The sequence below is a fragment of the Klebsiella sp. 141198 genome (assembly GCF_050600785.1).
GTDB lineage: Bacteria > Pseudomonadota > Gammaproteobacteria > Enterobacterales > Enterobacteriaceae > Klebsiella > Klebsiella aerogenes.
This window is the reverse complement of sequence record NZ_JAQIRM010000002.1, coordinates 576,716-692,058: the sequence shown is the minus strand read 5'-3', so window position 1 is coordinate 692,058 and position 115,343 is coordinate 576,716. Positions and strand designations below refer to the sequence as shown.

The window sequence follows — 115,343 nt, the reverse complement described above, 5'->3', positions numbered from 1 at the left end:
ATGGTGAGCAGCAGCGGCAGTAAAATATTCTGCAGCGATTCCATCAGCAAAGTGCTGAACGGCACGACCCACACCAGCCGCATGCCGGTGGTATTTATGGCGGTGGTTATCTCAATTCGTAGGCCATTGAAGCTGACGCTAACGTTATCAACGGCTTCTTTATCAGGGCTGTTGGCGGCATTCTGCGCCGGATCTGCCTCCAGACGGAAGCTGTCCAGCGACATGCTCGGCGGGATGAGGTCGTTAATCGGTAAATCGAAAGCCACCACCGTTGCCAGGTGCCCCGGTTGGTTAAAGGTGGTACGCAGAGTGAAGTAGTGGCCATTTTGCCAGGTCAAATGGCGCAGCGAAGAAAAGGTTTCACGCTCATCCAGCGTATTTGCCTGCAGCAGCATTTCGGCGCGGCGGGATTCCACGACGCTGCTTATCGTCGATTCTTTAAAACTCGAAGACAGATCTTTCAGCGGCAGGGTAGAGACCAGAATCAGGCTGTTATCCAGCCCGTTGAGGTAGTACATCGACCAGGGGATGGTTTCTGCGCCCCATAGAATATCGAGATAGTTAGAAATCTTCTGCGTCATCTCAAGCGTCGAACTGTCATGAGATCCGAATATCAGCGCTTCGGTTTTGCGTCGAGGCTTTTCCAGATAGTAGACGTCCTGCTTCAGTCGGGTTTCCTGTAGCCCATCGCTTGAGGTACTGGAGCTGGTGGCGGCGATATTGTCGTAAATCTGCCAGGTGGCGTAACGCCAGGTATCGATGCGTTTATGCAATGCGTGGCTGATATCAACCACCTGGTAACTTCTGTCTTTTAGCCACGTATTGACCGAGCTTTGGATCATCACGCCCATCGTCGCGAGCAAGACGATAACCATCAAAATGAAGAACCGGGTGATGTTGCCTGGGATCAGGGAGAATTTTTTTTGGGTCATCGCGTAGCAGAGCTGCTCAGTAGTGTTTGTAAACAAGATGTTGCGCCATAGTGACGGGCAGCACAACGAATACTGGCTGGAAGTATAAAGGCTAAAACGGGAAATCCATACAACAGATTGACGCTGAGGGATCTTTTAATGCTGAGATTTGTCTCAAAACCATAGCAACGATGAATATGTACAGTGGAATTGATCTTGTACAATTAACCGGCATTTGTTGCAGATAAATAGCACGAAAAAACAAGAAATTGGCGAAATAGGCTGACTTTCATTCGGAATTGATTGATTAATAGTCGTTATTTTTTTCTGCGTTAGCACAGCCTAATTAAAGATACGTAAAGAAGGGTAAAAAAAACCGGATGCGAGGCATCCGGTTGAAATAGGGGTAAACAGACATTCAGAACTGAATGACGGTAATAAATAAAGTTAATGATGATAGCGAGGATTATTTTAGTCCTCGGAGAAGATTTTGTTTTACCATTCAGTGCTATACATTTACCAGCTTTCAATGATTTGATTTTAAAGGTAAATATTATTTTTTTGATTTTTGATGCTTATTTTGACGACCATTATCGTGCCTGAAAAGTTCCTTTGAATTTACAAATTGAAACATCTTGTGCGCATTTTGAAACACCTTAGAAGTTTTCGTATCATATTCTTGTTGGATTATTCTGCATTTTGCAGCACAATGAATACAGCCGACTGATTAGAAGGGTAATCAGTAAGCAGTGGCAATAATAAAAGGCATATAACAAACAGAGGGTTAATAACATGAAAGTTAAAGTACTGTCCCTCCTGGTACCAGCACTGCTGGTAGCGGGCGCAGCAAATGCGGCTGAAATTTATAACAAAGACGGCAACAAATTAGACCTGTATGGTAAAATTGATGGTCTGCACTACTTCTCTGACGACAAGAGCGTAGACGGCGACCAGACCTACATGCGTATCGGCGTGAAAGGCGAAACCCAGATCAACGACCAGCTGACCGGTTACGGCCAGTGGGAATACAACGTTCAGGCGAACAACACCGAAGGTTCTGACAAGCAGTCCTGGACTCGTCTGGCATTCGCTGGTCTGAAATTCGGCGACGCGGGTTCTTTCGACTACGGTCGTAACTACGGCGTTGTTTACGACGTAACTTCCTGGACTGACGTTCTGCCGGAATTCGGCGGCGACACCTACGGTTCCGACAACTTCCTGCAGTCCCGTGCTAACGGCGTTGCTACCTACCGTAACTCTGACTTCTTCGGTCTGGTTGACGGCCTGAACTTTGCTCTGCAGTACCAGGGTAAAAACGGCAGCGTGAGCGGCGAAGACATGACCAACAACGGTCGTGGCGCTCAGAAACAGAACGGCGATGGCTTCGGCACCTCCGTGACTTATGATATCTGGGACGGCATCAGCGCTGGTTTCGCGTACTCCCACTCTAAACGTACTGATGATCAGAACACTCTGGCACTGGGTCGCGGCGACAACGCTGAAACCTACACCGGTGGTCTGAAATACGACGCTAACAACATCTACCTGGCGACTCAGTACACCCAGACCTACAACGCAACTCGCACTGGCGACATCGGTTTTGCTAACAAAGCGCAGAACTTCGAAGTGGTTGCTCAGTACCAGTTTGATTTCGGCCTGCGTCCGTCCGTGGCTTACCTGCAGTCTAAAGGTAAAGACATGGGCCGTTACGGCGACCAGGACATCCTGAAATATGTTGACCTGGGTGCGACCTACTACTTCAACAAAAACATGTCCACCTACGTTGATTACAAAATCAACCTGCTGGACGACAACCAGTTCACTAAAGATGCAAGCATCTCTACTGACAACGTTGTGGCTCTGGGCCTGGTTTACCAGTTCTAAGCAAGCTGAAGTGTTGAAAAAGGCGCCTGCGGGCGCCTTTTTTTATGCCCGGTTTAACCTCGCTGGTATACTCTGGCTGCCTTTGTAACAGGAGCCCGTTTTCATGGATACCACCTTTTTCCGCGCCGCCTTTTTCGGCCTTTGCGTTCTGCTTACCGGCTGTGATTCCGCGACATCCCCGGCCACGCCAAAATCCGCCGCCACCGTGCTCGATGGCAAAACGATGGGGACCTATTGGCGCGTTAGCGTCGTTGGGCTGGATCCGGCGAAAGCCGAAGATTTACGCCATAAAGTTCAGACGCAGCTCGATGGCGACGATCTGCTGCTTTCGACCTGGAAAAAAGACTCCGCGCTGATGCGCTTCAATCATGCCGCCACGACCGAACCGTGGCCGGTGAACGAAGCGATGGCGGATATCGTCACTCTGTCGCTGCGTATTGGCGCAAAAACCGCCGGAGCGATGGATGTTACCGTCGGGCCGCTGGTCAATCTATGGGGATTTGGCCCGGATAAGCAGCCGGTAAAAACGCCGACGGAGCAGCAAATCGCGGCGGCAAAAGCGCGTACCGGGCTGCAGCATCTGACGGTGATTAACCGCGCCGACCAACAGTATCTGCAAAAAGATATTGCGGATTTATTTGTCGATCTTTCCACCGTCGGCGAGGGCTACGCGGCCGATCATCTGGCGCGGCTGATGGAGCAGGAAGGAATTGCCCGTTATCTGGTGTCGGTTGGCGGCGCATTGGTCAGCCGTGGGATGAACGGCGACGATAAACCCTGGCGAGTGGCGATTCAAAAACCGACCGACCGTGAAAACGCCGTCCAGGCGATAGTCGATATCAACGGCCACGGCATCAGCACCTCCGGCAGCTATCGCAACTACTACGAGCTGGACGGCAAACGTATTTCTCACGTTATCGATCCGCAAACCGGGCACCCCATCAACCATAAGCTGGTTTCGGTGACGGTGATTGCGCCGACCGCGCTGGAAGCCGACGGCTGGGATACCGGGCTGATGGTATTAGGGCCGGAAAAAGCGCAACAGGTGGCACACGAGCAGGGGCTGGCGGTCTATATGATTGTGAAAGAGGGCGACGGCTTTAAGACCTGGATGTCGCCGCAGTTCCGCACCTTCCTGGTCGGCGAGCAGAATTAAAAAGCAAGAAGCGCAGTTTTTTAGAGCGGAGCAAGGCGCAAAGTAGGGATACACTTACAGCAGGAGCCCGCTATGAAACCGATGATTGCCGATATGACTAACGATGACCGCCGCTGGCAGGCGGTCTGCGAACGTGACGCCAGCGCCGACGGGCAGTTTGTCTTCGCCGTGTTGACCACCGGCGTCTGCTGCCGTCCCTCGTGCCGTTCACGGCGCGCGCTACGGGAGAATGTCCGCTTTTATGCTGATGTCGAAGCCGCAAAGGCCGCCGGATATCGCCCCTGTAAACGGTGTCGGCCGGATAATCTCGACCCCGACCAACAGCGGGTCGAGAAGGTGGCCGCCGCCTGTCGTCTGCTGGAACAAGAGGCGCCAATCACCCTTGAGGCGCTGGCGCAGCAGCTGGCGGTCAGCCCGTTTCACTTCCATCGTATTTTTAAATCCGTCACCGGGCTCACGCCCAAGGCCTGGCAGCAGGCCTGGCGCGCGCGGCGCCTACGCGAAGCATTAAGCCACGGCGAGAATGTCACCAGCGCGGCATTAGCCGCCGGCTTCCCTGATTCCGCCAGCTATTATCGCCAGGCAAACGAGACGCTGGGCATGACCGCCCGCCAGTTTAAACGCGGCGGCGAAGATGTGGCGATTAGCTGGGTTTGCAGCGATAGCGCCTCTGGCCGGTGCCTGGTGGCGTTCAGCGAACGTGGAGTATGCGCCGTGTTGCTGGGCGATGACGATAAGGCGTTATATGCGCAGCTGGCGAGCTTGTTTCCCGGCGCCCAATTACAGGTGGGTGATGATACGTTTACCGAACGCGTGGCGCAGGTGGTTGCCCATCTGGATAATCCGCAGCAGGCGGTGAATTTGCCGCTGGATATTCGCGGTACCGCTTTCCAGCATCGGGTGTGGCAAGCCTTGCGCCAGATCCCGGCAGGCGAAACCCGCAGCTACCGCGAGGTGGCTCACAGCATTGGTCAACCGCGCGCGGTCAGAGCGGTTGCCGGGGCCTGCGCTGCCAATAAGCTGGCGATAGTTATTCCTTGCCATCGGGTGGTGCGTGAGGGCGGGGCGCTTTCCGGCTATCGTTGGGGAAGCGAACGCAAAGCGCTGCTGCTGGCGCGCGAAGCAAAAATACGGGAGAAATAATGCTCGATCTGTTTGCCGATACGCCGCCCTGGCAGGAGCCGCTGGCCCCCGGGGCGATGATATTACGCCGTTTCGCCGTGCAGCGCGCGCCGGCGCTGCTGCAGGCCATCGCCGGAGTGGCCAGCGCTTCTCCGTTCCGCCAGATGGTGACCCCCGGTGGTTATACCATGTCGGTGGCTATGACCAACTGTGGCCAACTCGGCTGGACGACCGATATGCACGGCTATCTCTATGCGCCGGGCGATCCGTTGACCGGCGAGCATTGGCCGCCGATGCCAGTGGTTTTTCAGCAACTGGCGGCGGAGGCGGCGCAGGAGGCGGGTTATGCGCATTTTTCCCCGGATGCCTGTCTGATTAACCGCTACCAACCGGGCGCGAAGCTGTCGCTGCATCAGGATAAAGATGAGCATGATTTGCGCGCGCCTATCGTTTCAGTGTCGCTGGGTCTGCCGGCGGTGTTTCAATTTGGCGGGCTTAAACGTAACGATCCGCTGCGCCGGCTGCTGCTGGAGCATGGCGATGTGGTGGTGTGGGGCGGCGAATCACGGCTCTTCTATCACGGCATCCAGCCGCTTAAACCGGGGGAGCATCCGCTGACCGGCGCCTGTCGTTACAACCTCACGTTTCGTCTCGCGGGTCACCGGCAAAAACAAAAATAAGAATTATTCTTGCTGTCGTCGGTAAGCCGTTTAAACTGCTGGCTGTTTGCTTGTCCGGATCGTAGCTTATGGAATTACTTGTTCTTGTTTGGCGCCAGTACCGCTGGCCGTTCATTGCCGTCATGGCGCTGAGTTTGCTCAGCGCGGCGCTGGGTATTGGGCTTATCGCCTTTATTAACCTACGTCTGATTTCCCTTGTTGATACCTCGCTCACCGTGCTGCCGGAGTTTCTCGGCCTGCTGCTGCTGTTGATGGCGGTCACGCTCGGCTCGCAGCTGGCGTTAACCACGCTTGGCCACCACTTCGTCTATCGCATGCGCGGCGAATTTATTAAACGCATTCTCGACACCCAAATCGAAAAGATCGAAAAAATCGGCAGCGCTTCTCTGCTGGCGGGCTTAACCAGTGACGTGCGTAACATCACCATCGCCTTTGTGCGCCTGCCTGAGCTGGTGCAGGGGATTATCCTGACCTTCGGGTCCGCCGCCTACCTGGCATTTCTGTCAGGAAAAATGATGCTGGTGACCGCGGTCTGGATGGCGGTCACTATCTGGGGCGGTTTTGTGCTGGTGGCGCGCGTCTATAAGCATATGGCGACCCTGCGCGAGACCGAAGATAAGCTGTATCATGATTACCAGACGGTGCTGGAAGGGCGCAAAGAGCTGACGCTGAACCGCGAACGCGCCGAATATGTTTTTAATCAGCTGTATCTGCCGGATGCCCGCGACTATCGCCACCACATCATTCGCGCCGATACCTTCCACCTGAGCGCGGTGAACTGGTCGAATATCATGATGCTTGGCGCCATCGGTCTGGTGTTCTGGATGGCTAATGGCCTCGGGTGGGCCAATACCGCGGTGGCGGCGACCTATTCTCTGACGCTGCTATTTCTGCGTACGCCGCTGCTGTCGGCGGTGGGGGCGCTGCCGACCTTGCTCAGCGCCCAGGTGGCATTCAATAAACTGCATCAGTTCGCGCTGGCGCCTTATCGCGCCGGTTTCCCCGAGCCGCAGGCGCATCCGCACTGGCAGACCCTGGAGCTGCGCGATGTGTCGTTCCATTATCCTGATAACAGTTTTGCCGTCGGGCCGATTAATCTGACTCTCAAACGCGGCGAACTGGTGTTTCTGATTGGCGGCAATGGCAGCGGCAAGTCGACACTGGCGATGTTGCTGACCGGGCTGTATCAACCGTTCTCCGGGCAGATCCTGCTCGATGGTCAACCGCTGGCGGCGGAAAAACCAGAAGATTACCGCAAGCTATTCTCGGCGGTATTTACCGATGTCTGGCTATTTGATCGTCTTTTGGGGCCAAAAGGCGAACGCGCCGATCCGGCGCTGGTCGCGAAGTGGCTGGCGTATCTGAAGATGGACCACAAGCTGCAGCTGGAAGAGGGGAAAATCCTCGATCTGAAGCTGTCTAAAGGGCAGAAAAAGCGCGTGGCGCTGCTGCTGGCGCTGGCCGAAGAGCGCGATATCATTTTGCTCGATGAATGGGCAGCGGATCAGGATCCGCATTTCCGCCGCGAGTTTTATCAGGTGTTACTGCCGCTGATGCAGCAAATGGGAAAAACCGTGTTTGCCATCAGCCACGATGACCACTATTTCCAGCATGCCGATCGCCTGCTGGAGATGCGCAGCGGCAAGCTTAGCGAGCTCACCGGCGTTGAGCGCGAACTGGCGACCCGCGACGCGGTCGCGCGTACCGCCTAACGCTTTTGCTGATTACCCGATCCGGGCTTTCTCGCCCGATCGGGCCATATTGCTGGTTTTTGCGGCAGATAAATTGCTGGCGGTTATTATTTCTCCCTCCTCGCGCTATGCTTATGGCTGCGGCCATGCAGGTCGACTTCTATTCTCACAAGGATTGCCTGAGCGATGTCCGTTTTGCATAAAAAAAGCGCCCGATTACGCGATGAAGAACGCGCCCGCCTGATTTGGCTATTAAGTACTGATAAAGCCGTCACCTCCGCGCTGTTGGGGAAACTCACCCTCGCGGAGCGCTATGATGAAGGGACGCTGGCCGATGACCTGGCGGAAGTGGAAGTACTGGTGTCGCATCTGCCGCCGCCGGATCTCGCCGATGCCCTGGAAGCGCTGCCTTATGACGCGCGTACCGCGCTGTGGGGGTTGGTTGCCGATGACAAGCGCGGCGAAGTGCTGCTGGAGGCGTCAGAGAGCGTATGGGGCGATCTCATCGATAAGATGAGCGACCACGACCTGATATTTGCCCTGCAATCGCTGGATATTGATGAACAGGTTTACCTGTTGCAGCACCTGCCGCGCGACTTAACCGGCCGCCTGCTGGCGACGCTGCCGCCGGATAAACGCGCGCGCATTCGTCAGATGATGCGCTACGCGGATAACACCGTCGGCGCGATCATGGAGTTTGAGGTGATTACCGTTCGCCCGGAAGCCACTCTGGCGGCGGTACAGCGCTATCTGCGCCGTCTGGGCAAAATGCCGGAAAACACCGACAAACTGTTCGTCACCACGCGCAATAAACTGCTGCTCGGCGAGCTGGAGCTGCAGACTATTCTGCTCAATGATGCGCAAAAGCGCGTTGGCGAAGTGATGGAAGGCGATCCGGTGACTTTCCAGCCGCAGGAAGAGGCGGAAAAAGTGGCGCGTACCTTCGAACGTGATGACTTACTGAGTGCTGCGGTGATTGATGCCGACGGCAAGCTGATGGGGCGTTTGACCATCGATGAAATCGTCGATGTGGTGTACGAAGAGACCGATAATGACCTGCGCCGGATGGGCGGTCTGAGCGAAGATGATGATGTTTTTGCGCCGGTGAGCAAAGCGGTGAAAACCCGCTGGGCGTGGCTGGCGGTGAACCTCTGTACGGCGTTTATCGCTTCCCGGGTGATCGATGGCTTTGAACATACGATTTCGCAGCTGGTGGCTCTGGCCTCGCTGATGCCGATCGTCGCCGGGATAGGCGGGAATACCGGCAATCAGACGATCACCATGATCGTCCGCGCGATGGCGCTGCAGCAGATCCAGCCGGGAAGTTTTACCTTCCTCATCCTGCGCGAGATGGGCGTCGCGCTGATTAATGGCCTGGTATGGGGCGGGATAATGGGCGCTATCACCTGGTGGCTGTATGATGACCCGCAGCTTGGCGGGGTGATGACGTTGGCGATGATGCTCAACCTGCTGATGGCGGCGATGATGGGGGTTATCATCCCGATGGTGATGGTCAAGCTGGGGCGCGATCCGGCGGTCGGCTCCAGCGTGATGATCACCGCGATTACCGATACCGGCGGCTTCTTTATTTTCCTTGGTCTGGCGACGCTGTTTCTGATGTAAGCTGCGCTTTTACGCGCAGGCGGCGAGGGATGAGCGCCATCGCGATAAGTCCTGCCAGTACGCCGATCGCCAGATTACCGGTGGCGACCGTCACGATGACGGTTACCGCCATGACCACCGTTTCCGGCCACGGATTGCCCGCCAGCGCGGTTGGGCGAATGCTCTGCCAGCTGAAGGTTTTCACCGCCACGATCACCATGACCCCGGCCAGCACCGCCATTGGAATTTTGGCCATCACCTGGCTTAGCACCGTCACCAGAAGCAGCAGTACCAGACCGGCCACTATTGTCGATAGGCGGCTACGCGCCTTGCCCATTTCCACGTTAACGATAGTCTGGCCGATCATCGCGCACCCGGCGATGCCGCCATAGCAGCCCGCGAGGATATTGGCGATCCCCAGTCCTGCGCTCTCACGCGACTTATTTGACGGCGTATGGGTGAGATCGTCCACCAGCTTTGCCGTCAGCAGCGATTCCATCAGGCCGACAAAGGCGATACTCAGGGCGCAGGGCCAGATAATTTTCAAGGTGCTTAAATCCAGCGGCACCGCCAGCGCGTTGAAGCCCGGCAGACCGCCGCCCATAGCGCCTTCATCACCCACGGTTGGCAGGATCTGTCCGCTGGTGACGGTATAAGCAGTAAGGAGGACGATAGCGATAAGCGGCGCCGGCACGGCTTTGATAAAACGCGGCGCCCACAGCACGATGAGTAGCGTCAGAACGAACAGGCCGACGATGAGCGGCTGCCTGCTCCAGAAATGAGGTACCTGGGCGAAAAAAATAAGAATGCCGAGCGCATTAACAAAACCGGTCATCACCGCTGGCGGGATAAAGCGCATCAACCGCGCCATACCGCAGACCCCAAACAAAATTTGAATAATACCAGCCAGAATGACAGCAGGCAGAATATACCCTACGCCATGCTGATGTACCATCGGGCCAATCACCAGGGCGACAGAACCTGCCGCCGCCGTCACCATCGCGGGGCGCCCGCCAAGAACCGACATCGCCAGACAGAGCACCACCGAAGCAATCAGGCTGACCTGCGGGTCAACGCCGGCAATGACCGAAAATGAAATGACTTCAGGAATTAACGCCAGGGCAGTCAGCACGCCAGCAAGGGTCTCACGTGTTATCAACGCCGAAGAGAGTGTGCGGGAAGTTGAGGGCATAAAAGTTCGCGGATGATAAAAAATTTGAATTGAGACAAGCCGCAGTTGACGTGCGCTCCATCACAGAACGGGAGATGATAGCGCGGAAAGGGCCATCATACCAGTACAAAAAGTGATTTTGTGTACACATTTATTAAACATTTTTATAACAGATCTCAAAACTCAACTTAAAATTTAAACAATATTTAAATTTTTGAGTACAGGTGGTACCTTTGATCCCGAGAATCGTTTCACCTGCGCTAAATAAAAAAAGCGAGTAAAAGTAAGGCTCAAATCCGATGAAGAAAAAGATGGCCGTACCCAGCTCACAGGCGGTTGGTTCCAATACAAATCGGACCAACACCCGCCATGAGCAAGAGACGGATGTATTGTTGATTGGCGGCGGTATCATGAGCGCCACGTTGGGAACCTGGCTGCAGGAACTGGAGCCGGATTGGTCTATTACCATGGTCGAGCAGATGACCAGCGTTGCCGAGGAAAGCTCGAACGGCTGGAACAATGCGGGTACCGGCCATGCGGCGCTGATGGAGCTCAACTACACGCCGCAAACCGCCAATGGGATCAATATCGACAAAGCGGTCGATATCAATGAGTCCTTCCATATTTCTCGTCAGTTTTGGGCCCATCAGGTGACCCGCGGTATCCTGACTAAGCCGAAATCCTTTATTAACAGCGTGCCGCACATGAGCTTTGTGTGGGGTGAAGACAACGTTAACTTCCTGCGCGCGCGCTACGCGGCGCTGCAGCAGAGCGAGCTGTTCCGCGGTATTCGTTATTCTGAAGATCATCAGCAGATCAAGGAGTGGGCGCCGCTGGTGATGGAAGGTCGCGATCCGCAGCAAAAAGTGGCGGCAACGCGTACCGAAATGGGCACCGACGTTAACTACGGCGAGATCACTCGCCAGCTGATCGCCGGGCTACAGACGCATGATAACTTCTCTCTCCAGTTGGGCACCGTCGTTCGCCGCTTTAAGCGCAATGCGGACAACAGCTGGACGGTGACGCTGGCGGATGCCAACAATCGTCACCAGAAGCGGACGATCAAAACCAAATTCATCTTTATTGGCGCGGGCGGCGCTGCCCTGACGCTGCTGCAGGAAACCGGTATTCCGCAGGCGAAAGAGTACGCGGGCTTCCCGGTTGGCGGACAGTTCCTGGTATGTGAGAACCCGGAAGTGGTTAATCATCACCTGGCGAAAGTCTACGGCCAGGCGGAAGTTGGCGCGCCGCCGATGTCGGTGCCGCATATCGACACCCGTATTATCGACGGCAAACGCGTGGTGCTATTCGGGCCGTTCGCGACTTTCTCGACCCGCTTCCTGAAAAACGGTTCGCTTTGGGATCTGCTGGCCTCGACGAATACCTCGAATATTCTGCCAATGCTTAACGTCGGGATGGATAACTTCGACCTGGTGAAATATCTGATTAGCCAGGTATTGCAGAAAGATAAAGATCGTCATGCCGCGCTGTGCGAGTACTACCCGGAAGCGCGTAAAGAAGACTGGCGCCTGTGGCAGGCCGGACAGCGTGTACAGATTATCAAGCGTGATAAGAAAATGGGCGGCGTGTTGCGTCTTGGCACCGAAGTAGTGTGCGATGACGAAGGCACCGTAGCCGCGCTACTGGGCGCTTCTCCTGGCGCGTCGACGGCGGCGCCGATCATGGTGCAGCTGTTGGAGAAAGTCTTCAAAGACAAAGTACAGACGCCGGCCTGGCAGGCGAAGATGAAAGAGATCGTGCCGAGCTACGGCATGCGTCTGGATGGTAATCCGGCCGCTATTGAGCAGGCGCTGGCGTGGACCAGTGAAGTGCTGGGGCTACACTACGAGCCGATGACCGCGGCAGACGACGTGCCGCAGGCCGAACTCAAGCCGCTAACCGGCGGAAAACCGATGGCGGATATCGCGCTATAACAAAAACGGCAGCCCTCGGGCTGCCGTTTTGTATTACCGCTGGCGATTAACGCTCCACGGCATTACCGATAGTTTCTTCAGCTTTCCAGATGCGGTATTTCACTTCAACGTTGGCTGGAGTATAAACCACGATCGGCAGCTTGCTGTTGTAACGCAGCAGGCCTTCATCGCCGAGACCCGCGGTAATAAATTTCTTCTCTTTCTTACCGTCCGGGCAGGCCATCATGGTGGAAACCGGGGACGTCAGCTTATCAAAGACATAGTAGTCATAGCCCCAGCCTTCCAGCGTTTTACTTTCCAGTTGACCGCCCAAGCGATGATGGTTGCAGTCGACTTCCAGCGTCTGGCCAATCATCAGTTCAACTTTTAACGCGGATTCATCCTGCTGCTGCGGCAGCTGAATCACCTGACGCTTCATCCCTTTTTCCGCTTTCGGATAGGGGGCGATTTTCTCCAGCGGCTGTTCAGCGGCTAACGCGCTGGTGGAAACACAGGCAACGGCCAGCAGAGAAACAGCAAGCGTAGCGATTTTTTTCACGGTTGATCATCCTTTATTATCGTTACTAACCAATACAGACTAACATCATTACCCTGAATGGTAAGAGTTATTTACCATTATTTTCAATATGAATAGTGAAATGCACTAGTAAAGTGAAACGTGCGTCAGCTATTCATCGCGGCTGTTTTTGGCTTCTTCAATAAACTCTTCGTCCAGTAAGTCGGCGTTCCCGGCGTGTTCACGGCCCGATAACAGGTTCCAGCAGGCAATAAACAAGGCGGCAATCAGCGGGCCGATGACAAAGCCGTTGATGCCATAGATTTCCATGCCGCCAAGGGTGGCAATCAGGATCAGATAATCCGGCATTTTGGTATCTTTCCCCACCAGTAGCGGACGCAGAATGTTATCCACCAGGCCGATGACAATGACGAAGAAACCGACAATAAACGCCCCTTGCCACAATTGCCCGGTGGCGAACAGGTAAATCGCCGCCGGCACCCAGATAATGGCGGAGCCCACCGCCGGGATGAGTGACAGAAAGGCCATTAAAGCGCCCCACAGAATGCTGCCATCAAGACCGACGATCCAGAATGCAAAGCCGCCGAGAGCCCCCTGTGCCAGCGCGACGGCGACGGTACCTTTAACCGTCGCCCGCGCGACGGCGGCGAATTTGGCAAACAGGTGCTGTTTGACATAATTGGATAGCGGCAAAGATTCGAGGATTAACAGCACCAGATAAGGGCCATCTTTCAGCAAGAAGAACAGCAGATATAACATAATGCCGAAGCTGACGGTAAAGCCAAACGTCCCTTTACCGATCAGGAAGGCGCTACCGGCCAGATATTGTCCGCCTTTCAGGGCGGCATCGGATAGTTGCTGCTGAATTTGTTCCGCGCTATCGAGATTGTGCTCTGAGAGGAAACTTCTGGCCCAGCTCGGGAGATGGGCAAACAGGTTGGCGACCACCGTCGGAAACTGGGTGTCATTATGCTGTAGCTTGGTGTAGACCACGTTTAGCTCGAAGGCTAGCGACGAAATGATAATCGCCAACGGGGTGAAAACAATAAGACAGATAATGACGACGGTCAGTAGCGCCGCGATACCGTTGCGTTCACCGATGCGCGTACGGATGTTGTTTTTTATCGGATTAAATATCACCGCCAGGATAGCGGCCCACAGGATAGCGGAATAGTAAGGGGAGAGTACGTCAAAAAAGGCCAGGGTAACGATCAGTAAAATAAGGATAAAAAATCCTTTGGGAAGTCCTTTAACTCTCATTGGGTCCGCTCCAGATGATAACGAATACAGTCGAATAATAGATGGAATTTAACAATTTGCCATCAGGATAATCGCAGTCTTAGCGGGAAGGGAGTACAAGCATTAAAAAACCCGCGCTCTCAGAGAGAGTGCGGGTTCTAAAGGGGACCGATGGTTGTAGCAACCTATCGGTTAAATTTTTTGGTCGGCACGAGAGGATTTGAACCTCCGACCCCCGACACCCCATGACGGTGCGCTACCAGGCTGCGCTACGTGCCGACGCGTGGAAGATAATATTACCCGTTCCCCCATCGAATGCAAGCGACCGACAACTGATTGATTTAAAATTAATCAATCAGTTAGCGATAAAGCGTTTTTCATCCGTCAGCACCTGCAGCAGCAGGCTAAGCTGCGGTTTTTGGTCTTTCACCTTCTCGCCATCGCTGTTCCAGGTGTGATAGGTGCCGTTGTGGTCGAGCACTACGGTCATCGTTGGCGTGGTAATCGCCAGTGTATCGCTATTAGCGGCGGTGACCCAGCTGCGGCGGCGCGCCGGGCTAAACAGGTCTTCGCCCTGCGAATATTCATTCGCTGGCGTTGAGACGTGTAGCAGACGCTGCATCAGCGTCGTCATCACGTCTTTGTTGTCCGTGAGCGCTGAGATCTCCTGCGCTGGGGTTCCCGGCCAGTGGATAACCAGCGGTACCTGCAGATTGCCCCGTGACCAGTCGAATTTCCCCTGCTTGCTATCCAGCGGCATACCGTGCCCGGCGGTAACAATCACCACCGTATTATCCAGTTTGCCCGCTTTACGCAGCGCGTCGAGCACGCGGCCAATTTGCGTATCGACGTCGCCTGCGGCGCGGCCATAGGTGCGGGCAAAATTCTGCTGCTGGCTGTTATCAATATTAGTGCCGTTCAGCGACACCCACGAAAACCAGCGGTTCTCATCCTGGGCGTAGCGATCCAGCCAGCCGATCCATTGGTCTGCCGTTTGTTCATCGCTCTGCGTTTTGGCCGCCGGCAGCGAGAAGTCCGACAGCAGCGCCTGACGATAGAGCGGACTGCTGAAACCGTCTGATGAGAACAGGCCCAACTGGTAACCCTGTTGGTTGAGGGCGGTAATCAGCGCCGCCGGGATACGCGCCGAGAGCACGCCATCCATATAACCCGGCGATATGCCGTAGAACAGGCCGAACATTCCGCTATCGGTGCTATTACCGGAGCTCATATGCTGGCTAAAGTTGACGCTTTCTTTCGCAAAAGCAGCCAGCTGCGGCATGTTCTTTTCGAAGCGTGAATAGTTGAGGTTATCCACCGTAATGAGCAGCACGTTGTAGCCCGTGCCGAGGTCGCGATAGCGCAGATCGCTCAGCGGATACTGCACCGAAACCGCTTCCGGCGCGCCTTGCTCAACCAGACGGCGCTGATAGTCTTGCGCATCGAGCAGGCCGTGCTTCTCAAGGAAGCGGCGAGCGGTCATCGGATAAGAGAGCGGTAAGTTGGCCCGCTGCATGGTGATCGGGCGATAGAAATTGGCATCCGCCCAGATATAAATCAGATGGCTGCTGATAAACGAAATAAAGAAAAACCAGGCGACGGGGCGCGCGTAGTGGCGGCGGCGCGTCAGGCTGCGCAGCTTTTGCCAGCTCCAGGTGGCGAAGAGCATCTCAAGCAGGAAGATGATCGGTACGCTGATAAACATCAGCTGCCAGTCGCGAGCCATCTCGTTCTGGTCGGGGTTAATCACCAGTTCCCAGACGACAGGGTTTAAGTGCAGGTGGAAGCGAGTGAAGACTTCGCTATCGATCAGCAGCAGCGTCATCCCGGCGGTGGCGAAGATGACCGACAGGAAGCGCATAAGTCGCTGCGAGCCGACGATAAAGGTCAGCGGGAAGAGAATCAGTACATAGCTGGTGAAAACCAGAAAACTGAAATGACCAACGAGGCTGACATACGAGAATACCCGCCCGGCAAGCGTCGTTGGCCAGTCGGCGACAAAAAGATAGCGGCTGCCGAGCGCCATTGCCAACAACATGTTGAACAGGGCGAACCAGTGTCCCCAGCTGACCATCTGGGAGACTTTTTCTCGGTAGGGCTGACGAAGAGTCACCATATACTGTTGTTCGTTATCCTTAGTGCGCGGGATCGTCGTTAATGGACGATTGCAGCGCCTGGGCGAAAGAACGGGCGATTGCCTGACGCTGCGCCGGCGCGACGCTACTGTTGATCAGGTTGGTCACCATATTGCCCAGCACCATCAGTGACAGGTCAACCGGCGCTTTGTGTGTTTCCAGGACGTTCGTTAGCTCGCTGAGCAGCTGCTCGACCTGTTCATCGCTATAGCGGGATATTTGTGGCATAAACTCAAAATCTGTTTGTTCGTGAAAGGGCAACATATTACCGTAGCAGCAGCTTTTTTTCCGCATTTTTTCGCCACGGCGCAAAAGCGCCCAGCAACGCGAGACTCAAGCGTAAAAGAGGCATCTGCCGGTTGCGTCGTCGTCCCGGTGGTGGTTGAATACCGCCCGGTCTAAAAGGAGAGTTTAACATGAGTCTGGATATCGACCAGATTGCCCTGCATCAGTTGATCAAACGTGATGAACAGAATCTGGAACTGGTGCTGCGCGAGTCGCTGCTGGAACCAAATGCCACTGTCGTGGAAATGATGGCTGAACTGCATCGTGTCTACAGCGCAAAAAGCAAAGCCTACGGCCTCTTTAATGAAGAGAGCGAGCTGGCGCAAGCGTTGCGTTTACAGCGTCAGGGTGAAGAAGAGTTTCTTCCTTTCAGCCGTGCGGCAACCGGCCGCCTGCGCGATGAGCTGGCGAAGTATCCGTTTGCCGAAGGCGGCATCGTATTGTTCTGTCAGTATCGTTACCTGGCGGTCGAGTATCTGCTGGTGGCGGTGCTCAATAATCTGAGCAGCATGCGCGTCAACGAAGAGCTGGATATCAGTTCCACGCATTACCTGGATATCAACCATGCCGACATCGTGGCGCGTATCGATCTGACCGAGTGGGAAACTAATCCCGAATCGACCCGTTATCTGACTTTCCTGAAAGGGCGCGTGGGGCGTAAAGTCGCCGATTTTTTCATGGACTTCCTCGGCGCCAGCGAAGGGCTCAATGCCAAAGCGCAGAACCGCGGTCTGCTGCAGGCGGTGGATGATTTCGCCGCTGACGCGCAGCTGGATAAATCCGAGCGCCAGAACGTGCGCCAGCAGGTGTACGCCTACTGTAACGAACAGCTGCAGGCGGGCGAAGAGATCGAGCTGGAGTCGCTGTCTAAAGAGCTCTCCGGCGTCAGCGAAAAGAGTTTCCAGGAGTTTACCGCTGAGCAGGGCTATGAGCTGGAGGAGAGCTTCCCGGCGGACCGCAGTACGCTGCGCCAGCTGACCAAATTTGCCGGTAGCGGCGGCGGCTTGACCATCAATTTTGACGCGATGCTGTTAGGCGAGCGCGTATTCTGGGATCCGGCAACGGATACGTTGACCATTAAAGGCACGCCGCCGAATCTGCGCGATCAGCTGCAGCGCCGTACCTCAGGCGGTAATTAATCCCTGCTGATTATCCCGGCGGGACATGATGCCGCCGGGTTAACCTTCTACCTGAATAATCCTGACGCCGCTTTGCTTAAGCTTCTGACGTAACTTGTCATCCAGTACGCTGTCGATAACCACTGTGCTGGCAAGATTAAGCTCGCCGATGGCAAACGAGGAGGCGGAATTAATTTTTTCGGCAGAGGCCATCACCACGGTTTCTGCGGCTCTGGCCGCCAGCGCGCGCTTAATGCCCGCCTCTTCATAATCACCGGTGGTAAAGCCCGCATGCGGGTGCACGCCGGTCACCCCCATAAAGAACAGATCGGCATGAATCCGCGCCATCGCCGCTAGCGTCTCGGCGCCGACCGTGACTACCGAATGTTTAAACATTGTACCGCCGAGCAGGATCACCTCGATCCGCGGATGCTCGACCAGCGCCACGGCGATCCCTGGACTGTGCGTCACCACGGTACAAGCAAGGTCGGCGGGGAGCGCGGCGATCATCGCCGTGGTGGTGGTGCCGCCATCGACGATAACCACCTGTCCTGGCTGGATAAGCGCCGCCGCCCGGCGGGCTATCGCCTGTTTGGAAGCCATCTGCACGCTTTTTCTGCTTTCTATTGGCGCAATAGCGGCCGATACCGGCAGTGCGCCGCCGTGGACCCGTTGCAGCTTACCTTCCGCCGCCAGTTCGCGCAGATCGCGACGAATGGAGTCTTCTGAGACCTGAAAGCGCTGGCTTAACTCACCCGACATCACCTGCTTTTCTGCGGCAAGGATCTGCAGGATATGCTGTTTTCTCTGGCTGGCGAGCATGTTGTTCACTTCACGATTGATCTTGTTTGTGCACGATTATGCATGTTATGTTGCCTGCTGTCACCTTAGAAGGGGAAGAAACATGCACGCAGACGCACCGCGCGTTCGCCACGTTCGCGAAACGCTCTTGTCAGATAACTGGTACACGCTGAAAAAATATACCTTCGAGCTGTTGCGGCGGGACGGGCGCTGGCAGGAGCAGAGCCGGGAAGCCTACGACCGCGGCAACGGCGCGGTTATTCTGCTCTATAACCGCCATAAACAGAGCGTGGTGCTCATCCGCCAGTTTCGTTTTCCGGTGTGGATCAACGGTCACAACGGCTTTCTGATCGAAGCTGCCGCAGGATTACTGGATAACGCCTCGCCGGAAGAGCGCATTATCGCCGAAGCGGAAGAGGAGACCGGGTTTCGCGTCACCCGCATCGAGCCGGTATTCACCGCGTTTATGAGCCCGGGGTCGGTTACTGAGAAACTGTACTTCTTTATTGCCGAATACTCCGCGGACGATCGCCGTGGCGATGGCGGCGGGCTGGCGACGGAAGGAGAGGATATTGAAGTGCTGGAGTGGCCGCTGGCGCGGGCGTTACAGGCCATTCGCGATGGTGAAATCGTGGATGCGAAAACCATTATGCTGCTGCAGCATCTGGCGTTAAATGCCGATACGCTCCTTGCCGGTTAAGCGGCAAGGAGCCGGCAAGATTAGCGCAATTCGCGGGCAATGGCGCTGTACATCAGCGCCGCTTCCAGCGGCTGTGCGTTAAAGGACGGTTCCGCTTGTGGCCAGGTTGACCACTGCACGATCACCAGATGTTCCGCACGGTTGACCATAATCACCTGGCCGTAGATCCCCAACGCCCACAGCGAGCCTTTCAGCCCTTCCTGCGTCGTTGGCTGTACGTTTTGCGCATTGGCCGGAATAGCGTTATTCCACCATTGATAGCCGTAGATACCTTCCGGATGCGCTGCTGAAACCGAGTTCAGCGCTTTTGTCCAGCTTGCGGCTTGATCGAACCAGCCTGCGGGCACCAGCTGTTTACCGTTGCTCAGGCGGCCATCGCGGGCGACAAACTCGCCAAAGCGACCCCAGTTTTCGAGGGTGGCGTTAAAGCCGTGGGCGCCGACATCATGTTGACCTTTTTTGTAAGCATGCCATACGCCATCGTGGGCCATGCCCGCAGGCTGCCACAGTGATTGTTCAAGCCAGGCGGCCAGCGACATACCGGTCGCGCGCTCCAGCACATCGCCCAGCAGCCAGGCGCCGCCGGAAGAGTAGGACCACTGCTCGCCTGCCGGGTGTTTGCGCGATAGCGTCGACACAATTTTACGCACGCAATCATAGGCGCCGGGCTGCGCTTCACACTGGGTCAGGCGGGCGAAGTGCGACTGTGGATTGGTGTAATCTTCATTCCATTCCACGCCGCTGGTATGTTGAATGAGCTGCTTGAGCGTCACGCCGTCCCAGGCGGTGCCTTTCAGTTCGGGTTCATAAACGGTAATCAGGTCATCGAGGGAGTGGATTTTACCCTGTTGAATGGCGATACCGACCAGCGTCGAGACGACCGATTTGCCCACCGAGCGCGAGGTCCACAGCGTGGTGTCGGTATTACCTTCGGCGAGATATTTCCAGGCGACCTTACCATCTTTCAGCACCAGCATACCGCTGACGTTTTCGCGCTTCAGGTAATCCTGCAAATTCCAGGTGTGGCCGTTGAGCGTGTAGCGGGCATCGGTCAGCTGCTTTTTAGCGCGCTCCAGCGGGACCGAGTCGCCGTGACGGAAAACATCGCCAGCATAGTTGCGATAGTCATTACGAAAGCCAACGACGCGTGACGCCTGATCCCAGGTGAGCATGTCTTTGGCCGCGGGTAGCGTTTGATCGTAAGGCGTGGGGCAGACATCCAGCGTCAGGCCGCCGCAGTTTTGCGCCATTGCCGCCGCCGGCAGCGCCGCCAAAATTAACGCCAGGACCAGTGGTTTTCTTATCATTTTCATTTCCTCGTTTGCCATAGATTCGCATCGCAGTATATAAATCGGCGCGCGGTGGCTAAAATCACCATGTGGGGGATTTTCCCCCGAAAGGGAGAGAAGGATGAAAACCCTGCAGTATTCTTTTGCACAGATTGAAGCCTTCGCGACAATTGCTGAGACCGGCAGCCTGTCGCGGGCGGCGATCCGTTTAGGGAAAGACCGTACGACGCTTCGCGATCTGCTGGATTACCTGGAAGATGCCTTGGGCTACCGGCTATTCAGCCGTGAAGGGCGTAGCCTGACTTTAACCGCCGAGGGCGAGCAGCTTTTTCGCCAGGCGCATTTGTTGTTGCGTCAGGCGCAGGCTTTCGAGTCTTTTGCGCAAACGCTGCCGCAAACGGCCTGGCAGGAGTTACGCCTGGTGTACGATCCCTTCGTGCCGCGTGAATTCCTCCGTTTGCTGGCCGATACGCTTGCCCGGCGGCAGATCCGTTTAAGCTGCTGGAGCGCCTCGCGTCGCGAAGCCGAACAGGCGTTGGGCGATGGCGTCGCGGATATGGCCATTTGCCAGGCGAATAATCGTACGCTGGGTAGCGAAATGGAGTGGCGGGCGCTGGGTACCGTTGATTTACGCTTTTACGCCGCGCAGCGATTGTTCGCTGAGGCCGCAAGGCCGCTGACGTTGCTGAATTTATCGCTCACCCCGCAGTTAGTGATGCACCGGCGCAGCGACGATCAAATCGCCCGCCGGCTGCAGATATCCGGCCATACGCTGTATATGAATGAAATCACCATGTTGCGCCACGCAATGGAGCAGGGGCAGGGCTGGGGGTTTTTACCCGATCATTTACAGCCCGACGAGTGGCAGGGGGTTGCTGAAATTGCCACCGAGGTTGGTAATCAGGGGCTTAACGTTACCATGGTGATGCTGTGGTTGCCGGGAATGAATAAACACCGCGCGCTGGGAGAGATAGTTGATGACGCGCCAGGGCTATGGCGGCGCAGATAACAAAACGCCCCGGGTCAGAAGACACCAGGGCGTTTGCCATACAACTTGCTATCGGCGATTAAGCGCGAACGAAGTCGATGTGGGTCAGTTTCGGCTTGAACGCGTGACGCTGAACAGCCTGAACTTTAACTTTTTCTTCTTTGCCATCGACAACCAGGGTCAGAACTTCGCCGTAGAACTCAGCTTTGTCCTGCATGTTCCACAGTTTGTCGTGGTCCAGTTCGATAGCAACCGGAGCAGCTTCGCCACCGTAGATGATTGCCGGGAACTTGTTAGCTGCGCGCAGGCGGCGGCTCGCACCCTTACCCTGCTCTTTACGTACTTCTGCGTTGATAGTAAACATTGATGTCTCTCTATATATAAAGCCTGCAACAGGCGACCCAGCAGCAGGCAGATTATCTGCTTTGCGAATGCAAAAGCGGGCGGCATTATAGCCGCCTATCGGCACAGCGGCAATCAAAACCTCAGTTTTTGGCGGATTAACGTAGCTCATTGGCGCGACGGAAACGGCCCTGATAATCGAACACTTTTTCCCGCACCTGCCAGTATTGCCCCTTCATACGGGCGACGACAAAGTCTGGATTTCGTAGTAGCGCCTGCTGGGCAATGATATCCGCCGGGGTTATCCAGCGCAGCGGCACGCCCGGCGTACGGGTATGCGGGCGGATAAACAACTGCTCAAAAGCGGTACGCTGCGCGGGCGTTTGTAAACGGAAGCGCTCACTGACATCGGCGCCGTCCTCATCGTAATAGGTGATTTTTAGCCACGGGCCTTTTTCGTCGCTGCCATGTTGAAGCGCCATGCCGCTGCAGCGCAACACCAGCGCGTCTTTAAGCTTCAGCGCCGCCTTCAGCATGTCGTCCGGGTCGACCAGTACAGTATCGCACTCGCGACAGCGGCGGGCGGCAATGTCATTCTCGGCGTTGCACTGCGGGCAGTTTTTAAAACGAAAGCGGAAGTCGCACTGTTCGCGGTGGCCGTCATCGTCTTCGAACCAGCCCTGGCAGCGGCGGCCAAAATGCTCAATCAACGTGCCGTCGGCGGTGGTTTTCCCCCAAAAAGTATTGGCGAAACCGCAGGCCGGGCAGAAGACCTGCACCGGGACATTATCGCTTTTGCCTTTTGGCGTGCCGACTTCCGGCGCGTACAGGTCGTGAGGATTACCGGCATAGTCGAGGATCAGACAGTCGGTTTTGCCCGGCGCCAGACGCAGGCCGCGGCCAACAATTTGTTGGTAAAGGCTTACCGACTCGGTTGGCCGAAGAATCGCGATAAGATCGACGTGCGGCGCGTCAAAGCCGGTGGTCAGTACCGCGACATTCACCAGATAGCGATACTGCTGCGCTTTAAAAGCTTCGATGATGCGATCGCGCTCCGGCCCCGGCGTTTCGCCGGTAATCAGCGCCGCCTGCGTGGGCGGCAGCAGGCCGGTAATTTCCCGCGCATGCTCGACGGTCGCGGCGAAGATCATCACGCCTTTACGGCTTTCGGCAAACTCAACGATTTGGCTAACGATATGTGGCGTGATGCGCTGCTGTTTTTTCAGCTCGTGGTTAAGGTCGGCTTCGCTGAACAGGCCATTGCTCTGCGCCTGCAGGCGGCTGAAATCGTACTGGACCACCGGCATATCGAGGCGCTCAGGCGGCGTCAGGTAGCCGTGCTTAATCATATAACGCAGCGGCAGCTCGTAGATGCAATCGCGGAACAGCGCTTTCTCGTCGCCGCGTACCATACCGTGATAGTGGAACTGATAGATCCAACCCTTGCCCAGGCGAAAGGGGGTCGCGGTCAGGCCGAGCAGCCTGAGCTGTGGGTTCACCTGTCGTAGGTGGCTGATGATTTGCTGATACTGGCTGTCGTCATCGTCGCTGATACGGTGGCACTCATCGACGATCAGTAAGGAGAATTCGCTCTGAAACTGCTCAAGATTACGCGCCACCGACTGCACGCTGCCGAAGACCACCTTGCCCTGGCTCTCTTTACGCTGCAGACCGGCGGCGAAAATATCCGCTTCCAGCCCAAGCGCACAGTATTTACTGTGATTCTGCGCCACCAGTTCTTTAACATGGGCCAGAACCAATACGCGTCCGCGCGCCAGCCGCGCCAGTTCGGCGATCACCAGACTTTTACCGGCACCGGTCGGCAGCACGATGGCGGCAGGTTCGTGATGGCGGCGGAACCAGGCAAGCGTGGCATCGACCGCCTCTTTTTGATAGGGGCGTAGTGTAAAAGTCATCAATTCTCGGGGGTTAATTAACTCGCAAATAGTATGCCATGAATCTTTTCCCTTGAGTGGTGTTAAGAGCCCGTTATACTAACCAATGGAATTCTTCTTTTTCGGGCGAATTGCCCGCTCCAGCATTATTACAGGCTAAAAAAATCTCATGCGACTTGATAAGTTTATCGCTCAGCAGCTTGGCGTCAGCCGTGCTATTGCCGGGCGTGAAATCCGCGGTAGCCGCGTTACCGTGGACGGCGACATTGTGAAAGATGCCTCTTTTAAGCTCCAGCCGGAGCACGAGGTGGAATATGACGGCAATACGCTGACCCAGCAGCACGGCCCCCGTTACTTTATGCTCAACAAGCCGCAGGGTTATGTCTGTTCAACAGACGATCCCGATCATCCAACGGTCCTCTATTTCCTCGATGAGCCGGTTGCCCATAAGCTGCACGCCGCCGGGCGTCTGGATATCGACACCACCGGTCTGGTACTGATGACCGATGATGGGCAGTGGTCACATCGCATTACTTCGCCGCGCCATCACTGCGAAAAAACCTATCTGGTGGAGCTGGAAAACCCGCTTGAAGAGGGCGTCGCCGAGCAGTTTGCCAAAGGCGTGCAGCTGCATAATGAAAAAGATCTCACCAAACCTGCTGTCCTCGAAGTCATCACTCCGACAGAAGTGCGCCTGACCATCAGCGAAGGCCGCTACCACCAGGTAAAACGCATGTTCGCGGCGGTGGGTAACCACGTCGTGGGATTACATCGCGAGCGTATCGGCGACATTACCCTCGATGCGTCGCTGGAGCCCGGCGAATACCGTCCGCTGACGGTGGACGAAATCGCCAGCGTTGGCGCCCCACAAGCACGGAGTAAAACGTGACGACAAAGCAGAATTCTTCATTGGGGATTGTGTTTATTCTTGGTCTGTTGGCCATGTTAATGCCGCTGTCGATTGATATGTATCTGCCGGCGCTGCCGGTCATCTCGTCGCAGTTCAACGTGCCGGACGGCAGCGCGCAAATGACGCTCAGTACCTATATTCTGGGCTTTGCGCTGGGGCAGTTGCTATACGGGCCGATGGCCGACAGCGTTGGCCGTAAACCGGTGATCCTCGGCGGGACGCTGATATTCGCCGCGGCGGCGGTGGCCTGCGCGTTGTCGCAGACCATCGAGATGCTGATTACTATGCGTTTCTTCCACGGCCTGGCGGCCGCGGCGGCCAGCGTGGTGATCAACGCCCTGATGCGCGATATCTACCCGAAAGAAGAGTTCTCGCGCATGATGTCGTTTGTCATGCTGGTCACCACCATTGCGCCGCTGGTGGCGCCGATGGTCGGCGGCGCGGTACTGGTGTGGTTCAGCTGGCACGCGATTTTCTGGATCCTGGCGCTGGCTGCGCTGCTGGCATCGGCGATGATCGCTTTCTTTATTAGCGAGACGCTGCCGGTAGAAAGGCGGCAGAAATTTCATATTCGCACCACGCTTGGCAACTTCGCCACCTTGTTTCGCCACAAGCGGGTGCTCAGCTATATGCTGGCCAGCGGCTTTAGTTTCGCCGGCATGTTTTCATTCCTCAGCGCGGGTCCATTCGTCTACATCAACATTAATCACGTGTCGCCGCAGCACTTTGGCTACTATTTTGCGCTGAATATCGTGTTCCTGTTCATCATGACCATCATTAACAGCCGCTTTGTTCGCCGGGTCGGCGCATTGAACATGTTCCGCGCCGGGCTGTGGATCCAGCTGGCGATGGCGGTGTGGATGGTGGTGTGCGCGCTACTTGATGTTGGTTTCTGGTCGCTGGTGGTGGGCGTGGCGGCGTTCGTCGGCTGCGTATCAATGGTCTCCTCTAACGCCATGGCGGTGATCCTCGACGAGTTTCCGCATATGGCGGGAACCGCATCGTCGTTGGCCGGAACATTTCGTTTTGGGATTGGCGCGATTATCGGCGCGTTGCTGTCGATGGCCACCTTTACCACCGCCTGGCCGATGCTGATTTCTATCGCTTTTTGCGCCGCGAGCTCCATTCTCTTCTATCTGTACGCCAGCCGGCGACGAAAAGTCGCACATTAAGTCACATTTTCAGGGGCGATTTCCGCCCCTTTTTTGATACATATCAACCGAAATCGGCTTCCCTGTTTAGCTATTTGTTTCTTTTATGTAAAATCAATTAGTGTAAAAAGTCGCAATGTTGCGATAAAAAAGTTGTTTTGGATCACAGAAACGGGTACATATAGCCGCGAACTGTTTCCGCAAGGCAACTATAAAGTTCTGGATAATAAGCTGTTAGCCCTGGCCCGATGCGGGTGTAAGCGTTTTCTAAGCTGTTGCAGGACTATTTGTCAACAATGTGTTAATATTGATGTAAATTTATTGTGAAGCCTTTTGCTTCCGGGGAAACCAAGTGAATACACAGCAACTCTCTATCGTACACCGACTGCCGCAGAGCTATCGCTGGCTGGCCGGTTTTGCGGGTTCAAGAGTTGAACCGATTCCGCAAAACGGCGCTGAGGGCGAAAATAGCCTGGTGGCATTAAAATTGCTCAGCCCGGACGGCGAGAAAGCGTGGCCGGTGATGCGCACGCTGAGCCAGGCGCTGAGCGACATCGAAGTGGATTGTTCCATTCTCGAGTGTGAAGGCGAGCCGTGCCTGTTCGTTAATATGCAGGATGAGTTTGCCGCTACCTGTCGTCTGAAAAATTTCGGCGTGGCCATTGCCGAGCCTTTTTCTGGCAACAACCCCTTCTGACCGTCAGCTTAACGCCAGCAGCTGGCGGGTGTACTCCTGACGCGGTGCCGTAAATACGCGCTCGCATTCACCCTGCTCGACGACTTCTCCCTGCCGCAGCACTATCACCTGATGACAGAGCGTCCGCACAACACGTAAATCATGGCTGATAAACAGATAGGCCAGCTGATGCTTTTGTTGTAGCGTCTTCAGCAGCGCCAGGATCTGCGCCTGCACGGTTTTATCCAGCGATGAAGTTGGTTCATCTAACACAATCAGCTGCGGTTTGACGATCAGCGCCCGGGCAATGGCAATACGCTGGCGCTGGCCGCCAGAGAATTCCGCCGGATAGCGCTGTCGCGTCGCGGGGTCGAGTCCCACTTCTTGCATCACCTGAATTACCGCGTGTTCACGTTCCGCGGGCGTCAGCGTCGGCTGGTGAACGCGTAATCCTTCCTCGATAATCTGCAGGGCGCTCAGGCGCGGGTTGAGCGAGGAATTCGGATCCTGAAAGACGACCTGAATGCGTCGGCGCAGCGGCAGCATTTGGCGGCGATTTCGCCCCTGGATCGACTCGCCGGCAAACTGCATTTCTCCGCTGGAGTTAATCAGCCGCAGCAGCGCCAGGCCGGTGGTGCTTTTTCCGGAACCCGACTCTCCCACCAGCCCCAGCGTTTCTCCGGCCCGCAAGGTAAAAGTCAGATGGTTGACCACCCGATTGTGATCGACCACCCGGCGCAGGATCCCTTTGCGGATAGGGAAGGCGACATTGAGATCGCGGGCCTGTAGTAGGATGGGCGCGTCGGCGGGCAGCGGTACCGGTTTGCCGGTCGGTTCGCTATCCAGCAGGCGGCGGGTATACGGATGCGCGGGCGCCTGAAACAGCTCCCGGCAGCCGTTTTGTTCGACGCAGCGGCCGTTTTGCATCACCGCCACCCGGTCGGCAAGCTGGCGGACAATACTCAGATTGTGGGTGATGAACAACATCCCCATGTTGAGCTCATGCTTCAGTTCGCGCAGCAGTTGCAGAATCTGCGCCTGTACCGAGACGTCCAGCGCGGTGGTCGGTTCATCGGCAATGAGCAGCTCCGGGCGCGTCAGCAGCGCCATGGCGATCATTACCCGTTGGCGTTCGCCGCCGGAAAGCTGGTGCGGATAGTCGGCAAGCCGCCGTGAAGCATTACGGATCCCAACCCGGTCCAGACAGTCGAGGATTTCGCCGCGCGCCGCCTCTTTGCGCATGCCGCGGTGCAGCGAGAGCACCTCGTACAGCTGTTTCTCCAGATTATGCAGCGGATTGAGCGACACCATCGGCTCCTGGAAAATCATCGCGATGCGGTTGCCGCGGATCCCGCGCAGGGTTCGTTCATCGGCGTGCAGCAATGATTGACCGTGAAAGCGAATATCGCCGCTGGGATAGCTGACCGGCGGCGAGGGCAGGAGGCGCAGCACCGACAGCGCGGAGACGCTCTTGCCGGAGCCTGATTCGCCGACCAACGCCAGCGTTTCACCTGCGGCAATCCGCAGCGTCAGGTTGCTGACGACCGTCTGGCTTGCTCCCTGCTGGCGGAAGGCGATAGAGAGGTCGTCAATGTCTAATAACGGCTGGCTCATGTTATACCGCCTTACTCGGATCGAAGGCGTCGCGGACCGCTTCGCCGATAAAAATCAGCAACGTCAGCAGCACCGCCACCGACAAAAATGCCGCCATCCCCAGCCACGGCGCCTGCAGGTTATTTTTCCCCTGCAGTAGCAGTTCGCCCAGCGACGGCGAGCCTAGCGGCAGGCCAAAGCCGAGAAAATCGAGCGAGGTCAGGGTGGTTATCGAACTGCACAAAATAAACGGCAGGAAGGTGAGGGTGGCGACCATCGCATTCGGCAGCATATGGCGCAGGATAATATGGCGATCGCTGACCCCCAGCGCCTGTGCGGCGCGAATATAATCGTAGTTACGAGTGCGCAGGAATTCGGCGCGAACCACCCCGACCAGCGTCATCCAGCCAAATAAAACAGTGATCGCCAGCAGCCACCAGAAATCAGGTTGCACCACGCTTGAGAGCAGAATAATTAAAAATAGCGTCGGCATTCCGGACCATACTTCGATAAAACGCTGCCCCCACAGATCGAGCTTCCCGCCGTAATAGCCCTGTAGCGCCCCGGCAAGTACGCCAAGCACGCTGGAAAAGAGCGTCAGCAGCAGGCCGAATAATAATGAGATCCGCGCGCCATAGAGGATCCGCGCGAATACATCGCCGCCGTTAGCGTCGGTACCCAGCCAGTTGTGCCGGGACGGTGGCGAAGGGAAGGGGCTGTCGGTGGCGAAATTGATGCTGGTGGCGCCGAAACGCACCGGAGCCCACAGCACCCAGCCGTTTTCCGCCAGCCGTTTTTGCAGCCAGGGATCCTGATAGTCGGCGGCGGTGGCAAAATCACCGCCGAAGGTTGTTTCGCTATAGGTTTTCAGCGCCGGTACGTACAAACTGCCGCGATACTGCACCAGCAGTGGCTTATCGTTGGCGATAAGCTCGGCGCACAGGCTACAAATAAACAGCGCCAGGAAGATCCATAGCGACCAGTAGCCGCGGCGATTGTGGCGAAAACGCGCCCAGCGAGCCTGATTAACGGGGGAGAGAAATGACATTAGCGGCCCTCGAAATCGATACGCGGATCGACCAGCGTATAGCTGATGTCGCTGACAATGTTTAATAACAGGCCGATTAACGTGAAGATATACAGAGTGCCGAACATCACCGGGTAATCACGCGACACGGTGGCTTCGTAGCCGAGCAGCCCAAGACCATTGAGCGAGAACATCACCTCAATCAGCAGCGAACCGGTAAAGAACATGCTGATAAAAGTGGCGGGAAAACCGGCAATCACCAGCAGCATGGCGTTGCGGAAAACGTGTTTCCACAGGATCTGTTTTTCCCCGACGCCTTTAGCGCGGGCCGTCACCACATACTGCTTGCGGATCTCATCAAGGAAACTGTTTTTAGTCAGCATCGTCAGGGCGGCGAAACCGCCGATCACCGTCGCCAGCACCGGTAAGGTGATATGCCAGAGATAGTCTGCGATCTTCTGATACCACAGCAGGCTATCAAAATTAGCGGAGACCAGGCCGCGCAGCGGAAAAAGATCGAAATAGCTGCCGCCGGCGAAGATCACGATCAGTAATATCGCGAACAGAAATGCCGGGATGGCGTAACCGATGATGATAAATGTGCTGCTCCAGACGTCGAAATGGCTGCCGTTACTGACGGCTTTACGGATCCCCAGCGGTATCGACACCAGGTAGATAATCAGCGTGCTCCACAGGCCGAGGGTAATAGACACCGGCAGGCTGTCTTTAATTAACTGTAGCACCGAGGCGCTGCGAAACAGGCTATCGCCAAAATCAAAACGCAGATAGTCGCCGAGCATCTTAAAGTAGCGTTCGTGAATCGGTTTATCGAAGCCGTAGCGGTGGGTGATTTCGGCAATCACTTCCGGATCGAGCCCACGTCCGCCGCGATAATGGCCTTCACTGATATTGCCGACGCCGGTACGCGCATGGCTGGCGCCCATACCGCTATCTCCTGCGCCGGGCAACCCGCTGCGGTCGCCGAACTCCACGGCGGCGATCGCCTGATCGACCGGACCGCCTGGCGCAATCTGCACGATAAAAAAATTGATGGTGATGATGGCCCAGAGCGTCGGGATCACCAGTAATAGTCGGCGGAGCAGGTAGGCGCCCATCTTAAATCCTTAACGTCGGTCCGCGGGAAGCCTGGCGGCTTTGTTAACATCGTACCACCAGCCATCAAAACCGGAGGAGTAGGTTGGGCGAGTTTGCGGGAAGGAGAACTTATTCCAGTAGGCCGTCCTGTCCTGCGCCATATACCACATCGGCAGCATGTAATAGTTCCAGGTCAGCACCCGGTCGAGTGCGCGGCCCAGCGGCAGAAGCTTCTGTTTGTTGCCCTGCCAGCGCACGATCTGCGCAATCAACGCGTCGACCGCCGGGTTTTGCACTCCCGGCGCGTTATAGCTGGAGTTAATATAGTCCGAGGCCCACGAAACCTGTAAACCCGTATCTGGCCAGGCGGTGGCGCGCCACAGTGAGGGCATCATGTCGTAATCGCGGCTCCGCAGTCGGCTGTTGGCCTGGGAGTTATCCACCTGACGGATATCCATCGTCACGCCTAAACGCTGCAAATTATGCTGGAACGGTAATACCCAACTGACGTTGCCGCCGGAGGCGAGCAGCAGCTCAAAACGCAGCGGTTTGCCGGTTTTGGCATTAACGCGCTGACGATTTTTTAGCACCCATCCCGCCTGGTTCAACAGGGCATCTGCTTTAAGTAAATTGGCGCGATCGAAACCATCGCCGTTGGAAACGGGCGGCTGATAAATCCGGGTAAAGACCTCTGGCGGCAAATCTTTTTTCAACGGCGCCAGCAAAGTGAGTTCATCGGCCTTCGGGTAATCACGAGCGGCATATTCTGTATTCTGAAAGTAACTGTTTGGCCGACTGTAGGCGCCGTAAAACAGCGCCTTATTCATCCATTCGAAATCAAATGCAAGGGTGATGGCTTCACGCACCTGGCGGTCGGCAAAGACCGGGCGCTGAGTATTAAAAGCCAGCCAGCGGGTATCCTTTGCCGAGGTAGTCGTGCGATCGTCTTTCACTATATAACCGTTGCTAAAGTTGCGCCCGATATAGCGCGTCGCCCAGTTTTTTGTCGAACTCTCCTCGCGCATATCTACCGCTCCGGCTTTGAAGGCTTCGAAAGCGACGTTATCGTCGAGATAGTAGTCATAGCGAATCGTGTCGAAGTTCCAGCGTCCGCGGTTCACCGGCAGGTCGGCGGCCCAGTATTTCTCGACTCGCGAATAGACAATATATTGCCCCATCCGCCAACTGCTGATGCGATAGGGGCCACTGGCGAGCGGCGGTGTTGAAAGGGGATCGCTCAGTTTATGATGGCGCCAGAATGACGCGGGCATTACCGGCAGCGACAGCAGGCTGAGCATATTTTCTTTGCCCGGCTTGGCCAGTTCAATGCGCACCGTCAGCGGGGCGATGGCTTTGACGGTCGTTCCTTTATAGATAAGACGAAACTGCGGCACCCCTTCGGTCATAAATTTGTGGAAGGTGAAAGCAACGTCGCTGGCGGTAATCGGGCTACCGTCATGAAAGCGGGCTCGCGGGTTGAGGGTAATTTCCATCCACGAGAAATCATCAGTAAAGCGCGCGCGATCGGCAATCAGCGGGTAGTAGCTGCCCGGTTCATCGTCTGAGGTGGTAAACAGAGTGTCATACAGCGCATCGGTACGTACGCCGGGATTACCGCGCAGGGCGTAGCGGTTGAAATTGTCAAAGGTGCCAATGGCGGCAAGCGTAATACTGCCGCCTTTGGGCGCGTCCGGGTTGACGTAATCGAAGTGATGAAAGTCAACGGCATACTTTGGCTCGCCGATAATAGCGAACGCCTCGCTCTCTTTAATGGTTTGCGCCTGGCTACTAAGGCTAAATAAAGCCAGCAGCAGCAGGCCGATGCGCGCAAACATAGTTGGAATATCATCCTCTGACCATTAACCCCGGTAGTTTCGCATCATAAGCGACCCTCAGCGGCTTGTGAAATAATTTGCCGGCTCATCATGGGCGGCAACCAGTTTCTCCAGCGGCAGCGGGCGGCTGAAGCAGTAACCTTGTAGATATTTCACGCCGTGAGCGCGCAGCCATTCCGCCTGCTCCGGCGTTTCTACGCCTTCAGCCACGGTTTTCAGCTGCAGACGGCGGCTAAGCGTTAAGACCGCATCCAGGACGGGAGAGGTGACGGTTTCGGTACCGATCGCCTGTACAAAACCACGATCGATCTTCAGATAATCAAAGTTATAGCGCTCCAGATAAATCAGCGCGCTGTGGCCGGTACCAAAATCATCAATAGCAATTTCGAAGCCCTGCTGATGCAGCCACTCAAAAATGGCCATCGACTGGTTTTTATCGATCATCGAGCGTTCGGTTATTTCCAGCACGACGTCGAAGTAGTTTGCGGGTAACGCGGCGGCAAAACGTTGCATATCTTGCTGAAAATCGGCGGCATGCAGGTGGGTGGGCGAGATATTCAGGCCAAGCTTGGTACCGCGCGGCAAAATACGCTGCAGAGTCGGCGCGTCGCGGGCGATCAACATTAACAGGTGATGGGTAAGCGGCACGATCATTTGCTGCGTTTCCGCCAGATTAATAAAGACGTCTGGCGGGATCTCGCCAACCACCGGATGCCGCCAGCGCATCAGCACTTCAACGCCGCTAATCTGCAGGGTGTCGGCTCTTACCACCGGCTGGTAGACCACGTAGAACTGGTTGTTTTTGATCCCCAGCTGGATTGATTTCCGCGGATCGGATTTGATCGTCAAAATGTAGTAGCTGAGTAAGCCTGCGAGCATACCGCATACCACGCCAAGCAGCAGGGCGAACTGGGTATTCTCGCCAAGCCAGCTGTTGGAAAAGAGATACACTTTTAGCGGTAGCCCCGGAACCTGAATCTGGCGTATCGGCTCATTGGGCAATGATAGCGGGTCGATAATTTTGCTGCTGAAGGTAGAAATCGCAGTATGGCCGATGGCCAGCGCAATACCGTTGAAGTCATTCTGCCGTGCGGTATAGAGGATATAAGGCGTCAGGTTAGCATTGATGGATACAAAAATGCCGCTGTCTCGATCGCCGGGACGTTGCACCCACATTGCCAACGCGGCGGTGTCCGGCATCATCGGTGTGCCCTGGAGGATGGCCATATCCAGGGGTTTATTGATATCAAGCTGCGGTATCAATTGTTTAAACGGTGTGTTCATTGCGCCGGTGGCGGATGAACAGAACGCTTTACCGTTTTTCACCAGCAGGAAGGCGCGTACGTTCGGACTGAAGGCGGCGCTGGCAGCCAGGCCGGAGTCAATATGCTCACAGGGTTGATCGAGCAGAGGCTGCAGGCCCTCGATGGTTTCGCTTAAATCGGCGAAATAACTATTAAGGTAGTGACTGACGTTATTGATTATCTGATCGAAACGTTCAGAGCGGTTGTGGTAGATAACCATAAACTGGATGCTGCCGGCCAGTAGCGCGACGGCAACGCCAATGCAAATACTGGTAAGCCAGATTTTACGTCGGGGTGAAAAGTAGCGGGTTAGCATAGGCCAGAATCTGTCCGTATTATTGAATCATGCCAATGGGGTGCCAGAAGAGTATGGTTCCATTTCCTTTAAAAGGCATAGCTTGTAAAGACATAGCTTATTTTGCGGAGTTCATCGGCGGAAAAGCAAAAAAAACACTGCCGGGGCAGTGTTTTTTTCATTTCTTACCGTCAGCCAAGGGATAACCGACGGTAAGAAGAAGGATCAGGAACGACTCAGAACGCGACGCGCTTCGTTATAGCGCTTTTTCCAGTATGGCTCATCCAGGCTTGAGATGGTGACGCCGCTGCTGGTAGAGGCATGTACAAACTGGTTGTTGCCGATGTAGATACCAACATGACGGCCCGTAGAGCCAGCACGGAACAGCACTAAATCACCGGTACGCAGTTGAGTGCGCGAAATCGATTTGCCGGAATCCTGCTGCTCGGAAGTTGAGCGTGGCAGTTCCAGACCAAATTGTTCACGGAAAGTACGCTGCACGAACGCCGAGCAATCGATCCCTTTCCGGGTGCTGCCGCCAAGGCGGTAACGCACGCCTTTCCAGCTAGCATACTGGTCCATCAAGCGGGACTTCACGTCCAGGTTGCTGACCATTTTTTCAAATTCATCCTGAGAGGCTTGCAGTGATGATAAATCTCCACTACCCACAGCATGCGTCTCAGAATGCATATTCTTGGCGGTACTTGTTGAACTACACGCGGAAAGCAGAACCGCAACTGCAATCGCGGGGACGACCCGCAAGATATATCTCAAAATCGGCTGAGATTTGACCATTATGTTTATTTTCCCTTGTTGTCCTTAACGACAATGTCGTTATAAAAAATGCCAAACGTGGTAGAGCCTAGATTCCAGAAAGCAATGAGACAATTCCTTAAGCCTAAAAATGTGGAGTACCGCACATTTTTATTCAGATGATGAATTGTGTTGCTTGGGAAGGCAAAACGAGAAAGAGATTACCCTATCAAACGTGGGATGGCGAGCGGTTTTGCGCGATTTCTTATAAGTATTTTTGCGACAAAAAGTGAATCATCGGCAAAGGGGAAAATAGCGCCTTTTTTGGCTGAAAAATATGCAATATCTTCATTTCAATGATGATTAATGTGACAGGAAGATGATGTCGCGAATAAATCATCAGCAAATATAAAAAAAGGGGTCAGAACGACCCCTTATGGATAATATTAATAAAATGTAAAAATGATCTTATTTTTTTGCTATTCCACCCGGAAGCGAACGGTCAAACCAGGCGATCAACTTATCGGAAAGCGAGGTCATTAATACCCACGGCGCGCCTATCAGCACCGCGCTGAGCGAACCTACGGCAATATCGGTGAACCAATGGGCGCCGATCATCACTCGCGGGAAAGCAAAAACCACAAAAATAACCAGTGCAATGATAAATGCCCGGCGGCCGAAATATCGCCACATAAACGAGGCGAAAATGAGCAACATCATGCCGTGGTCGCCCGGAAAGCTATCTTTTGAAGCGTCTTTGGTTGGCAGTGAGACCATGTCGCTGACTTTCGTAATATCGGTAAAGAACAACGAAGGGCTGGCGCGCTGTACCGGCATCAAATGCTGGGCAAGTTGATTGATAATCACCGCCGCGAGCAACATCACCAGCCCCATAAGGATAATGCGGCGGCGTTCAGCGCTCTGCGCTTTGATCCAAAAATTGAGCATCAGACAGCCCATCGCCAGCAGCGAGCAGGCGTCGAAAGCGCGATTGTTGATGATGGCTAACAGCCAGGCATACGCGTGGTTGGTGCTCACGCCCTGGTTAAAGAAGTGAAAAATAGCCGAGTCAAGCGGGAACCAGAAACCGTGGTTTGCCGGTAGATACCAGGAACAAAATAAGGCCACGCCCGCGGCGTTCAGCAGCAAGATTAGGGGTATACGGTTTTTAGTCATAACGAATGCGATTTTTTTAAACAGCGGCCAAAAATAGCCGCATTAACTTAAACGAAGCTTCAACAGCGAGGACTGCAGGGTATTCCAGTCAACTTCTGACTCGGAAATCAGTTCGATGCGGCTATCCGGCGGCGGCGCGTTTTGGGTTTCGATGTGCAGATCGAGTCCCTGGCGGTTGATTCGCACCAATCCTTCAGCGATACGCATCACGCCTTTCACCCGGCCAACCGGCGCCAGGCGCGCCCATTCCAGCAACCCAACGGTGTCAAATTGGGTATCAGCATCAAAAATCCAGCCGCAGGCATGGTATCCCTGGCCGCTGTTAACACTGCGACGCCAGCGTTGATGCGCCGGTAGATTTAACGCCGCCAAACCCTGCTTTTGTCCGTGACTGTGCACGTGGTCCGGGCTTGCCGGCAGCGGCGCGGTGTTGCGGCGCGGCAGATCCAGCAGCGCGCGATCGATATTGCCTTGGGTGGCGGTCACCTGCAGGCGCTCGCCGGCGTACTGTTGCCACCAGTTGGCAAAAGCGGCATCGCTTTCCGGCGTCGCACGGTCGCTTTTATTAGCCACGATCACGTCGGCTGCGGCCAGTTGGTCGCGGAAATTTTCATTAGCGACGATCTTCTCTTCCAGCAGCTGGCGCGGATCCAGGATGCACAGCGTCGCGCGCAGATCGATCCAGGGGTCATAGACGGCAGCGGTGAGGATATCGAGAATTTGCTTCGGATGGCCCAGTCCGGTTGGCTCAATCAGCAGACGATCCGGCTTTCCCTGACGCAGCAGCGTATTGAGCCCAACCTGCATCGGCAGACCGTTGACACAGCACATGCAGCCGCCGGGGATCTCTTTTAGCAACGCGCCGCTTTCCGCCAGCAGGGCGCCGTCGATGCCGACTTCGCCGAACTCGTTGACCAGCACGGCCCATTTTTCATTTGCAGGCTTGTGGGCCAGTAAATGAAGAATCGAGGTCGTTTTGCCGCTGCCGAGAAAGCCCGTGATCAGGTTAGTTTTGGTCACAATTTCTCCAGCATAGAAATGTAATGTTGTAACAGTTGCGACTATCCTGACGAAAAAAAGGGGAAAAGAGAAGGGTTACTGCGGACAGAAAAGCATTCTGTCCGCTAAACAGCAGAAATTGTTAATTACGCAGCGCGGTAGCCACGGCTTCGCGGGCACCCGATTTAGCCAGTTGATGCCAGGCTGAAGTGATTTCCTCGACAAACAGTGGGTTGCCCGGCAGGTCCTGACCAAATATCTCCTGCAGGTTAAGCAGGGCGCTGACGCGCTCGTCCGGCTGGCTGGTAGCGACCAACTGTTTGATTTTGTCGACCAGCGGGTCGCGCACGTCAATGGCCTGCCCGGCGTCGTCGACGCCGCTTACATAACGCATCCAGCCAGCCACGCCCAGCGCCAGCAGCGGCCAGCGGCTGCCGTTTGCCAGATGAACGCGAATACTATCGAGCATCCTCTGCGGCAGCTTTTGGCTGCCGTCCATGGCGATTTGCCAGGTACGATGCTTTAACGCCGGATTGGCGAAGCGCGTTATCAGGCTGTCGGCATAGGCGACTAAATCCACGCCGGTAATCGATAGCGTTGGCGCTTGTTCATCCAGCATCAGGCGGCGGGCGGCATGGCGGAAAACATCATCCTGCATGCAGTCGCTAACGTGCGCGTGCCCCGCCAGGTAGCCCAGCCAGGCGAGGAAGGAGTGGCTACCGTTGAGCATCCGTAGTTTCATTTGTTCCCACGGCAGGACGTCGCGGGTCATCTGTACCCCCGCCGTTTCCCAGGCCGGGCGTCCAGCGACAAAATTGTCTTCCACAACCCATTGAATAAACGGTTCGCAGCTGATGGCGCAGGGATCTTCAACGCCCAGCACGGAGGCAATCTCCGCCAAAGATTCTTCGGTGGCGGCCGGGACGATGCGGTCAACCATGGTGCCGGGGAAGCTGACATGTTCAGCAATCCAGTTTGCCAACTCCTGGCTTCGTTTCTCCGCCATACCGAGGACGGCGTTTTTCACGACGTGACCATTGTCGGGAATATTGTCGCAGGACAGAACGGTAAAAGGGGCGAGTCCGCGTTCGCGGCGGCGATTGAGCGCTTCAACTAAAATACCGGGAGCCGACTGCGGCAGCGTCGGGTTTTCCAGATCGTTAACGATGCGCGGCTGGGTTGGATCCAGTTTACCGGTCGCCGGATCGATGCAATAACCTTTCTCGGTGATCGTCAGCGAAACGATAGCCACCTGCGGTTCGCAAAATTTTTCGATAATCGCTGCCAGAGAATCAAGTCTGGCATTCAGGCATTCATGTACTGCGCCAACCACGATCGGCTGGTTACCCTCAGCGCCTTTTTCCAGCACCGTAAACAGGTGGTCCTGCGCACGCAGTTGGCTCATCAGCTTATCGCCGCTGAACAGGCTGATTTCACAAATTCCCCAGTCGCCGCCGCTGGCGTTAAGTACCCGGTCGGTCAGCAGCGCCTGATGCGCGCGGTGAAACGCGCCAAAACCCAAATGTACGATACGCGAGCGCAATTGGCGGCGATCGTACTGCGGAAGTTGTACGCTTGCGGGTAGCGCGGCGGTAGCGATAGTTGTCATTTTTATACACCTGATTAACCAATGATTAACATGAGGTAGTGTAAAGTTATATGACAGCAATTTAAATTGGTAAGCCGAATTTATCCGCTTAGTGTGAGCTGGATCAATCAATGATACGGGCGAAATTGACCATTCAGCAGAAGCATGTATGGTAGTCGTCATAAGGTTTCACATTATTGGTATAACAACTTAAAGAGGGCATTGCGATGGAGCAAACCTGGCGTTGGTATGGACCGAACGATCCGGTATCGCTTGATGATGTGCGCCAGGCGGGCGCCACGGGCGTCGTGACCGCGTTGCATCACATTCCTAATGGTCAGGTCTGGCCGGTTGAAGAGATTCAGCAGCGTTTAGCGCTGCTGGCGGAAAAAGGCCTGAGCTGGTCGGTGGTTGAAAGTATCCCGGTTCATGAAGATATCAAAACCCACAGCGGGCAATATGAGACGTGGATTGCCAACTACCAGCAGAGCATCCGCAATCTGGCGGCCTGCGGTATTGATACCGTGTGCTATAACTTCATGCCGATTCTGGACTGGACGCGTACCGATCTGGAATATCAGCTGGCCGATGGCTCCAAAGCGCTGCGTTTTGACCAGATTGCTTTCGCCGCTTTTGAACTGCACATCCTTAAACGTCCGGGCGCCGAAGCTGACTACAGCGCTGAAGAACAGCAGCAGGCTGAAGTTTACTTTAAGGCGATGAGCGAGGCGGATATCGACAAGCTGACCCGCAATATCATCGCTGGCCTGCCGGGAGCGGAAGAGGGCTATACCCTCGATCAGTTCCGCGCTCGTCTGGCGGAGTATGACCACATCGATAAAGCGCAGCTGCGTGAGAACATGGCTTACTTCCTGCGGGCGATTGTGCCGGTGTGCGAAGAAGTCGGCGTGCGTCTGGCGGTTCACCCGGACGATCCGCCGCGTCCGATCCTCGGCCTGCCGCGTATCGTGTCGACGATCGACGATATGCAGTGGTTGAAAGAGACGGTAGACAGCATTTATAACGGCTTTACCATGTGTACCGGATCCTACGGCGTGCGCGCCGATAACGATCTGGTGAAGATGGTGGAAACCTTCGGCGATCGTATCCACTTTACCCATTTGCGTTCTACCTGCCGTGAAGAGAATCCTAAAACCTTCCACGAGGCGGCGCATCTGAATGGCGACGTCAATATGGTGGCGGTGGTCAATGCGATCCTCAGCGAAGAGCTGCGTCGTAAGAAAGCCGGCGATCTGCGCCCGATTCCGTTCCGTCCGGATCACGGCCATCAGATGCTTGACGATCTGCGTAAGAAAACTAATCCCGGTTATTCGGCGATTGGCCGCCTGAAAGGCATGGCGGAAGTGCGAGGCGTTGAGCTGGCGCTGAAGATGACCAAATACCCTGAGCTGCTGTAATCGGGGTGTGAGGGAAAGCAAAAGGACAGCCAACGGCTGTCCTTTTTTGTGCCTGATATCGGCAGCGAGTAGCCTGGATAAGGCGCGCAGCGCCGCCATCCGGGACATTCCCCGGCCTGCGCTACGCTGGGCCGGGCAACCGTCAGAGGAGGGTGGTTAGTCCGCGCGGCCCATATAGCGGCACTCTTCGATATGAATGCGGATTTTCTCACCGCTGGTCAGGTATTCCGGAACCTGAATGACCAGCCCGGTGCTCATAGTGGCCGGTTTGGTGCGCGAGCTGGCGGAAGCGCCTTTGATACCCGGTGCGGTTTCTACGATTTCCAGGTCAACGGTCTGCGGCAGCTCCAGCGCCAACAGCTGGCCATCCCAGGTCAGAACCTGCATATCCGGCATGCCGCCTTCCGGGATAAACTGCAGCTCTTCTTCGATCTGCTCTTTGGTGAAGGTATACGGGGTATAGTCTTCTTTATCCATGAATACATATTCGTTGCCATCGACGTAGGAGAAATCAACGAAACGACGGGTCAGGGTGACGGTATCAACAATATCGTCGCCCTTAAAACGCTCTTCTACTTTCAGGCCGGTACGCACGTCGGAAAAACGCATTTTATACAGCGTTGCTGCGCCACGGGCGCTTGGCGACTGAATATCAATATTTTTAACAATCAGCAGTTTGCCGTTGTAATTCAGCACCATACCTTTTTTAATTTCATTCGCTCTTGGCATTGCAGTAATCCTGTCACTTAAAGGGTCAAAAATATCGCGTAAAACTACTCGCGCCGGGCCTTTCAGGCAAGCGGAATTCGCGACTTTTGCTATCTCCTGGCAAATCTTCGATCGGCGCTGCTGAAAAAGCCGTTTCGCCAGCTTCAGCTTTCCTGATAGCCGATATTTTGCTACTGTCCGCCTCCCACTCATTAAGGAGTCAGGTATGGAATGTCGCCCGGACTGCGGAGCCTGTTGCACCGCGCCGTCCATCTCAAGCCCCATTCCCGGAATGCCTGACGGCAAGCCGGCAAATACACCGTGCGTGCAGCTGGATGAACATCTGCGTTGCAAGATTTTTGCCTCGCCGCTGCGCCCTAAAGTCTGCGCGGGTTTACAACCGACGGCGGAAATGTGCGGCAGCACGCGTCAGCAGGCGATGGCTTATCTCATTCATCTCGAAGCGCTGACCGCGCCCTAAACGTCTTTAATACGCCACAGGCAGACCTGGGCGATAATTCCCATCACTAGCGCAATCCAGAACACCGCGTGATAGCTCCAGATTTCCGCGACGACGCCCGCCAGCGAGCCGGCGATGATCCAGCCGACGCGCGTGGTATTGGTATACAGCGTGGTCGCCGCGCCCGCCTGACCCGGCATCAGATCCTGAAAATAGAGCATACCGATGCCGGCCAGGATCCCGATGTAAATCGCGTTCAGCGCCTGCATCCCCAGCAGCAGGACTGGAGTATGGACAGTCAGCATACCGACATAAAACAGCAGCCCGGCAAGCGCGGCAATGCGCATCAGCAAGCGCTTACCAAAGCGTTTCGCGTAATACCCGGCAATCAGCATGGTGGGGATTTCCAGCCCGGCGGCGGTCCCCATCATCAGCCCGGCCAGTTTCTCCGGCAGATGCAGTTCATTAATGATAAACAGCGGCATATTAATGATATAGAGGCTGTTGGTGCCCCACATTAACGTACAGATGCTGAACAGCAGCAGCGCATCGCGGCGGTTGGTGCGCGGCGCTTCAAGATGGCCACCGGCGGTTTTGCTCTCTTTACGCATGCTGGGCAGGAAGAACCAGACCATCAGCGCGCAGACGATAAACGCCACGGCGGCGCTGAGATACATCACGGTAAAACCAAAACCCATCGCCAGCGCGTAGGCCAGCGGTGGGCCGATCACCCACGCCAGCGAGACCTGCGCGCGCAGAATGGAACTGAACATCACCGCCTCGCGCCCGGTTTTGTCCGCGTGTTCGCGGGCGAGGGCGAACATTTGCGGGTTGGCGGTAGAGCCAAAGCTACTGAGAAAGACGCCGACGAACAGCAGAATAAAGTAGTTGCGGTTCCAGGCGAACAGCACGCAGGCAAGCACCCCCAGCAGGCAGCAGGCGACAATCAGCTGCTTGCGATCGCCTTTACGATCGGAACGCCCGGCAAGAAACTGACTTACCAGAATACCGATGACCGCGCTGCCGGTAAAAAAGAAGCCGACCATTGCCGGGCGCACGTGCACCTCATTGGTCAAAAACAGGCTCAGGGTCGGGGTTTGTAAGGCCCCGGCGATCCCCGTCAGAAAGGCGACGATAAGAAAAGCGGAGGAGGTTAAGTCGAACCCGCGGCGGGGAAGGGCGGCGCTACTGTTTTGCATGCTGGAATATCATTGGTTTCAGGAGAGGCGAAGTTTACGCCGACACCCATAAAATGAATAGTGGTATGGCACGAAAAATTAAAAAGGCGTTTCAAATTATGTCGTTCAGCAAAATGCTGAAGCCAATGGCGCATTTCACCATTAGCTTCAGCAAAAATGTGCGGTATCTCTAAATTCTGTTATCAGCCTTCGGAGTTTACTTGCGCAGTGCGCAAGAAAGGTACAGACTCATTGAAACGTTTCAGCGTCATCAGAGTATTATCCAGTCATCGGGTGGCGTATTTTTTCTCATGTTAGCTGAAACGATTCAATTCAGCGGAGAGGAGAACTATGTTCCAGTTATCTGTACAGGATATCCATCCCGGCCAGCAGGCCGCGAATAAAGAAGAGGCAATACGTCAGATTGCTGGCGCGCTGGTTAGCGCGGGTAATGTGGCTGACGGCTACGTTAACGGTATGCTTGCCCGCGAGCAGCAGACCTCCACTTTCCTCGGCAATGGCATCGCCATCCCGCACGGCACCACCGATACCCGCGACCAGGTTCTGAAAACCGGTGTCCAGGTGTATCAGTTCCCGCAGGGCGTGACCTGGGGAGAAGGGCAAACCGCTTATGTGGCGATCGGTATTGCCGCCAGCTCCGACGAGCATCTCGGTCTGCTGCGTCAGTTGACGCACGTCCTGAGCGACGACTCGGTGGCTGAACAGCTGAGAACCGTCACCACCGCAGAAGATCTGCGGGCTCTGCTGATGGGTGAAAAGCAAAGCGAAGCGCTGAAGCTCGACAACGAAACGTTGAGCCTGGACGTGGTCGCCAACGATCTGCTGACGCTGCAGGCGCTGAACGCCGCGCGGCTGAAAGAAGCGGGGGCGGTAAACGCCGACTTCGTCAGCCGTACCATTAACGATGCGCCGCTCAATCTGGGCCAGGGGATCTGGTTGAACGATTGTGCGCAAGGCAACCTGCGCAGCGCCGTTGCCGTGAGTCGCGCTGCCAATGCCTTTACCGCTGATGGGCAGCCGGTAGCGCTGCTGATCACCGTCGCGATGGCCGATGAGCAGCCGACCGCGGTGCTTAATCGCCTGAGCAATCTGCTCATTGATAAAAAAGCGGAGCATCTGCTGAAAGCCGACGCCGCCACGCTGCTGGCGCTGCTGACCAGCGACGACGCCATTGCTGAAGACGTGCTGAATGCTGAATTTGTAGTACGCAACGAGCACGGGCTGCACGCGCGTCCGGGCACGATGCTGGTTAATACGATTAAACAATTCTCCAGCGACATTACCGTCACCAACCTCGACGGTTCCGGCAAGCCGGCCAATGGCCGCAGCCTGATGAAGGTCGTGGCGCTGGGCGTGAAAAAAGGTCACCGTCTGCGTTTTACCGCGCAGGGTGAAGATGCGCAACAAGCGCTGGATGCGATTGGCGAAGCGATCGCCGCAGGCCTTGGGGAGGGCGCATAAATGAGCAGACGTGTAGCAACAATTACTTTAAATCCGGCGTACGACCTGGTGGGCTTCACCCCGGAAATCGAACGTGGCGAAGTGAACCTGGTACGTACCACCGGCCTGCATGCGGCAGGTAAAGGTATCAACGTGGCGAAGGTGCTGAAAGATCTCGGCATCGACGTCACCGTCGGCGGCTTCCTCGGTAAAGATAACCAGGATGGCTTCCAGCAGCTGTTCAGCGAGCTGGGCATCGCCAACCGCTTCCAGGTGGTGCAGGGGCGTACCCGTATCAACGTCAAGCTGACGGAAAAAGACGGCGAAGTGACCGATTTCAACTTCTCCGGTTTTGAAGTGACTCCGGCGGATTGGGAGCGTTTCGTTAATGATTCTCTGAGCTGGCTGGGGCAGTTCGATATGGTTTGCGTCAGCGGCAGCCTGCCGTCCGGCGTGAGTCCGGAAGCCTTTACCGATTGGATGACGCGCCTGCGCAGCCAGTGCCCGTGCATTATTTTCGATAGTAGCCGCGAAGCGCTGGTCGCCGGACTGAAAGCCGCGCCGTGGCTGGTAAAACCAAACCGCCGCGAGCTGGAAATCTGGGCTGGCCGCAAGCTGCCGGAGATGAAAGATGTCATCGACGCCGCCCATGCGCTGCGCGAGCAAGGTATTGCCCACGTGGTGATTTCGCTGGGCGAAGAGGGCGCGCTGTGGGTTAACGCCTCCGGCGAATGGATTGCCAAACCGCCTTCAGTCGAGGTTGTCAGCACCGTAGGCGCCGGTGATTCGATGGTCGGCGGCCTGATTTACGGCCTGCTGATGCGTGAATCCAGCGAGCATACCCTGCGCCTGGCTACCGCCGTCGCCGCCCTGGCCGTTAGCCAGAGCAACGTTGGCATTACCGATCGTACCCAGTTGGCCGCAATGATGGCGCGCGTCGACTTACAACCCTTTAATTGACAGCAGGAGAGGCATAATGAAAACGCTGCTGATTATTGATGCCGGGCTTGGACAGGCTCGCGCCTACATGGCGAAGACCCTGCTCAGCGCCGCGGCGCAGAAAGCGCACCTTGAGCTGATTGATAACCCGAACGATGCCGAACTGGCCATCGTGCTGGGGACCGCGCTGCCGGCAGATAGCGCGCTGAATGGTAAAAACGTCTTTCTGGGCGATATTAACCGTGCTGTCGCCCATCCGGAGCTGTTCCTGGGGGAAGCGAAAGATCACGCTAAGCCGTACGTTGCGCCAGCGGCGGTAGCCGTTCCGGCCGCGGCTCAGGGCCAGAAACGTATTGTCGCCGTCACCGCTTGTCCGACCGGCGTTGCCCATACCTTTATGGCGGCCGAAGCCATTGAAACCGAGGCCAAAAAACGCGGCTGGTGGGTGAAAGTGGAAACCCGTGGCTCAGTGGGGGCCGGTAATGCCATTACTCCGGAAGAGGTGGAGCAGGCGGATCTGGTGATCGTCGCCGCCGATATCGAAGTCGATCTGGCGAAGTTCGCTGGTAAACCGATGTATCGCACCACTACCGGACTGGCGCTGAAGAAAACCGCGCAGGAACTGGATAAAGCCGTTGCGGAAGCAAAACCGTACCAGCCATCCGGCAAACCGCAGGCGTCCGGTGAAGGTAAAAAAGAGTCGGCTGGCGCCTATCGTCACCTGCTGACCGGCGTCTCCTACATGCTGCCGATGGTGGTCGCGGGCGGCCTGTGTATCGCGCTGTCGTTCGCGTTCGGTATTAAAGCGTTTGAAGTGAAAGACACCATGGCGGCGGCGTTGATGCAAATCGGCGGCGGTTCAGCCTTTGCGCTGATGGTGCCGGTACTGGCGGGCTTTATCGCTTTCTCCATCGCTGACCGTCCGGGTCTGACGCCTGGTCTTATCGGCGGTATGCTGGCCGTCAGCGGCGGCTCCGGTTTTATCGGCGGTATCATCGCCGGTTTTCTTGCCGGTTACGTGGCGAAGTTAATCAGCACTAAGCTGAAACTGCCGCAGAGTATGGAAGCATTGAAGCCGATTCTGATCATTCCGTTGATTTCCAGCCTGATTGTTGGTCTGGCGATGATCTACCTGATCGGCAAACCGGTGGCGGGTATCCTGGCCGGGCTTACCCACTGGCTGCAAACTATGGGGACGGCGAACGCAGTACTGCTCGGCGCGATCCTCGGCGGCATGATGTGTACCGATATGGGCGGCCCGGTGAACAAAGCGGCTTATGCCTTCGGTGTGGGTCTGTTGAGTACTCAAACCTACGCGCCGATGGCGGCGATTATGGCGGCCGGTATGGTGCCACCGCTGGCGCTTGGCCTGGCGACGCTGATTGCCCGCAACAAGTTCGACAAATCACAGCGTGAAGGCGGTAAAGCGGCGTTGGTTCTGGGGCTGTGCTTCATTACCGAAGGGGCGATTCCATTCGCCGCTCGCGACCCGATGCGCGTACTGCCTTGCTGTATCGTAGGCGGCGCGGTGACCGGCGCTATCTCGATGGCGGTAGGCGCGAAACTGATGGCGCCGCACGGCGGTCTGTTCGTCCTGCTGATCCCAGGCGCCATCACTCCGGTGCTGGGTTATCTGCTGGCGATTATTGCCGGTACGCTGGTCGCGGGTCTCTCTTACGCGGTGCTGAAGCGTCCGGAAGCGCCTGCAGCGGAAGTTGAAAAAGCGGCATAATATAAGCGTAATAAAAAAGGGCCGATTCATCGGCCCTTTTTTTGTTCCTGAATTCAGGCCACTTCGGCGGTCTGCTGCGCCCGCAGCCAGGCAATTTCTTCCGCCCAGATATCCGGGTTAATGGTTTCCAGAATCAGCGGGATACCATCGAAACGGTTATCCTGCATGATCCAACGAAAAGCATCATGGCCGATATTGCCTTCACCCAGGCTATGGTGACGGTCGACGCGGCTGCCAAAAGCGCTTTTGGCATCATTCAGATGCATGCCGCGCAGATACTGGAAGCCGACGATTCGTTCGAATTCGGCAAAGGTCTTTTCACACTCCTCCGCGCTGCGTAGATCATAACCGGCGGCGAAAGCGTGGCAAGTATCAATGCAGACGCCAACGCGGGATTTGTCCTCAACGCCGTCAATGATGGCGGCCAGATGTTCAAATTTAAACCCGAGATTGCTGCCCTGGCCGGCGGTATTTTCGATAACCGCGGTCACGCCTTCGGTTTTCGCCAGCGCGATGTTGATGGATTCAGCGATACGCGCCAGGCATTCATCTTCCGGGATCTGCTGCAGGTGGCTGCCCGGATGGAAGTTGAGCAGCGTTAATCCCAACTGCTGGCAGCGGGTTAATTCATCGATAAACGCCTCGCGAGATTTCTCCAGCGCTTCTTCGACCGGATGACCGAGGTTAATGAGGTAGCTGTCGTGCGGCAGGATCTGCCCCGGGCCGAAGTGATATTTTTCGCAGGCGGCTTTGAATTCGGCAATCGCTTCGTCGGTGAGCGGCGCGGCGCGCCATTGACGCTGATTTTTGGTGAACAGGGCGAATGCGGTCGCTTCGATTTCGGCGGCGCGGATGGCGGCATTGGCCAACCCGCCGGAGGCGCTAACGTGCGCTCCAATGTATTTCATAAAAAACTCCAGTTAAGCCGCTGGGGGGAGGGTAATGATAGCGGCTTAACCGGAGAGTTACAGCAATGAATGAATATCGATGAGGAAACTTACTGTTTAACCAATCAGGTGGTGGATAGCGAAGTTAATCGCGGCTCCGCCAACAATTAGCCAGACGAACAGTACCAGCGCCATCAGCAGCGGCTTCGCACCGGCTTTTTTCAGCGCGCTGACGTGGGTGGTTAAGCCCAGCGCGGCCATTGCCATCGCCAGCAGTACGGTATCGAGGGTGACCAGCATATCGACTACGGCTTTTGGCAGCAGATGGAAGGAGTTAAACACCGCCACCAGAATAAACAGGATGGCAAACCACGGAATGGTGATTTTGCTCTTTTCGCCGTTACCGGCTGGCGCCAGCTGTTTTACACGAGCGGCGATGAACAGCAGGAACGGAGCCAGCATCATCACGCGCAGCATTTTGGCGATAACCGCGGCATTTTCGGCATCCGGGCTAACCGCATGACCGGCGGCAACGACCTGGGCGACTTCATGCATGGTGGAGCCCATATAGATGCCGTAAGTTTCCGGAGTGAACCAGTGCGCCAGCAGCGGATACATCGCCGGGTAGAGGAAGATGGCGATAGTACCGAAGATAACCACTGTCGCCACGGCGACCGTCACTTTACTGGCTTCGGCTTTGACGACCGGCTCGGTAGCCAGAACCGCCGCGGCGCCGCAGATGCTGCTACCGGCGCCGATAAGCCAGCTGGTGTGTTTATCGAGCCCGAAAACCTTCTGCCCGAGGAAACAGGCGATAAAGAAGGTGCTGGACAGCGTCAGCACGTCAATCAGGATCCCGCTGACGCCGACGTCAGCAATCTGGGCAAACGTCAGACGAAAACCATAAAGAATGATCCCCAGGCGCAGCAGATACTGCTTGGCGAAAATCACCCCGCCGTCGCAGGACTGCCAAATTTTGGGATAAACGGTGTTACCGACCACCATGCCGAACAAGATAGCCAGCGTTAGCGCGCTGAAGCCCGCGCCGGCGATTGCAGGGAAACTGCCTGCCCACAGGGCGGCGCCGGTCAACGCGGCGGTCAGCGCCAGGCCTGGGACGAAATGCCACAGGGTGCGATGTTTAGTGGGTAAAGTGAGTGCTGTCATAACCTTCTCCTTTGTCTGGGCAAAGAATACGACTGACTGGTTTAAAAATAAAATTGATTATATATTTATAATCTATCGGAATAAGTGATAAACCCTTCATCCTTCGCGCTGCAGGTGTGTTGGCTACGTTTACTCACCCCAGTCACTTACTGATGTAAGCTCCTGGGGACTAATGAGGGACATCCTTGTCCCTCACCGGAGGTCAGCCTTTGGCTGGTCAAATTCGTTCCTGACGAATTTGTCGCTCACTTGCCGCCTTCCTGCAGCACGAATGATTTTGGGTTAAACCCTTCATCCTTCAGGCCACAGCCCTGATGATTTATGTCACCATAGCGTTGACGGTTATCCAGATTGGGCTAATAAACAGGTGAGTTATGCATATCACGCTACGGCAACTGGAAGTTTTTGCTGAGGTTTTGAAAAGCGGGTCAACGACTCAGGCGTCACAGATGCTGGCGCTGTCGCAGTCGGCGGTGAGCGCGGCGCTGACCGAACTAGAGGGGCAACTTGGCGTCCAGCTGTTTGACCGCGTCGGCAAACGGCTGGTGGTCAACGAGCACGGGCGTTTGCTCTATCCGCGCGCGCTTGCGCTGCTGGAGCGCGCCGGGGAGATAGAACAGCTGTTCCGTGGCGATAATGGCGCTATCCGCGTTTATGCCAGTAGCACCATTGGCAACTATATTCTGCCGGAAATCATCGCCCGCTACCGCCGCGATTTCCCCGAACTGCCGCTGGAACTGAGCGTCGGCAACAGCCAGGACGTGATTAATGCGGTCAGCGATCTGCGCGTCGATATTGGCCTGATTGAAGGCCCGTGCCACGCGGCGGATATTATCGCCGAGCCGTGGATTGAAGATGAACTGGTGGTGTTCGCCGCCCCTGATTCTCCATTCCTCGAAGGCGAATTGACGCTGCAACGGCTGGCGGAAGCACAGTGGATCCTTCGCGAGCATGGCTCCGGCACGCGGGAAATCGTCGACTACGTGCTGTTATCGCATCTGCCCGCGTTCCAGTTAGGCATGGAGCTTGGCAACTCAGAGGCCATTAAACATGCGGTCCGTCATGGGTTAGGCATTAGTTGCTTGTCGCGGCGGGTAATTGCTGAACAGCTGGCAGCCGGAACGCTGGTGGAGCTCAAGCTGCCGCTGCCGCGCCTGACGCGCACGTTGTGGCGTATTCGCCATCGGCAAAAGCACGTTTCCAAGGCGCTGCAGCGTTTTATCCGTTACTGCGAGGTGTAGCTGTATCCCTTATTGGCGCGTAGCCGTGCCGCACGCAGATCTCTGGGGTTCTGGCATAATGCCAGCTGCCCATGGGAACGGGTTCCCAGCAGCGAATGTAGTGCGGCGAGCTGTATACTGTAAAATGTAAGGTAAAAATGGCGCTGTTGATGACGATCAGCAGCACCAGCGTAAATCCGGCGATAGCCGTCAGCAGGCGATTTTCATAACTTCCATCGACCGTCTTACCATGCAGCACTCTGCGCATCCGCCAGGCGAATGAAAAAAAGAGCAGCGCGGAGCCGGTAAAATTAGCCTTCAGTAAGGAAATGGAGGCGAAGTCTGGCCAACCGCGCAATTTCAGTAACGGCAGATAGTCGGTTGCTAAATAGAGCGCGTAAATCCCTAATGCGGGCAAAATAAATCCTGCGATCAGCTGTTGCCAGATTCGCTGTGCGCGAGTGGTTTGTGGTTTAGCATTGGTGACTTTTGTTGGTTTCTTCACGGCTAGTTCTCCCGATTAGCAATGGGAGAGGGGTGTTGCACCCTTCTGCCGAAATAGTCGCACCAGTCGCTGTTCCATACGTACATATAAATGGTGTGTTTGCTGTATTGCTTGCACACGCCGTATTGCGGGTTATCCCGGTAGTGGTCCATCGTGCGCCAGTCCAGCCAGGTGAAAGCCGCAATATAGATAAGAGAAAAGGCGCAGAAGACTTTGCACAGCCGAACCATCAGCCGCTTTTTCACTCCGACGCCCGCCAGTAGCCCCAGCAGTCCAGCAATCGCAAGAGGAAGCGCGCCGACAAGAAAAGTCTCCCTGTTATCGGTCAGGTAATTCGGCAGCCGCAACCAGTGTTCCAGCACCGTGATACTGGTGTACAGGCCAATAACGAATAGATACAGGCAGAAAATCGCCAGCAGCAGAAAGGCATCGGGGGCCAGACTGCGACGAGTGGGGGAAACCATAAGCTGACTCCTTCAGCATTGTGACAATCCTCGCGTTATTTTGCCGTAAGCTACGATTTTTTGTCTGTTTTTTTATGCGCCAATTCAGGATTACTGCTTTACTAATAATTTGTGTCAGATCATGAAGCTCTCTTATAACTTTGCATTTGTACCGGATGGACGGACGATCGTCTGCTACAATCGCGCCTCATTTTTTGGATGGATAGCATTTTCACATGGTTTCGGAAACTAAAACCACAGAAGCGCCCACGCTCCGCCGCGAGCTAAAAGCGCGCCACTTGACCATGATCGCTATTGGCGGTTCCATCGGTACAGGTCTTTTCGTTGCCTCTGGCGCAACAATTTCACAGGCAGGCCCCGGCGGCGCGCTGCTTTCCTACATTCTGATCGGTCTGATGGTATATTTCCTGATGACCAGTCTCGGCGAGCTGGCGGCGTTTATGCCGGTTTCAGGCTCCTTTGCCACCTATGGTCAGAACTACGTAGAAGAAGGCTTTGGCTTCGCGCTGGGCTGGAACTACTGGTACAACTGGGCGGTGACTATCGCCGTTGACCTCGTAGCCTCGCAGCTGGTGATGAGCTACTGGTTCCCGGATACCCCCGGCTGGATCTGGAGCGCGCTGTTCCTTGGTATCATGTTCCTGTTGAACTGGATCTCGGTACGCGGCTTCGGCGAAGCGGAGTACTGGTTCTCGCTGATTAAAGTTGCCACCGTGATTATCTTTATCATCGTCGGCATCATGATGATTTTTGGCATCTTCGAAGGCACGACGCCGGCGGGCTGGAGCAACTGGGGCATTGATGACGCGCCGTTTGCCGGCGGCTTTGCGGCGATGATCGGCGTGGCGATGATTGTCGGTTTCTCCTTCCAGGGCACCGAGCTCATCGGTATTGCCGCAGGCGAATCGGAAAACCCGGAGAAGAACATTCCGCGCGCGGTGCGTCAGGTGTTCTGGCGTATCCTGCTGTTCTATGTCTTCGCGATTTTGATTATCAGCCTGATCATCCCGTATACCGATCCGAGTCTGCTGCGCAACGACGTTAAAGATATTTCCGTTAGCCCGTTCACCCTGGTGTTCGAGCATGCCGGTCTGCTGTCTGCGGCGGCTATCATGAACGCGGTTATCCTGACGGCGGTGCTGTCGGCGGGTAACTCCGGGATGTACGCCTCTACGCGTATGTTGTATACCCTGGCGTGCGACGGCAAAGCGCCGCGCATTTTCTCGAAGCTGTCGAGAGGCGGCGTACCGCGCAATGCGCTGTATGCGACTACCGTGATTGCGGCGCTGTGCTTCCTGACCTCGATGTTCGGCAACCAGACGGTTTATCTGTGGCTGCTGAATACCTCCGGGATGACCGGCTTTATCGCCTGGTTGGGTATTGCGATCAGCCACTACCGTTTCCGTCGTGGCTACGTGTTGCAGGGTAACGATATTAATAACCTGCCGTACCGTTCCGGGTTCTTCCCGCTGGGGCCGATCTTCGCTTTCGTACTGTGCCTTATCATCACGCTGGGCCAGAACTACGAAGCCTTCCTCAAGGACACCATTGATTGGGGCGGCGTGGCGGCGACCTACATCGGCATTCCGCTGTTCCTGGTTATCTGGTTTGGTTACAAGCTGGTGAAAGGTACCCGCTTCGTGCGCTACAGCGAGATGAAGTTCCCGGAACGCTTTAAAGGCTAACTTCATACACTGCCGCTTTCGATAAAGCCCTCTTTTAAAGAGGGCTTTTTTTATGCCTGCAAGGCTTACAAACGGACACACTTCTTCATAATTGTATTGATAATTGTAATCATTATCCTTATCATTTCGGAAAATTCAGGATGAAGCCAATCTCCCTATCTTGCCGCTCAACAACGAAAGGCAAGGGGTGACCAGCCACATCGACTGTAAAAAATTTGCGCGCGGCCGCCAGAGCCGCGTGTCGACAAGATGTGCAAGCTGCACCCTTTGTTTGATTTGTAGTTGACCTCATGGAGATTTGGTATGTTCAGGTTAAACCCTTTTGCCCGGGCGGGACTGTGCGCGTCCGTCGTAGCATTGGCATTTCCGGCGCTGGCCGCAAATGATGACGAAACGCTGGTTGTCACCGCCGCGGCGACTGAACAGAGCGTCAAAGATGCCCCCGCCAGTATCAGCGTTATCACCCAACAGGACTTGCAGCGTAAGCCGGTGCAGAACCTGAAGGACGTGCTGCGCGATGTGCCTGGCGTTCAGCTCACCAACGAAGGGGATAACCGTAAGGGCGTGAGTATTCGCGGCCTGAGTAGCAGCTATACGCTGATTCTCATCGATGGCAAACGGGTGAACTCGCGTAATGCTGTCTTCCGCCATAACGATTTCGATCTTAACTGGATCCCGGTGGACTCCATCGAGCGGATTGAAGTAGTGCGCGGCCCGATGTCTTCCCTGTACGGTTCCGACGCGCTCGGCGGCGTGGTCAACATCATTACCAAAAAAATCGGCCAGAAATGGACCGGTACCCTCAGCAGCGATGCCACCATTCAGGAACACCGCGATCGCGGTGACACTTACAACGGCCAGTTCTTCACCAGCGGTCCGCTGATTGACGGCGTGTTGGGCATGAAAGCCTACGGCAGCCTGGCGAAACGCAGTAAAGACGATCAGCAATCTTCCAGCAACGCCGCGGGCGAAACGCCGCGCATTGAAGGTTTTACCAGCCGCGACGGCAACGTTGAGTTCGCCTGGACGCCAACGGAGAACCAGGACATTACCGCCGGCTACGGTTTCGATCGCCAGGATCGCGATTCAGACTCGCTCGACAAAAACCGCCTTGAACGCCAAAACTACTCTTTGACCCATAACGGGCGCTGGGATGTCGGCAATAGCGAAGTGAAATTCTACGGCGAGAAAGTGGATAACAAAAATCCAGGGCAGGCGGGTACTATTACTTCTGAGAGTAATGCGGTCGATGGTAAATATGTGATGCCGCTGGGTATGATCAACCAGATCGTCACCCTCGGCGGTGAATGGCGCCACGATAAACTCAAAGATCCGGTAAACCTGAGCAGCGGCGGCAAATCGACTTCCGCCAGCCAGTACGCGCTGTTCCTCGAAGATGAGTGGCGGATCTTTGAACCGCTGGCGCTGACCACCGGCATCCGTATGGACGATCACCAAACCTACGGCGATCACTGGAGCCCGCGTGCGTACCTGGTCTATAACGCCACCGATACCGTGACCGTGAAAGGCGGTTGGGCTACGGCCTTTAAAGCGCCGTCGCTGCTGCAATTGAACCCGGACTGGACCACCAACTCCTGTCGCGGTAGCTGCAGCATTATCGGTAACCCGAATCTGAAGCCGGAAACCAGCGAAAGCTTTGAGCTTGGTCTGTATTACAGCGGTGAAGAGGGCTGGCTGGAAGGTGTTGAAGGCAGCGTGACCGCCTTCCAGAACAACGTTGACGATATGATCGACATCCTGCGCACCTCCAGCGCCAGCGAGGCGCCGGGTTACCCGAACTTCGTCGGCTGGAAGACCGTGAACGGTAAGCGCGTGCCGGTATTCCGCTACTTCAACGTCAACAAAGCGCGGATTAAAGGCGTGGAGACCGAAGTGAAGGTTCCGTTCGGCGAAGAGTGGAAACTGACGGTCAACTATACCTATAACGATGGTCGCGATCTGAGCAACGGCGGCAATAAACCGCTACAGACGCTGCCGTTCCATACCGCTAACGGTACACTCGACTGGAAACCGCTGGAGGATTGGTCTTTCTATGTCACGGCCAACTATACCGGCGAGCAGCGAGCGGTAAGCGCGACGGGTAAAACCCCAGGCGGTTATACCATGTTCGATATCGGCGCCGCGTGGCAGGTCAGTAAAAACGTGAAACTGCGCTCCGGCGTGCTTAACGTCGGCGACAAAGATCTGAACCGCGACGATTACAGCTACACCGAAGATGGCCGTCGCTACTTTATGGCCGTCGATTACCGCTTCTGATAGCGATGAACCGGGCGATGTAAATCGCCCGCAGAGACTCGCGGCTGAAACTACTTCAGCAGGAACTGCGCGTGGAAGCGCAGATGATCTTCTATAAAGGTGGCAATGAAATAGTAGCTGTGGTCGTAGCCGGGCTGGATACGCAGGCTCAGCGGCCACTGTTTCTGTCGCGCCACCTCTGCAAGGACCGCGGGCTGCAGCTGGGCGCCAAGAAACTGGTCGGCGTCACCCTGGTCAATTAAGGTCGGAATGGCATCCCCGGCCTGGCTTGCCTGCATCAGCGCGCAGCTGTCCCACTCCTGCCAGGTCGCTTCATCATCGCCCAGATAAGCGCTGAACGCCTTTTGTCCCCACGGAGCTTTGCATGGGTTGACGATCGGCGCGAAGGCCGAGACGCTGGTAAAGCGCCCTGGGTTTTTCAGCGCCATGATGAGCGCGCCGTGGCCGCCCATCGAGTGGCCGCTGATGGCGCAACGGTCGGCGACCTGAAACTGGTGGTTAATCAACTGCGGCAGCTCATCGCGCAGGTAGTCATACATGCGAAAATGGGCTGCCCACGGCGCCTGAGTGGCGTTGAGGTAAAAACCTGCGCCTTTACCGAGATCGTAACCGGCATCATCGGCGACGTCATCGCCGCGCGGGCTGGTGTCGGGCATCACCAGCGCGATACCAAGTTCGGCGGCTATCCGCTGAGCGCCGGCCTTAGTGGTGAAGTTTTCGTCATTGCAGGTCAAACCGGATAGCCAGTACAGCACCGGCGGCGGGGCGGTTTCCGTCGTCGGCGGTAAAAAAATGCTAAACGTCATCGCACAGTTCAGGGTACTGGAGTGATGACGCCAGCGCTGCTGCCGACCCTCGTAACAGCGATGTTCTTCAAGCAGTTCCATCCAGGGCTCCTCGGGTATCTATGTGTAATGCTTAATAATACAGATATTTCATTAACCGGTGAGTAACTTTCACTTTCCCGTCGCGCAAAGCTATTGCATCATTAATACAAGTTATAAAGAACTTCTCTGAACATCTACAGTACTTATGATTGCGCGCGGTAGCGGCGGGGCTCGCTGGCGTGGCGCATCGACAACGTCCAACCGCAGCGGTAAAAATGAAAGGTTGCGCCAATTTCAATAATTATCGTGACGGCTACTGGATTATGTGCGCCACCTCACGCACAATGAGTGCAAACTTTGCCCTCAGAAGAGCAAAGAGCGCCACACCTGCAGGAGAACCTAAATGTCATCATTGAGTAAAGAAGCCATACTCGTTCATGAAGCGCTGGTCGCTCGTGGGCTGGAGACGCCGCTGCGTCCGCCAGTACAAGAAATTGATAATGAAACGCGCAAGCGTCTGATCGCCGGGCACATGACTGAGATTATGCAGCTGCTGAATCTTGATCTCAGTGACGACAGCCTGATGGAGACTCCGCATCGCATCGCAAAAATGTACGTTGATGAGATTTTCTCCGGTCTGGATTACGCCAGATTCCCGAAAATCACCGTTATTGAAAACAAAATGAAAGTTGACGAGATGGTGACGGTTCGCGATATCACGCTGACCAGTACCTGTGAACATCACTTTGTGACGATTGACGGCAAAGCGACCGTTGCTTATATCCCGAAAGATTCGGTAATCGGCCTGTCGAAAATTAACCGCATCGTGCAGTTCTTTGCCCAGCGTCCACAGGTGCAGGAGCGCCTGACGCAGCAGATCCTTACCGCGCTGCAGACTCTGCTCGGTACCAGTAACGTCGCGGTATCCATTGATGCGGTGCATTACTGCGTGAAAGCGCGCGGCATCCGCGATGCGACCAGCGCCACGACCACCACTTCGCTTGGCGGTCTGTTTAAATCCAGCCAGAATACCCGCCAGGAGTTCCTGCGCGCCGTACGTCACCACAATTAATTCGGAGCAGGGTGCATGGAGAGAAACGTCACGCTGGACTTCGTTCGCGGTGTCGCCATCCTCGGCATTCTGCTACTGAATATCACCGCCTTCGGCTTGCCGAAGGCGGCCTATCTGAATCCGGGCTGGGCCGGGAGTATTTCGCTGAGCGACGCCTGGAGCTGGGCAATCCTCGATCTGTTTGCGCAGGTAAAATTTCTCACCCTATTTGCTCTGCTGTTCGGCGCCGGATTGCAAATGCTGCTGGTACGCGGTAAACGCTGGATCCAGTCGCGGCTAACGCTGCTTGCCCTACTTGGTTTTATTCACGGTCTCTTTTTCTGGGACGGAGATATTCTGCTGGCCTATGCGTTGGTGGGGCTAATTGCCTGGCGCATGGTACGCGATGCCCATCACGTTAAATCGCTATTTAATACCGGCGTAGTGCTATATCTCATCGGTATTGCGGTGCTGGTATTGCTGGGGTTGATTTCCGGCAACGGCGCCAGTCGGTCATGGGTGCCCGATGCCGCGAATGTGCAGTATGAGCAGTTCTGGAAGCTCAAAGGCGGTATGGAGGCGGTGAGCAATCGCGCGGATATGCTGTCCGATAACCTGGTGGCGCTTGGCGTGCAGTACGGCTGGCAGCTGGCGGGGATGATGCTAATGGGCGCGGCGCTGATGCGCTGCGGCTGGTTGAAAGGGCAGTTTAGCCTTAGTCACTACCGCCGCGTCGGGGCTGTGCTGATTATTACCGGAATGATGGTAAATGTGCCGGCCATCGCCGCGCAGTGGTACTTGCAATGGGACTACCGCTGGTGTGGTTTTCTGCTGCAGGCGCCGCGTGAACTTGGCGCGCCGTTACAAACCATTGGCTATGCCGCGCTGGCGTGGGGATTCTGGCCGCAATTATGCCGCTTTCGTCTGGTCGGGGCGATTGCCTGCGTTGGGCGGATGGCGCTCAGTAACTATTTAGTGCAAACCCTGATCTGCACCACGCTGTTCTATCATCTCGGCCTGTTTATGAAATTTGACCGTTTTCAGCTGTTGGCCTTTGTGCCGGCGGTGTGGGCCGTTAATCTCCTCTTCTCGCAGTTTTGGCTGCGTCATTTCCGCCAGGGGCCCGTTGAGTGGCTATGGCGACAGTTAACCCTGAGAGCCTCAGGGACATCATCCAGAGATACATCTGTATAACGATCTCGATCACAATCATTAACAAAATGGATGTAACCGTTTCCAGCAGTGTGACCTCACTCACGTAGCGCGGCGCGCGTCGCTGCCAGAATAGCCACCTTGCTGAACACAGGAGGTGGGTGTGACGTATTGCAATGCGATAAAGGCGGGTATGTATGATCACCATTCGTGATGTCGCCCGTCAGGCGGGGGTTTCGGTAGCAACGGTTTCGCGGGTGCTGAACAACAGCGCGCTGGTGAGCCCGGATACCCGGGAGGCAGTGATGAAGGCGGTCGCGCAACTGGGCTATCGGCCGAATGCCAATGCCCAGGCGCTGGCGACCCAGGTTAGCGATACCATTGGCGTGGTGGTGATGGATGTGTCAGACGCCTTTTTCGGCGCGCTGGTGAAAGCGGTGGATACCGTCGCGCAGCAGCATCAGAAATATGTGCTAATCGGCAACAGCTACCATGAAGCTGAAAAAGAGCGTAACGCCATTGAGGTGCTGATTCGCCAGCGCTGTTCGGCGCTTATCGTGCATTCGAAAGCGTTAAGCGATGCCGAACTTGGCGACTTTATGCAGCATATTCCGGGCATGGTGCTGATAAACCGCATTGTGCCGGGTTTCGCGCACCGCTGCGTGGGTCTCGATAACGTCAGCGGCGCGCTAATGGCTACGCGAATGCTGCTCAATCACGGCCATCAGCGGGTTGGCTATCTCTCTTCCAATCACGGCATTGAGGATGATGAACTGCGCCGTGAAGGGTGGAGTAAAGCGCTGCAGGAGCAGGGCATTATCGCGCCGGATAGCTGGGTGGGCTCAGGTTCACCGGATATGCAGGGCGGCGAAGCGGCGATGGTTGAACTGCTGGGGCGTAATTTAGGCCTGACGGCGGTGTTTGCCTATAACGACAGTATGGCTGCCGGCGCGCTCACCACCCTCAAGGATAACGGCATTGCCGTGCCGCAGCATCTCTCGCTGATTGGTTTTGATGACATTCCCATTTCCCGTTACACCGACCCGCAGCTGACCACGGTGCGCTATCCCATTATGTCGATGGCTAAACTGGCTACCGAACTGGCGCTACAAGGGGCGGCAGGAAAACTCGATAGTGAGGCCAGCCACTGTTTTATGCCCACGCTGGTGCGGCGCCATTCGGTGACGCAGAAGCAAAGTGTGGGGCCGATCACTAACTGAATCTATCAATCGATGTAACCGCTTTCAATCTGTGAGTAAATTCACAGTATATTAACATTCCGCTGTTTATGATGGCAGCGTTGACCAGTCCGAACCAGGCTGTGCTGATGATGCGTTTAAACATCATCTTAAACAATAGGTTAGGCACTTGATGAAGCCGTTTTTCTGGAGCGTTACCCTACACGGAAGACAGAATTAACGTTGTGAATATCGTTGTGCGGTAACCCTAATGTAACAACTCCCGCCAGCTATCTTCACGCCAAAAAAAACGATGCAAAATAATAAAACCGGAGATTCCATGAATAAGAAGGTCTTAGCTCTGTCCGCCGTCATGGCTGGCATGCTTTTCGGCGCCGCAGCGCATGCCGCGGATACCCGTATCGGCGTTACGATCTACAAGTATGACGACAACTTCATGTCCGTCGTGCGTAAAGCTATCGAAAAAGACGGCAAATCTGCGCCGGATGTGAAACTGCTGATGAATGACTCGCAGAACGATCAGTCCAAACAGAACGATCAGATCGACGTGCTGCTGGCGAAGGGGGTGAAGGCGCTGGCCATCAACCTGGTTGACCCGGCGGCGGCGGGTACGGTTATCGACAAAGCGCGCGGGCAAAATGTGCCGGTGGTGTTCTTTAACAAAGAGCCATCGCGCAAGGCGCTGGATAGCTACGATAAAGCCTACTATGTAGGTACCGACTCCAAAGAATCCGGGATTATCCAGGGCGATCTTATCGCCAAACACTGGAAAGCGAACCCAAACTGGGATCTGAACAAAGATGGTCAGATTCAGTTTGTCCTGTTGAAAGGCGAGCCGGGCCACCCGGACGCCGAAGCGCGTACTTCCTACGTCATCAAAGAGCTGAATGAAAAAGGGCTTAAAACTCAGCAACTGGCGTTAGATACCGCCATGTGGGATACCGCGCAAGCGAAAGATAAAATGGACGCCTGGCTCTCCGGCCCGAACGCTAACAAAATCGAAGTGGTCATCGCTAACAACGATGCGATGGCGATGGGCGCGGTAGAAGCGCTGAAAGCGCATAACAAGAGCAGCATTCCGGTGTTCGGCGTCGATGCCCTGCCTGAAGCGCTGGCGCTGGTGAAATCCGGCGCGATGGCCGGTACCGTGCTGAACGATGCCAATAACCAGGCGAAAGCGACTTTCGATCTGGCGAAGAACCTGGCTGACGGCAAAGAGCCTGCTGCTGGCACCAACTGGAAAATTGAGAATAAGATTGTCCGCGTACCGTACGTAGGCGTCGATAAAGACAACCTCAGCCAGTTTATCGGTAAATAAGTTTTACATGCATTGCGGGCGCGTTCAGCGCGCCCGATTATTCCTGATACCGAAGCCGATTTTGCTGCGATATAACTTATCGTCGCGGATCGTCACGAACGCAGCCAGGTATAACTATGGTCAGCAATAATAGCGTACAGTCGGGCGAATATTTGTTGGAAATGAGCGACATCAACAAATCCTTCCCCGGCGTTAAAGCTCTTGATAATGTCAACCTGAAGGTTCGTCCGCACTCTATCCATGCATTAATGGGGGAGAATGGCGCGGGTAAATCGACATTATTAAAATGCTTATTTGGGATCTATCAAAAAGATTCCGGCAGTATTCTTTTTCAGGGAAAAGAGATCGATTTCCATTCGGCGAAAGAAGCGTTGGAAAACGGTATTTCTATGGTGCACCAGGAATTAAACCTGGTACTTCAACGTTCGGTCATGGACAACATGTGGCTGGGACGTTACCCCACCAAAGGCATGTTTGTCGATCAGGATAAAATGTATCGCGATACCAAAGCGATATTTGATGAGCTCGATATTGATATTGATCCGCGCGCTCGCGTGGGAACTTTATCGGTATCTCAGATGCAGATGATTGAAATAGCGAAGGCATTCTCTTATGACGCCAAAATCGTCATTATGGATGAGCCTACCTCATCGCTGACCGAGAAAGAGGTCAATCACCTGTTTAAAATAATCCGCAAGCTGAAAGAGCGTGGCTGCGGTATTGTTTATATCTCCCATAAAATGGAGGAGATATTTCAGCTCTGCGATGAGATTACTATCCTGCGCGATGGTCAGTGGATCGCCACCCAGCCGCTGGAGGGGCTGGATATGGATAAGATCATCGCGATGATGGTTGGCCGTTCGCTGAACCAGCGTTTTCCGGATAAACAAAACAAACCGGGCGAAGTAATCCTTGAAGTTCGTAACCTGACCTCGCTGCGCCAGCCGTCAATTCGCGATGTCTCATTCGATCTGCATAAAGGTGAAATCCTCGGTATTGCCGGACTGGTGGGCGCTAAACGTACCGATATCGTTGAAACGCTGTTTGGCATCCGCGAAAAGGCCAGCGGCACAATTACCCTGCATGGCAAAAAAATTAATAACCATAGCGCTAACGAGGCGATAAACCACGGCTTTGCGCTGGTGACCGAAGAGCGTCGCTCGACGGGAATTTATGCTTACCTCGATATTGGTTTTAACTCGCTGATATCAAATATCAAGAAGTATAAAAACAAGGTCGGTCTGCTGGATAATTCGCGGATGAAAAGCGACACCCAATGGGTTATCGATTCCATGCGGGTTAAAACCCCGGGCCATCAAACGCAAATCGGTTCGCTTTCCGGCGGGAATCAGCAGAAGGTTATTATCGGCCGTTGGTTATTAACCCAGCCGGAAATATTAATGCTTGATGAACCGACCCGTGGAATTGACGTCGGCGCGAAATTTGAAATTTACCAGCTGATTGCCGAACTGGCCAAAAAAGATAAAGGCATCATTATTATCTCTTCTGAAATGCCGGAGCTGCTGGGAATTACCGACCGTATTCTGGTTATGAGCAACGGGCTGGTTGCCGGAATTGTTGAGACCAAAACCACGACGCAAAATGAAATTCTGCGTCTTGCATCATTGCACCTTTGAGATCAGGGGCTTTCCATGAGTGCGTTAAATAAAAAGAGTTTCCTCACTTACCTGAAAGAGGGTGGGATTTACGTTGTCCTTTTGGTCTTGCTGGCCATTATTATTTTCCAGGACCCGACCTTCTTAAGTTTGCTGAACTTAAGTAACATCCTGACGCAATCCTCGGTACGTATTATCATCGCGCTCGGCGTCGCCGGGCTGATTGTCACCCAGGGGACCGACCTTTCCGCTGGACGTCAGGTTGGTCTGGCGGCGGTGGTAGCGGCTACCATGCTGCAGGCGGTGGATAACGCCAACAAGGTGTTCCCGGAGATGGCGACCATGCCGATCCCGTTGGTTATCCTGCTGGTCTGCGCGATTGGCGCGGTGATTGGCTTGATTAACGGTATCGTCATTGCCTATCTCAACGTGACGCCGTTTATCACTACCCTGGGTACGATGATCATCGTTTACGGTATCAACTCCCTGTACTACGACTTTGTCGGCGCGTCGCCTATTTCCGGTTTCGACAGCCACTTCTCGCAGTTTGCCCAGGGCTTTGTCGCTTTAGGTTCATTCCGCCTGTCGTACATTACTTTCTACGCGCTGATCGCTATCTTCTTCGTGTGGATCCTGTGGAATAAAACCCGTTTCGGTAAAAACATCTTCGCTATCGGCGGTAACCCGGAAGCGGCGCGTGTCTCCGGCGTTAACGTGGCGCTGAACCTGCTGATGATTTATGCCCTGTCCGGGGTGTTTTACGCCTTCGGCGGGCTGCTGGAAGCCGGACGTATCGGTTCGGCGACCAACAACCTCGGCTTTATGTACGAACTGGATGCGATTGCCGCCTGCGTGGTGGGGGGCGTTTCCTTCAGCGGCGGCGTGGGTACGGTTTTCGGCGTGGTGACCGGGGTTATTATCTTTACCGTCATCAACTATGGTCTGACCTACATCGGCGTCAATCCGTACTGGCAGTACATTATTAAAGGGGCGATTATCATCTTCGCCGTGGCGCTGGATTCACTGAAATACGCGCGCAAGAAATAAGATTGAACGCATCAAAAACCCGCGCCTGGCGCGGGTTTTTTTATACCTCAAATCGACCAAACGACGGCGGCTATTTTTCTTTCTGTAGCTCCAGTAACTGCTCGGGCGTGACCGCCGGGTAGGATTGCGCATCCTCCGGAACTTCATGCTGCTGCGCCGGGATGGGGATCAGCGGCCCGAGGAAACGGGGTTCGCGTTTGAAGATATAGAGATCCGCCAGCGCGCCAAACCGGGCGCCAAACTCGCGCAGACGCACGGTCCACATATCCTTCGGCGAAGGCACCGCATAGCACTGCGCCTGAATCCCCATATGCAGGGCGATAAACAATGCACGCTCGCAGTGGAAGCGCTGGGTGATAATAATAAAATCATTGGTATCGAACACTTTGCGGGTGCGCACGATCGAATCGAGGGTGCGGAAACCGGCGTAGTCCAGCACGATATCCGCCGGATCGACGCCGGCTTTGATCAGATCCCGGCGCATGGTCATCGGTTCGTTATAGCTTTGCAGGGCGTTGTCACCGCTTAACAGCAGATAATTAACCTTACCGCTATTGTAGGCGTTGAGCGCGCCCTGGATCCGGTAACGATAATACTGATTGATCACGCCGGTGCGATAATATTTGGCAGTACCCAACACCACGCCAACCTGGCGGTAGGGGAGATCCTGCAGCTCATCGTAAATATAGGGCGCGGTTTTCCAGCTCATCCAGCGGTCAAGACCCAGCACGGTCAACAGCAGCAGGCCGAGCAGGACTAACAGGCTGTATAACACACGCTTTAACATGAACTTGACTCAATGGTGGACGAGGGAAGCTTCAGGCTACTTTACCCGCCGGGTAAGCGCAAGAAACCATCGTTTAATTGCGGGGATTTTCAGCAATATGGCAGATTACCGAATCCAGGCCGGAGAAGCCAAAGGCGCATCCGGCAATCTGCTCAGGCTAGCAGGCTGATTAACCTAACAGCACGCGGTCGATATTCTGACAGCCCAGCGCTTTCAGGGTCGCGACGGTCGCATCCCACTGGATAAGCGATGCATCGGCTTTCTCGGCCAGCAGCGCGCGCTGGATATCCGGATAGTCGTAACCGTTAAGGCTCAGCAGGTTCAGCGCGCCCTGCAGCGGCGGTAGCGTCGGATTGAACGCCGCGTTTTCCGCGTAGCTGCCGCAGAAAATGGTGCCGTCTTTCAGCTCCAGCGCCACGCCGGAAGGGGAGTCGCTGTACGGCGCGTGGCAGCGGTTCGCCGCCTGAATAGCCGCCTGCGTGAGGGCATCGCCGCTGAGGGCGAAGCCGTGATCCTGCTCATCCATCAGCAGAGTTTTGATTTCCAGATCTTTCGGGCCAAAGGCGTCCGGCAGATAGTGCTGCAGGGAATGCGCTTCGCGACCCGGCAGATGAATGCGCAGCGCCAGGCCGCTGTTCAGTTCGTTCATAAACTGGCGACAGTGGCCGCAAGGCGTGTAGTTGACGGTAATGGCGCGTAGAGATTTTTCGCCGCGCAGCCAGGCGTGGCTGATGGCGCTCTGTTCCGCGTGGACGGTCTGCTGCATGGTAGCGCCGAGGAATTCCATGTTGCCGCCGAAGTACCAGCGACCGCTCACGCCGCGGGCGATAGCGCCTACGTTAAAGTGAGAAAGATCGGCGCGGGCGCAGGCGGCGGCAAGCGGCAGCAGCGCAAAGGCCAGCGCGTCTTCATCCAAACCTGTTGCTTGTTGTAGCGTCGCCACCTGATCGGCTTCGAGCAGCGCCGGGAAGTGCGGGTCTGCGAGCATCGGGGCGATGGCCGCCTGCAGGTCTGCCGCCAGATTGGTCAAAGCAGCTTGAAAACGAGAGTGCATAGCGTTGCCTCATAACAATGTAATGGGAAGCTAGTGTACGGGCCCGCACGGGACCCATATGTGACATGGGTCTCATTGTTTATGCAACGATAACTTGTTGCATTTATAAATGTGATATAAATCACATTTATCCGACAACAGCGACGATCACCGGGAACAGAAAAGGCGCGACCAGCGAGGTAATAATTCCGCACAGTACCAGCGCCAGCGAGCTAAACGCCCCTTCCTGGTAGTCCAGTTCGGCGCAACGGGCGGTGCCGAGGGCGTGCGAGGCGGTACCCATCGACAGGCCGCGGGATGCTTTAGTATGAATACGCATGGCGTTAAGCAGCGTATGGCCGAACACCGCGCCGAGGATGCCAACGAAAATGACGCACACGGCGCTAATCGCTGGAATACCGCCAATACTGCCGCTGACCGCCATGGCAATCGGCGTAGTGACGGATTTTGGCATGATGGAAGCGGCGATTTGCGGGGTGGCGCCCATCAGCAGAGCGACGGTAGTACCGGTGATCATCGCCACGCAGCTACCGATAAAGCAGATGGTGATGATGGATTTCCAACGCGCGCGGATCTGGTGCAGTTGTTCATACAGCGGAAAGGCCAGCGCAACCACCGCCGGCTGCAGCAGATCGTTAAGGATTTTGCTGCCGGCAAAATAGCGTTCATAAGAAATGCCGGTGACCAGCAGGAAAGGAATAATGACCACCATGGCGACCAGCAGCGGGTTGAGCAGCGGAAATTTAAACCGCGCCGCCAGCTTGCGGGCAAGGAAAAAGACAATCAGCGTTAACGGGAGCGACCACCACATTTCATGGATCATTTTTTACTTCCTTTTTGCCCGATGATTTTGCGTTCACCGTGGACCAGATGCGAGCTCCAGCTCACCACCAAAAAGACTAATAAGGTACTGACGGCGCAGGATACCGCCACCGGCCCCAGCTGCGCGCGCAGTAAATCCCAGTACTGCATTACGCCAACGCCGATAGGCACGAACAGCAGCGCCATGTAGCGAATCAGAATGTTGCAGCCGGGATTGACCCACTGCGGCGGCATAATTTGCAGCGCCAGCAGCACGAACAAAATCAGCATGCCGATAATGCTGCCGGGGATGGTGATGGGCAGCAGCCCGGCGATAAAAATGCCTGCATACAAGCAGGCGTAAATCAGGACGAAAGCTCGCACATACTGCCAGATAATATTCAGCGACTTACTCATGGTAATAACCCTTGATGAACTGCCATTCATCATACAATTAAACCCTGAAATGTGCTACCGATCACATCATGAATTCTACGCATCGTCAGCATAGAAAATGGGAACAGCGGCCTTATTCTGCGAGGTAGTGCAGAAAACGAGTGAGCGCCAGCGACGGTACCTCGCTTTTGCGCCAGAACACCCCAACGCTACCTTTTTGTTCAATACGCGGCAAATTCAGAATCGTCAGCTGCCGATGTTCGGCGTAATGCTGCGCCAGCCGCAAAGAAAGAATAGAGATCATATCGCTGCTTTGCAGCAAATTGCTGGTGACATTCATTGAGGCTGACTCGATAGTATTCTCCGGCAGCATGACGCCGTTATCGACCAGCGCGTTATCAATGCTCTGACGGATGGGCGTGCCGGTAGGCCAGACTATCCAGCGCCAGACGGCGAGATCCGCCCAGCTCAAACGCGGCATGCTAGCCAGCGGATGGTCGGGACGGGCGACGAAGCACACCGGTTCGGTATACAGCACACGATAGTTGAGCGGCAGTTCCAGCGCGCGGCCGCCAACACGTCCGACGACCACATCGACCACGCCGGAGAGCAGGTCGTGCAGCAGCGGGGTCATCACTTTTTCTTCGATATTCAGATGCAGGGTCGGCATCTCTTTAAGCAGGGCGAGGATGGCCTGCGCCACGCAGTCTGTCGCCACGGGAGAGCAGCCTACCATCAGGCTGCCGACCAGCCCGCCTTGCTTAAAGCGCTCAATCTCATACTGCGATCGCGACATGTCGTTGATTAGCCGCTGGGCGTGCTGGAGCAGCAGTTTACCGCCTTCCGAAGGGCGCAGGCCCTTACTGTGGCGCTCAAAGAGCGGCATGCCGACTTCTTCTTCAAATTGCGTCAGCCACTTAGAGAGTGCGGGCTGGGTAATATTCATCATTTTCGCGACCTGAGTGAGATTGCCTTGCTCACCCAGCGCTACCAGCATTTTTAAATGCTGCAGTTTCAACTTTTGCGTCCAGTTCGCCATCAGCCGATAACCTCCAGGTTATGTCTATGCCCGAAAAGCCATTGTACATTTCATCGCCATGGTTACAAAATCGCAACATAAAAGAAATAAATACAACATCTACCCTGACCTGCACTGAGGCATCATTATGGCTCAACGACGTGAACTACAGACGTTACTTAACGCAGCGCCGGTTGGCGCCCTGCAGTGGCGTGTGATTATCTGCTGTTTTCTGGTGGTCATGCTTGATGGTTTCGACACCGCTGCCATTGGTTTTATCGCCCCCGATATCCGTGTTCACTGGCAATTGAGCGCCAGCGACCTCGCGCCGCTGTTTGGCGCCGGACTATTGGGATTGACCGCCGGGGCGCTGCTCTGCGGCCCGCTTTCCGACCGCTTCGGTCGTAAACGGGTGATTGAGTTCTGCGTCGCGCTGTTTGGCTTATTTAGCCTGCTCTCCGCATTCTCGACGAATCTTGAGATGCTGGTTATCCTGCGTTTCCTCACCGGTCTGGGATTGGGCGGGGCGATGCCCAACACTATCACCATGACCTCGGAATATCTGCCCGCCCGCCGCCGCGGCGCGTTAGTTACCCTGATGTTCTGCGGCTTCACGCTGGGTTCGGCGCTGGGCGGCGTGGTGAGCGCCCAACTGGTGGCGCATATCGGCTGGCACGGCATTCTGGCCTTAGGCGGGATCCTGCCGCTGCTGCTGGCCGTCGCGCTGCTGTGGGCGCTGCCGGAGTCGCCGCGCTGGCAGGTTCGTCGCGGGCTGCCGCAGACGACTATCGCCAAAACCGTCAGCGCTATCACCGGTGAGCGCTATCCCGAGACCCATTTCTGGCTGGATGAACCGGCAGCCGGGCCGAAAGGCAGCATTAGCCAGCTGTTTGTCGGCCGCCAGTTGACGATCACCTTGATGCTCTGGGTGGTGTTCTTTATGAGCCTGCTGATTATCTATTTGCTCTCCAGCTGGATGCCGACGCTGCTTAACCATCGTGGTATCGATTTGCAGCACGCTTCGTGGGTGACCGCCGCGTTTCAGGTGGGCGGCACGCTTGGCGCACTGTTGCTCGGCATCCTGATGGACCGTTTCAATCCCTTCCTTGTGCTGGCGCTGAGTTACTGCCTGGGGGCGTTGTGCATCGTGATGATCGGTTTAAGCGAAAACGGTTTGTGGCTGATGGCGCTGGCGATTTTCGGCACCGGCATTGGCGTGAGTGGTTCGCAGGTAGGCCTGAATGCGCTGACCGCCACGCTTTACCCTACTCAGAGCCGCGCGACCGGGGTCAGCTGGTCCAATGCCGTAGGCCGCTGCGGCGCCATCGTGGGTTCGCTCTCCGGCGGCATGATGATGGCGATGAATCTCTCTTTCGACACGCTGTTTTACGTTATAGCGGTACCGGCGGCGATCGGCGCGGTGATGCTCATCATGCTGATGCTGGCGGTTCGCCGTCCTGGATCTGTACCCGACGCGCTGCCCTCTGCCGGTATCGCGAATAAATGAGGAGAACAATAATGACGCCATCTACTCCGCAATCGAACCGCGAACGCCAGCAGTTCTACCAGCATATTGCCGGGCAGAATCTGACGCCGCTGTGGGAATCGCTGCACCACCTGGTGCCGCAAACGCCGAATGCCAACTGCGCCCCGGCGTACTGGAACTATCAGGAAATTCGCCCGCTGCTGCTGGAAAGCGGGCAGTTAATCGGCGCTAAAGAGGCGGTGCGTCGGGTACTGGTGCTGGAGAACCCGCAGCTGCGCGGCCAGTCGTCCATTACCGCGTCGCTGTATGCCGGCCTGCAGCTCATCATGCCGGGCGAGGTGGCGCCGAGCCACCGTCACAACCAGTCGGCGCTGCGCTTTATCGTGGAAGGCCACGGCGCGTTTACCGCCGTCGACGGCGAGCGCACGCCAATGCGCCCCGGCGATTTTATTCTGACTCCGCAGTGGCGCTGGCACGATCACGGCAATCCTGGCGATGAACCGGTGGTCTGGCTCGATGGTCTCGATTTACCGCTGGTCAACTATCTTGGCTGCGGCTTTGCTGAAGATTATCCGCAGGAACAACAGCCAGTGACGCGTAAAGAGGGCGATTACCTGCCGCGCTACGCTGCCAACATGCTGCCGCTGCGCCATCAGGTGGGAAATTCCTCGCCGATTTTTAACTACCGCTACGACCGTAGCCGCGAGGCGCTGCATGACCTGACCCATCTTGGCGAGGCCGACGAATGGGACGGCTACAAGATGCGCTACGTCAACCCGGTCACCGGCGGCTATCCGATGCCCTCGATGGGCGCTTTCCTGCAACTGTTGCCGAAAGGGTTCCGGTCGCGGGTGGCGAAAACCACCGACAGCACCATCTACCACGTAGTGGAAGGTAGCGGCCAGGTGACGATTGGCGAACAAACCTTTGCATTCCAGGCGAAAGACATTTTCGTGGCGCCAACCTGGCACGGCGTATCGTTCAACGCCTGCGAAGAGTGCGTGTTATTTAGCTTCTCGGACCGTCCGGTACAGGAGGCCTTAGGCCTGTTCCGCGAAGCGCGTTATTAATAAGAAGGAAAACAATGATGACTCAATACGTTTTTGACCCCCAGGCGCCGATTAGCATCCCCGTTGTTGGCAGCGATGAGCAATTCCCGGTACGCCGCGTTTACTGCGTTGGCCGTAACTATGCCGCCCACGCCCGTGAAATGGGCTTCGACCCGGATCGCGAACCGCCGTTCTTCTTTTGCAAACCGGCGGATGCGGTTGTGCCGGTCGCAGCTGGCGAAACGCTGGATCTGCCGTATCCGGCGCAGACCGACAACTATCACTACGAGATTGAGCTGGTGGTCGCCATCGGCAAAGCGGGACGCGACATCCCGCTTGAGCAGGCGCAGGAATATATCTGGGGCTATGCTACCGGACTCGATATGACCCGCCGCGACCGCCAGATGGAGATGCGCCAAATGGGGCGCCCGTGGGAAATAGGTAAAGCATTCGATCTTTCCGCTCCTGTCGCGCCGCTGCATAAAGCCGCCGAGGCGCGCGAGGTGAATCAGGCCGGGATCTGGCTGCAGGTGAACGGTGAAGATCATCAGCGTAGCGATATACGCCACCTCATCTGGTCAGTAAATGAAACCATCAGCTATCTCTCGGGCTTTTTTGAACTGCAGCCCGGCGATCTGATTTTCACCGGCACGCCGGAGGGCGTCGGCGCGGTGGTGAAGGGCGATGTGATTACCGGCAACGTAGACGGACTGACGCCTATCGCCGTTCGCGTGGTGTGAGGTGAACAATGAAGCTGTACAGTTTTTTTAATAGCTCTGCCTCATATCGGGTGCGCATCGCGCTGGCCCTCAAGGGCATCGATTATCAGAGCGTGGGGGTGAATATCCGCATCGGGGCGCAGAATGCGCTGGACTACCGGCGGCTCAATCCGGTGGGGCTGGTGCCGACGCTTATCACCGATGACGGTGAATCGCTGGGCCAGTCGCTGGCGATAGTTGACTGGCTTGACCGCCACTACCCACAAATGCCGCTGTTGCCGCAGGAGGATCCGGCGCGGATGCGGGTGCTGGAGATGGTCTACGCCATCGCCTGCGATATTCATCCGATTAATAACATGCGGGTTTTACGCTACCTTAGCGACGAGTTGAAGGTCAGCGAAGCGGACAAAAAACGCTGGTATGCCCACTGGATCCAGCAGGGGTTCAGCGCGCTGGAGCAACTGCTGCGGCAGGCGAAATCCGGCGCTTACTGCGTCGGCGATAGGCCAACGCTCGCCGACTGTTGCCTGGTGCCGCAGTGGGCTAACGCGCAGCGAATGGGGTGCGATCTGAGCCATTATCCGCGCTGCCAGGCGGTTTACGATGCCTGTACCCGGCTACCGGCGTTTATCGCCGCCGCGCCGGAAAATCAACAAGACAAAATTCCGGCCTAGGGAGGAGGGAAAATGGCGAAAGTGACGCGAGCAATTATCGTCGGCGGCGGCATTGGCGGCGCGGCGACGGCGCTCTCTCTGGCGCGCCAGGGAATCAAAGTAATGCTGCTGGAAAAGGCGCATGAAATCGGCGAAATCGGCGCCGGTATTCAACTGGGGCCGAATGCGTTTTCAGCGCTGGATAGTCTGGGCGTCGGCGAAGTGGCGCGCCAGCGTGCGGTGTTTACCGACCATATCACGATGATGGATGCGGTGAATGGGGAAGAGGTGGTGCGTATCGAGACCGGGCAGGCCTTCCGTGACCATTTCGGCGGCCCGTATGCGGTGATCCATCGGGTGGACATTCACGCCACCGTCTGGGAAGCCGCGCTGACCCATCCCGGCGTGGAATACCGGACTTCAACTCAGGTGGTGGATATCCGCCAGACCGCCGACGACGTGACGGTCTTTGATGACAAAGGCAATAGCTGGACTGCCGATATTCTGCTGGGTTGCGACGGCGTGAAGTCAGTGGTGCGCCAGAGTCTGCTCGGCGATGCGCCGCGGGTCACCGGCCATGTGGTGTACCGCGCGGTGATCGAGGCGGCCGACATGCCGGAAGACCTGCGTATCAACGCGCCGGTACTGTGGGCCGGGCCGCATTGTCATCTGGTGCACTATCCGCTGCGCGGCGGCAAACAGTACAACCTGGTGGTCACCTTCCATAGCCGCGAAAGCGAAGAGTGGGGCGTGCGCGACGGTAGCAAAGAAGAGGTGCTCTCTTACTTTAAAGGGATTCATCCGCGCCCGCGGCAGATGCTCGACAAACCGACTTCCTGGCGCCGCTGGTCCACCGCCGACCGCGAGCCGGTTGCAAAGTGGGGCAACGATCGCATTACCCTGGTCGGCGATGCCGCTCACCCGGTGGCGCAATATATGGCGCAGGGCGCCTGCATGGCGCTGGAGGATGCGGTAACGATAGGTAAAGCGCTGCAGCAGTGCGACGGCGACGCCGCTCGCGCCTTCGCGCTGTACGAGTCGGTGCGTATTCCGCGTACCGCGCGAATTGTCTGGTCGACCCGTGAAATGGGGCGGATTTATCACGCGGCGGGGGTCGAACGTCAGGTTCGTAATCTGCTATGGAAGGGCAAAACGCAGGATGAATTTTACCGCGGTATCGAGTGGCTTTACGGCTGGAAAGAGGATAACTGCCTCGAACCACGCTAAGGTCTGGTATTGAGGTCTTTCAACCGACGCACAGAGGCGCTACCATAGCGCCTCTTTTTTTTCCGGGTAACGATATGCGTGTATTACTGGCGCCAATGGAAGGCGTGCTCGATTCGCTGGTGCGCGAGCTGCTGACCGAGGTTAACGATTACGATCTGTGCATCACCGAATTTCTGCGCGTGGTGGACCAACTGCTGCCGGTAAAATCGTTCTACAGACTGTGCCCGGAACTGCACCATCAAAGCCGTACTCCGTCCGGCACCCGCGTGCGCGTACAATTGTTGGGGCAATACCCGCAATGGCTGGCGGAAAACGCCGCCCGCGCGGTGGAGCTTGGCTCATGGGGCGTGGATTTAAACTGCGGTTGTCCATCGAAGCTGGTGAACGGCAGCGGCGGCGGTGCGACGTTATTGAAAGATCCCGAACTTATCTATCGCGGCGCGAAGGCCATGCGCGAAGCGGTTCCCGATCATCTGCCGGTGACGGTGAAAGTTCGCCTTGGCTGGGACAGCGGCGAACGGCGCTTTGAAATCGCCGACGCGGTGCAGCAGGCGGGCGCCAACGAGCTGGTGGTGCATGGCCGCACGAAAGAGGATGGTTACAAAGCTGAACGCATCAACTGGCAGGCCATCGGCGAAATCCGCCAGCGACTGACTATTCCGGTGGTTGCTAACGGCGAAATCTGGGACTGGCAAAGCGTGCAGGAGTGCATGGCCGTCACCGGCTGCGATTCAGTGATGATTGGCCGCGGCGCGCTCAACGTGCCGAATCTCAGCCGGGTAATTAAATACAATGAACCGCGTATGCCGTGGCCGCAGGTTGTTGAGTTACTCAAAAAATATACCCAGCTGGAAAAGCAGGGGGATACCGGTTTATATCACGTGGCGCGCATTAAGCAGTGGCTGGGCTATTTACGCAAAGAATATAGTGAAGCGCTTGGCGTCTTTAATGAAATTCGTACCTTGCAAACCTCAGCAGAGATAGCGAACGCCATTGCACGTTATTAGATAAGGTGGTGTTATTCCGTACGCACTTTATTAATTAGCACTCATTCCTGCACGATACGACGCGAGCTGTATCACGTTTTTATTCCCTCGCGCTTGAGTCGTCACAAGAAGTTGATACAGTGCAATAGTTGGATTGCTACTGCTTCGGCAGGCGAAACCTGATTACCTGGCATTTGTCGGGGGTCAGGTTTTTTTGTTTCTGGGGTTCATATGCTAATCGCCAAAGTACTTAATAATAACGTGGTGGTAGTGGTCAACGAGCAGCAGCGCGAACAGGTGGTGATGGGGCGAGGGCTGGCCTTTCAAAAGCGCGTGGGCGACTCGTTGGACGAAAGTAAAATTGAAAAAGTCTTCGCCTTGCAAAGCGATGAACTGGTTGGCCGCTTAGGCGAATTACTCAGTCAGATACCGTTAGAAGTGATGACCACCTGCGATCGTATCATCGAGCTGGCCCGCGGGCGGTTGGGAAAGTTACAGGAAAGTTTGTACATCACCTTAACTGACCACTGTCACTTTGCCATCGAGCGGCAGAAAAACGGCGTCGCGATTCGCAACGTGCTGCTGTGGGAGATTAAACGGCTGTATCCGAAGGAGTTCGAACTGGGGCAGGAGGCGAGGGCCATCATCGCCCGCCGGCTGGGCGTCGAGCTTGCCGAGGATGAAGCCGGGTTTATCGCTTTGCATCTGGTGACGGCGCAGCTCAACAGCGAAATGCCGGAAGTGATGCACGTGACGCGGGTGATGCAGGAGATCCTGCAACTGGTGAAGTATCAGCTGCAGCTTAACTACGATGAAGAGTCGCTCAGCTACCAGCGCTTTGTGACCCATCTGAAGTTTTTCGCCCAGCGCATGTTAACGCGGACGGTAGTGCAGGATGACGACGTCACGCTGCACAGCGCGGTGAAAGATAACTACGCCAAAGCGTGGAAGTGCGCGGAAACGGTGGCGAAGCACCTGCAAAAGAATTATCAACGGGCGCTGACCACCGAAGAGATTATGTTTCTTGCCATTCATATCGAGCGGGTAAGAAAAGAGGGGCGTTAATTCCCCCACAAAACTGGATTGTTACTGCATGATGCAGGCAAAACCTGAGCGCGACGCCAACCGGCGTGGTTCTCGGGTTTTTTTATTTTTAATACTCAGTCGCCGGTTGTCTGTGGGCAGCGGCAGTAAGGAAAAGAGCATGGAATATAAAGCACTCGCGCAGGATATTCTTCACCGCGTCGGCGGCAAAGAGAATATTGTGAGTCTGGTTCACTGCGCGACACGTCTGCGTTTTAAATTGAAAGATAATGCTAAGGCCGATGCCGAAGGGCTGAAGGCGAACCCCGGCGTGATCATGGTGGTAGAAAGCGGCGGTCAGTTTCAGGTGGTTATCGGCAACCATGTTCACGATGTCTGGCTGGCAGTGCGCCAGCAGGCGGGATTAAGCGACGACAGCGAACCGGTGCCGCAGGAGAAAGCGGCGAAAAGCTCGATATTAAGTCAGCTCATCGATATCATTTCCGGCATCTTTACCCCTTTTATTGGCGTAATGGCGGCGACGGGTCTGCTGAAAGGACTGCTGGCGCTGGCGCTAACCTGCGGATGGCTCACGCCGCAACAGGGGACCTATAAAATCTGGTTTGCCGCCAGTGATGCGCTGTTCTTTTTCTTCCCGCTGTTTCTTGGCTACACCGCTGGCAAAAAGTTTGGCGGCAACCCGTTCATCTCAATGGTGATCGGCGGCGCATTAACCCACCCGCTGATGATTCAGGCCTTTGAAGCCAGTCAGACGGGGGCACCAGTGGAACACTTCCTCGGTATACCGGTGACCTATATCAATTATAGCTCCTCGGTGATCCCGATTATCCTCGCCTCCTGGGTCTGCTGCTGGCTGGAACGTAAGAGTAATGCGGTGCTGCCGTCCGCGATGAAGAACTTTTTTACTCCGGCAATCTGTCTTGCGGTGGTTGTGCCGCTGACCTTTCTGGTGATAGGCCCGCTGGCGACCTGGCTGAGCCACATGATTGCCAATGGCTATCAGGTTATCTACGTTTTTGCCCCATGGCTGGCAGGCGCGGTGCTGGGCGCGCTATGGCAGGTATGCGTTATCTTCGGCCTGCACTGGGGGCTGATACCGCTGATGATCAATAACATGACCGTGTTGGGGCATGATTCTATGCTGCCGATCATTCTGCCGGCGGTGATAGCCCAGGTGGGCGCCGTGCTGGGGATACTGCTGGCCACGCGCGATTCGCGTCAGCGGATGCTGGCAGGTTCCGCGTTTTCCGCCGGGCTGTTTGGCATCACTGAGCCTGCCATTTATGGCCTGACCCTTCCGTTACGTCGCCCGTTTATCTTCGGGTGTATCGCCGGCGCGATTGGTGGCGCGATCACCGCCTTCAGTAATAGCTACGCTTATTCCTTTGGGGTGCCGAACATTTTCTTTCCAGCGCAGATGATCCCGCCCGGCGGTATTGATTTTAGCGTGTGGGGGGGATTAATCGGCACCGGCGTGGCTTTCATTCTCGCCTGTGTATTGACCTTCTTCGCCGGCTTGCCGCGCAGCCAGGCGGAACGCGCGGTCGTCGTCGCCTCTGCGGCGGAAAACGATATTCTGGCGCCGATGTCCGGCAGCGTGCTGGCCCTCGATCAGGTGCCGGATAGCACCTTCGCCAGCGGTCTGCTGGGTAAAGGCGTGGCTATTATTCCGGCGGTGGGCAAGGTCATTGCCCCGTTTTCTGGCGAGGTCGCCTCGCTGTTTAAGACTAAACATGCCATCGGCCTGCTGAGCGACAGCGGCATTGAACTACTGATTCACGTCGGTATTGATACCGTCAAACTCGACGGCGTACCGTTTACCGCCCATGTCAAAGAGGGGGATAAAGTTCAGGCCGGCGATTTGCTGCTGGAGTTCGATCGTCAGGCCATTCTGGACGCCGGTTACGACCTGGCGACCCCGATTATTATCAGCAACAGCGATGATTACCGTAGCGTTGAGATGGTGTCCGCGAGCGTCGTGGATGCCGGCCAGCCGCTGTTGTCCGTCAGCCATTAATTACAGGAGAGAGCGATGAAAACATTCCCACAGGGCTTTTTATGGGGCGGCGCCACCGCGGCAAATCAGGTCGAAGGCGCATATCTGGAAGATGGCAAAGGTTTATCCACCTCCGACGTGCAGCCGCAGGGGGTATTCGGCGACGTCGTGGAGCGCGTCGCGGGCGACAGCGGTATTAAAGATGTGGCGATCGATTTTTACCATCGTTATCCGCAGGATATCGCGCTGTTTGCTGAGATGGGCTTCAACTGTCTGCGGGTCTCGATCGCCTGGACGCGTATCTTCCCGAATGGCGATGACGCCGAGCCGAACGAAGCCGGGCTAGTCTTTTACGACAAGCTGTTTGCCGAGATGGCCGCGCATAATATCACTCCGCTGGTGACGCTATCGCACTATGAGATGCCGTGGGCGCTGGTAAAAAACTATGGCGGCTGGGGCAGTCGCAAGGTGATTGGCTTTTTCGAACGCTACGCCAGGACGGTATTCAGCCGCTATAAAAATCAGGTCAAACTGTGGCTCACCTTTAACGAAATTAATATGTCGCTACATGCGCCAATGACCGGCGTCGGCCTGCCGGCCGGTAGCAGTAAAGGCGAAGTCTATCAGGCTATCCACCACCAGCTGGTGGCCAGCGCGCTGGCGGTCAAAGCCTGTCATGAACTGGTACCGCAAGGGAAGATTGGCAATATGTTGCTCGGCGGGCTGATGTATCCGCTGAGCTGCAAGCCGGAAGATGTCTTTGAAACGCTGCAGCAAAACCGCAGCTGGCAGTTCTTTGGCGACGTCCAGTGCCGTGGCGCCTATCCGGGCTACATGCAGCGCTATTTCCACGAAAACGATATTACGCTGACCATCACCGACGGCGACCGGGAAGCGCTGAAAGAGACCGTCGATTTTATCTCCTTTAGCTACTATATGACCGGCTGCGTCACCGCCGATGAAGCGCTGAACCAGCAGGCGCGCGGTAACATTCTCAGCATGGTGCCGAATCCGCATCTGGCAAGCTCGGAGTGGGGCTGGCAGATAGACCCGCTGGGGCTGCGTACGTTGTTGAATGTACTGTGGGACCGCTATCAGAAGCCGTTGTTTATCGTTGAAAATGGTCTGGGGGCGAAGGATAAAATCGAGGCCGACGGCAGCATCAACGATGACTATCGCATCAGCTATCTCAACGATCACCTGGTGCAGGCGCGGGAAGCCATTGCTGACGGCGTTGAACTGATGGGCTTTACCAGTTGGGGGCCAATCGATCTGGTTAGCGCGTCGAAGGCCGAGATGTCCAAGCGCTACGGTTTTATCTATGTCGATCGTGACGATCGCGGGCAGGGGACGCTCGAACGGCGTAAGAAGAAAAGTTTTGCCTGGTATCAGGCGGTGATTGCCAGCAACGGCGGTAGCCTGCAGGAATAAGCTATTCGGCGGCCCGGTTGATCCGGGCCGCATGCCGTTTAAGCCGGTTTACGGGCGCGCAGTAAAAAGATCATCGGACGCTCTTTCTCTTCCTCCAGCGCCGGTTGGGCGGCGATTTGTTCGGCGCTCGGGCCCCATTCGTCAAGCTGCTCAAGCACAAAACCGGCCGCGATGAGCGCATTAATCCAGCTTGAGAGTTTGCGATGCTGTTTAATCACCCCGTCGGCAAACCAGTTGCTGATGCGTTCGCCTTCCTGCTGATAGTGGCTCACCGGCCAGCGTTTCCGCCCCTGTTCATCCACCTGCCAGCCCTGCTGCAGCGGTGCGGTATAGATGGGATGTTCGGCAGAAAAGACAAGCTTACCGCCGGGAACCAGCGCCTGATAGAGCGTGGCGAACAGCGGCGCGACATCCGGTAAATAGTGCAGCGCCAGCGAACTGTAGACCAGATCGCAGCTATTCGCGGGCAGCGTCAGGGTTTGCAGGTCGGCGCAGCGATATTCGATAGTCTCGCCGGTGGTCATCTCCCGCGCCCGCTCCAGCATCCGGCTGGAGAGATCGAAACCGATTATCTGTTTTGCTCCTTGTTGCTGCGCCCAGCGACAAAACCAGCCGTATCCGCAGCCGAGATCGACCACGCGCAGGCCGTCTAACTGTGGCAGCAGGCGCTGAATTGCCGGCCACTCCGGCGCGCCGTCAAGCCCCTTCACCGAACGGTCAAGGGTGGCGTAACCGGCAAAGAAACCGGGATCGTCATAAATGTTCTGACTCATTGCAACTCCAATAATAACTTTGTTTATTTTTAGCTGACTCATTGTCAATGCACACGCTTTACTTAACGAACGTCATTCAATTAATTTATGATGACCAACCTTTATAAGTAACCCGACCTGAAGAATGAACCTTACATTGAGCAAAAGCGTGCTGGCGGCACTGCCACTGGCCATCGCGCTGGCTGGCTGCGCGCCATCGCATGACATTGGCGGCCCTTTAAAGCAGCAAACTCCGGCATCTCATGTTTCGATGGATCTGCCCGCCGCCGTAAAAAATGGCTGGCCGCATACCGACTGGTGGAAAGATTACCACGATGCCCAGTTGGATAATCTGATTCAGCGCGCGTTAGCCAATGCTCCGGATATGCAAATTGCCGCGCAGCGCATCAAACTGGCCGAAGCGCAGGCACGAATGTCGCAGGCAAATCTCGGCCCGGAGATGGATTTTTCCGCCGATATCGAACGGCAGAAAATGTCCGCGGAAGGCCTGATGGGACCGTTCGCCACCGATACCGACGGCAACACCGGCCCCTGGTACACCAACGGTACCTTTGGCCTGACCGCCGGTTGGGATCTGGATCTGTGGGGGAAAAACCGTGCGTTGGTGAAAGCGCGTATCGGCGAAGTGAAAGCCCAGGTCGCCGAGCAGGCGCAGACCCGCGAGCTGCTGGCCAGCAGCGTGGCGCGACTGTACTGGCAGTGGCAGACCGAAGCGGCGGTGAAAACGGTGCTGCAGCAGGTCAAAAGCGAACAGAATAATATTGTTAGCGTGGATACCGCGCTCTATCAGCGTGGTATCACTAACTCCGCCGAAGGGGCGGAGAACGACATTAACGTCAGCAAAACCGATCAGCAGCTGGCCGATGTGGCGGGTAATATGAAAGAGATTGAAGCGCGGCTGATGGCGTTAACCAATAGCCAGAGCCAGTCGCTCAATCTGCGTGCGGCGCCGCTGCCCGCGGTCAGCGCGCAGATGCCGAGCGAACTGGGCTATGAACTGCTGGCCCGCCGTCCGGATCTGCAGGAAGCCCACTGGTATATTGAATCCTCGCTAAGCGAAATTGATGCGGCGAAAGCGGCGTTTTATCCGGATATCAACCTGATGGCGTTCCTGCAACAGGATGCGCTGCATTTAAGCGATCTGTTCCGTCATTCGGCGCAGCAGATGGGCGTCACCGCCGGGCTGACGCTGCCTATCTTTGATAGCGGCAGGCTGAATGCCAATCTTGATATCGCCAGCGCGCAGAACGGCCTGTCGATCGCTAAATACAACAAGGCCGTAGTCGATGCGGTGAACCAGGTAGCGAAAACCGCAAGCCAGGTAGAGACGCTGATGGAGAAAAACCAGCAGCAGCAGCAGGTGGAGAAAGACGCGCAGCGGGTGGTCAATCTCGCCCAGGCGCGAATGAACGCCGGTATTTTACCCGGCTCCCGCGTGAGTATGGCGAAGCTGCCTGCGCTACAGGAGCGAATTACCGCGCTGCGCCTGCACGGCCAGTGGCTGGACGCCAGCATTCAGCTGACTTCCGCGCTGGGCGGCGGTTATCACCAGACGACGAAATAACGGCGTCAATAGCGGCGCGCGGCGCCGCTATTGATTATCATCCTCTGTATCTTCCGCTTTTCTTTTCGCTTCCCGGCGTTTCAGCCAAAGATGGGCTCCGACCACCAGCGCCACTACGAGAATCAGCCAGATCCAGTGTTTGATGTGCTGATCGAGATGATGCAGCCACGGGCCGATCGCCTCGCCGCCGAGATAACCCAGGGTGGTAAAAATCAGCGCCCAAACGATGGCGCCGAAAATATTCAGCGGCAGAAAAATTTTCGGCGGCAAGCGGCTGGCGCCGATCAAAACCGGGCCGATAACCCGAAAGCCGTACATAAAGCGGGTGCCGATAACGAACAGATAGGGATGGCGTTGAATCAGGCGCTGCGCTTTACGGATCCGCGCCTTCTGCCGCGAAAAGCGGCGCAGTAGCTTACCGCCGAACTGGCGTCCGAGGAAATACAACAGCTGATCGCCGATCATGCCGCCTAAGGCCACGGCGATGACCACCAACGAAAACTTCAATAGACCCTGATGCGCCGCCACGCCGCCAAGGATGGTGATGGTTTCACCTTCTGCGATGCTGCCGATAACCAGCGCCGCGTAGCCGTATTGGGAAATCAGGTGATTGATATCCATATAAACATAAACTCCTACTCTTACCAGTCCCTTAATCATACACCTTGATCATTAAAACGCGCTGAAGCGGATTTTTATCGCTGTACACAAAATAATCTACAGAGTGAATTATACTTGGATCAGTGCTGTACGAAGCCGTGACAAGGGGGACGCTATGAACCATGTCTGGGGACTCTTCTCTCATCCTAATCAAGAGATGAGCGTGATCAAGAGTGAAAATGAGACCGTTTCGCATCACTACACGCACCATGTGCTGGTGATGGCGGCGGTTCCGGTTATCTGCGCCTTTATCGGTACGACGCAGCTCGGCTGGAACTTCGGCGACGGTACGGTGATTAAGCTCTCGCTGATGACCGGGTTGGTATTAGCGGTACTGTTTTATGCCGTGATGCTGGCCGGGGTGGCGGTGATGGGGCGGGTGATCTGGTGGATGGCCAGAAGCTATCCGCAGCAGCCGTCGCTGAAACGCTGTATGGTCTTTGCCGGCTACGTCGCGACGCCGCTATTTTTAAGCGGGATCGTGGCGCTCTATCCGCTGGTATGGCTGTGCGCGCTGATAGGCACCATCGCGCTGTTTTACACCGGTTATCTGTTGTATCTGGGTATTCCGACCTTCCTGAGTATTAATAAGGAAGAGGGGCTCAGCTTCGCCAGCTCAACCCTGGCTATCGGGGTGCTGGTGCTGGAAGTGCTGCTGGCGCTTACCGTCGTGCTGTGGGGTTACGGGTACCGACTCTTCTAATCAAATGCATTGCCGGCAGAAATGAATAATTATGTCGGCAATGCAGCATTTACTCACGATTCTTATTGGCCTCAGGGCGTTATGACGCGGTATGATGGCGTTTGCCAGCGGCGTAGCTCACTTTACGCCGCGGCGTACGTTCTATAGCGTGCAAAAATACTTTTCAGAATGCCCATGATGCCGAATTTTCGAATTTCTTTGCTCAGCCTGACTTTGCTGCTGGCTGTGCCTTTTGCGCCCCAGGCGATAGCAAAAACCAGTGCGGTAACCGCCGCTTCACAGCCGGATATCGCTTCCGGTAGCGCGATGATCGTCGATCTGGCGACCAAGAAAATCATTTACGCCAGCCAGCCCGATTTGGTGCGCCCGATGGCGTCTATTACCAAAGTGATGACCGCCATGGTAGTGCTGGATGCGCATTTACCGCTGGACGAAATGCTGACAGTTGATATCAGCCAGACGCCGGAGATGAAAGGCATATATTCCCGCGTGCGTCTTAACAGCCAAATTAGCCGCCGCAATATGCTGCTGCTGGCGCTGATGTCCTCGGAGAACCGCGCCGCCGCCAGCCTGGCGCACCACTATCCTGGCGGTTATAACGCTTTTATCCGCGCGATGAACGCCAAAGCGCAGGCGCTGGGGATGACCCATACACGCTATGTTGAGCCGACCGGCCTGTCGGTGCATAACGTCTCCACGGCGCGCGATCTGACTAAGCTGCTGATCGCCAGCGAACAATATCCGCTGATCGGCCAGCTAAGCACCACCAAAGAAGATACCGCCACTTTTGCGCATCCGGCTTATACCTTGCCGTTCCGCAATACCAACCACCTGGTGTATCGCGATAACTGGAATATTCAGTTGACCAAAACCGGCTTTACCAACGCCGCCGGCCACTGCCTGATTATGCGCACGGTGATTAACCAACGCCCGGTGGCGCTGGTGGTAATGGATGCGTTTGGCAAATATACCCACTTCGCCGACGCAAGCCGGTTACGGACCTGGATTGAAACCGGTAAGGTGATGCCGGTTCCGGCGTCAGCATTGAGCTATAAAAAGCAGCGTGAAGCGCAGATGGCGGAAGCGATGCTGAAAGGCGGCACGCAGACCGCGCAGAACGATTAATTTGTCCTTCCCCCGGATTGCGTCGCAATCCGGGAATTTTGATATCACTCCGGTAACGTCCAGTCGCCGTCGCCAAGCTGGCGCTGCATGATTAGGGTATCGCGCCAGTCGCCCATCTTATAGCCGACGCTGCGCAGCTGTCCGGTAACGGTAAAGCCAAATTTCTTATGAATGGCAATCGAGGCGGCGTTATTGTGGCCGTCGCCGATAATCGCCAGCATCTGCCGCCACGGCCCCTGTTCACATTGCGCGATGAGACGCGTCAGCAGCGCGCTGCCGATGCCGCGCCCGCCCATGCCGGACTCAACGTAAATCGACTCTTCCAGCGTATAGCGGTACGCCGGGCGAGGGCGGTAAAAGGTGGCGTAGCAGTAGCCGACGATGGTGCCGCGCCACAGCGCGACCAGCCAGGGAAGCCCGTTATCGCGTACAGTTTTGATTCGCTTACGCATTTCGTCGACGGTAGGCGGGATCTCTTCAAATGAGGCGCGGCCGTTAAGCACGTGCCAGACGTACAGCGCGGCAATCGCATGCGCGTCATCAGGCAGCGCTTCGCGGATCTCTAAGTCGGCGTCTTGTAACTTATCCTTGGCGGACATGGGGGCTCCTCAAGCTAATTGGCCGGAGAGTCTTTTTCTCCGGCCTGCAGCGTAATACAGAAGCCCGGCGGCTGAATAGTCCTGGTGACGATTATTGTGCTTTCGTTGGCTTCTGCGCCTCGCCCCAGTATTTTTGTTTGCTGGTTTTGCCGATCCCCGGATTCATGCTATTGGTGGGATCGTTCTGGCGATAGAAGCGTTTTAAACTCTCCGCCGCTTCATACAGATGCCCGACGTTGTGCTCCGCCGGGTACTGCGCGCCGCGCGCTTTCAACAGATCCAGCATTTTTTCCTTCAATTCGTGCGCGTCGACCCCTTTCTTCACGATGTAATCCTGGTGGAAGACGTGACACATAAAGTGGCCATAGTAGAGCTTGTAGACTAGCTGGCTATCGATTTCCGCAGGCAGATGTTCGAACCATTCGGTGTCATTGCGGCGCAGGGCGATGTCCAGCGCCAGAATATCTTCCACTTCGTCGGCATGTACCGCCTGATAGCGGATCGCCGCGCCGGCGGCGGCGAAGCGGTGCAGGAATGCCTTGCTGCCTTCTTCCGCGGTACAGGCAAAGAAATCGCCTTCAGCCTGCTGGAAATACTCCGTAAGCCACTTCTGCGCTTCTTCGATGCCGTCGCCGGCCATCTTCAGCAGCAGATGATGTTCGTACTTATCACGCCAGGTTTTCATACGCTCCGGCAGGTGCGCCGGGAAGGCATGACCGAGCTTCTGCATAAAGCGGTCGGTGAAGTGCGGCTTGAACAGGGAGACTTTTTCCAGCATCGCGTCGGTGCGCCCCTTCATGGTGAAGAAGAACGGCATTTTGTCGGTGCCGAGCTTATCGATCATCAGGAAGGTGTCTTTGCCATATTTTTCGGCGATATCGTAAATATCGCGGTGCATATATTCGCCGGCCACCGGCAGAGTATTGAATTCAGCGAGGATGTGGCGGCGGATTTCGGTGAGCACTTCCGGCTGATTGGTGCCGATATAGAACACCTGCTGGCGTTTTTCCGCCGGAAAAGTATCGAGACGAACGGCGAAGACCGCCAGTTTACCGGCGCAGCCGGAGGATTCGAACAGGCGGTCCGGGTCGGCGTTATAGCGAGCCGGGGTATCGGCGTTGACATCGCGCACGCGGGTGACGTAATCGTGATCGTGGGCGTGACGGCCATCATGCTGCACGTCGGCATCGTTGATACGATCATCGTCGAGGCGGCTCAGGATTTGTTCCGGCGTCGCGCCTAAATCGATTCCCAGATGGTTGACTAATTTCAGCTTGCCGTCGGCGTCAATCTGCGCAAACAGCGACATTTCGGTATAGGCAGGCCCGCGCTGCACCAGTGAACCGCCGGAATTGTTACAGATACCGCCGATAACCGATGCGCCGATGCAAGAAGAGCCGATCACCGAGTGCGGTTCGCGGCCCAGCGGTTTTAGCGCTTTTTCCAGTGAATAGAGGGTGGTGCCAGGGTAGGCCAGCACCTGCTCGCCCTTATCCAGCAGGTGCAGCTTGTCCAGACGCAGCGTGCTGATAATGACAATTTCACGATCGTAATCATTGCCGCTCGGGGTGGAGCCTTCGGTGAGGCCGGTATTCGCCGCCTGCATCAGGATAATTTTGTCAGCCTGGACGCAGGCGCTGAGAACTCGCCATAGTTCAAGCAGGGTACCGGGGAACACCACCGCCAGCGCATCGCCGTGGCCGGAGCGGAAACCTTTTCGGTAACGCTGGGTTTTCGCCGGATCGGTTAACAGATGCGAGGAGCCAACCAGCCGCGCCAGTTCCGCCAAAAAGGGAGGGTTATTTATTGTTGTTGCAGATGACATGATTCACTCCTTGTGGGCACAGGAAAGCTATATCGCTGTTAGCATACCGCTTTGTATGACAATTTGGTGCATGAATGTTTCTATAAATCAGATAAGAACCTTAGCATTCTACGGGCGCGTTGTTTATATATATGGCAAACTGCGGTTTTTGCTGCGTTTTCGCTGGGCTATTAGCACCGAATCAAAGAGGGATACATAATAATGAAATGGTTGTGTACTGTTGGCGTCGCCGTGAGCCTGGCGCTGCAACCCGCGCTGGCCGATGAGCTGTTTGGTAACCATCCGCTGACGCCTGAGGCGCGAGATGCGTTTGTTAGCGAACTGCTGAAAAAAATGACGGTCGATGAAAAAATCGGTCAGCTGCGCTTAATCAGCGTCGGCCCGGATAACCCGAAAGAGGCGATCCGGGAAATGATCAAAGACGGTCAGGTAGGGGCGATTTTTAATACCGTAACCCGGCCTGATATCCGCGTGATGCAGGATCAGGTGATGCAGCTAAGCCGCCTGAAGATCCCCCTGTTTTTCGCCTACGATGTGCTGCACGGCCAGCGTACCGTCTTCCCGATAAGCCTCGGTCTGGCCTCCTCTTTTAATCTCGACGCGGTGAATACCGTCGGGCGTATCTCGGCCTACGAAGCGGCTGACGATGGTCTTAATATGACCTGGGCGCCGATGGTCGACGTCTCTCGCGACCCGCGCTGGGGCCGCGCCTCCGAAGGTTTTGGCGAGGATACTTACCTGACCACCGTGATGGGTAAAGCGATGGTGGAGTCGATGCAGGGCAAGAGCCCGGCAGACCGCTATTCGGTGATGACCAGCGTTAAACACTTCGCCGCCTACGGCGCGGTTGAAGGCGGCAAAGAGTACAACACCGTCGATATGAGCCCGCAACGTCTGTTCAACGACTATATGCCGCCGTATAAAGCCGGTCTCGATGCCGGCAGCGGCGCGGTGATGGTGGCGCTAAACTCGCTCAACGGTACTCCGGCCACTGCCGATTCCTGGCTGCTGAAAGACGTCCTGCGCGACCAGTGGGGCTTCAAAGGCATCACCGTTTCCGACCATGGCGCCATCAAAGAGCTGATTAAACACGGCGTCGCCTCCGACCCGGAAGACGCGGTGCGCGTCGCGCTGAAGTCCGGTATCAACATGAGCATGAGCGATGAGTACTACAGCAAATATCTGCCGGGGCTGGTGAAATCCGGCAAGGTGACGATGGCCGAGTTGGATGACGCTACCCGTCACGTGCTCAACGTCAAGTATGATATGGGGCTGTTCAACGATCCGTACAGCCACCTGGGGCCGAAAGCATCCGACCCGCAGGACACCAACGCCGAAAGCCGTCTGCATCGTAAAGAGGCGCGCGAAGTGGCGCGAGAAAGCCTGGTGCTGCTGAAAAATCGTCTCGATACCCTGCCGCTGAAAAAATCCGGCACCATCGCGGTGGTGGGCGCGCTGGCGGATAGCAAGCGCGACATGATGGGCAGTTGGTCGGCGGCGGGCGTGGCCGATCAGTCGGTCACCGTGCTGACCGGCATCAAAGAAGCGCTGGGCGATAAAGGCAAAGTGATTTATGCCAAAGGCGCTAACGTTACCGACGATAAAGGCATTGTCGATTTCCTTAACCTGTATGAGAAAGCAGTGCAAGTCGACCCGCGCTCGCCGCAGGAGATGATCGATGAAGCCGTGGCGGCGGCGAAACAGTCCGACGTGGTCGTTGCGGTAGTGGGCGAAGCGCAGGGCATGGCGCATGAGGCTTCCAGCCGGACCGATATCACCCTGCCGCAAAGCCAACGCGACCTGATTAGCGCGCTGAAAGCGACCGGTAAACCGCTGGTGCTGGTGCTGATGAACGGCCGTCCGCTGGCGCTGGTGAAAGAGGATCAGCAGGTGGATGCGCTGCTGGAGACCTGGTTTGCCGGTACTGAAGGCGGCCATGCAATCGCCGATGTGCTGTTTGGCGATTACAACCCTTCCGGTAAGCTGCCGATGTCCTTCCCGCGTTCGGTGGGGCAGATCCCGACCTACTACAGCCACCTGAATACCGGCCGTCCGTATAATCCGGAAAAGCCCAATAAATACACCTCGCGTTATTTCGATCAAGCGAACGGCCCGCTGTATCCATTTGGCTATGGCCTGAGCTACACCACCTTTAGCGTTTCTGATGTCAAAATGTCGGCGCCAACGATGCCGCGCGACGGCAGCGTGACCGCCAGCGTGCAGGTGACCAACACCGGCAAACGCGAAGGGGCGACGGTGATCCAGCTTTATTTGCAGGATGTCACCGCATCGATGAGCCGGCCGGTGAAAATGCTGCGCGGCTTTAAGAAGGTGAATCTCAAGCCGGGCGAGACGCAAACCGTCAGCTTCCCGATTGATGTTGAAGCGCTGAAATTCTGGAACCAGCAGATGAAATACGTTGCCGAACCAGGCAAATTCAACGTCTTTATTGGGGTGGATTCCGCCCGCGTTAAGCAGAGCGAGTTTGAGCTGCTGTAACCAGCAATATGTTTGAGAGTACAAACCCCTTCCGTAGAAACGGAAGGGGTTTTTTAATGCATAAATTGCGGTGTTGCGGCGTAATTCCTGGCGTTTCCATCATCGCCGATTACCGAGTAACGTATGGCGTCGCTGCGCTGTAGCGGTTGGCTAGACTCTATCTTTTGACCTGATTTTGGCGGGATAAGCAGGTTATCAATCGATTTTTGCATACCTGGCTGCACGCTTATGCTCATAAACCACGGCGTGGGATTATCGATGGTGATGGTTTTCCCCTCCACGCTAAATTTCAGTTGCTGTTCCGTATCGGGGGTTGGCGCTTTCAAATTTGCCGGACGAACAAAAACCTTTAACCGTAACCGCAGCGGCAGGATAACCTGACGTGATCCGGTGTCAGCGGTTTTAGTGTTGGGGGGGATTTGATAGAGATTGAGCCAAAACAGGCTTTCGCGGTCCGCGGCTAAAATTTGCCGTGAAGTAAGCATTAAGCGCAACGAACGCAGTTCGCCGGGCTGCATTTTGAACACCGGAGGCAGAACGACAATAGGCGTGTCACGGCTATCCGGCGAAGCGGCGATATCACCCTTGTCGCTCCAGGTTTGCAAAAGCATAGGCGTCTTGCCGTCATTAGATAACGTAATTGCCTGTGACATTTCGCCGGCGGCGAAAATGACGCGGGTTTTTTCAACGTTGACTATCGCCAGGGCAGGGCGGGTCGTTCCCGCCGCTGCCAGCAATGCGAAAGCCAGCGCTTTACTGAAAGCTGACCACTGCCTGAAGCTGCGCATTCACCGTCCCTGCTGTAATGGTTTGACCGCTTATCGCCTCCAGCGAGGCGGTGAAATCGCCGCTGTAGATATTGGTACTGCCAGAGGAGATGAGCGATGTGAGATCCTGATACGCATACCAGCCGCGGCTATTTCCACTGCCGGTGCTTTGTCTGTCAGGCAATAAATTGATCGCATTTCCTGACTGATTGTAAATACGGATCCCAACACCTGAGGCGATGCCGCCGTTTCCATAGTGGGTATCCAATAGCCACGTTAGCCCGCCGCCGGAGGTGACCAGTCCTAATGATTGTGCTGCGGCGACCGCGGTTGGTTGGTTAACTAAAAAACCCATCGCGACGTTGGCTGAACTGCTGGTGGAAGCTGATGTGCTCGACTTCGCTCCAGACTCGCACTCCAGGCTGACGGTGAAAGGGCGTTGGCTGCTGCCGCCCGCCGCAAGTGCGCCAACCGCAATCGGTGGCAAGGTGACCACCGAGGGATAATCTTTTATCTGGCAAAGCGCGCCGCGTACGTAGGTGACATTGTTGTAGGTGCTCCAGCCGCCAGGCCACAGGCTATACCAGCCATCATAATGGGTGTTGTGATCTTCTCCAGGAGAGAGCGCATTGGTCGCTAAACCAGGTCCTTTGAACGCAATATAACCGCGAGGTTGGCTCCAGACGTCTTTGTTCGTAGCGTTGGAGTAAACATAGTAGGCTGTATCATCCGTTTTATACATTTCATATAGCACGTTGCTGAAGGCGCTTGCCGGGATATAAATGTATTGATCATCCTGATACCAGCTATCTGATGTAAGCTGCCGCTCCTTCCAGTAACGGCTGTAGTACTCCCCTGTACTCAAGTTGGTGATGCGTACGGCGACATTTTTTTCCGCGTCATAATAAGCGCCGTCGACATCGGATACCGCATATTTGCCGGCATAGGTACTGTCACCGTTGGTCGAGTACATTTCGTATAAACTACCCGCATCTGCCAGCGCACAGCGAAACAGGACTTGATTACTCCCATAGGTCTGATTAGTTGACGCGGTCAGGAAGTTGCCGACGGCGCTGGCGAGGAGCGTCCCCGCCGGCTGAAAATTTTTCCCGGAGTTGACGCTTATGACCGAGGGCAGACCGATGTTGCTGGTGCAGGTGTCACAGGCTCCGCTCCAGCTAGCGGCGGTATAACCTGCCGCTTTTGCGGCTGAGGATAATGACGACGAACTGGTCACCCTGATGCAGGAAGCCGAAGATATCCCCGCCGTAGCCATCGTGGCAATGAGTAATAATAAATGAATAGCCGAACGCATAGCGTTAATCCTTTTCACAGATCTTATCCAGATACTGAAGATCGTCATTGGTTTTTAAATCGATTTGGTAGCTCACCCGACAGGAGAGGGCGTTGTTATCTCCCCAGCGCACCAATAGCGAGCCCGAGGCCGTGGCGATACGGGCGTAAATCTGCCCGCCCTGGCCGACCATCCCAATTACCGCTCCTTCACCGTTTATCACGTCGGCGCCCATCGGCGGCAGATGGCCATCGCGGGTTTTTACGTTGATCAGCACGGCTTTTCCGGAAAGGGTGGCAAAATTAACGCGTGCAATGGCGCCAGCATAGGGTACGACGCGTTGGCTACCGCCGGTTAATTCAGCGTTGCTGTTCATTTTTTGTGTATTCAGAGCGACGGTGTTGGCGCGGTAAGGAGAAAGCGACGGTAAGATGGCATAACCAAAACGATCAATAACTGCGCCCTGGCCGTTTTGTACCTCAGCTCCCTCTGCGCCATCAGCGTGAATTAGGGCGAAGGTATCGCTGGCGTATGGCCCTGCGGTTATTCCCCCAGGGTGCACAACAATTGTTCCGGACGCGCCAATCGCGCTCTGGCGATAGTTATTGCCCTGATCGTAGCTGGCCCGTAGGGCGCCAATTCGCGTATTTTGCTGGGCATTGCCGCCAAAGGTTGATGATGACCCGCTATCGCCATTGCGGTAGCGTTCATAGCCGCCATACACCGACCATGACAAATTACTGTTATCGCCGCTGGTGCCGGTCATCGATATGGTTGATGAGCGGCTTTCGTGCGTCTGGTTATAGTTCATGGCCATCGAAGTGCGGTTTTCGCCCCAATCCAATGGAATGGAAACATTAAACGAAACGGTGGTTTCAGTATATTTCTCCTGCGTACTGCTGTCTGATTCGTCGTCAACGCCGTAATAGTAATGGCCGTAATCCCAGGTGCTGCGCTGGCGGGCGACGTTGATGCCGTAGCTTATTTGTTTCCACTGGTTGCTGTAACCAAGCTGTAGTTCGGTGAGTCGTGACTGATTACTATAATAATCCGCCGTACTGGCGCTTAAATTTAAGGTACCGAAGCCTGCTAACGGCTGACTAATGGTAGCGGAGAGGCGATTACGCTGTTGTAAGGTATCCGAATAATAATCAGTCCCTGTTTCTTGCTGGCGTCGAACACCCAAAACATCCTGGAGATCGCGGAATCCATCTGTTGAATATCGGTATGCCGCCAGTACCAGATTGGTGCCGGTTTCGAAGGTTTTGCTATAGCTCAATTCCGCGCGCCAGCCCTGATGGCGATTATTATCTTCCACGACAGCATTAGACCAGGTGGCATTTACGCCGAATGCGCCAAGCCAGGTGGCCCAGACTCCACCAGCCAGCCAGGCCTGGTAGTCCTCGGCGATTCTGGAACCGAGATTAATAGTGACATTGTTATTGATCCCGTGCTGCAGCGTTCCCTCGAAAAAGTCATTATCAACGCTGTAATATTGGCGTACGCGCCCTAAGGCGAGCGAATAATGCCAATTGCCTGGACGAACGGAATCAGGCACCGCGGAATAGGGAACGGTGAAAGAAGACGTTTTACCACTGGCTTCAATCACTTCGACTTGTAAATCCCCCTGATTACGGGTGTTATACAGATCGTCAATGATAAACGGCCCTGGCGGAACATTGGTTTCGTAGATAGTTTTACCCAGCTGTTTCACCACTACCCGGGCGCTGCTTGCCGCTACACCACGAACTTCTGGCGCGTAACCGCGTTTTCCCTGAGGCCACATTCGTTCATCAGTGGCAAGTTTGACACCGTTAAAGGAAATACTGCCAAATAGACTTGAGTCGGTATAATTGTCACCCACGCTGATGACGCTATTGATTTGCTGGATAGGCCGCTGCACCCAGGTACGAACGCTATCGTAGTGATATTCGTTTCCACTTTCGTCGCTATCGGCATAACGCATATTTCCCTGATGGCGCACTTGCCATAATCCAAGATTGGTTCCAGCATTAATCCCGCTCCATAAATACTGATAGCGAGAGTTATTGTCGGTATTCTCGGTGACGGTATAGCTACTATTGTGGCGAAAAAAAAGCGCCAGGGCGCCGCTATCCCATTCCGTTGGTGGGATATACCCGCGCGGAACACGATTGAGTTCGGTCATTGGAATAGTCAGCGATAAACGAAGTATCGCTGCTTCAAAATCCCACTTAGCCTGCGGCACCCACTGAGTTAGGGAGCGGCATGATGCATCATCTTTTTCGGGTAATGATTTTACTTGCGCGGTTTTCATGATTGCCAGCGGCAGGCAGGGTTCAGTATCCTTTTCATTCTCTAAGGCTTTGAACTGAATCGGTACGCCAGATTTCACTAGTGTATTATTGACGAAAATGTCCACCACATAAAGGCCAGAGGCGGTGTGCGGTTGGTTAAATTTCTCTATATTTTGACCATAGGACGAACCCTGGAATAAGTTAGGATCAAAATAGAAATCTTCGGCTAAAGCAGGATTAATGCAAAGTAAGCCGACTAGCACTGCAAGTTTTTGCGGGGGGAGTTCAGGGATAAGTAACATTATATCGCTCGCTAATCCTTGCGCCCTGATCGTTAACCAGGGTGACATTTACGCTACCAGTAGTCCGTTTGGCATTATTATTTTCCGGCAGCCAAAATATTTGGTTACTGAATGGGGCAACCATATCGGTTTTCAGTGTATACGTTTTGCCGCTGGCGCTCGCCGTTAGATTGCTAATAGAGGCGTACCAGGGGTGTGGATTAATAACGTTAATACTAGTGCCTTTATTTGCGTCGAAAACCGTTTTTATTTGTAGCTTTTTAACCAGATTTCCTGGTGCGCCTAATTTGGCTGGGCGATAAAATAATTTGATACGCGTACGCAGCATCACCAGCATTTTATTTTGCTTTTTATCGCCGTTAACGTTAGCTGGCGGAACCTGTAGGGCGTTAAACCAAAAAACCGATTCGCGATCCAGCGGTAATGCTTTGGTCTTACTGTATACAACACGGACAACCTGGCCAGATTTCGCTTGAATACGAAAAACGGGCGGCGTTGCCAGGAAAGGGACAGTGCCGACAGCCTGTGGGTCGGCGTCGATATCGCCATTATCAAACCATGTTTGTACAACATAAGGGAACGTATCGTTGTTTTTTAACTGGACGTCCACGGATGTGACATCTGAAGGATAAATTATACGGCTACCTAATAGCGTCACGCTGGCCCATGAAAAAGTCAGTGGCAGTAATATAAGCGCCACGCCAGTGAGATATCGAATGCCATAACGGATAAAGTCCTTTACCATTTCAACGGCTCCATGAAGGCTAAAAATGTGGCCTACATAAACGCAGTAGGCCACATATAAACGATTACTGGTAAGACACGGCGTACTGCATGGTGGCTTCTACAGTACCTGCAGCTGCCTTGCCGTTGGCGTAGTACTGTGCGGTATACGTTGCGCTGGCTTCGGTTTCGCCTGCTGCCAGCGTCAGGTCACCATCCCCTTTGAAGCTGTCAGTCAGGTTAATTGCCTTACCGGCGGTATCCAGAATTTGTACTTCGACATTTGCTGCGGTTCCGGTGTTACCAAGGTTGCCGTTAGTGGTGACCTGGTTGCCGACGAATACGGTGGAGATTTTTGTCTCTGCAGCGGTGTTGCCAGTACAGCCAGTCAGGCCAATATCAAAAGTCGCCTGGCCTGCGGTATCGCCACTGGCGGCCAGTTCAGTGCTGCTAACGGTAGGCAGTAGTACAACGGGTGAAGTTTGATTGCCATTGATAGCGACGGAACAGGTTTCGTCACTCACTTCGCCCTGGAAACTAATGGTATTATCTGAAGCTGCCATCGCGTTTGCGGAAAGCAGCAAAGAACCTGTCAGGATTGCTAAAATATTTTTCTTAAACATATAAATCTATCCTATATTAAAATAATGTATATAATTCCCTTGTTGCATGATGCCTGACTCATAATAATTGCTAGAGCTGGAGCTAGATAAAGGTTGATGTTTGCGATCTTTCCTTCATGTTTCTCGCGGCAGGTATTCATGTAGATTGAATAATATTGTCGAATGAATTTATTGTAAATATTAAATATCACTTTCTTATTATTTATATTTTTATTTTGATGGTTAATTTTCATTTTCTGATTTTATTTATTTATTAATTTTTATTGATTAATTTAGTAGGTGAATATTTATGTGACCATCTAACGAGTTGAGCGTTTGGCTATTCTGTTTGCGATATTGTTGCGCTACTTGAGAATGGTTGATATTTGTATTTTTAGGCAAATATCTGATTCGTTTGATATTATTTTTTCGCACAAAAGAGGGGAGTAACGCGATACCCCCAACGTTCTGGACGTGAGAGATTCATTACGAACCAGCAGAATATATTGATCATGGTTACAGTGTAAATTAAGTTGTTGCAGGCTCTGAAGGACATCTTTTTTAAAACTAGATAGTGTCGCCAGATCGGCTGCATTTTCTGCAATCCGTACTGCGCAGGTTCTTGCTGAACCTATTAATAATTCATCCTGGTGATGTGAGCTATTGAAAAATAGAAATGTGATTAATAATATTAGCGATATGGATACACAACATGCGGCGAAGATACATGTCCACAACCCCGGCGCAAAATGTTGCCTATGATACTGTGATAGTTTTACTGTTGGACAATCGGATATGATTGCTGATGTATTGGCAATCGGAGGGGTATGTTCAACAAGTTCTTCAACAACAATTTGCTTGTTTAGCATAAATCCCACTTTCGGGACGGTAATAATAATTTCTTCGTTCTGATTAAAATGGCGTAGTATTCGGCGTAATTTACTAATACATTGATTAAGATTGTTATTGCTGGAAACCATACCAAAGTCATCCCAAACTTTTTTGAATAATACTTCCCGGCAAACAACCTCCCCGGAATGGGAGAGTAATAAATAAAGAAGTCTCTTGGCAGGGTTCGAAATTTGTATTGGATCGTCAGGAGATTCTTCGGTGAATATTGTGCTGGTGTCGAAATCGAAAACGATATGTTCATTCAGTAAAAATTTCATTAGATAAATCCGTTCTGATGGAAATTGTTTCACCTGCATGAGTTAAGCATTACTTATCCATTTAAAATGGGTGTGGGGTGATCATGAATTCGTTATTTGAATTATTATTTTCTAATTCATTGATTCATGCTCTATCTAGAGGGAAATCTTTCGTTAAATCTTAATTGTTGAAGTATCGTGATTTTGGACGAGGGATGCAATATTTAATGTTCGATATTCGGCATTTAATGCATGAAGTAAAGTGACGATTTTCTTTTAATGTTTTTTAAGGTTCATGATTTTATTGTTTTGCTACTTTTCTTTGATGAATTTTAGCTTAGCGCCTAAGCTTTAGTACTGAGATATGAGGAGTGGTGAAAATTGATGAGCAAAATAAAGATTAAGACAATCGTATCAGGCTTGGTACTCATCAGCTGCTCTTCACTGGCGGCAGAACCGGTGAAGGTGGGCTCGAAAATTGATACAGAAGGGGCGCTGCTCGGCAATATCATTTTGCAGGTGCTGGAAAGCCACGGTGTGAAAACGATCAACAAAGTTCAGCTTGGCACCACGCCGGTAGTTCGCGGGGCCATTACTGCCGGCGAACTGGATATCTATCCGGAATACACCGGCAACGGGGCTTTCTTCTTTAAAGATGAAAATGATCCGGCGTGGAAAAACGCCAAACAGGGCTATGAAAAAGTTAAAAAGCTGGACGCGGAAAAAAACAAGCTGATCTGGCTGACCCCGGCTCCCGCCAATAATACCTGGACTATCGCGGTGCGACAGGAGGTGGCAGAGCAAAATCATCTTACTTCTTTGGCCGATCTTAGCGCCTATCTGCAGAAGGGCGGCGATTTTAAACTGGCGGCTTCCGCGGAGTTTATTGAGCGCGCCGATGCCCTGCCGGCATTTGAAAAAGCTTACGGATTTAAGCTTAATCAGAATCAGCTGTTGTCGCTGGCGGGCGGCGATACCGCAGTGACGATCAAAGCGGCGGCACAGCAAACCTCCGGCGTTAACGCGGCGATGGCCTATGGTACCGATGGGCCGGTGGCGGCGCTGGGGTTACAAACCCTGAGCGATCCAAAAGGCGTGCAGCCCATTTACGCGCCGGCGCCGGTTGTGCGCGACGCGGTGCTGAAGGCGTATCCGCAGATGGCGCAGTGGCTGGAGCCGGTGTTCGCCAGCCTCGATGAAAAAACATTGCAGAAATTAAACGCCAGCATTGCCGTTGAAGGGCGTGACGCGAAGAGCGTGGCCGCCGATTACCTGCAACAAAAAGGGCTGCTGAAGTAAGGACTGGTGACTATTCGTTGTTATAACCGCGTGGCGCTGCTGCTCACGCTACTGCTGTTGGCCGTGGCGGCGCTGCCGTTTGTCACTTATGCCCCTAACCGTCTGCTCTCCGGGGAAGCGCGTTGGCTTTGGACGCAGATGCCGTGGCTGGCGGCGGCGCAGCTGGCGGGGGGGCTGCTGTTATTGCTAATGTGTTGGCTCCCCGGTCGTCTGGCGTTGCTCGGTAGTCTGCTTATTGCCGATTTACTCCTGCCTTTACTAATGTGGGGCGCCGGAGAAATCGCGCTACAGCTGGTGCAACAGGGCTCCCCGCTGGCGCGTACTTCTCCCGGTAGCGGATTATGGCTTGCTCTCGCGCTATGCCTGCTGATTGCCAGCGATATTATTCGCCGTTTGACGCCGCGAGCGCTGTGGCGTTGGTTGCTGAATGCGCAGCTTTGGCTGCTACCGTGCCTGCTGCTGTGGCATGGGTCGCTCGACCAACTCTCTTTGCTGAAAGAATATGCTAACCGCGAGGATGTCTTTAATGACGCGCTGCGTCAGCATCTATGGCTATTGTTCGGGACGTTGCTGCCCGGATTGTTATTGGGTTTATCGATAGGCTTTGTCCTCTGGCGACGCCCCAGTTGGCAGGCGCCGGTATTCACCTTCCTTAATGTGATTCAAACTATTCCCTCGGTGGCGCTATTCGGTTTGTTGATTGCGCCGTTGGCCGGGTTGACGCGCCATTTTCCGTGGCTGGGGGATATTGGCATTTCCGGAACCGGTCTGGCGCCGGCGCTGATCGCGCTGGTGCTGTACGCGCTATTGCCGCTGGTGCGTGGGGTGGTGACCGGGCTGCAACAGGTACCGCGCGAGGCGCTGGAAAGCGCGACCGCGATGGGAATGAGCGGCGGACAGCGTTTCCGCCAGGTCCAAATGCCGTTGGCGCTACCGATTCTGCTGCGCAGCTTGCGGGTGGTCAGCGTGCAGACCGTCGGTATGGCGGTGGTGGCGGCGCTGATAGGCGCGGGCGGCTTCGGCGCTTTGGTGTTTCAGGGGCTCCTCAGCAGCGCGCTGGATTTGGTGCTGCTGGGGGTCATTCCGACGATTGCGCTGGCGGTGGTAGTGGACGCCGTGTTTGCGCTATGGGGCGCGTTGCTAAAAGGAGAGGCGCATGATTGAGTTCGACGGGGTGAATAAAGCCTTTGCCGGGCAGCCGGCGGTAAAGGATCTCAACCTGCATCTGCGCGAGGGGGCGTTTTCGGTGTTGATAGGGACGTCCGGCTCCGGAAAATCGACCACTCTGAAGATGATTAATCAACTCGTGGAACAGGATAGCGGAGTGATACGCTTCGCCGGCGAGGATATCCGCCGACAGCCGCTGCTGACGCTACGTCGCCGTATGGGGTACGCCATTCAGTCTATCGGCCTGTTTCCACACTGGACGGTGGCGCAGAATATCGCCACCGTGCCGCAGCTGCAAAAGTGGCCGCGCGGAAAAATTAACGAGCGGATTGATGAACTCATGGCGTTACTTGGCCTGGAACTTCTGCTGCGCGATCGCTACCCGCATCAGCTTTCCGGCGGCCAGCAGCAGCGCGTTGGCGTGGCGCGGGCGCTGGCGGCCAACCCGGAGGTGCTGTTAATGGATGAGCCATTTGGCGCGCTGGATCCGGTCACCCGCGAAGCGTTGCAGCAGGAGATGCTGCGCATTCATCGTCTGTTTGGGCGCACGATCGTGCTCGTCACCCATGATATCGACGAAGCGCTACGCCTGGCGGATCATCTGGTGCTGATGGACGGCGGCGAAGTGGTGCAGCAGGGGGAGCCGTTACAAATGCTGCTGCAGCCGAAAAACGCTTTTGTTGAAACCTTTTTTGGCCGTAGCGAACTGGGCGTTCGGTTGCTCTCGCTACGCGGCGTTGGGGATTACCTGCGCCGGGATGAACGGCTGACGGGCGATGCGCTGAACGTCTCGATGACGTTGCGCGAGGCGCTGTCGCAATTTGTGGCCCACCGCCGCGACGTTTTGCCGGTGGTCGATGAACAGGGCGAAGCGTGTGGTACGTTGCACTTTGCAGACCTGCTACACGATAGGGGCACGACGTGAAGGCGCTTCGCGATCCGCTGCTGTGGCTGGTGGCGCTGTTTATCGCGCTGCTGCTGGCATTGCCCCACAGCGCGCCGCTGTTTAGCTGGCTGTTTCCGGAGCTGCCGCGCCCGGTGTATCAGCAGGAGAGTTTTCTGGCGCTGACGCTGGCCCACTTTTGGCTGGTGGCGCTCTCCAGTATTGCCGCGACGGTTATCGGCGTGGGGGCGGGGGTTCTCGTCACCCGACCCGCCGGACGAGAGTTTCGCCCACTGGTGGAAACCATCGCCGCCATGGGACAGACATTTCCGCCGGTAGCGGTACTGGCGATCGCGGTTCCGGTGATGGGGTTCGGCTGGCAGCCAGCGCTTATTGCGCTGGCGCTATACGGAATATTGCCCGTGCTGCAGGGAACGCTGGCTGGATTAAGTTCGATATCGCCTGGGGTATTGAATATTGCCGAGGGGATGGGGATGAGCGGTTGGCAGCGGTTGTGTAAGGTGGAGCTGCCGCTGGCGGCGCCGGTAATGCTGGCCGGGATACGCACCTCGACCATCGTCAATATTGGTACGGCAACCATTGCCTCAACGGTGGGCGCCAACACGCTTGGCACGCCGATAATTATCGGCCTCAGCGGTTTTAATACCGCTTATGTGCTGCAGGGGGCGCTGCTGGTGGCGCTCGCCGCGATCATTATCGACCGCTTTTTTGAACGGCTGAACCAGTGGATCAGCCGACACCACCGCGAACAATAAACGAGTAACCCGCCAGCATGACGCCGCCGATCCCGCCAATGGCCATGCATAAGAAGAGGGTAATGACCGCGATTTTCGCAGGCTTCATGATAGGCTCCTTTTGTTAACGGTGGGATTATACGGTGAAGCGCAGGTGTTAATGAAACATTAATTGCTATTTAGCCAGATCAGATTTTCCCGCTGTTCCCATTCGCGGAGCTGCGCTGCCTGCGGGCTACCCGGCGGCGCGGGGCACCACACCAGCAGGGTACTGTCGGGAAATAGCTGCGGGCGGATCTGATTAAGCGAATGCGCGACAATATCCACCCGCCAGCCCTGCTCGCAGGCGATCCACCCTTCCAGCCACAATTGAGTGGTGTCATCGGTATTCCAACCCACCACCACCGCGTGATGACCGGGGCGCTTCCAGGCGTGGGCGAGACATTGGGCGATGTGGTTGATTAAGATACCATCGAGCAGGCTACGCAGCGCCAGTAAAGTCGGCTGAGGGCTTAGCAGGCGGTGACGAAGCGGATTAAGCAGATGATGCACCAGCATCTGTGCGCTATAGCTGTGGCTGCGCTCTTTGAGCCATAGCCGCACCCGTTGGTAATGACCTTCCTGCAGAAAACCGAGCAAAATTTCCTGCTGTTCGCGCCAGCCGTCTTCGACATCCGCTTCGCGATCGGGCAGCAGATTTTTTACCTTACCGACCTGAACGCCGGCATCAATCCAGCGCTTAATTTCGCGGATGCGATCGATTTCACTGTCATTGAATAAACGATGGCCGCCATCGGTGCGTTGCGGCTTGATAAGTTCATAACGTCGCTGCCAGGCTCGCAGCGTCACGGGGTTGATATCACAAAGCTGAGCCACTTCGCCTATCGTATACAGCGCCATTTTCTCCTCCCGCCGTGTTTCTCCTCATTTAACTGTAGAAGGGGTTTATCAATTGTTCATTTTTTGCACTTTACGGCGACGGCGAGACGGTGAGAAGTGTGATCGTCACCATGATTTATCATTTTCTTGTATCGCTTCAAAGAAAGTTATAAGCGGTCAGTGTATGTTACGCGCTTTCAAAGGTTGTGTGGTTGGCGGGTATGTACGAGTTCGATCTGGTATTGCTGCTGCTCCAGCAGATGTGCGTGTTTCTGGTCATCGCCTGGCTGATGAGTAAAACGCGGCTGTTCATCCCCCTGATGCAGGTCACCGTGCGTCTGCCGCATAAGTTGCTGTGCTATGTCACCTTCTCGATTTTTTGCATTATGGGGACCTATTTCGGTCTGCATATCGAAGACTCTATTGCTAATACACGCGCTATTGGCGCAGTGATGGGCGGCCTGCTCGGCGGCCCGGTGGTCGGCGGTCTGGTGGGGTTGACCGGAGGCCTGCATCGCTATTCGCTGGGCGGAATGACGGCGCTAAGCTGTATGGTGTCGACCATTGTTGAAGGGCTGCTCGGTGGCATGGTGCACAGCATTCTGATTAAACGCGGACGTCCGGATAAAGTTTTCAGCCCGCTCACCGCCGGGGCGATAACCTTTTTCGCTGAACTGGTACAGATGCTGATAATCCTGCTGATTGCGCGGCCATTCCAGGATGCGCTGCACCTGGTGCAGAGTATTGCCGCGCCAATGATGGTTACCAATACCGTCGGCGCCGCGCTGTTTATGCGTATCCTGCTGGATAAACGGGCGATGTTTGAGAAATACACTTCGGCTTTTTCCGCCACCGCGCTAAAGGTGGCTGCCTCCACCGAGGGGATCCTGCGCCAGGGATTCAACGAAGAGAACAGTATGAAGGTCGCTCAGGTGCTGATTCAGGAACTTGATATCGGCGCCGTGGCGATTACCGACCGTGACAGGCTGCTGGCGTTTACCGGTATCGGCGACGATCATCATCTACCAGGTAAACCTATCTCCTCTTCCTATACACAAAAGGCGATTGATACCGGCGAAGTGGTTTATGCCGACGGCAACGAGGTGCCATACCGCTGCTCAATTCATCCTGGCTGTAAACTGGGCTCGACGCTGGTCATTCCGCTGCGCGGTGAGAATCAACGGGTCATTGGCACCATCAAGCTGTATGAAGCGAAAAACCGCCTGTTCAGCTCGATTAACCGCACGTTGGGGGAGGGGATAGCGCAACTGCTGTCGGCGCAGATCCTCGCTGGCCAGTATGAACGGCAGAAAGCGTTGCTGACCCAGTCGGAAATTAAGTTGCTACACGCCCAGGTCAACCCGCACTTTCTGTTTAACGCCCTTAACACCCTTAAGGCGGTGATCCGCCGCGATAGCGATCAGGCCGGACAGCTGGTGCAGTATCTATCGACCTTCTTTCGCAAAAATCTGAAGCGACCAACGGAGATCGTCACCCTGGCGGACGAAATTGAACATGTGAATGCCTATCTGCAAATTGAGAAGGCGCGATTCCAGGATAATTTGCAGATACGCATGCAGGTGCCTGCGTCGCTTGAGCACCTGCAACTACCGGCATTTACGTTACAGCCGATAGTTGAAAACGCAATCAAGCACGGCACTTCTCAGCATCTTGGCGTAGGCGAAATTACCATTCGCGCCAGTCAGCATGAGCGTTGGCTACAGCTGGACGTGGAAGACAATGCCGGGCTGTATCGGGATAACCCTAATGCCAGCGGGCTTGGGATGAGTCTGGTGGACAGACGACTGCGCACGCGCTTCGGCGCCGACTGCGGAATTAGCGTCGCTTGCGAAGCGGAACAATATACCCGCATCACGCTGCGACTGCCTGTGGAGGAGAATGCATGCTAAAAGTTTTAATCGTCGATGATGAGCCGCTGGCGCGGGAAAATCTGCGCATCCTGCTGGAGGCGCAAAGCGATATTGATATCGTCGGCGAATGCGGCAACGCCGTCGAGGCGATTGGCGCAGTGCATAAGCTGCGCCCGGACGTGCTGTTTCTGGATATTCAAATGCCGCGTATCAGTGGGCTGGAGATGGTTGGCATGCTCGATCCAGAACATCGCCCCTATATCGTCTTTTTAACGGCCTTCGATGAGTATGCGGTGAAGGCCTTTGAAGAGCACGCCTTCGATTATCTGCTCAAGCCTATCGAAAACGCCCGGCTGGAGAAAACCCTGAGTCGCCTGCGCCACGAGCGCAGCCTGCAGGATGTATCACTATTGGATGATGCCCAGCAGGCGCTGAAGTATATTCCCTGTACCGGCCACAGCCGCATCTGGCTACTGCAAATGGAGGATGTGGCTTTTGTGAGCAGCCGAATGAGCGGGATTTACGTCACCGATAGTGAAGGTAAAGAAGGCTTTACCGAACTGACTTTGCGTACGCTGGAAAGCCGTACGCCGCTGTTGCGCTGCCACCGTCAATATCTCGTTAACATGGCGCATTTGAAGGAGATCCGCCTTGAGGAGAATGGGCAGGCGGAATTGTTAATGCGCGCCGGACAAACGGTGCCGGTCAGCCGCCGCTATCTGAAAAGCCTGAAAGAGGCGATTGGTCTGTAAAAACGCGGAATCATGGTAGACTTAGCGCCAGCATTTTTCATCATGAAGGCATTATGATCAGTAACGATATTTTACGTAGCCTGCGCTACACCCTGAAAACGAATAATAACGGTCTGGTACGCATCTTTGCGCTGGCGGATGCGCCGGTGAGCGCGGAACAACTGGTACCCTGGCTGAAAAAAGAAGACGAAGAAGGGTTTGCGCGCTGCCCGGATGTCGTACTGTCGAATTTCCTCAACGGTCTGATTTACGACAAGCGCGGCAAAGACGAGTCGGCGCCGCCGCTGGCGGTTGAGCGCCGGGTGAATAACAATATCGTACTGAAAAAATTGCGTATCGCCTTTTCGCTGAAGACCGACGACATTCTGGCGATCCTGACTCAGCAAAAATTCCGCGTGTCGATGCCGGAAATTACCGCCATGATGCGCGCGCCGGACCACAAAAACTACCGCGAATGCGGCGATCAGTTTTTGCGCTATTTCCTGCGCGGTCTTACCGAGCGCGAGCACGCCAAAGGCTAAGCGCCAGAAGTGACCCGGGCCTGCGCCCGGGCCCTGTCTCTCTTTACTTCTTCACTTCTTCACTTCTTTAAAACCCTGCGATTCCAGCAGCTTAGTTGACACGGATAGCGAAACAAACTGCTGTGAGCAGTCGGTGAACATTGAGCCCGGCAGTTTGCACAGCTCGCTGATTTTCGCTTTGCTGAAATCCACGGTCAGATGCTCAAGCGCGTAGGAATCTTTATAGTCGATGGTTTGTTCTACGCCCTGTAGATTACGATACATGCTGCTAATCGGCTCAATAATGGCCCGCGCCTGTTCTTTATTTTCGGCGCCGATCGATTTATAGGGAATAGTGTTGTCGGCATCCTGACGCAGTACTTTGTCGCCGTCATAGTGGTAGGTAAAGCTGAGTTCGACGCCGTTAGTATTCAGCGCAAAGGTTTTACTCTCTTCTTTTTTATTATCGCAGCCGGCGAGCGCCGCCAGCAGAACGGATACGGCCAGCACGCCAGCCATCTTGCGGTTAAATTTCATCACGATTCCCTATGTTGAGTGGTATTGCGCGTCCAGAGCGGAACAGACAGTAATGATTATTATGGCGATTACGCATTGTCGCAACAGAAGGCGTGAAGGGAATAAAAAAAGCGCTGCCGGAGCAGCGCTTTTGCGAGGTTTATTTAACCTGCTGACCCGGCTGCGCGCCGCTGTCAGGGCTTAACAGGAAGATATCTTTCCCGCCGGGGCCGGCGGCCATCACCATCCCTTCGGAGATGCCGAAGCGCATTTTACGCGGCGCCAGGTTAGCGACCATCACCGTCAGGCGGCCAATCAGCGCCTGCGGATCCGGGTAGGCGGAGCGGATGCCGGAGAAGACGTTACGCTTCTCGCCACCAAGATCCAGCGTCAGGCGCAGCAGCTTATCGGAACCGTCGACGAACTCGGCGTTTTCAATCAGCGCGATACGCATATCCACTTTGGCGAAATCGTCAAAGGAGATAGTTTCCTGGATCGGATCATCGGCCAGCGGACCGGTGACCGGCGCGGCGGCGGCTTTAACTTCTTCTTTAGAGGCTTCCACCAGCGCTTCGACCTGTTTCATTTCAATGCGGTTGTACAGTGCCTTAAAGGCGTTAACCTTGTGCGCCAGCAGCGGCTGCTGGATGGCGTCCCAGCTCAGCTCGGTGTTGAGGAACGCTTCAGCGCGCGCGCTCAGCCCCGGCAGAACCGGCTTCAGCCAGGTCATCAGCACGCGGAACATGTTCAGCCCCATGGTGCAGATTGCCTGCAGGTCGGCGTCGCGGCCTTCCTGTTTTGCCACCACCCACGGCGCCTGCTCGTCGACATAGCGGTTAGCGACATCGGCCAGCGCCATAATTTCGCGGATTGCTTTACCGAACTCGCGGCTTTCCCACGCTTCGCCGATAGCGGCAGCCGCATCGGTGAAGGTTTTATACAGCGCCGGGTCAGCCAGCTCAGCGGAGAGCATGCCGTCAAAGCGTTTATTGATAAAGCCGGCGTTACGCGAAGCCAGGTTGACCACTTTGTTAACGATATCGGCGTTAACGCGCTGGATAAAGTCTTCCAGGTTCAGGTCGATATCATCGATGCGCGAAGAGAGCTTAGCGGTGTAGTAATAGCGCAAACTGTCGGCATCAAAATGGTTCAGCCAGGTGCTGGCTTTGATAAAGGTGCCGCGAGATTTGGACATCTTGGCGCCGTTTACCGTGACATAGCCGTGAACGAACAGATTGGTCGGCTTACGGAAGTTGCTGCCTTCCAGCATGGCCGGCCAGAACAGGCTGTGGAAGTAAACAATGTCTTTACCGATGAAGTGATACAGCTCGGCGCTGGAATCTTTCTTCCAGTATTCATCGAAGCTGGTCGTGTCGCCGCGTTTATCGCACAGATTCTTAAAGGAACCCATGTAACCGATCGGCGCATCCAGCCAGACGTAGAAGTATTTGCCCGGCGCATTCGGAATTTCAAAACCAAAGTACGGCGCATCACGGGAAATATCCCACTGTTGCAGACCGGATTCGAACCACTCCTGCATTTTGTTCGCCACCTGCTCCTGCAGCGCGCCGCTGCGGGTCCACGCCTGCAGCATTTCGCTAAAGGACGGCAGGTCGAAGAAGAAGTGCTCAGATTCACGCATTACCGGCGTCGCGCCGGACACCACGGATTTCGGGTCGATAAGCTCCGTCGGGCTGTAGGTCGCGCCGCAGACTTCGCAGTTATCGCCGTACTGGTCCGGGGATTTACACTTCGGACAGGTACCTTTGACGAAACGATCCGGCAGAAACATACCTTTTTCCGGGTCGTAGAGCTGAGAGATGGTGCGGTTTTTAATAAAGCCGTTTTCTTTCAGACGGGTATAGATAAGCTCCGACAGCTCGCGGTTCTCGTCGCTGTGCGTCGAGTGGTAGTTGTCGTAGCTGATATCGAAACCGGCAAAATCGGTCTGATGCTCCTGACTCATCTCGCCAATCATCTGCTCCGGGGTGATGCCAAGCTGCTGCGCTTTCAGCATAATCGGGGTGCCGTGGGCGTCGTCGGCGCAGATGAAGTTGACTTCGTGGCCGCGCATTCGCTGGTAACGGACCCAGACATCAGCCTGGATGTGCTCCAGCATGTGGCCGAGGTGGATAGAACCGTTGGCGTACGGCAGCGCGCACGTTACCAGAATTTTTTTCGCGACTTGAGTCATAGTGGGCATTACATCTTCTGTTGTAAAAAGGGCTTTTGATGTTACCTGAAAGGCAATAATTTGGTAAGCCCAAAGCTTATTGTGGGGGAATTATTCCCTTTCAGGTAAACTTAACGGACAAGAATCAACTCACAATAACAAAGGAGTCGGGATGAGTTCGCAATCCCAGGCCAAATCCCCCGAACGTCTACGTGCGATGGTCGCCGGGACTCTGGCTAATTTCCAGCACCCAACCCTGAAACATAACCTCACCACGCTAAAGGCGTTGCACCATGTCGCCTGGCTTGACGATACCGTGCATATCGAGATCCAAATGCCGTTCGTCTGGACCCGCGCGTTTGAGGCGTTGAAGGAGCAATGCAGCGCCGAGCTGCTGCGTATCACCGGCGCAAAAGCCATCGACTGGAAGCTCTCTCACAGTATCGCCACCCTGAAACGGGTGAAAAACCAGCCGGGCATTAATGGCGTGAAAAACATCATCGCCGTGAGTTCCGGTAAAGGCGGGGTGGGCAAATCCTCTACCGCCGTGAACCTCGCGCTGGCGCTGGCGGCGGAAGGGGCCAAAGTGGGTATCCTCGATGCCGACATCTATGGCCCGTCGATTCCGACCATGCTTGGCGCGGAAGACAGCCGCCCGACATCCCCGGACGGCACCCATATGGCGCCGATCATGAAGTATGGCCTGGCGACTAACTCCATTGGGTATCTGGTAACCGACGACAACGCCATGGTGTGGCGCGGCCCGATGGCCAGTAAGGCGCTGATGCAGATGCTGCAGGAGACGCTGTGGCCGGATCTGGATTACCTGGTACTGGACATGCCGCCGGGAACCGGAGACATCCAGCTGACCCTGGCGCAGAACATTCCGGTAACCGGCGCGGTGGTGGTGACGACGCCGCAGGACATTGCGCTGATTGACGCCAAAAAAGGCATCGTGATGTTTGAGAAAGTAGAAGTGCCGGTCGTAGGCATCGTGGAAAACATGAGCATGCATATTTGCAGCAACTGCGGGCACCACGAACCTATCTTCGGCACCGGCGGCGCCGAGAAGCTGGCGGCGAAGTACCACACTCAGTTGCTAGGCCAGTTACCATTACATATCACGCTGCGTGAAGATCTGGATAAAGGCACGCCGACGGTCATTGCTCGTCCGGAAAGCGAGTTTACCGATATCTACCGCCAGCTGGCGGGACGCGTGGCGGCGCAGATGTACTGGCAGGGCGAAGTTATCCCGAGCGAAATAGCCTTCCGCGCCGTTTAAGGCTGGGTGTAACGCATCAGCCAATAATCTCCGTCAGGAGACGCGCCCTGGGCTTCGAGTTTCCAGCCGTGATGCTGGTAGAAGCGCAGGGCGTTTTCATTTCGCGACAGACATTTCAGCGTACCGCTGTGCTTAAATGAGCGCTGAACCTGTTCCAGCAGCAGACTACCGACGCCTTTTCCCTGCCACTGCGGATCCACGAACAGGTTATGCAGGAAGTTGTCGATAACCCACACCGAGGCGAATCCTGCCAGCGTATCGCCGCATTCGGCGACCCATAGCTGCTCGTCTTGTACCACCGCATCAAAATCTTCCAGCCGCCATTGATCGCTGTTAAGCCATGTCCACGAGGCCATACGCGCGTCAAGGAATAGCTGGCGCAGGCGAGGATAGTCGCTGTCGTGACCGGGGCGAATGCGCAGTTGCGGCTGCGTCGATGACTTAGCGATGATAGAAAATCTCGCCGTCATACACCTTCAGGATCTTGCCTTCGGTGTCGGTGATCAGGACGTAGTTGCCGCCCATGTAGGTCCAGTGGCTGCCGGCATCCGGCGCAGGCAGGTTACGCTGTTGCCACTGCTTGATGTTGTACTCAGGAGTGAGGTACATCGCCGGCACGGTATCGCCAATATGAAATTGGGTAAAATCAGCGGTGAATTCTTTCATCGCATACTGTTCAATCCCGGAGGCCGGCGCCGCCCAGCTTGCGCTGGCGCTGGCAAGAAGTACGCCCAGAAGCATCATTTTTGTTTTACGCATATTTTCCTCAATATTACCTGGACTCAAAATAGCAGCCTCGTATCATTCCTGAAGCGCTGCTGAAATGGCAAGCACTGGTTTTTTAAAAAGTGTAAGCAAAACACGGCTGAAGTCTTGTGCCGCTTGCGTTGTTGCGCGGTAAATCGCTATTTTGGGAGCATTCTGAAGCTTTGGAGAATTGGCATGTTCAGGCTGGAAGATCTGACCTTATTTGTCCGCGCGGCGGCGTTAGGTAGTTTTAGCGAGGCGGCACGAGAAGCGGGGCAGCAGCCTGCGCAGGTAAGCGCAGCGATCAAACGCCTGGAAACGACGCTTAATATTCGCCTTTTTGCTCGTTCGACCCGTAGCCTGCGCCTGACCCCGGAGGGCGAAACCTGGCTCCCCTATGCCACCCAGATGCTCGATACCCTTCAGGCCGGGCTACAGAAAATTCAGACGCCAGGGGATGAAGTACGCGGCACGCTGCAAATCGCCGTGCCATCCGATCTAGGGCGTAACCTGCTGCTCAAGGTATTTTGCGCTTTTCGCGAACGTCATCCGGCGCTGCGCCTGCGGCTGCACTTTTCCGATCATCTGACCGACGTGTTTAAAGATCCGGTGGATGTCGCTTTTCGCTACGGCTACCACGAAGACGCTTCGTTTATCTCGCTGCCCGTCGCGCCGGAAAACCGTCGGGTGTTGGTTGCTTCACCGCAGTGGATTGCCCGCCACGGTCAAATCAGTAGCCTCGAGGAATTATCCCGGCACAGCGCGCTGTTGTACGTATTACGTGGCCGACCTTTTGACCGCTGGCCGCTGATTTCAGGTAATGAAGTGCATACCGTGGAGATGAACGGCGCGATTATGAGTGATGATGCGGAGGTGATCCGTCGGCTGGCGGTAGCCGGCGAGGGAATCGCTTATAAATCGTTTCTCGATGTCAGCGACGATCTGCGAGAAGGGCGTCTGGTGCGGCTGCTGCCGGACTATCAGGGCGATTTAACGCCGCTGAATATGATTTGTCCGCACCGCAAGCAGCTCTCTGCCGCGGTGCGTTTGTTATATCAAGAGGTGAAATCACATTGTGAAGCGCTTAGTGCTTAACTAAGGTCGCGAAGTAATAGATTAGCGGGATCGCCAGCACCCACAGGCCAATCGGAATTTCACGCCACTTGCCGGCGATCGCTTTGATGACAATGTAAAACAGCAGCCCGCCGGCGATACCGGTGCCGAAGCTGTTGGCGATGAGCGTAATCATCACCATCATTAACACCGGCAGACCGTCGGTGAAGTTTCCCAGATCGACTTTGCGCAGGCCGCTGAACATATTCAGGCCAATCAGAATTAACGCCGGCGCGGTGGCCTCTTTAGGGATCATGAGCGCCACCGGCGTAAACAGCAGCATCAACAGGAACATCACCGCCGCCGCCAGCGCAGTAAGGCCGGTCTTGCCGCCGGCTTCCGCCGCCGCGGATGATTCAATCAGCGCCGTGGCCGCCGGAATACCGACCCACGGGCCCAGCGCGGCGGCAATCGAATCGACCATAAACGGGCGATTAATCTGCGGCATGTTGCCTTCTTCATCCAGCAAGCCCGCCTCGCCGCCGACCGCCAGGGTCGTACCCATGGTCGAGAAAAACTCGGACGCGAAAAAGACGAACAGGAACGGCAGGAAGGCGATATTTAATGCCCCCAACAGATCGATTTGCCCGAACACCGGAGCCAGCGAGTGCGGAACGTCAATAAAGCTGCCAGGTAGCTTTGTCACGCCGAACGGAATACCCACCAGGGTGGCGAACAGAATGGCCCACAGTATCGCGCCTGGTACTTTACGCGCCTGTAGCGCTATCGCCAGAAACAGGCCGCACAGCGCCACCAGCGCGCCGGGGGCAAGAAAATCACCGAGCATCAGGGCGTTGGTTTTGGCATTCGCCAACACCAGCCCGGCATTGCGAAAGCCAAGAACGGCAACGAATAACCCGATCGAAGCCGTGAGCCCCAGCTTAATTGACTGCGGTACCGAGCGGGTGACCACTTCGCGCAGGCCGAATTGGGTCAACAGGAAGAAGAGGATCCCCGACCAGCAGGCAATCCCGAGGCCAATCTGCCAGCCAATACCTTCGCTGCCCGCCAGCGTCACCCCCACCAGTACCGAGCCGCCAATGCCCGGACCGACGATAAACGGCAGGTTGGCATAAAACGCCATTAATAACGAACCGGCGACAAAGACCAGGATGGTGCCCGTGGTGGCGGCGCCTTTATCCATTCCGCCAATCGCCAGCAGTCCTGGAATGACCACCAGTAAATAGGCGGCGGCGAGAAAGCCGGTGATCCCGGCCAGGCATTCGGTGCGTAGCGAACCGCCCCGTGCGCGCAGCGCAAAGCGGCGCTCCAGCCAGTGGCTACGGGCAGAAGTATGAAGTGTGTTATCGGCCATGCTCAGGCTCCCTGAGGATTATTGTTGTGATGAGTTGGCGCCGGAGTCTCCCGGCAGGCTATCAACGGGTCAACTATCTGGCGACTGCCGCCGTCGGTGAGACCCAAATCGGTTAGATGCGGCCCGGCATTACAGGCGAGGCAGGTGCCTTCAATCGCCTTAAATACCCGGTATGGCGGCTCCCAGTCGGCGACTTTACTGCTTAAATCTCGCAGCTCGCGGAACTGCCGCGCCAGCTCAGCGGCGGGAAGATCGGAGAGCATACCGGCAATCGGCATCGCCACATGGGCCAGGATCTCGCCCTGTTGCGCCAGCGCCATTCCGCCGCCGGAAGCGATCAGCTGATTTGCCGCTAAGGCCATATCATGAGCATCGCGCCCGAGCACGACCAGGTTATGTGAGTCATGCGAGTAGCTGGTGGCAATGGCGCCGCGCAGCTCCCCCCAGCCTTCAAGCAGGGCGATTTGCGGCGTTGCCTGATGGCGGCCGTGGCGGTGCTTAACCCAAATCAGGCTAAAGCCCGCGGGCAGTTGTACTTCTCCGTCGCGGATCTGTACTTCCACTTCTCCCCATTTCGTGAAGCGCGCGCCGCTGATGTGGCGTAGGCGGGCGACGCCATGGCAAATGCCCTTAATTCGCAGAATAAAGTCTTCAGCGGCGAGGGGCGCTAACTGCAAAGTATCACGCGGCGGCGTCACGCCGGGCGCGGCGGCAAGCGGTGTTAGCAGGTGACCGTTATGAGCGATAAGTTTGCCGCCGACATAGACCTCCTGAGCCTCGAGTTTCTCCAGCGAATCAAACACCACCAGATCCGCGCGTCGTCCCGCGGCAATTAGCCCAAGATCGTTGCGCTGCAGGCGAATAGCGGCATTAAGGGTGGCGAAACGTAGCACATCGACCGTTGGCAAACCGTGTTCAATCAACAGGTTGAGCAGGGCGATAATGCCGCCTTTCTCCAGCAGCATATCCGGCGGTACGTCATCGGTGCAGACGGTGATTTGCGAGGAGAGATGCGGCAGCGTTTTTAACGCCGTAACGATCTCGGGCAATAGATAGGGGTGCGAGCCGCGAATTTCGATAGTCAAGCCGGCGCGCAGTTTTTCCAGCGCATCGGCCGCTGAAGTCAGTTCATGATCGGAGGTGACGCCGGCGGCGAGATATGCCTGTAAATCGGCGCCGCTGAGCCCACGGGCATGGCCCTCAATCAGTTTGCCGCTGTTAAGCCCGGCCTGGACAATCTCCTGCATCCGTTCGCTACCGTTCAGCACGCCATGCATATCCATCACTTCCGCCACGCCGCGAACTTCCGGCCAGCCGAGCATGGTTTCCATTTCAGCGCCGGCGAAATCAGCGCCGGACATTTCGAGACCTGGCGTAGAGGGGACGCTGGATGGCGCGGCCACCATCACCTGTAGCGGCAGGTGGCGACTGGCATCAACCGCGTAGCGCACGCCATCGACGCCGAGCACGTTGGCCAGCTCATGCGGATCCCAGAACACCGCGGTGGTACCCTGCGTCAGGACGATTTCGGCATAACGCTCGGGCGGCAGATGCGAACTTTCAAGATGTACGTGGGTGTCCATCAAGCCGGGCGACAGATAGCCGCCTTGCAGCGAGCGCACTTCATGGGCGTCGGCGCGGCTGCCGCGCGGATGTACGCTGGCAATCATTTCACCAACGATACCGACGTCAGCGTCGCGGATTTCGCCAGTGGCCATATCGACGATCTGCGTATCGATAAGCAACAGATCAAACGGGGATTCGCCGCGCGCGGCCTGTACGGCGCGACGACGTGCTTCAGCATTGCTGGACATAACAACTCCACCACAAGGATAATGCGGATACTCTAGGGGCACAGCAAACGTTTGCCCAGATGAATAAATTTATCGCCCGATAAGCTCGGGTTATTCTGTATGACCACCGGTAGCGAACCTGACAATGAACGAACCCTGGCAACGTCTGCCCGCGCTCTCGCTAAAGCAACTGCAGTATTTTGTGACCTTGGCTCAGTTGCGCCATTTTACCGATACCGCCAATCGGCTGGCGATTAGCCAACCGGCGCTCAGCAGCGCGCTGCGGCAGATTGAAACCGTGATCGGCGGCAAGCTGGTCAATCGTACCGCCTCGGCGGTCACTCTGACGGAACTGGGGGCGGCGATTTTACCCCATGCCCAGCGGATACTGAGCGTGGCCCAGGCATCTTTTTTTGATATGCAACAGATCGTGGAAGCAGGCGGCGATGGCACGGTGCGTATCGGGCTGGTACCGTCGGTGAGCTCGCTGTTGTTTCCGCTGCTACCGCAGACCCTGGCGCAGGCCTTTCCGCGTCTGCGCATCGAATTTCATGACCAGACCAACGATGCGTTAATGCAGGCGCTGCAAAGCGGTGAGATTGATTTTGGTATCGGCGCGATCGACAGTTCGCTACCAGTTGAGCTACTGGTTTATCCGCTGCGCGAGGATCCTTTCGTGGCGGTGCTGCACAGCGACGATCCGCTGGCTGCGCAGCCAAATTTACCGTGGAAACAGTTGGTGGGCCGTGATATTGCCGTTTTTTCAAAGGGGAATATCCAGCGGCTGGTGTCGGCGCTGGTGGAAAGCCAGCGTTTGACCTTAACGACGCGTTACCAGGTAGACTATATCGAAACCCTTTATGGACTGGTGCGTTCGCGGCTGGCGGTGGCTATTCTCCCGGCGCTCTATACGACTTATCTGCACGATCCGGCGTTAAAGGTGGCGCAACTGCAGCAGCCGGCGCTGACGCGGACGGTGGCTCTGATGCGTGGGCCGCAGGCGCTACCGCCATCAATCGAAGAGTGTTTTTCTCTGTTACAGTCCGCATTGCGCTAGGGTAGGTGTTTTATGAGTACGTCCACCGTCAAATGGTTGATGTACTCCAGCGAGTGCGAGGACAGCATCCCCAGCAGCCGGTTATGGTGTCCGGCGATAATTAAATCGATATGGCGTTGTCGTACGCACTCTTCGACATCAGCAAAACGGCGGGTTGTCACCAGCGATAGCGTCTGTACCGGCAGGGCGACGGTCGTCGCCAGCTCGTTGAGCAGGGCTTTGGCCTGAATGACCTCTTGCGATACTTCATCATTCTGCAGGCTGTCGGACACGTAATTAAGCGCCCGGTAGTCGGTGCTGATGTGGGCGATGGTAATCCGCATCCCGTTTTCCTGCGCCATCCTGGCGGCGTGTTGTAGCAACGGAACACCATCAAGGCTGCTATTAATCAGTACCAGCGCATGGTGATAAACGGTCATATATACCTCCGCGCAATAAAACAGTCCTGAACTCATTTTGGGCCTGCGGCGAGGGGAACGCAAATCAGAACATGCGAGGCGAATGGATAAAAAAATCCCCCGCGGCCTACCAGGGCGCGAGGGAGATTCAGCGATTATCGCTTACGGGGTGACAATGTTGAACCAGAATTCAAATTTGTCCATGTAGCTCAGCATTTCATCGAGCTTAGCGCCATTGCCGCTAATCTTGACGTCGCCCTTATCTTCAGCCTGCTTCAGCGTTTCCTGTTTCAAAATGATCTTGTTCAGGGTATCGCGATTCAGAGTAATGCTGGCGTCGGCATCGTCCGCTACCGCATTCGCGGTGTGGTTAAGTACGCCATTTTCCAGTTCCAGCTTGTACTTACCGCCGTCTTTACCGAGATCGATGTTGAAGACCGCTTTTGCCGCGCCGGCTTTCTGGCCGTTGATATGTACGCCCAGGTAGTCGAAGAACATTTCTGGGGTCATCGCGCGCACGGTATCCGGGCTGGCGGTGTTAGGCGTCGGGAGTTTCTGTACGCCGTTACGCAGTTCCTGCGCGCCGGTCAGGTAGAAGTTGCGCCAGGTACCGGCTTCCGCCTGGTAACCTAACTGCTCCAGGGCATCCGCTTCGAGGTTACGCGCATCGGCATTCTGCGGGTCGGCGAAGACGATTTTACTGGTCACCTGTGCGACCCAGCGGTAGTTCCCCTGCTGATAGTCGGCTTTGGCTTTCTGCATGATGGCATCGGCGCCGCCCATGTATTCAACGAACTTCTTCGCAGCCTGTTGCGGCGGCAGCTCGTCGAGAGTTGCCGGGTTGCCATCGAACCAGCCGAGGTAGTAAACGTAGGTCGCTTTCACATCGTGGCTGACGGAGCCGTAATAACCGCGGCTCGACCACTGTTTCTCCAGCGATTCCGGCAGCTTGAAGTTAGCGGCGATTTCATCGCGGGTCAGCCCTTCGTTGGCCATACGCAGGGTCTGGTCGTTGATGTAACGGTACATGTCGCGCTGGCCTTTCATCAGCTTGATAATGTTGTCGTTACCCCAGGTCGGCCAGTGGTGCTGGGCGATAATGACTTCAGCATCGTTGCCCCAGCGGTCGATCGCGGCGTTAATATATTTTGACCACGCCAGCGGATCGCGGATCTTCGCGCCGCGCAGCGAGTAAGTGTTGTGCAGGGTATGGGTAACATCCTCTGCCGCTTCAATCATTTTCTTCTCTTTGACATACCACAGCATTTCCGACGGCGCTTCGGAGCCCGGCGCCATCATGAAGTCGTAGGTCAGGCCATCAATCACTTCCTGCTGGCCGGTTTTGGTGATGTAGTTGGTCGGCTGGAGCAGCGTCACGGTACCCGCCGAGGTGGTGGTGCCAAGACCGGCGCCGACCTGGCCTTTGGCGTCAGGCTTCAGCAGGTTGCCGTACATATAGCTGGCGCGACGGCTCATCGCGGTACCGGCCATAATGTTCTCGGAAACCGCTTCTTCCATGAATCCTGCCGGGGCGTAGATTTTTACTTTGCCGGCCTTCACGTCGGCTTCATCAACCACGCCACGAATGCCGCCGTAGTGGTCAACATGGCTGTGGGTGAACAGGACGGCGACGACCGGCTTTTTACCACGGTTGGCGTAGTAGAGATCCATCGCTTCTTTCGCCGGCTCGGCGCTCAGCAGCGGGTCGATAACGGTGATCCCTTTTTCACCTTCGATGATGGTCATGTTGGAGAGATCGAGATTACGGATCTGATAAACCCCGTCGGTGACTTTGAACAGGCCGCCGATATTAATCAGCTGCGACTGGCGCCACAGGCTTGGGTTAACGGTATCCGGGGCTTTTTCACCTTCTTTGACGAAGTCATATTTTGCCGGGTCCCAGATAACGTTGCCTTGCTCGCCTTTAATCATGGTCTGCGGTAGCGCGGCGATAAAGCCTTTATGCGCGTTATCGAAATCAGTTTTATCGGCAAACGGCAGTTTATTGTACAGCGCGTTATTTGCCTGCTGAGTTGCCGGAGTGGCGTCCTGCTGCTGAGCAGCTGCGAAGGCGGAAAGCGACAGCGAAGTTAAAACACCGGCTAGAGCCAGATGTTTAGCGATCTGATTTAATTTCATTGCATGGCCTCTTAGATTATTTGTTCCGCTATCAATGTTTAATATCAGCGGATAATTCAAATGCGGACTAATTACTGGCCATTTTAAAGCGAATACTTTGCGTTGATAGTCCCATATGGGACTGGTCATTAGTGAGAAAATAATCATCTCGAATCCGCCATCACTTCGCTGCTATACTCGATACCACGGCAGACGGCGCAGCAAGGGGCATAGCGTGAATTTTCAGGATATCCATAGCTATTATCAACAACTCAACATTGATGCCTTTTTTCCGCAAATAATGGCACAAGGGGAGACCCTGACGGTTGCGGCAAATAAAAAATTAGCAATTCAGCCTGGATATATTTATTTTTGCGCTGAAGGTTCGCTATCAATATTAATGCCGGAGAACGGCCTTCATATTGGTAATTCCATTGAGTATATGCCGATTGGGCTTATGGAAAGATATTGCCCGCTGGCGAAGTTTGAATATATCGGCAGCGCGGCGGTGAAGCTGGTTAAAGTCACTTATGAGATCTTTGACCAAATCTTTTTACACGGCGGTCCTGAACGCGTGCAGGAGCTGGCGACCATCCTTACCTATATGTCGATTTTTACTATCGATCTTCATAACGAACGCCGGCAGATGACCAGCTACCAGACTATCAGACCGATGCTGTTTCGCTATCTCTATCGCCAGAGTACCCATCAGGGGGAAAACGAAGGCCTGGCGCTGTTTATTATTAAGCGCACTAATCTGTCGCGCACGCATGTTTTTCGGGTGCTGGCGGATCTGAAAGCCGGGGGCTATATCACGATGAAGCGCGGCAAACTGGTTTCCATCGACCGACCATTGCCGGAAGCTTACTAGCAAAGAGGGAAAACTCCCGCGACCGAGCGCCGCGGGAGCAGGGTATTATGGCGTAACGATGTCGAACCAGAATTCGAACTTGTCCATATAGCCCAGCATTTCATTGAGCTTATCGGCGTTACCGGTGATTTTCGCGTCGCCGTTATCGACGGCCTGCTTCAGCGTCTCCTCTTT

General features: G+C 55.4%; 103 protein-coding genes and 1 tRNA gene (2 of these 104 running past the window's edge). 51 read left to right on the top strand and 53 right to left on the bottom strand.

All coding sequences use genetic code 11. The features are described 5' to 3' along the window. A protein-coding gene (gene rcsD, locus PGR10_RS08565) for a phosphotransferase RcsD (RefSeq protein WP_087860128.1) crosses the window boundary here: on the bottom strand, positions 1 to 932 show its beginning. It extends 1,729 nt beyond the left edge of the window; 932 of the gene's 2,661 nt are visible here — the first part of the coding sequence; it begins with the start codon at positions 930 to 932; its stop codon lies beyond the left edge, outside the window. Between the two features lie 771 nt (positions 933 to 1,703). Between rcsD and PGR10_RS08560 the strand changes: the two genes are divergently transcribed. The 6 genes from PGR10_RS08560 to mgtE all read left to right on the top strand — a co-directional run bounded on the left by PGR10_RS08560 (position 1,704) and on the right by mgtE (position 9,067). After that, positions 1,704 to 2,795 carry a porin OmpC gene (locus PGR10_RS08560; RefSeq protein WP_337071962.1) on the top strand — a complete coding sequence of 364 codons (1,092 nt, stop codon included), beginning with the start codon at positions 1,704 to 1,706 and terminating at the stop codon, positions 2,793 to 2,795. Positions 2,796 to 2,898: 103 nt separating this feature from the next. Next, entirely contained in the window at positions 2,899 to 3,951 is a 1,053-nt protein-coding gene (gene apbE, locus PGR10_RS08555; protein WP_430923354.1) for an FAD:protein FMN transferase ApbE, read from the top strand. A 72-nt stretch (positions 3,952 to 4,023) separates the two neighbouring features. Continuing rightward, complete coding sequence (gene ada / locus PGR10_RS08550; protein WP_430923353.1) at positions 4,024 to 5,094, top strand: bifunctional DNA-binding transcriptional regulator/O6-methylguanine-DNA methyltransferase Ada; 1,071 nt, start codon at positions 4,024 to 4,026, stop codon at positions 5,092 to 5,094. Further along, positions 5,094 to 5,753 carry a DNA oxidative demethylase AlkB gene (alkB, locus tag PGR10_RS08545; RefSeq protein ID WP_430923352.1) on the top strand — a complete coding sequence of 220 codons (660 nt, stop codon included), beginning with the start codon at positions 5,094 to 5,096 and terminating at the stop codon, positions 5,751 to 5,753. The genes ada and alkB overlap by 1 nt, the downstream gene beginning before the upstream one ends. 68 nt (positions 5,754 to 5,821) lie before the next feature. Then, positions 5,822 to 7,465: a multidrug ABC transporter permease/ATP-binding protein gene (locus PGR10_RS08540; RefSeq protein WP_430923351.1), complete on the top strand. Its 1,644-nt coding sequence runs from the start codon at positions 5,822 to 5,824 to the stop codon at positions 7,463 to 7,465. A gap of 165 nt (positions 7,466 to 7,630) precedes the next feature. Beyond that, positions 7,631 to 9,067, top strand: a complete 1,437-nt coding sequence (gene mgtE / locus PGR10_RS08535) for a magnesium transporter (RefSeq protein ID WP_015706137.1) — start codon at positions 7,631 to 7,633, stop codon at positions 9,065 to 9,067. On the opposite strand, the gene PGR10_RS08530 is transcribed toward mgtE, so the two are convergent. Next, positions 9,030 to 10,238, bottom strand: coding sequence for a SulP family inorganic anion transporter (locus PGR10_RS08530; protein ID WP_430923350.1), 1,209 nt, complete (start codon positions 10,236 to 10,238; stop codon positions 9,030 to 9,032). The genes mgtE and PGR10_RS08530 overlap by 38 nt on opposite strands. Positions 10,239 to 10,516: 278 nt before the next feature. Here PGR10_RS08530 and mqo point away from each other — a divergent pair, with 278 nt between their 5' ends. Then, positions 10,517 to 12,151 (top strand): malate dehydrogenase (quinone), encoded by a 1,635-nt coding sequence (gene mqo / locus PGR10_RS08525; protein ID WP_430923349.1) that lies wholly within the window; start codon positions 10,517 to 10,519, stop codon positions 12,149 to 12,151. Positions 12,152 to 12,197: 46 nt separating this feature from the next. Here mqo and eco read toward each other — a convergent pair whose 3' ends face one another. The 5 genes from eco to PGR10_RS08500 form a co-directional block, all read right to left on the bottom strand. Then, entirely contained in the window at positions 12,198 to 12,689 is a 492-nt protein-coding gene (gene eco, locus PGR10_RS08520; RefSeq protein WP_087860136.1) for a serine protease inhibitor ecotin, read from the bottom strand. 129 nt (positions 12,690 to 12,818) lie between these two features. Beyond that, positions 12,819 to 13,928 carry an AI-2E family transporter gene (locus PGR10_RS08515; protein ID WP_045391382.1) on the bottom strand — a complete coding sequence of 370 codons (1,110 nt, stop codon included), beginning with the start codon at positions 13,926 to 13,928 and terminating at the stop codon, positions 12,819 to 12,821. 181 nt (positions 13,929 to 14,109) lie between these two features. Further along, positions 14,110 to 14,186, bottom strand: a tRNA-Pro gene (locus tag PGR10_RS08510). Positions 14,187 to 14,262: 76 nt separating this feature from the next. Next, positions 14,263 to 16,023, bottom strand: a complete 1,761-nt coding sequence (gene yejM, locus PGR10_RS08505; RefSeq protein ID WP_087860137.1) for an LPS biosynthesis-modulating metalloenzyme YejM — start codon at positions 16,021 to 16,023, stop codon at positions 14,263 to 14,265. A 19-nt stretch (positions 16,024 to 16,042) separates the two neighbouring features. Further along, positions 16,043 to 16,270 (bottom strand): YejL family protein, encoded by a 228-nt coding sequence (locus PGR10_RS08500; RefSeq protein ID WP_045377048.1) that lies wholly within the window; start codon positions 16,268 to 16,270, stop codon positions 16,043 to 16,045. 188 nt (positions 16,271 to 16,458) lie between these two features. On the opposite strand from PGR10_RS08500, the gene yejK reads away from it, so the two are divergent. Further along, complete coding sequence (gene yejK / locus PGR10_RS08495) at positions 16,459 to 17,466, top strand: nucleoid-associated protein YejK (protein WP_015365669.1); 1,008 nt, start codon at positions 16,459 to 16,461, stop codon at positions 17,464 to 17,466. A 39-nt stretch (positions 17,467 to 17,505) separates the two neighbouring features. Here the strand turns inward: yejK and PGR10_RS08490 are convergent, their stop codons facing one another. After that, entirely contained in the window at positions 17,506 to 18,267 is a 762-nt protein-coding gene (locus PGR10_RS08490; RefSeq protein WP_430923422.1) for a DeoR/GlpR family DNA-binding transcription regulator, read from the bottom strand. Between the two features lie 82 nt (positions 18,268 to 18,349). Here PGR10_RS08490 and PGR10_RS08485 point away from each other — a divergent pair, with 82 nt between their 5' ends. Continuing rightward, a complete protein-coding gene (locus tag PGR10_RS08485; protein WP_430923348.1) occupies positions 18,350 to 18,946 on the top strand; it encodes an NUDIX domain-containing protein in 597 nt (198 codons plus the stop codon). Between the two features lie 20 nt (positions 18,947 to 18,966). On the opposite strand, the gene PGR10_RS08480 is transcribed toward PGR10_RS08485, so the two are convergent. After that, positions 18,967 to 20,253 carry a serine hydrolase domain-containing protein gene (locus tag PGR10_RS08480; protein ID WP_430923347.1) on the bottom strand — a complete coding sequence of 429 codons (1,287 nt, stop codon included), beginning with the start codon at positions 20,251 to 20,253 and terminating at the stop codon, positions 18,967 to 18,969. A 103-nt stretch (positions 20,254 to 20,356) separates the two neighbouring features. Between PGR10_RS08480 and PGR10_RS08475 the strand changes: the two genes are divergently transcribed. Next, positions 20,357 to 21,244 carry a LysR family transcriptional regulator gene (locus PGR10_RS08475; protein ID WP_430923346.1) on the top strand — a complete coding sequence of 296 codons (888 nt, stop codon included), beginning with the start codon at positions 20,357 to 20,359 and terminating at the stop codon, positions 21,242 to 21,244. A gap of 58 nt (positions 21,245 to 21,302) precedes the next feature. Here PGR10_RS08475 and rplY read toward each other — a convergent pair whose 3' ends face one another. Continuing rightward, positions 21,303 to 21,587 (bottom strand): 50S ribosomal protein L25, encoded by a 285-nt coding sequence (rplY, locus tag PGR10_RS08470; RefSeq protein ID WP_015365674.1) that lies wholly within the window; start codon positions 21,585 to 21,587, stop codon positions 21,303 to 21,305. A 136-nt stretch (positions 21,588 to 21,723) separates the two neighbouring features. Then, a complete protein-coding gene (locus tag PGR10_RS08465; RefSeq protein ID WP_271031712.1) occupies positions 21,724 to 23,481 on the bottom strand; it encodes a DEAD/DEAH box helicase in 1,758 nt (585 codons plus the stop codon). 148 nt (positions 23,482 to 23,629) lie between these two features. Between PGR10_RS08465 and rsuA the strand changes: the two genes are divergently transcribed. The 3 genes from rsuA (at position 23,630) to PGR10_RS08450 (ending at position 26,218) form a co-directional block, all read left to right on the top strand. Continuing rightward, positions 23,630 to 24,349 (top strand): 16S rRNA pseudouridine(516) synthase RsuA, encoded by a 720-nt coding sequence (gene rsuA, locus PGR10_RS08460; protein WP_430923345.1) that lies wholly within the window; start codon positions 23,630 to 23,632, stop codon positions 24,347 to 24,349. After that, positions 24,346 to 25,542 (top strand): Bcr/CflA family multidrug efflux MFS transporter, encoded by a 1,197-nt coding sequence (locus PGR10_RS08455; protein ID WP_087860143.1) that lies wholly within the window; start codon positions 24,346 to 24,348, stop codon positions 25,540 to 25,542. Before rsuA ends, PGR10_RS08455 begins: the two co-directional genes overlap by 4 nt. Before the next feature lie 331 nt (positions 25,543 to 25,873). Continuing rightward, complete coding sequence (locus PGR10_RS08450; protein WP_015365678.1) at positions 25,874 to 26,218, top strand: YejG family protein; 345 nt, start codon at positions 25,874 to 25,876, stop codon at positions 26,216 to 26,218. Between the two features lie 3 nt (positions 26,219 to 26,221). Here the strand turns inward: PGR10_RS08450 and yejF are convergent, their stop codons facing one another. The 9 genes from yejF to PGR10_RS08405 all read right to left on the bottom strand — a co-directional run bounded on the left by yejF (position 26,222) and on the right by PGR10_RS08405 (position 37,883). Continuing rightward, the gene (yejF, locus tag PGR10_RS08445) at positions 26,222 to 27,811 is read right to left on the bottom strand and encodes a microcin C ABC transporter ATP-binding protein YejF (protein ID WP_113374350.1); all 1,590 of its coding nucleotides are present in this window, start codon (positions 27,809 to 27,811) and stop codon (positions 26,222 to 26,224) included. Between the two features lies 1 nt (position 27,812). Then, positions 27,813 to 28,838, bottom strand: a complete 1,026-nt coding sequence (locus PGR10_RS08440) for a microcin C ABC transporter permease (RefSeq protein ID WP_047043209.1) — start codon at positions 28,836 to 28,838, stop codon at positions 27,813 to 27,815. After that, positions 28,838 to 29,932: a microcin C ABC transporter permease YejB gene (locus PGR10_RS08435; RefSeq protein WP_113374351.1), complete on the bottom strand. Its 1,095-nt coding sequence runs from the start codon at positions 29,930 to 29,932 to the stop codon at positions 28,838 to 28,840. The genes PGR10_RS08440 and PGR10_RS08435 overlap by 1 nt, the downstream gene beginning before the upstream one ends. Positions 29,933 to 29,941: 9 nt before the next feature. Beyond that, complete coding sequence (locus PGR10_RS08430) at positions 29,942 to 31,747, bottom strand: extracellular solute-binding protein (RefSeq protein WP_430923344.1); 1,806 nt, start codon at positions 31,745 to 31,747, stop codon at positions 29,942 to 29,944. A 57-nt stretch (positions 31,748 to 31,804) separates the two neighbouring features. Next, positions 31,805 to 33,367, bottom strand: coding sequence for a cyclic di-GMP phosphodiesterase (locus tag PGR10_RS08425; RefSeq protein WP_430923343.1), 1,563 nt, complete (start codon positions 33,365 to 33,367; stop codon positions 31,805 to 31,807). A 204-nt stretch (positions 33,368 to 33,571) separates the two neighbouring features. Further along, on the bottom strand, positions 33,572 to 34,141 hold the full coding sequence (gene mepS, locus PGR10_RS08420; protein ID WP_047043201.1) for a bifunctional murein DD-endopeptidase/murein LD-carboxypeptidase: 570 nt from the start codon (positions 34,139 to 34,141) through the stop codon (positions 33,572 to 33,574). Between the two features lie 426 nt (positions 34,142 to 34,567). Further along, positions 34,568 to 35,275: a phosphatase PAP2 family protein gene (locus tag PGR10_RS08415; RefSeq protein ID WP_213316962.1), complete on the bottom strand. Its 708-nt coding sequence runs from the start codon at positions 35,273 to 35,275 to the stop codon at positions 34,568 to 34,570. Between the two features lie 42 nt (positions 35,276 to 35,317). After that, complete coding sequence (locus tag PGR10_RS08410; RefSeq protein ID WP_430923342.1) at positions 35,318 to 36,295, bottom strand: CobW family GTP-binding protein; 978 nt, start codon at positions 36,293 to 36,295, stop codon at positions 35,318 to 35,320. 121 nt (positions 36,296 to 36,416) lie between these two features. Next, positions 36,417 to 37,883: a mannitol dehydrogenase family protein gene (locus tag PGR10_RS08405; protein WP_213316964.1), complete on the bottom strand. Its 1,467-nt coding sequence runs from the start codon at positions 37,881 to 37,883 to the stop codon at positions 36,417 to 36,419. Positions 37,884 to 38,089: 206 nt separating this feature from the next. On the opposite strand from PGR10_RS08405, the gene uxuA reads away from it, so the two are divergent. Next, positions 38,090 to 39,280 (top strand): mannonate dehydratase, encoded by a 1,191-nt coding sequence (gene uxuA, locus PGR10_RS08400; RefSeq protein ID WP_213794373.1) that lies wholly within the window; start codon positions 38,090 to 38,092, stop codon positions 39,278 to 39,280. A 156-nt stretch (positions 39,281 to 39,436) separates the two neighbouring features. Here uxuA and yeiP read toward each other — a convergent pair whose 3' ends face one another. Continuing rightward, positions 39,437 to 40,009: an elongation factor P-like protein YeiP gene (gene yeiP / locus PGR10_RS08395; protein ID WP_015365690.1), complete on the bottom strand. Its 573-nt coding sequence runs from the start codon at positions 40,007 to 40,009 to the stop codon at positions 39,437 to 39,439. Between the two features lie 205 nt (positions 40,010 to 40,214). On the opposite strand from yeiP, the gene PGR10_RS08390 reads away from it, so the two are divergent. Then, positions 40,215 to 40,469 carry a YkgJ family cysteine cluster protein gene (locus PGR10_RS08390; RefSeq protein WP_045391329.1) on the top strand — a complete coding sequence of 85 codons (255 nt, stop codon included), beginning with the start codon at positions 40,215 to 40,217 and terminating at the stop codon, positions 40,467 to 40,469. Here PGR10_RS08390 and setB read toward each other — a convergent pair. After that, positions 40,466 to 41,647, bottom strand: a complete 1,182-nt coding sequence (gene setB / locus PGR10_RS08385) for a sugar efflux transporter SetB (RefSeq protein ID WP_430923340.1) — start codon at positions 41,645 to 41,647, stop codon at positions 40,466 to 40,468. The genes PGR10_RS08390 and setB overlap by 4 nt on opposite strands. Positions 41,648 to 41,977: 330 nt before the next feature. Between setB and fruB the strand changes: the two genes are divergently transcribed. Genes fruB through fruA form a run of 3 tightly spaced genes read left to right on the top strand, consistent with a single transcriptional unit; the run spans position 41,978 to position 45,758 of the window. Beyond that, complete coding sequence (gene fruB / locus PGR10_RS08380; RefSeq protein ID WP_087860153.1) at positions 41,978 to 43,108, top strand: fused PTS fructose transporter subunit IIA/HPr protein; 1,131 nt, start codon at positions 41,978 to 41,980, stop codon at positions 43,106 to 43,108. Continuing rightward, the gene (gene fruK, locus PGR10_RS08375) at positions 43,109 to 44,047 is read left to right on the top strand and encodes a 1-phosphofructokinase (protein ID WP_015365695.1); all 939 of its coding nucleotides are present in this window, start codon (positions 43,109 to 43,111) and stop codon (positions 44,045 to 44,047) included. Positions 44,048 to 44,063: 16 nt separating this feature from the next. Further along, a complete protein-coding gene (gene fruA / locus PGR10_RS08370; RefSeq protein ID WP_430923339.1) occupies positions 44,064 to 45,758 on the top strand; it encodes a PTS fructose transporter subunit IIBC in 1,695 nt (564 codons plus the stop codon). A 53-nt stretch (positions 45,759 to 45,811) separates the two neighbouring features. On the opposite strand, the gene nfo is transcribed toward fruA, so the two are convergent. Continuing rightward, complete coding sequence (gene nfo, locus PGR10_RS08365) at positions 45,812 to 46,666, bottom strand: deoxyribonuclease IV (RefSeq protein ID WP_020078284.1); 855 nt, start codon at positions 46,664 to 46,666, stop codon at positions 45,812 to 45,814. A gap of 96 nt (positions 46,667 to 46,762) precedes the next feature. Continuing rightward, positions 46,763 to 47,812 carry a YeiH family protein gene (locus tag PGR10_RS08360; protein ID WP_113374360.1) on the bottom strand — a complete coding sequence of 350 codons (1,050 nt, stop codon included), beginning with the start codon at positions 47,810 to 47,812 and terminating at the stop codon, positions 46,763 to 46,765. 374 nt (positions 47,813 to 48,186) lie between these two features. Here PGR10_RS08360 and yieE point away from each other — a divergent pair, with 374 nt between their 5' ends. Beyond that, positions 48,187 to 49,053 carry a DNA-binding transcriptional regulator YeiE gene (gene yieE / locus PGR10_RS08355; RefSeq protein WP_087860155.1) on the top strand — a complete coding sequence of 289 codons (867 nt, stop codon included), beginning with the start codon at positions 48,187 to 48,189 and terminating at the stop codon, positions 49,051 to 49,053. Here the strand turns inward: yieE and PGR10_RS08350 are convergent. Together PGR10_RS08350 and PGR10_RS08345 are read right to left on the bottom strand one after the other, a co-directional pair. Further along, positions 49,031 to 49,537 carry a hypothetical protein gene (locus PGR10_RS08350; protein WP_271031707.1) on the bottom strand — a complete coding sequence of 169 codons (507 nt, stop codon included), beginning with the start codon at positions 49,535 to 49,537 and terminating at the stop codon, positions 49,031 to 49,033. The two genes, yieE and PGR10_RS08350, sit on opposite strands and share 23 nt — an antisense overlap. Positions 49,538 to 49,539: 2 nt before the next feature. Next, positions 49,540 to 50,001, bottom strand: a complete 462-nt coding sequence (locus tag PGR10_RS08345) for a hypothetical protein (RefSeq protein ID WP_316424249.1) — start codon at positions 49,999 to 50,001, stop codon at positions 49,540 to 49,542. A gap of 215 nt (positions 50,002 to 50,216) precedes the next feature. Here PGR10_RS08345 and PGR10_RS08340 point away from each other — a divergent pair, with 215 nt between their 5' ends. Both PGR10_RS08340 and cirA read left to right on the top strand, forming a co-directional pair. After that, on the top strand, positions 50,217 to 51,686 hold the full coding sequence (locus PGR10_RS08340; protein ID WP_045376788.1) for an amino acid permease: 1,470 nt from the start codon (positions 50,217 to 50,219) through the stop codon (positions 51,684 to 51,686). 303 nt (positions 51,687 to 51,989) lie between these two features. Further along, positions 51,990 to 53,963 (top strand): catecholate siderophore receptor CirA, encoded by a 1,974-nt coding sequence (gene cirA, locus PGR10_RS08335; RefSeq protein ID WP_045391307.1) that lies wholly within the window; start codon positions 51,990 to 51,992, stop codon positions 53,961 to 53,963. Between the two features lie 50 nt (positions 53,964 to 54,013). Here cirA and fghA read toward each other — a convergent pair whose 3' ends face one another. Beyond that, positions 54,014 to 54,850, bottom strand: coding sequence for an S-formylglutathione hydrolase (gene fghA / locus PGR10_RS08330; RefSeq protein WP_430923337.1), 837 nt, complete (start codon positions 54,848 to 54,850; stop codon positions 54,014 to 54,016). A 343-nt stretch (positions 54,851 to 55,193) separates the two neighbouring features. Between fghA and folE the strand changes: the two genes are divergently transcribed. The 6 genes from folE (at position 55,194) to mglC (ending at position 62,173) form a co-directional block, all read left to right on the top strand. Continuing rightward, positions 55,194 to 55,862: a GTP cyclohydrolase I FolE gene (folE, locus tag PGR10_RS08325; protein ID WP_015365708.1), complete on the top strand. Its 669-nt coding sequence runs from the start codon at positions 55,194 to 55,196 to the stop codon at positions 55,860 to 55,862. A 15-nt stretch (positions 55,863 to 55,877) separates the two neighbouring features. Next, positions 55,878 to 57,035, top strand: a complete 1,158-nt coding sequence (gene yeiB, locus PGR10_RS08320; RefSeq protein ID WP_430923336.1) for a DUF418 domain-containing protein YeiB — start codon at positions 55,878 to 55,880, stop codon at positions 57,033 to 57,035. Positions 57,036 to 57,190: 155 nt separating this feature from the next. Beyond that, positions 57,191 to 58,213: an HTH-type transcriptional regulator GalS gene (galS, locus tag PGR10_RS08315; protein ID WP_430923335.1), complete on the top strand. Its 1,023-nt coding sequence runs from the start codon at positions 57,191 to 57,193 to the stop codon at positions 58,211 to 58,213. A 298-nt stretch (positions 58,214 to 58,511) separates the two neighbouring features. Further along, the gene (gene mglB, locus PGR10_RS08310; protein ID WP_045391288.1) at positions 58,512 to 59,510 is read left to right on the top strand and encodes a galactose/glucose ABC transporter substrate-binding protein MglB; all 999 of its coding nucleotides are present in this window, start codon (positions 58,512 to 58,514) and stop codon (positions 59,508 to 59,510) included. 116 nt (positions 59,511 to 59,626) lie between these two features. Further along, positions 59,627 to 61,147, top strand: a complete 1,521-nt coding sequence (gene mglA / locus PGR10_RS08305; protein WP_015365712.1) for a galactose/methyl galactoside ABC transporter ATP-binding protein MglA — start codon at positions 59,627 to 59,629, stop codon at positions 61,145 to 61,147. Between the two features lie 15 nt (positions 61,148 to 61,162). Then, a complete protein-coding gene (gene mglC, locus PGR10_RS08300) occupies positions 61,163 to 62,173 on the top strand; it encodes a galactose/methyl galactoside ABC transporter permease MglC (protein WP_015365713.1) in 1,011 nt (336 codons plus the stop codon). Between the two features lie 70 nt (positions 62,174 to 62,243). On the opposite strand, the gene sanA is transcribed toward mglC, so the two are convergent. The 5 genes from sanA to PGR10_RS08275 all read right to left on the bottom strand — a co-directional run bounded on the left by sanA (position 62,244) and on the right by PGR10_RS08275 (position 66,250). Continuing rightward, positions 62,244 to 62,960, bottom strand: coding sequence for an outer membrane permeability protein SanA (gene sanA, locus PGR10_RS08295; RefSeq protein WP_015365714.1), 717 nt, complete (start codon positions 62,958 to 62,960; stop codon positions 62,244 to 62,246). A 169-nt stretch (positions 62,961 to 63,129) separates the two neighbouring features. Continuing rightward, entirely contained in the window at positions 63,130 to 64,014 is an 885-nt protein-coding gene (cdd, locus tag PGR10_RS08290; protein WP_430923334.1) for a cytidine deaminase, read from the bottom strand. Between the two features lie 127 nt (positions 64,015 to 64,141). Further along, positions 64,142 to 64,837 (bottom strand): CidB/LrgB family autolysis modulator, encoded by a 696-nt coding sequence (locus PGR10_RS08285; protein WP_015365717.1) that lies wholly within the window; start codon positions 64,835 to 64,837, stop codon positions 64,142 to 64,144. Beyond that, positions 64,834 to 65,232, bottom strand: coding sequence for a CidA/LrgA family protein (locus PGR10_RS08280; RefSeq protein ID WP_020078292.1), 399 nt, complete (start codon positions 65,230 to 65,232; stop codon positions 64,834 to 64,836). The genes PGR10_RS08285 and PGR10_RS08280 overlap by 4 nt, the downstream gene beginning before the upstream one ends. A gap of 112 nt (positions 65,233 to 65,344) precedes the next feature. Further along, positions 65,345 to 66,250, bottom strand: coding sequence for a LysR substrate-binding domain-containing protein (locus tag PGR10_RS08275; RefSeq protein WP_087860164.1), 906 nt, complete (start codon positions 66,248 to 66,250; stop codon positions 65,345 to 65,347). Between the two features lie 127 nt (positions 66,251 to 66,377). Here PGR10_RS08275 and mhbT point away from each other — a divergent pair, with 127 nt between their 5' ends. The 9 genes from mhbT to PGR10_RS08230 all read left to right on the top strand — a co-directional run bounded on the left by mhbT (position 66,378) and on the right by PGR10_RS08230 (position 76,820). After that, positions 66,378 to 67,736, top strand: a complete 1,359-nt coding sequence (mhbT, locus tag PGR10_RS08270) for a 3-hydroxybenzoate transporter MhbT (protein ID WP_430923333.1) — start codon at positions 66,378 to 66,380, stop codon at positions 67,734 to 67,736. Between the two features lie 11 nt (positions 67,737 to 67,747). Next, positions 67,748 to 68,785 carry a gentisate 1,2-dioxygenase gene (gtdA, locus tag PGR10_RS08265; protein ID WP_213794384.1) on the top strand — a complete coding sequence of 346 codons (1,038 nt, stop codon included), beginning with the start codon at positions 67,748 to 67,750 and terminating at the stop codon, positions 68,783 to 68,785. Positions 68,786 to 68,802: 17 nt separating this feature from the next. Next, the gene (locus tag PGR10_RS08260; RefSeq protein WP_430923421.1) at positions 68,803 to 69,504 is read left to right on the top strand and encodes a fumarylacetoacetate hydrolase family protein; all 702 of its coding nucleotides are present in this window, start codon (positions 68,803 to 68,805) and stop codon (positions 69,502 to 69,504) included. Positions 69,505 to 69,512: 8 nt separating this feature from the next. Beyond that, the gene (gene maiA / locus PGR10_RS08255) at positions 69,513 to 70,157 is read left to right on the top strand and encodes a maleylacetoacetate isomerase (RefSeq protein ID WP_430923332.1); all 645 of its coding nucleotides are present in this window, start codon (positions 69,513 to 69,515) and stop codon (positions 70,155 to 70,157) included. Positions 70,158 to 70,169: 12 nt separating this feature from the next. Further along, complete coding sequence (locus PGR10_RS08250; RefSeq protein WP_032708754.1) at positions 70,170 to 71,363, top strand: 3-hydroxybenzoate 6-monooxygenase; 1,194 nt, start codon at positions 70,170 to 70,172, stop codon at positions 71,361 to 71,363. Between the two features lie 74 nt (positions 71,364 to 71,437). Continuing rightward, the gene (gene dusC / locus PGR10_RS08245; protein WP_430923331.1) at positions 71,438 to 72,370 is read left to right on the top strand and encodes a tRNA dihydrouridine(16) synthase DusC; all 933 of its coding nucleotides are present in this window, start codon (positions 71,438 to 71,440) and stop codon (positions 72,368 to 72,370) included. 210 nt (positions 72,371 to 72,580) lie between these two features. Further along, complete coding sequence (bglG, locus tag PGR10_RS08240; RefSeq protein WP_032712035.1) at positions 72,581 to 73,414, top strand: transcriptional antiterminator BglG; 834 nt, start codon at positions 72,581 to 72,583, stop codon at positions 73,412 to 73,414. Positions 73,415 to 73,442: 28 nt separating this feature from the next. Further along, a complete protein-coding gene (bglF, locus tag PGR10_RS08235) occupies positions 73,443 to 75,410 on the top strand; it encodes a PTS beta-glucoside transporter subunit IIABC (protein WP_430923330.1) in 1,968 nt (655 codons plus the stop codon). 15 nt (positions 75,411 to 75,425) lie between these two features. Then, positions 75,426 to 76,820, top strand: coding sequence for a glycoside hydrolase family 1 protein (locus PGR10_RS08230; protein ID WP_430923329.1), 1,395 nt, complete (start codon positions 75,426 to 75,428; stop codon positions 76,818 to 76,820). A 38-nt stretch (positions 76,821 to 76,858) separates the two neighbouring features. On the opposite strand, the gene PGR10_RS08225 is transcribed toward PGR10_RS08230, so the two are convergent. Next, a complete protein-coding gene (locus tag PGR10_RS08225) occupies positions 76,859 to 77,593 on the bottom strand; it encodes a class I SAM-dependent methyltransferase (protein ID WP_430914774.1) in 735 nt (244 codons plus the stop codon). A gap of 124 nt (positions 77,594 to 77,717) precedes the next feature. Between PGR10_RS08225 and mdtQ the strand changes: the two genes are divergently transcribed. Next, positions 77,718 to 79,157, top strand: coding sequence for a multidrug resistance outer membrane protein MdtQ (gene mdtQ, locus PGR10_RS08220; RefSeq protein ID WP_087860172.1), 1,440 nt, complete (start codon positions 77,718 to 77,720; stop codon positions 79,155 to 79,157). A 27-nt stretch (positions 79,158 to 79,184) separates the two neighbouring features. Here mdtQ and PGR10_RS08215 read toward each other — a convergent pair whose 3' ends face one another. Beyond that, positions 79,185 to 79,778 (bottom strand): DedA family protein, encoded by a 594-nt coding sequence (locus tag PGR10_RS08215; protein WP_087860173.1) that lies wholly within the window; start codon positions 79,776 to 79,778, stop codon positions 79,185 to 79,187. Positions 79,779 to 79,932: 154 nt separating this feature from the next. On the opposite strand from PGR10_RS08215, the gene PGR10_RS08210 reads away from it, so the two are divergent. Then, complete coding sequence (locus tag PGR10_RS08210) at positions 79,933 to 80,520, top strand: Yip1 family protein (protein ID WP_430923328.1); 588 nt, start codon at positions 79,933 to 79,935, stop codon at positions 80,518 to 80,520. 174 nt (positions 80,521 to 80,694) lie between these two features. Next, on the top strand, positions 80,695 to 81,645 hold the full coding sequence (gene pbpG / locus PGR10_RS08205; RefSeq protein ID WP_161799877.1) for a D-alanyl-D-alanine endopeptidase: 951 nt from the start codon (positions 80,695 to 80,697) through the stop codon (positions 81,643 to 81,645). Between the two features lie 44 nt (positions 81,646 to 81,689). Here pbpG and PGR10_RS08200 read toward each other — a convergent pair whose 3' ends face one another. After that, entirely contained in the window at positions 81,690 to 82,244 is a 555-nt protein-coding gene (locus tag PGR10_RS08200) for a GNAT family N-acetyltransferase (protein ID WP_015706095.1), read from the bottom strand. Positions 82,245 to 82,335: 91 nt separating this feature from the next. Beyond that, entirely contained in the window at positions 82,336 to 84,069 is a 1,734-nt protein-coding gene (gene dld, locus PGR10_RS08195; RefSeq protein ID WP_430923327.1) for a D-lactate dehydrogenase, read from the bottom strand. A gap of 201 nt (positions 84,070 to 84,270) precedes the next feature. On the opposite strand from dld, the gene bglX reads away from it, so the two are divergent. Continuing rightward, a complete protein-coding gene (bglX, locus tag PGR10_RS08190; RefSeq protein WP_430923326.1) occupies positions 84,271 to 86,568 on the top strand; it encodes a beta-glucosidase BglX in 2,298 nt (765 codons plus the stop codon). Between the two features lie 53 nt (positions 86,569 to 86,621). Here the strand turns inward: bglX and PGR10_RS08185 are convergent, their stop codons facing one another. From PGR10_RS08185 to PGR10_RS08160, 6 genes are all read right to left on the bottom strand, one after another. Beyond that, on the bottom strand, positions 86,622 to 87,356 hold the full coding sequence (locus PGR10_RS08185) for a fimbrial assembly chaperone (protein WP_430923325.1): 735 nt from the start codon (positions 87,354 to 87,356) through the stop codon (positions 86,622 to 86,624). Beyond that, a complete protein-coding gene (gene stbD, locus PGR10_RS08180) occupies positions 87,322 to 88,650 on the bottom strand; it encodes a fimbrial usher protein StbD (RefSeq protein WP_430923324.1) in 1,329 nt (442 codons plus the stop codon). The genes PGR10_RS08185 and stbD overlap by 35 nt, the downstream gene beginning before the upstream one ends. Positions 88,651 to 88,654: 4 nt before the next feature. After that, on the bottom strand, positions 88,655 to 91,207 hold the full coding sequence (locus PGR10_RS08175; protein WP_213794410.1) for a fimbrial outer membrane usher protein: 2,553 nt from the start codon (positions 91,205 to 91,207) through the stop codon (positions 88,655 to 88,657). Next, positions 91,191 to 91,952 (bottom strand): fimbria/pilus periplasmic chaperone, encoded by a 762-nt coding sequence (locus tag PGR10_RS08170; protein WP_430923323.1) that lies wholly within the window; start codon positions 91,950 to 91,952, stop codon positions 91,191 to 91,193. Before PGR10_RS08170 ends, PGR10_RS08175 begins: the two co-directional genes overlap by 17 nt. Before the next feature lie 64 nt (positions 91,953 to 92,016). Next, positions 92,017 to 92,553 carry a fimbrial protein gene (locus PGR10_RS08165; protein WP_213316988.1) on the bottom strand — a complete coding sequence of 179 codons (537 nt, stop codon included), beginning with the start codon at positions 92,551 to 92,553 and terminating at the stop codon, positions 92,017 to 92,019. A gap of 344 nt (positions 92,554 to 92,897) precedes the next feature. Continuing rightward, positions 92,898 to 93,701 carry a winged helix-turn-helix domain-containing protein gene (locus PGR10_RS08160; protein WP_430923322.1) on the bottom strand — a complete coding sequence of 268 codons (804 nt, stop codon included), beginning with the start codon at positions 93,699 to 93,701 and terminating at the stop codon, positions 92,898 to 92,900. A gap of 363 nt (positions 93,702 to 94,064) precedes the next feature. On the opposite strand from PGR10_RS08160, the gene osmF reads away from it, so the two are divergent. The 4 genes from osmF to PGR10_RS08140 are packed head-to-tail and all read left to right on the top strand — an operon-like array spanning position 94,065 to position 97,805. Beyond that, complete coding sequence (gene osmF, locus PGR10_RS08155; protein ID WP_213794396.1) at positions 94,065 to 94,979, top strand: glycine betaine ABC transporter substrate-binding protein OsmF; 915 nt, start codon at positions 94,065 to 94,067, stop codon at positions 94,977 to 94,979. A gap of 6 nt (positions 94,980 to 94,985) precedes the next feature. Next, positions 94,986 to 96,143 carry an ABC transporter permease gene (locus tag PGR10_RS08150; RefSeq protein ID WP_430923321.1) on the top strand — a complete coding sequence of 386 codons (1,158 nt, stop codon included), beginning with the start codon at positions 94,986 to 94,988 and terminating at the stop codon, positions 96,141 to 96,143. Continuing rightward, positions 96,136 to 97,071 carry an ABC transporter ATP-binding protein gene (locus PGR10_RS08145; RefSeq protein WP_430923320.1) on the top strand — a complete coding sequence of 312 codons (936 nt, stop codon included), beginning with the start codon at positions 96,136 to 96,138 and terminating at the stop codon, positions 97,069 to 97,071. Before PGR10_RS08150 ends, PGR10_RS08145 begins: the two co-directional genes overlap by 8 nt. Beyond that, positions 97,068 to 97,805: an ABC transporter permease gene (locus PGR10_RS08140; RefSeq protein WP_087860180.1), complete on the top strand. Its 738-nt coding sequence runs from the start codon at positions 97,068 to 97,070 to the stop codon at positions 97,803 to 97,805. The genes PGR10_RS08145 and PGR10_RS08140 overlap by 4 nt, the downstream gene beginning before the upstream one ends. On the opposite strand, the gene PGR10_RS08135 is transcribed toward PGR10_RS08140, so the two are convergent. Together PGR10_RS08135 and PGR10_RS08130 are read right to left on the bottom strand one after the other, a co-directional pair. Then, complete coding sequence (locus PGR10_RS08135) at positions 97,780 to 97,893, bottom strand: protein YohO (protein WP_015365743.1); 114 nt, start codon at positions 97,891 to 97,893, stop codon at positions 97,780 to 97,782. The genes PGR10_RS08140 and PGR10_RS08135 overlap by 26 nt on opposite strands. A 59-nt stretch (positions 97,894 to 97,952) precedes the next feature. Beyond that, positions 97,953 to 98,684: a MerR family transcriptional regulator gene (locus PGR10_RS08130; RefSeq protein ID WP_113374376.1), complete on the bottom strand. Its 732-nt coding sequence runs from the start codon at positions 98,682 to 98,684 to the stop codon at positions 97,953 to 97,955. A gap of 200 nt (positions 98,685 to 98,884) precedes the next feature. Between PGR10_RS08130 and PGR10_RS08125 the strand changes: the two genes are divergently transcribed. The 3 genes from PGR10_RS08125 to PGR10_RS08115 are packed head-to-tail and all read left to right on the top strand — an operon-like array spanning position 98,885 to position 101,807. Continuing rightward, a complete protein-coding gene (locus PGR10_RS08125) occupies positions 98,885 to 100,573 on the top strand; it encodes a LytS/YhcK type 5TM receptor domain-containing protein (RefSeq protein WP_430923319.1) in 1,689 nt (562 codons plus the stop codon). Next, positions 100,567 to 101,286, top strand: coding sequence for a two-component system response regulator BtsR (btsR, locus tag PGR10_RS08120; protein ID WP_087860183.1), 720 nt, complete (start codon positions 100,567 to 100,569; stop codon positions 101,284 to 101,286). Before PGR10_RS08125 ends, btsR begins: the two co-directional genes overlap by 7 nt. Before the next feature lie 53 nt (positions 101,287 to 101,339). Further along, a complete protein-coding gene (locus PGR10_RS08115; RefSeq protein WP_015706088.1) occupies positions 101,340 to 101,807 on the top strand; it encodes a DUF1456 family protein in 468 nt (155 codons plus the stop codon). Positions 101,808 to 101,858: 51 nt separating this feature from the next. On the opposite strand, the gene PGR10_RS08110 is transcribed toward PGR10_RS08115, so the two are convergent. Together PGR10_RS08110 and metG are read right to left on the bottom strand one after the other, a co-directional pair. Continuing rightward, a complete protein-coding gene (locus tag PGR10_RS08110; RefSeq protein WP_430923318.1) occupies positions 101,859 to 102,323 on the bottom strand; it encodes a YehR family lipoprotein in 465 nt (154 codons plus the stop codon). 139 nt (positions 102,324 to 102,462) lie between these two features. Continuing rightward, on the bottom strand, positions 102,463 to 104,496 hold the full coding sequence (gene metG / locus PGR10_RS08105; RefSeq protein WP_045377042.1) for a methionine--tRNA ligase: 2,034 nt from the start codon (positions 104,494 to 104,496) through the stop codon (positions 102,463 to 102,465). A 151-nt stretch (positions 104,497 to 104,647) separates the two neighbouring features. Here metG and apbC point away from each other — a divergent pair, with 151 nt between their 5' ends. Then, a complete protein-coding gene (gene apbC, locus PGR10_RS08100) occupies positions 104,648 to 105,757 on the top strand; it encodes an iron-sulfur cluster carrier protein ApbC (protein WP_015365751.1) in 1,110 nt (369 codons plus the stop codon). Here the strand turns inward: apbC and PGR10_RS08095 are convergent. Both PGR10_RS08095 and PGR10_RS08090 read right to left on the bottom strand, forming a co-directional pair. After that, positions 105,754 to 106,206, bottom strand: a complete 453-nt coding sequence (locus tag PGR10_RS08095; protein ID WP_316424342.1) for a GNAT family N-acetyltransferase — start codon at positions 106,204 to 106,206, stop codon at positions 105,754 to 105,756. The genes apbC and PGR10_RS08095 overlap by 4 nt on opposite strands. Continuing rightward, on the bottom strand, positions 106,199 to 106,516 hold the full coding sequence (locus tag PGR10_RS08090; RefSeq protein WP_087860184.1) for an RcnB family protein: 318 nt from the start codon (positions 106,514 to 106,516) through the stop codon (positions 106,199 to 106,201). The genes PGR10_RS08095 and PGR10_RS08090 overlap by 8 nt, the downstream gene beginning before the upstream one ends. Before the next feature lie 183 nt (positions 106,517 to 106,699). On the opposite strand from PGR10_RS08090, the gene PGR10_RS08085 reads away from it, so the two are divergent. Then, positions 106,700 to 107,599: a LysR family transcriptional regulator gene (locus PGR10_RS08085; RefSeq protein WP_087860186.1), complete on the top strand. Its 900-nt coding sequence runs from the start codon at positions 106,700 to 106,702 to the stop codon at positions 107,597 to 107,599. Here PGR10_RS08085 and PGR10_RS08080 read toward each other — a convergent pair. Both PGR10_RS08080 and PGR10_RS08075 read right to left on the bottom strand, forming a co-directional pair. Further along, positions 107,589 to 108,932 (bottom strand): NCS2 family permease, encoded by a 1,344-nt coding sequence (locus tag PGR10_RS08080; protein WP_045364254.1) that lies wholly within the window; start codon positions 108,930 to 108,932, stop codon positions 107,589 to 107,591. The two genes, PGR10_RS08085 and PGR10_RS08080, sit on opposite strands and share 11 nt — an antisense overlap. Before the next feature lie 2 nt (positions 108,933 to 108,934). Further along, positions 108,935 to 110,746: an adenine deaminase gene (locus PGR10_RS08075; protein ID WP_430923317.1), complete on the bottom strand. Its 1,812-nt coding sequence runs from the start codon at positions 110,744 to 110,746 to the stop codon at positions 108,935 to 108,937. A gap of 124 nt (positions 110,747 to 110,870) precedes the next feature. Between PGR10_RS08075 and PGR10_RS08070 the strand changes: the two genes are divergently transcribed. Continuing rightward, a complete protein-coding gene (locus tag PGR10_RS08070) occupies positions 110,871 to 111,782 on the top strand; it encodes a LysR family transcriptional regulator (RefSeq protein ID WP_271031693.1) in 912 nt (303 codons plus the stop codon). Here PGR10_RS08070 and PGR10_RS08065 read toward each other — a convergent pair. Together PGR10_RS08065 and PGR10_RS08060 are read right to left on the bottom strand one after the other, a co-directional pair. After that, entirely contained in the window at positions 111,779 to 112,201 is a 423-nt protein-coding gene (locus PGR10_RS08065) for a universal stress protein (RefSeq protein ID WP_113374381.1), read from the bottom strand. The genes PGR10_RS08070 and PGR10_RS08065 overlap by 4 nt on opposite strands. 141 nt (positions 112,202 to 112,342) lie before the next feature. After that, positions 112,343 to 114,319: an alkyl/aryl-sulfatase gene (locus PGR10_RS08060; protein WP_113374382.1), complete on the bottom strand. Its 1,977-nt coding sequence runs from the start codon at positions 114,317 to 114,319 to the stop codon at positions 112,343 to 112,345. Positions 114,320 to 114,533: 214 nt separating this feature from the next. Here PGR10_RS08060 and PGR10_RS08055 point away from each other — a divergent pair, with 214 nt between their 5' ends. Next, positions 114,534 to 115,169, top strand: coding sequence for a helix-turn-helix domain-containing protein (locus PGR10_RS08055; protein ID WP_113374383.1), 636 nt, complete (start codon positions 114,534 to 114,536; stop codon positions 115,167 to 115,169). Between the two features lie 45 nt (positions 115,170 to 115,214). On the opposite strand, the gene PGR10_RS08050 is transcribed toward PGR10_RS08055, so the two are convergent. Continuing rightward, a protein-coding gene (locus PGR10_RS08050; RefSeq protein WP_430923316.1) for an alkyl/aryl-sulfatase crosses the window boundary here: on the bottom strand, positions 115,215 to 115,343 show its end. It continues 1,848 nt past the right edge of the window; 129 of the gene's 1,977 nt are visible here — the last part of the coding sequence; its start codon lies off the right edge, out of view; it ends in the stop codon at positions 115,215 to 115,217.

Bases quoted from the DNA above. Each gene is read 5' to 3' on its own strand.
- PGR10_RS08560 (WP_337071962.1), top strand. From the start codon at position 1,704: ATGAAAGTTAAAGTACTGTCCCTCCTGGTACCAGCACTGCTGGTAGCG.
- apbE (WP_430923354.1), top strand. From the start codon at position 2,899: ATGGATACCACCTTTTTCCGCGCCGCCTTTTTCGGCCTTTGCGTTCTG.
- ada (WP_430923353.1), top strand. From the start codon at position 4,024: ATGAAACCGATGATTGCCGATATGACTAACGATGACCGCCGCTGGCAG.
- alkB (WP_430923352.1), top strand. From the start codon at position 5,094: ATGCTCGATCTGTTTGCCGATACGCCGCCCTGGCAGGAGCCGCTGGCC.
- PGR10_RS08540 (WP_430923351.1), top strand. From the start codon at position 5,822: ATGGAATTACTTGTTCTTGTTTGGCGCCAGTACCGCTGGCCGTTCATT.
- mgtE (WP_015706137.1), top strand. From the start codon at position 7,631: ATGTCCGTTTTGCATAAAAAAAGCGCCCGATTACGCGATGAAGAACGC.
- PGR10_RS08530 (WP_430923350.1), bottom strand. From the start codon at position 10,238: ATGCCCTCAACTTCCCGCACACTCTCTTCGGCGTTGATAACACGTGAG.
- mqo (WP_430923349.1), top strand. From the start codon at position 10,517: ATGAAGAAAAAGATGGCCGTACCCAGCTCACAGGCGGTTGGTTCCAAT.
- PGR10_RS08515 (WP_045391382.1), bottom strand. From the start codon at position 13,928: ATGAGAGTTAAAGGACTTCCCAAAGGATTTTTTATCCTTATTTTACTG.
- yejM (WP_087860137.1), bottom strand. From the start codon at position 16,023: ATGGTGACTCTTCGTCAGCCCTACCGAGAAAAAGTCTCCCAGATGGTC.
- PGR10_RS08500 (WP_045377048.1), bottom strand. From the start codon at position 16,270: ATGCCACAAATATCCCGCTATAGCGATGAACAGGTCGAGCAGCTGCTC.
- yejK (WP_015365669.1), top strand. From the start codon at position 16,459: ATGAGTCTGGATATCGACCAGATTGCCCTGCATCAGTTGATCAAACGT.
- PGR10_RS08490 (WP_430923422.1), bottom strand. From the start codon at position 18,267: ATGCTCGCCAGCCAGAGAAAACAGCATATCCTGCAGATCCTTGCCGCA.
- PGR10_RS08485 (WP_430923348.1), top strand. From the start codon at position 18,350: ATGCACGCAGACGCACCGCGCGTTCGCCACGTTCGCGAAACGCTCTTG.
- PGR10_RS08480 (WP_430923347.1), bottom strand. From the start codon at position 20,253: ATGATAAGAAAACCACTGGTCCTGGCGTTAATTTTGGCGGCGCTGCCG.
- PGR10_RS08475 (WP_430923346.1), top strand. From the start codon at position 20,357: ATGAAAACCCTGCAGTATTCTTTTGCACAGATTGAAGCCTTCGCGACA.
- rplY (WP_015365674.1), bottom strand. From the start codon at position 21,587: ATGTTTACTATCAACGCAGAAGTACGTAAAGAGCAGGGTAAGGGTGCG.
- PGR10_RS08465 (WP_271031712.1), bottom strand. From the start codon at position 23,481: ATGACTTTTACACTACGCCCCTATCAAAAAGAGGCGGTCGATGCCACG.
- rsuA (WP_430923345.1), top strand. From the start codon at position 23,630: ATGCGACTTGATAAGTTTATCGCTCAGCAGCTTGGCGTCAGCCGTGCT.
- yejF (WP_113374350.1), bottom strand. From the start codon at position 27,811: ATGAGCCAGCCGTTATTAGACATTGACGACCTCTCTATCGCCTTCCGC.
- PGR10_RS08440 (WP_047043209.1), bottom strand. From the start codon at position 28,838: ATGTCATTTCTCTCCCCCGTTAATCAGGCTCGCTGGGCGCGTTTTCGC.
- PGR10_RS08435 (WP_113374351.1), bottom strand. From the start codon at position 29,932: ATGGGCGCCTACCTGCTCCGCCGACTATTACTGGTGATCCCGACGCTC.
- PGR10_RS08430 (WP_430923344.1), bottom strand. From the start codon at position 31,747: ATGTTTGCGCGCATCGGCCTGCTGCTGCTGGCTTTATTTAGCCTTAGT.
- PGR10_RS08425 (WP_430923343.1), bottom strand. From the start codon at position 33,367: ATGCTAACCCGCTACTTTTCACCCCGACGTAAAATCTGGCTTACCAGT.
- mepS (WP_047043201.1), bottom strand. From the start codon at position 34,141: ATGGTCAAATCTCAGCCGATTTTGAGATATATCTTGCGGGTCGTCCCC.
- PGR10_RS08415 (WP_213316962.1), bottom strand. From the start codon at position 35,275: ATGACTAAAAACCGTATACCCCTAATCTTGCTGCTGAACGCCGCGGGC.
- PGR10_RS08405 (WP_213316964.1), bottom strand. From the start codon at position 37,883: ATGACAACTATCGCTACCGCCGCGCTACCCGCAAGCGTACAACTTCCG.
- uxuA (WP_213794373.1), top strand. From the start codon at position 38,090: ATGGAGCAAACCTGGCGTTGGTATGGACCGAACGATCCGGTATCGCTT.
- yeiP (WP_015365690.1), bottom strand. From the start codon at position 40,009: ATGCCAAGAGCGAATGAAATTAAAAAAGGTATGGTGCTGAATTACAAC.
- PGR10_RS08390 (WP_045391329.1), top strand. From the start codon at position 40,215: ATGGAATGTCGCCCGGACTGCGGAGCCTGTTGCACCGCGCCGTCCATC.
- setB (WP_430923340.1), bottom strand. From the start codon at position 41,647: ATGCAAAACAGTAGCGCCGCCCTTCCCCGCCGCGGGTTCGACTTAACC.
- fruB (WP_087860153.1), top strand. From the start codon at position 41,978: ATGTTCCAGTTATCTGTACAGGATATCCATCCCGGCCAGCAGGCCGCG.
- fruK (WP_015365695.1), top strand. From the start codon at position 43,109: ATGAGCAGACGTGTAGCAACAATTACTTTAAATCCGGCGTACGACCTG.
- fruA (WP_430923339.1), top strand. From the start codon at position 44,064: ATGAAAACGCTGCTGATTATTGATGCCGGGCTTGGACAGGCTCGCGCC.
- nfo (WP_020078284.1), bottom strand. From the start codon at position 46,666: ATGAAATACATTGGAGCGCACGTTAGCGCCTCCGGCGGGTTGGCCAAT.
- PGR10_RS08360 (WP_113374360.1), bottom strand. From the start codon at position 47,812: ATGACAGCACTCACTTTACCCACTAAACATCGCACCCTGTGGCATTTC.
- yieE (WP_087860155.1), top strand. From the start codon at position 48,187: ATGCATATCACGCTACGGCAACTGGAAGTTTTTGCTGAGGTTTTGAAA.
- PGR10_RS08345 (WP_316424249.1), bottom strand. From the start codon at position 50,001: ATGGTTTCCCCCACTCGTCGCAGTCTGGCCCCCGATGCCTTTCTGCTG.
- PGR10_RS08340 (WP_045376788.1), top strand. From the start codon at position 50,217: ATGGTTTCGGAAACTAAAACCACAGAAGCGCCCACGCTCCGCCGCGAG.
- cirA (WP_045391307.1), top strand. From the start codon at position 51,990: ATGTTCAGGTTAAACCCTTTTGCCCGGGCGGGACTGTGCGCGTCCGTC.
- fghA (WP_430923337.1), bottom strand. From the start codon at position 54,850: ATGGAACTGCTTGAAGAACATCGCTGTTACGAGGGTCGGCAGCAGCGC.
- folE (WP_015365708.1), top strand. From the start codon at position 55,194: ATGTCATCATTGAGTAAAGAAGCCATACTCGTTCATGAAGCGCTGGTC.
- yeiB (WP_430923336.1), top strand. From the start codon at position 55,878: ATGGAGAGAAACGTCACGCTGGACTTCGTTCGCGGTGTCGCCATCCTC.
- galS (WP_430923335.1), top strand. From the start codon at position 57,191: ATGATCACCATTCGTGATGTCGCCCGTCAGGCGGGGGTTTCGGTAGCA.
- mglB (WP_045391288.1), top strand. From the start codon at position 58,512: ATGAATAAGAAGGTCTTAGCTCTGTCCGCCGTCATGGCTGGCATGCTT.
- mglA (WP_015365712.1), top strand. From the start codon at position 59,627: ATGGTCAGCAATAATAGCGTACAGTCGGGCGAATATTTGTTGGAAATG.
- mglC (WP_015365713.1), top strand. From the start codon at position 61,163: ATGAGTGCGTTAAATAAAAAGAGTTTCCTCACTTACCTGAAAGAGGGT.
- sanA (WP_015365714.1), bottom strand. From the start codon at position 62,960: ATGTTAAAGCGTGTGTTATACAGCCTGTTAGTCCTGCTCGGCCTGCTG.
- cdd (WP_430923334.1), bottom strand. From the start codon at position 64,014: ATGCACTCTCGTTTTCAAGCTGCTTTGACCAATCTGGCGGCAGACCTG.
- PGR10_RS08285 (WP_015365717.1), bottom strand. From the start codon at position 64,837: ATGATCCATGAAATGTGGTGGTCGCTCCCGTTAACGCTGATTGTCTTT.
- PGR10_RS08280 (WP_020078292.1), bottom strand. From the start codon at position 65,232: ATGAGTAAGTCGCTGAATATTATCTGGCAGTATGTGCGAGCTTTCGTC.
- PGR10_RS08275 (WP_087860164.1), bottom strand. From the start codon at position 66,250: ATGGCGAACTGGACGCAAAAGTTGAAACTGCAGCATTTAAAAATGCTG.
- mhbT (WP_430923333.1), top strand. From the start codon at position 66,378: ATGGCTCAACGACGTGAACTACAGACGTTACTTAACGCAGCGCCGGTT.
- gtdA (WP_213794384.1), top strand. From the start codon at position 67,748: ATGACGCCATCTACTCCGCAATCGAACCGCGAACGCCAGCAGTTCTAC.
- PGR10_RS08260 (WP_430923421.1), top strand. From the start codon at position 68,803: ATGACTCAATACGTTTTTGACCCCCAGGCGCCGATTAGCATCCCCGTT.
- maiA (WP_430923332.1), top strand. From the start codon at position 69,513: ATGAAGCTGTACAGTTTTTTTAATAGCTCTGCCTCATATCGGGTGCGC.
- PGR10_RS08250 (WP_032708754.1), top strand. From the start codon at position 70,170: ATGGCGAAAGTGACGCGAGCAATTATCGTCGGCGGCGGCATTGGCGGC.
- dusC (WP_430923331.1), top strand. From the start codon at position 71,438: ATGCGTGTATTACTGGCGCCAATGGAAGGCGTGCTCGATTCGCTGGTG.
- bglG (WP_032712035.1), top strand. From the start codon at position 72,581: ATGCTAATCGCCAAAGTACTTAATAATAACGTGGTGGTAGTGGTCAAC.
- bglF (WP_430923330.1), top strand. From the start codon at position 73,443: ATGATGCAGGCAAAACCTGAGCGCGACGCCAACCGGCGTGGTTCTCGG.
- PGR10_RS08230 (WP_430923329.1), top strand. From the start codon at position 75,426: ATGAAAACATTCCCACAGGGCTTTTTATGGGGCGGCGCCACCGCGGCA.
- PGR10_RS08225 (WP_430914774.1), bottom strand. From the start codon at position 77,593: ATGAGTCAGAACATTTATGACGATCCCGGTTTCTTTGCCGGTTACGCC.
- mdtQ (WP_087860172.1), top strand. From the start codon at position 77,718: ATGAACCTTACATTGAGCAAAAGCGTGCTGGCGGCACTGCCACTGGCC.
- PGR10_RS08215 (WP_087860173.1), bottom strand. From the start codon at position 79,778: ATGGATATCAATCACCTGATTTCCCAATACGGCTACGCGGCGCTGGTT.
- PGR10_RS08210 (WP_430923328.1), top strand. From the start codon at position 79,933: ATGAACCATGTCTGGGGACTCTTCTCTCATCCTAATCAAGAGATGAGC.
- pbpG (WP_161799877.1), top strand. From the start codon at position 80,695: ATGATGCCGAATTTTCGAATTTCTTTGCTCAGCCTGACTTTGCTGCTG.
- PGR10_RS08200 (WP_015706095.1), bottom strand. From the start codon at position 82,244: ATGTCCGCCAAGGATAAGTTACAAGACGCCGACTTAGAGATCCGCGAA.
- dld (WP_430923327.1), bottom strand. From the start codon at position 84,069: ATGTCATCTGCAACAACAATAAATAACCCTCCCTTTTTGGCGGAACTG.
- bglX (WP_430923326.1), top strand. From the start codon at position 84,271: ATGAAATGGTTGTGTACTGTTGGCGTCGCCGTGAGCCTGGCGCTGCAA.
- PGR10_RS08185 (WP_430923325.1), bottom strand. From the start codon at position 87,356: ATGCGCAGCTTCAGGCAGTGGTCAGCTTTCAGTAAAGCGCTGGCTTTC.
- stbD (WP_430923324.1), bottom strand. From the start codon at position 88,650: ATGCGTTCGGCTATTCATTTATTATTACTCATTGCCACGATGGCTACG.
- PGR10_RS08175 (WP_213794410.1), bottom strand. From the start codon at position 91,207: ATGTTACTTATCCCTGAACTCCCCCCGCAAAAACTTGCAGTGCTAGTC.
- PGR10_RS08170 (WP_430923323.1), bottom strand. From the start codon at position 91,952: ATGGTAAAGGACTTTATCCGTTATGGCATTCGATATCTCACTGGCGTG.
- PGR10_RS08165 (WP_213316988.1), bottom strand. From the start codon at position 92,553: ATGTTTAAGAAAAATATTTTAGCAATCCTGACAGGTTCTTTGCTGCTT.
- PGR10_RS08160 (WP_430923322.1), bottom strand. From the start codon at position 93,701: ATGAAATTTTTACTGAATGAACATATCGTTTTCGATTTCGACACCAGC.
- osmF (WP_213794396.1), top strand. From the start codon at position 94,065: ATGAGCAAAATAAAGATTAAGACAATCGTATCAGGCTTGGTACTCATC.
- PGR10_RS08145 (WP_430923320.1), top strand. From the start codon at position 96,136: ATGATTGAGTTCGACGGGGTGAATAAAGCCTTTGCCGGGCAGCCGGCG.
- PGR10_RS08135 (WP_015365743.1), bottom strand. From the start codon at position 97,893: ATGAAGCCTGCGAAAATCGCGGTCATTACCCTCTTCTTATGCATGGCC.
- PGR10_RS08130 (WP_113374376.1), bottom strand. From the start codon at position 98,684: ATGGCGCTGTATACGATAGGCGAAGTGGCTCAGCTTTGTGATATCAAC.
- PGR10_RS08125 (WP_430923319.1), top strand. From the start codon at position 98,885: ATGTACGAGTTCGATCTGGTATTGCTGCTGCTCCAGCAGATGTGCGTG.
- btsR (WP_087860183.1), top strand. From the start codon at position 100,567: ATGCTAAAAGTTTTAATCGTCGATGATGAGCCGCTGGCGCGGGAAAAT.
- PGR10_RS08115 (WP_015706088.1), top strand. From the start codon at position 101,340: ATGATCAGTAACGATATTTTACGTAGCCTGCGCTACACCCTGAAAACG.
- PGR10_RS08110 (WP_430923318.1), bottom strand. From the start codon at position 102,323: ATGAAATTTAACCGCAAGATGGCTGGCGTGCTGGCCGTATCCGTTCTG.
- metG (WP_045377042.1), bottom strand. From the start codon at position 104,496: ATGACTCAAGTCGCGAAAAAAATTCTGGTAACGTGCGCGCTGCCGTAC.
- apbC (WP_015365751.1), top strand. From the start codon at position 104,648: ATGAGTTCGCAATCCCAGGCCAAATCCCCCGAACGTCTACGTGCGATG.
- PGR10_RS08090 (WP_087860184.1), bottom strand. From the start codon at position 106,516: ATGCGTAAAACAAAAATGATGCTTCTGGGCGTACTTCTTGCCAGCGCC.
- PGR10_RS08085 (WP_087860186.1), top strand. From the start codon at position 106,700: ATGTTCAGGCTGGAAGATCTGACCTTATTTGTCCGCGCGGCGGCGTTA.
- PGR10_RS08080 (WP_045364254.1), bottom strand. From the start codon at position 108,932: ATGGCCGATAACACACTTCATACTTCTGCCCGTAGCCACTGGCTGGAG.
- PGR10_RS08075 (WP_430923317.1), bottom strand. From the start codon at position 110,746: ATGTCCAGCAATGCTGAAGCACGTCGTCGCGCCGTACAGGCCGCGCGC.
- PGR10_RS08070 (WP_271031693.1), top strand. From the start codon at position 110,871: ATGAACGAACCCTGGCAACGTCTGCCCGCGCTCTCGCTAAAGCAACTG.
- PGR10_RS08065 (WP_113374381.1), bottom strand. From the start codon at position 112,201: ATGACCGTTTATCACCATGCGCTGGTACTGATTAATAGCAGCCTTGAT.
- PGR10_RS08060 (WP_113374382.1), bottom strand. From the start codon at position 114,319: ATGAAATTAAATCAGATCGCTAAACATCTGGCTCTAGCCGGTGTTTTA.